92 protein-coding genes and 1 other annotated feature (2 of these 93 cut by a window edge) are annotated in these 115,343 nt (G+C 41.4%); of the genes, 59 read left to right on the top strand and 33 right to left on the bottom strand.

Annotated elements, in window-relative coordinates:
• The 7 genes from AABS66_RS11365 to deoD all read left to right on the top strand — a co-directional run.
• Positions 1-44 carry the 3' portion of a patatin-like phospholipase family protein gene (locus AABS66_RS11365; RefSeq protein WP_353167304.1) on the top strand. 1,054 nt of this gene lie to the left of the window's left edge, so only the last 44 of its 1,098 coding nucleotides appear in the window; its start codon lies off the left edge, out of view; it ends in the stop codon at positions 42-44.
• Positions 37-822, top strand: a complete 786-nt coding sequence (locus AABS66_RS11360; protein WP_241016852.1) for a TatD family hydrolase — start codon at positions 37-39, stop codon at positions 820-822. The genes AABS66_RS11365 and AABS66_RS11360 overlap by 8 nt, the downstream gene beginning before the upstream one ends.
• Before the next feature lie 303 nt (positions 823-1,125).
• Entirely contained in the window at positions 1,126-2,409 is a 1,284-nt protein-coding gene (locus tag AABS66_RS11355; RefSeq protein WP_206084786.1) for a NupC/NupG family nucleoside CNT transporter, read from the top strand.
• 495 nt (positions 2,410-2,904) lie between these two features.
• Positions 2,905-3,684, top strand: coding sequence for a deoxyribose-phosphate aldolase (gene deoC / locus AABS66_RS11350; protein ID WP_430224931.1), 780 nt, complete (start codon positions 2,905-2,907; stop codon positions 3,682-3,684).
• Between the two features lie 48 nt (positions 3,685-3,732).
• Positions 3,733-5,055, top strand: a complete 1,323-nt coding sequence (gene deoA, locus AABS66_RS11345; protein ID WP_219245644.1) for a thymidine phosphorylase — start codon at positions 3,733-3,735, stop codon at positions 5,053-5,055.
• Positions 5,056-5,108: 53 nt separating this feature from the next.
• Positions 5,109-6,332 (top strand): phosphopentomutase, encoded by a 1,224-nt coding sequence (deoB, locus tag AABS66_RS11340; RefSeq protein WP_206084490.1) that lies wholly within the window; start codon positions 5,109-5,111, stop codon positions 6,330-6,332.
• Positions 6,333-6,810: 478 nt separating this feature from the next.
• Positions 6,811-7,527 carry a purine-nucleoside phosphorylase gene (deoD, locus tag AABS66_RS11335; RefSeq protein ID WP_206084491.1) on the top strand — a complete coding sequence of 239 codons (717 nt, stop codon included), beginning with the start codon at positions 6,811-6,813 and terminating at the stop codon, positions 7,525-7,527.
• A gap of 64 nt (positions 7,528-7,591) precedes the next feature.
• On the opposite strand, the gene AABS66_RS11330 is transcribed toward deoD, so the two are convergent.
• Positions 7,592-8,086: a GNAT family N-acetyltransferase gene (locus tag AABS66_RS11330; protein ID WP_430224939.1), complete on the bottom strand. Its 495-nt coding sequence runs from the start codon at positions 8,084-8,086 to the stop codon at positions 7,592-7,594.
• A gap of 214 nt (positions 8,087-8,300) precedes the next feature.
• Between AABS66_RS11330 and AABS66_RS11325 the strand changes: the two genes are divergently transcribed.
• A complete protein-coding gene (locus tag AABS66_RS11325) occupies positions 8,301-9,875 on the top strand; it encodes a hypothetical protein (RefSeq protein WP_430224930.1) in 1,575 nt (524 codons plus the stop codon).
• 61 nt (positions 9,876-9,936) lie between these two features.
• Here AABS66_RS11325 and AABS66_RS11320 read toward each other — a convergent pair whose 3' ends face one another.
• The 5 genes from AABS66_RS11320 to AABS66_RS11300 all read right to left on the bottom strand — a co-directional run bounded on the left by AABS66_RS11320 (position 9,937) and on the right by AABS66_RS11300 (position 18,904).
• The gene (locus tag AABS66_RS11320; protein WP_430224929.1) at positions 9,937-12,726 is read right to left on the bottom strand and encodes a M16 family metallopeptidase; all 2,790 of its coding nucleotides are present in this window, start codon (positions 12,724-12,726) and stop codon (positions 9,937-9,939) included.
• A complete protein-coding gene (locus tag AABS66_RS11315) occupies positions 12,716-14,422 on the bottom strand; it encodes an ABC transporter ATP-binding protein/permease (RefSeq protein ID WP_430224928.1) in 1,707 nt (568 codons plus the stop codon). Before AABS66_RS11315 ends, AABS66_RS11320 begins: the two co-directional genes overlap by 11 nt.
• A 69-nt stretch (positions 14,423-14,491) precedes the next feature.
• Positions 14,492-17,260: a secretin and TonB N-terminal domain-containing protein gene (locus tag AABS66_RS11310; RefSeq protein ID WP_349422317.1), complete on the bottom strand. Its 2,769-nt coding sequence runs from the start codon at positions 17,258-17,260 to the stop codon at positions 14,492-14,494.
• A gap of 118 nt (positions 17,261-17,378) precedes the next feature.
• Positions 17,379-18,368, bottom strand: coding sequence for a FecR family protein (locus AABS66_RS11305; protein WP_430224927.1), 990 nt, complete (start codon positions 18,366-18,368; stop codon positions 17,379-17,381).
• A 2-nt stretch (positions 18,369-18,370) separates the two neighbouring features.
• Positions 18,371-18,904 (bottom strand): RNA polymerase sigma factor, encoded by a 534-nt coding sequence (locus tag AABS66_RS11300; protein WP_272538963.1) that lies wholly within the window; start codon positions 18,902-18,904, stop codon positions 18,371-18,373.
• A 200-nt stretch (positions 18,905-19,104) separates the two neighbouring features.
• Here AABS66_RS11300 and AABS66_RS11295 point away from each other — a divergent pair, with 200 nt between their 5' ends.
• Positions 19,105-19,887, top strand: a complete 783-nt coding sequence (locus AABS66_RS11295; protein WP_430224926.1) for an energy transducer TonB — start codon at positions 19,105-19,107, stop codon at positions 19,885-19,887.
• Between the two features lie 3 nt (positions 19,888-19,890).
• On the opposite strand, the gene AABS66_RS11290 is transcribed toward AABS66_RS11295, so the two are convergent.
• Entirely contained in the window at positions 19,891-20,646 is a 756-nt protein-coding gene (locus AABS66_RS11290; RefSeq protein ID WP_206084500.1) for an AhpA/YtjB family protein, read from the bottom strand.
• A gap of 191 nt (positions 20,647-20,837) precedes the next feature.
• Here AABS66_RS11290 and serB point away from each other — a divergent pair, with 191 nt between their 5' ends.
• The 3 genes from serB to nadR all read left to right on the top strand — a co-directional run bounded on the left by serB (position 20,838) and on the right by nadR (position 24,970).
• Positions 20,838-21,815: a phosphoserine phosphatase gene (serB, locus tag AABS66_RS11285; protein WP_206084501.1), complete on the top strand. Its 978-nt coding sequence runs from the start codon at positions 20,838-20,840 to the stop codon at positions 21,813-21,815.
• Positions 21,816-22,324: 509 nt separating this feature from the next.
• Positions 22,325-23,710 carry a DNA repair protein RadA gene (radA, locus tag AABS66_RS11280; RefSeq protein WP_430224925.1) on the top strand — a complete coding sequence of 462 codons (1,386 nt, stop codon included), beginning with the start codon at positions 22,325-22,327 and terminating at the stop codon, positions 23,708-23,710.
• Between the two features lie 24 nt (positions 23,711-23,734).
• On the top strand, positions 23,735-24,970 hold the full coding sequence (nadR, locus tag AABS66_RS11275) for a multifunctional transcriptional regulator/nicotinamide-nucleotide adenylyltransferase/ribosylnicotinamide kinase NadR (protein ID WP_206084502.1): 1,236 nt from the start codon (positions 23,735-23,737) through the stop codon (positions 24,968-24,970).
• Positions 24,971-25,198: 228 nt separating this feature from the next.
• Here the strand turns inward: nadR and ettA are convergent, their stop codons facing one another.
• Complete coding sequence (ettA, locus tag AABS66_RS11270; RefSeq protein ID WP_430224924.1) at positions 25,199-26,866, bottom strand: energy-dependent translational throttle protein EttA; 1,668 nt, start codon at positions 26,864-26,866, stop codon at positions 25,199-25,201.
• Positions 26,867-27,167: 301 nt separating this feature from the next.
• Between ettA and AABS66_RS11265 the strand changes: the two genes are divergently transcribed.
• The 4 genes from AABS66_RS11265 (at position 27,168) to trpR (ending at position 30,612) form a co-directional block, all read left to right on the top strand.
• Complete coding sequence (locus AABS66_RS11265; RefSeq protein WP_241016853.1) at positions 27,168-27,404, top strand: type II toxin-antitoxin system RelE/ParE family toxin; 237 nt, start codon at positions 27,168-27,170, stop codon at positions 27,402-27,404.
• Between the two features lie 10 nt (positions 27,405-27,414).
• The gene (locus AABS66_RS11260; RefSeq protein WP_349415722.1) at positions 27,415-27,720 is read left to right on the top strand and encodes a HigA family addiction module antitoxin; all 306 of its coding nucleotides are present in this window, start codon (positions 27,415-27,417) and stop codon (positions 27,718-27,720) included.
• A gap of 298 nt (positions 27,721-28,018) precedes the next feature.
• Positions 28,019-29,932 (top strand): murein transglycosylase, encoded by a 1,914-nt coding sequence (gene sltY / locus AABS66_RS11255; protein ID WP_430224923.1) that lies wholly within the window; start codon positions 28,019-28,021, stop codon positions 29,930-29,932.
• Between the two features lie 362 nt (positions 29,933-30,294).
• Positions 30,295-30,612: a trp operon repressor gene (trpR, locus tag AABS66_RS11250; protein ID WP_206084506.1), complete on the top strand. Its 318-nt coding sequence runs from the start codon at positions 30,295-30,297 to the stop codon at positions 30,610-30,612.
• 268 nt (positions 30,613-30,880) lie between these two features.
• On the opposite strand, the gene yjjX is transcribed toward trpR, so the two are convergent.
• Positions 30,881-31,417, bottom strand: coding sequence for an inosine/xanthosine triphosphatase (gene yjjX, locus AABS66_RS11245; RefSeq protein ID WP_047756997.1), 537 nt, complete (start codon positions 31,415-31,417; stop codon positions 30,881-30,883).
• A gap of 52 nt (positions 31,418-31,469) precedes the next feature.
• On the opposite strand from yjjX, the gene gpmB reads away from it, so the two are divergent.
• Positions 31,470-32,117, top strand: a complete 648-nt coding sequence (gene gpmB / locus AABS66_RS11240; protein WP_206084507.1) for a 2,3-diphosphoglycerate-dependent phosphoglycerate mutase GpmB — start codon at positions 31,470-31,472, stop codon at positions 32,115-32,117.
• A 40-nt stretch (positions 32,118-32,157) separates the two neighbouring features.
• Here gpmB and robA read toward each other — a convergent pair whose 3' ends face one another.
• Positions 32,158-33,072: an MDR efflux pump AcrAB transcriptional activator RobA gene (robA, locus tag AABS66_RS11235; RefSeq protein WP_206084508.1), complete on the bottom strand. Its 915-nt coding sequence runs from the start codon at positions 33,070-33,072 to the stop codon at positions 32,158-32,160.
• 179 nt (positions 33,073-33,251) lie between these two features.
• On the opposite strand from robA, the gene creA reads away from it, so the two are divergent.
• Positions 33,252-33,728, top strand: coding sequence for a protein CreA (gene creA / locus AABS66_RS11230; protein WP_206084509.1), 477 nt, complete (start codon positions 33,252-33,254; stop codon positions 33,726-33,728).
• A 71-nt stretch (positions 33,729-33,799) separates the two neighbouring features.
• Here creA and arcA read toward each other — a convergent pair whose 3' ends face one another.
• Positions 33,800-34,516: a two-component system response regulator ArcA gene (gene arcA / locus AABS66_RS11225; RefSeq protein WP_206084510.1), complete on the bottom strand. Its 717-nt coding sequence runs from the start codon at positions 34,514-34,516 to the stop codon at positions 33,800-33,802.
• Between the two features lie 966 nt (positions 34,517-35,482).
• Here arcA and thrL point away from each other — a divergent pair.
• From thrL to thrC, 4 genes are all read left to right on the top strand, one after another.
• Entirely contained in the window at positions 35,483-35,641 is a 159-nt protein-coding gene (gene thrL / locus AABS66_RS11220; protein WP_306803831.1) for a thr operon leader peptide, read from the top strand.
• Positions 35,580-35,701, top strand: a sequence feature (Thr leader region). (Overlaps the previous gene by 62 nt.)
• 24 nt (positions 35,702-35,725) lie before the next feature.
• Complete coding sequence (gene thrA / locus AABS66_RS11215; protein ID WP_206084787.1) at positions 35,726-38,185, top strand: bifunctional aspartate kinase/homoserine dehydrogenase I; 2,460 nt, start codon at positions 35,726-35,728, stop codon at positions 38,183-38,185.
• Between the two features lie 3 nt (positions 38,186-38,188).
• Positions 38,189-39,118: a homoserine kinase gene (gene thrB / locus AABS66_RS11210; protein WP_206084512.1), complete on the top strand. Its 930-nt coding sequence runs from the start codon at positions 38,189-38,191 to the stop codon at positions 39,116-39,118.
• 3 nt (positions 39,119-39,121) lie between these two features.
• On the top strand, positions 39,122-40,417 hold the full coding sequence (gene thrC / locus AABS66_RS11205; RefSeq protein ID WP_206084513.1) for a threonine synthase: 1,296 nt from the start codon (positions 39,122-39,124) through the stop codon (positions 40,415-40,417).
• Positions 40,418-40,947: 530 nt separating this feature from the next.
• Here thrC and AABS66_RS11200 read toward each other — a convergent pair.
• From AABS66_RS11200 to AABS66_RS11190, 3 genes are all read right to left on the bottom strand, one after another.
• Positions 40,948-41,415 carry a hypothetical protein gene (locus AABS66_RS11200; RefSeq protein WP_430224922.1) on the bottom strand — a complete coding sequence of 156 codons (468 nt, stop codon included), beginning with the start codon at positions 41,413-41,415 and terminating at the stop codon, positions 40,948-40,950.
• 110 nt (positions 41,416-41,525) lie between these two features.
• Positions 41,526-42,914: a Cu(+)/Ag(+) sensor histidine kinase gene (locus tag AABS66_RS11195; RefSeq protein WP_272574283.1), complete on the bottom strand. Its 1,389-nt coding sequence runs from the start codon at positions 42,912-42,914 to the stop codon at positions 41,526-41,528.
• The gene (locus tag AABS66_RS11190) at positions 42,907-43,590 is read right to left on the bottom strand and encodes a heavy metal response regulator transcription factor (protein ID WP_349415726.1); all 684 of its coding nucleotides are present in this window, start codon (positions 43,588-43,590) and stop codon (positions 42,907-42,909) included. Before AABS66_RS11190 ends, AABS66_RS11195 begins: the two co-directional genes overlap by 8 nt.
• A gap of 153 nt (positions 43,591-43,743) precedes the next feature.
• Here AABS66_RS11190 and AABS66_RS11185 point away from each other — a divergent pair, with 153 nt between their 5' ends.
• The 5 genes from AABS66_RS11185 to AABS66_RS11165 are packed head-to-tail and all read left to right on the top strand — an operon-like array spanning position 43,744 to position 50,377.
• On the top strand, positions 43,744-45,132 hold the full coding sequence (locus AABS66_RS11185) for an efflux transporter outer membrane subunit (RefSeq protein ID WP_430224921.1): 1,389 nt from the start codon (positions 43,744-43,746) through the stop codon (positions 45,130-45,132).
• Positions 45,133-45,140: 8 nt separating this feature from the next.
• Positions 45,141-45,482 carry a copper-binding protein gene (locus AABS66_RS11180; RefSeq protein WP_241016854.1) on the top strand — a complete coding sequence of 114 codons (342 nt, stop codon included), beginning with the start codon at positions 45,141-45,143 and terminating at the stop codon, positions 45,480-45,482.
• A 17-nt stretch (positions 45,483-45,499) separates the two neighbouring features.
• Positions 45,500-46,768, top strand: coding sequence for an efflux RND transporter periplasmic adaptor subunit (locus tag AABS66_RS11175; RefSeq protein ID WP_206084519.1), 1,269 nt, complete (start codon positions 45,500-45,502; stop codon positions 46,766-46,768).
• Positions 46,769-46,771: 3 nt separating this feature from the next.
• Complete coding sequence (locus AABS66_RS11170) at positions 46,772-49,909, top strand: efflux RND transporter permease subunit (RefSeq protein ID WP_430224920.1); 3,138 nt, start codon at positions 46,772-46,774, stop codon at positions 49,907-49,909.
• A 45-nt stretch (positions 49,910-49,954) separates the two neighbouring features.
• Complete coding sequence (locus AABS66_RS11165; protein WP_430224919.1) at positions 49,955-50,377, top strand: DUF411 domain-containing protein; 423 nt, start codon at positions 49,955-49,957, stop codon at positions 50,375-50,377.
• A gap of 52 nt (positions 50,378-50,429) precedes the next feature.
• Here AABS66_RS11165 and AABS66_RS11160 read toward each other — a convergent pair whose 3' ends face one another.
• Positions 50,430-51,419, bottom strand: coding sequence for an aldo/keto reductase (locus tag AABS66_RS11160; RefSeq protein WP_430224918.1), 990 nt, complete (start codon positions 51,417-51,419; stop codon positions 50,430-50,432).
• 191 nt (positions 51,420-51,610) lie between these two features.
• Positions 51,611-52,387, bottom strand: a complete 777-nt coding sequence (gene yaaA, locus AABS66_RS11155) for a peroxide stress protein YaaA (protein ID WP_430224917.1) — start codon at positions 52,385-52,387, stop codon at positions 51,611-51,613.
• A gap of 473 nt (positions 52,388-52,860) precedes the next feature.
• On the opposite strand from yaaA, the gene tal reads away from it, so the two are divergent.
• Both tal and mog read left to right on the top strand, forming a co-directional pair.
• On the top strand, positions 52,861-53,814 hold the full coding sequence (gene tal / locus AABS66_RS11150; RefSeq protein ID WP_272539038.1) for a transaldolase: 954 nt from the start codon (positions 52,861-52,863) through the stop codon (positions 53,812-53,814).
• Between the two features lie 186 nt (positions 53,815-54,000).
• Entirely contained in the window at positions 54,001-54,582 is a 582-nt protein-coding gene (gene mog / locus AABS66_RS11145; protein WP_206084524.1) for a molybdopterin adenylyltransferase, read from the top strand.
• Between the two features lie 57 nt (positions 54,583-54,639).
• Here mog and satP read toward each other — a convergent pair whose 3' ends face one another.
• Positions 54,640-55,206 (bottom strand): acetate uptake transporter, encoded by a 567-nt coding sequence (gene satP / locus AABS66_RS11140; RefSeq protein WP_272538973.1) that lies wholly within the window; start codon positions 55,204-55,206, stop codon positions 54,640-54,642.
• A gap of 336 nt (positions 55,207-55,542) precedes the next feature.
• Between satP and dnaK the strand changes: the two genes are divergently transcribed.
• Both dnaK and dnaJ read left to right on the top strand, forming a co-directional pair.
• Positions 55,543-57,459 carry a molecular chaperone DnaK gene (gene dnaK, locus AABS66_RS11135; RefSeq protein ID WP_206084526.1) on the top strand — a complete coding sequence of 639 codons (1,917 nt, stop codon included), beginning with the start codon at positions 55,543-55,545 and terminating at the stop codon, positions 57,457-57,459.
• Between the two features lie 109 nt (positions 57,460-57,568).
• On the top strand, positions 57,569-58,705 hold the full coding sequence (gene dnaJ, locus AABS66_RS11130) for a molecular chaperone DnaJ (RefSeq protein ID WP_206084527.1): 1,137 nt from the start codon (positions 57,569-57,571) through the stop codon (positions 58,703-58,705).
• Between the two features lie 66 nt (positions 58,706-58,771).
• Here dnaJ and AABS66_RS11125 read toward each other — a convergent pair whose 3' ends face one another.
• On the bottom strand, positions 58,772-60,172 hold the full coding sequence (locus AABS66_RS11125; RefSeq protein ID WP_206084528.1) for an amidohydrolase: 1,401 nt from the start codon (positions 60,170-60,172) through the stop codon (positions 58,772-58,774).
• A 129-nt stretch (positions 60,173-60,301) separates the two neighbouring features.
• Complete coding sequence (locus AABS66_RS11120) at positions 60,302-61,150, bottom strand: EamA family transporter (RefSeq protein WP_272574276.1); 849 nt, start codon at positions 61,148-61,150, stop codon at positions 60,302-60,304.
• A 391-nt stretch (positions 61,151-61,541) separates the two neighbouring features.
• On the opposite strand from AABS66_RS11120, the gene nhaA reads away from it, so the two are divergent.
• Complete coding sequence (nhaA, locus tag AABS66_RS11115) at positions 61,542-62,717, top strand: Na+/H+ antiporter NhaA (RefSeq protein WP_206084530.1); 1,176 nt, start codon at positions 61,542-61,544, stop codon at positions 62,715-62,717.
• Between the two features lie 192 nt (positions 62,718-62,909).
• On the top strand, positions 62,910-63,827 hold the full coding sequence (gene nhaR / locus AABS66_RS11110; RefSeq protein ID WP_206084531.1) for a transcriptional activator NhaR: 918 nt from the start codon (positions 62,910-62,912) through the stop codon (positions 63,825-63,827).
• A gap of 58 nt (positions 63,828-63,885) precedes the next feature.
• Here the strand turns inward: nhaR and rpsT are convergent, their stop codons facing one another.
• The gene (gene rpsT / locus AABS66_RS11105; protein ID WP_006662810.1) at positions 63,886-64,146 is read right to left on the bottom strand and encodes a 30S ribosomal protein S20; all 261 of its coding nucleotides are present in this window, start codon (positions 64,144-64,146) and stop codon (positions 63,886-63,888) included.
• Between the two features lie 589 nt (positions 64,147-64,735).
• Here rpsT and ribF point away from each other — a divergent pair.
• The 9 genes from ribF (at position 64,736) to AABS66_RS11060 (ending at position 77,662) form a co-directional block, all read left to right on the top strand.
• A complete protein-coding gene (ribF, locus tag AABS66_RS11100; protein WP_272574275.1) occupies positions 64,736-65,674 on the top strand; it encodes a bifunctional riboflavin kinase/FAD synthetase in 939 nt (312 codons plus the stop codon).
• A 28-nt stretch (positions 65,675-65,702) separates the two neighbouring features.
• On the top strand, positions 65,703-68,513 hold the full coding sequence (gene ileS / locus AABS66_RS11095; protein WP_206084533.1) for an isoleucine--tRNA ligase: 2,811 nt from the start codon (positions 65,703-65,705) through the stop codon (positions 68,511-68,513).
• Positions 68,513-69,016 carry a signal peptidase II gene (gene lspA / locus AABS66_RS11090; protein WP_206084534.1) on the top strand — a complete coding sequence of 168 codons (504 nt, stop codon included), beginning with the start codon at positions 68,513-68,515 and terminating at the stop codon, positions 69,014-69,016. Before ileS ends, lspA begins: the two co-directional genes overlap by 1 nt.
• Before the next feature lie 83 nt (positions 69,017-69,099).
• The gene (fkpB, locus tag AABS66_RS11085) at positions 69,100-69,570 is read left to right on the top strand and encodes an FKBP-type peptidyl-prolyl cis-trans isomerase (protein WP_206084535.1); all 471 of its coding nucleotides are present in this window, start codon (positions 69,100-69,102) and stop codon (positions 69,568-69,570) included.
• The gene (gene ispH, locus AABS66_RS11080; protein ID WP_206084536.1) at positions 69,551-70,504 is read left to right on the top strand and encodes a 4-hydroxy-3-methylbut-2-enyl diphosphate reductase; all 954 of its coding nucleotides are present in this window, start codon (positions 69,551-69,553) and stop codon (positions 70,502-70,504) included. The genes fkpB and ispH overlap by 20 nt, the downstream gene beginning before the upstream one ends.
• A 299-nt stretch (positions 70,505-70,803) precedes the next feature.
• Positions 70,804-71,625, top strand: coding sequence for a 4-hydroxy-tetrahydrodipicolinate reductase (dapB, locus tag AABS66_RS11075; protein WP_206084537.1), 822 nt, complete (start codon positions 70,804-70,806; stop codon positions 71,623-71,625).
• Between the two features lie 444 nt (positions 71,626-72,069).
• Positions 72,070-73,233 carry a glutamine-hydrolyzing carbamoyl-phosphate synthase small subunit gene (carA, locus tag AABS66_RS11070; RefSeq protein WP_272538975.1) on the top strand — a complete coding sequence of 388 codons (1,164 nt, stop codon included), beginning with the start codon at positions 72,070-72,072 and terminating at the stop codon, positions 73,231-73,233.
• A 13-nt stretch (positions 73,234-73,246) separates the two neighbouring features.
• Positions 73,247-76,468 carry a carbamoyl-phosphate synthase large subunit gene (gene carB / locus AABS66_RS11065; protein WP_206084539.1) on the top strand — a complete coding sequence of 1,074 codons (3,222 nt, stop codon included), beginning with the start codon at positions 73,247-73,249 and terminating at the stop codon, positions 76,466-76,468.
• 168 nt (positions 76,469-76,636) lie between these two features.
• Entirely contained in the window at positions 76,637-77,662 is a 1,026-nt protein-coding gene (locus AABS66_RS11060; protein WP_272538976.1) for a MerR family transcriptional regulator, read from the top strand.
• Positions 77,663-77,700: 38 nt separating this feature from the next.
• Here the strand turns inward: AABS66_RS11060 and AABS66_RS11055 are convergent, their stop codons facing one another.
• Together AABS66_RS11055 and metC are read right to left on the bottom strand one after the other, a co-directional pair.
• Complete coding sequence (locus tag AABS66_RS11055) at positions 77,701-78,369, bottom strand: DedA family protein (RefSeq protein WP_206084541.1); 669 nt, start codon at positions 78,367-78,369, stop codon at positions 77,701-77,703.
• A 150-nt stretch (positions 78,370-78,519) separates the two neighbouring features.
• A complete protein-coding gene (gene metC / locus AABS66_RS11050; protein WP_206084542.1) occupies positions 78,520-79,704 on the bottom strand; it encodes a cystathionine beta-lyase in 1,185 nt (394 codons plus the stop codon).
• 430 nt (positions 79,705-80,134) lie between these two features.
• Between metC and exbB the strand changes: the two genes are divergently transcribed.
• The 4 genes from exbB to yedF all read left to right on the top strand — a co-directional run bounded on the left by exbB (position 80,135) and on the right by yedF (position 84,567).
• Entirely contained in the window at positions 80,135-81,061 is a 927-nt protein-coding gene (gene exbB / locus AABS66_RS11045; protein WP_430224916.1) for a tonB-system energizer ExbB, read from the top strand.
• A 5-nt stretch (positions 81,062-81,066) separates the two neighbouring features.
• Positions 81,067-81,492, top strand: coding sequence for a TonB system transport protein ExbD (exbD, locus tag AABS66_RS11040; RefSeq protein ID WP_206084544.1), 426 nt, complete (start codon positions 81,067-81,069; stop codon positions 81,490-81,492).
• A gap of 1,624 nt (positions 81,493-83,116) precedes the next feature.
• Positions 83,117-84,331 carry a selenium metabolism membrane protein YedE/FdhT gene (gene yedE, locus AABS66_RS11035; protein WP_206084790.1) on the top strand — a complete coding sequence of 405 codons (1,215 nt, stop codon included), beginning with the start codon at positions 83,117-83,119 and terminating at the stop codon, positions 84,329-84,331.
• Positions 84,328-84,567, top strand: coding sequence for a sulfurtransferase-like selenium metabolism protein YedF (gene yedF / locus AABS66_RS11030; protein WP_206084545.1), 240 nt, complete (start codon positions 84,328-84,330; stop codon positions 84,565-84,567). The genes yedE and yedF overlap by 4 nt, the downstream gene beginning before the upstream one ends.
• 867 nt (positions 84,568-85,434) lie before the next feature.
• Here the strand turns inward: yedF and AABS66_RS11025 are convergent.
• Together AABS66_RS11025 and rdgC are read right to left on the bottom strand one after the other, a co-directional pair.
• Positions 85,435-85,944 (bottom strand): GNAT family N-acetyltransferase, encoded by a 510-nt coding sequence (locus AABS66_RS11025; protein ID WP_206084546.1) that lies wholly within the window; start codon positions 85,942-85,944, stop codon positions 85,435-85,437.
• A gap of 240 nt (positions 85,945-86,184) precedes the next feature.
• The gene (gene rdgC, locus AABS66_RS11020; protein ID WP_430224915.1) at positions 86,185-87,090 is read right to left on the bottom strand and encodes a recombination-associated protein RdgC; all 906 of its coding nucleotides are present in this window, start codon (positions 87,088-87,090) and stop codon (positions 86,185-86,187) included.
• Between the two features lie 210 nt (positions 87,091-87,300).
• On the opposite strand from rdgC, the gene mak reads away from it, so the two are divergent.
• Both mak and AABS66_RS11010 read left to right on the top strand, forming a co-directional pair.
• Positions 87,301-88,206: a fructokinase gene (gene mak / locus AABS66_RS11015; protein WP_206084548.1), complete on the top strand. Its 906-nt coding sequence runs from the start codon at positions 87,301-87,303 to the stop codon at positions 88,204-88,206.
• A 784-nt stretch (positions 88,207-88,990) separates the two neighbouring features.
• Positions 88,991-90,940, top strand: coding sequence for a bifunctional 2',3'-cyclic-nucleotide 2'-phosphodiesterase/3'-nucleotidase (locus tag AABS66_RS11010; protein ID WP_206084549.1), 1,950 nt, complete (start codon positions 88,991-88,993; stop codon positions 90,938-90,940).
• 175 nt (positions 90,941-91,115) lie between these two features.
• Here AABS66_RS11010 and AABS66_RS11005 read toward each other — a convergent pair whose 3' ends face one another.
• The 3 genes from AABS66_RS11005 to AABS66_RS10995 all read right to left on the bottom strand — a co-directional run bounded on the left by AABS66_RS11005 (position 91,116) and on the right by AABS66_RS10995 (position 93,675).
• The gene (locus AABS66_RS11005; RefSeq protein ID WP_206084550.1) at positions 91,116-91,415 is read right to left on the bottom strand and encodes a type 1 fimbrial protein; all 300 of its coding nucleotides are present in this window, start codon (positions 91,413-91,415) and stop codon (positions 91,116-91,118) included.
• A gap of 449 nt (positions 91,416-91,864) precedes the next feature.
• The gene (locus tag AABS66_RS11000) at positions 91,865-92,464 is read right to left on the bottom strand and encodes a nitroreductase family protein (protein WP_206084551.1); all 600 of its coding nucleotides are present in this window, start codon (positions 92,462-92,464) and stop codon (positions 91,865-91,867) included.
• Between the two features lie 350 nt (positions 92,465-92,814).
• The gene (locus tag AABS66_RS10995; RefSeq protein WP_272538978.1) at positions 92,815-93,675 is read right to left on the bottom strand and encodes a MetQ/NlpA family ABC transporter substrate-binding protein; all 861 of its coding nucleotides are present in this window, start codon (positions 93,673-93,675) and stop codon (positions 92,815-92,817) included.
• A gap of 250 nt (positions 93,676-93,925) precedes the next feature.
• On the opposite strand from AABS66_RS10995, the gene AABS66_RS10990 reads away from it, so the two are divergent.
• On the top strand, positions 93,926-94,960 hold the full coding sequence (locus AABS66_RS10990) for an isopenicillin N synthase family dioxygenase (RefSeq protein ID WP_206084553.1): 1,035 nt from the start codon (positions 93,926-93,928) through the stop codon (positions 94,958-94,960).
• A 49-nt stretch (positions 94,961-95,009) separates the two neighbouring features.
• Positions 95,010-96,293: a cystathionine gamma-synthase family protein gene (locus tag AABS66_RS10985; protein ID WP_206084554.1), complete on the top strand. Its 1,284-nt coding sequence runs from the start codon at positions 95,010-95,012 to the stop codon at positions 96,291-96,293.
• A gap of 51 nt (positions 96,294-96,344) precedes the next feature.
• Here AABS66_RS10985 and AABS66_RS10980 read toward each other — a convergent pair whose 3' ends face one another.
• Both AABS66_RS10980 and sbcD read right to left on the bottom strand, forming a co-directional pair.
• Positions 96,345-100,028 (bottom strand): AAA family ATPase, encoded by a 3,684-nt coding sequence (locus AABS66_RS10980; protein ID WP_206084555.1) that lies wholly within the window; start codon positions 100,026-100,028, stop codon positions 96,345-96,347.
• A gap of 5 nt (positions 100,029-100,033) precedes the next feature.
• Complete coding sequence (sbcD, locus tag AABS66_RS10975) at positions 100,034-101,245, bottom strand: exonuclease subunit SbcD (RefSeq protein WP_272574205.1); 1,212 nt, start codon at positions 101,243-101,245, stop codon at positions 100,034-100,036.
• Between the two features lie 236 nt (positions 101,246-101,481).
• Between sbcD and phoB the strand changes: the two genes are divergently transcribed.
• From phoB to AABS66_RS10955, 4 genes are all read left to right on the top strand, one after another.
• The gene (phoB, locus tag AABS66_RS10970; protein WP_206084557.1) at positions 101,482-102,171 is read left to right on the top strand and encodes a phosphate regulon transcriptional regulator PhoB; all 690 of its coding nucleotides are present in this window, start codon (positions 101,482-101,484) and stop codon (positions 102,169-102,171) included.
• A 23-nt stretch (positions 102,172-102,194) separates the two neighbouring features.
• Positions 102,195-103,505 carry a phosphate regulon sensor histidine kinase PhoR gene (gene phoR / locus AABS66_RS10965; RefSeq protein ID WP_206084558.1) on the top strand — a complete coding sequence of 437 codons (1,311 nt, stop codon included), beginning with the start codon at positions 102,195-102,197 and terminating at the stop codon, positions 103,503-103,505.
• A 491-nt stretch (positions 103,506-103,996) separates the two neighbouring features.
• The gene (gene brnQ, locus AABS66_RS10960) at positions 103,997-105,322 is read left to right on the top strand and encodes a branched-chain amino acid transport system II carrier protein (protein ID WP_206084559.1); all 1,326 of its coding nucleotides are present in this window, start codon (positions 103,997-103,999) and stop codon (positions 105,320-105,322) included.
• Positions 105,323-105,479: 157 nt separating this feature from the next.
• Positions 105,480-105,797 (top strand): helix-turn-helix domain-containing protein, encoded by a 318-nt coding sequence (locus AABS66_RS10955; RefSeq protein WP_272538982.1) that lies wholly within the window; start codon positions 105,480-105,482, stop codon positions 105,795-105,797.
• 42 nt (positions 105,798-105,839) lie between these two features.
• On the opposite strand, the gene ggt is transcribed toward AABS66_RS10955, so the two are convergent.
• The 4 genes from ggt to AABS66_RS10935 form a co-directional block, all read right to left on the bottom strand.
• A complete protein-coding gene (gene ggt / locus AABS66_RS10950) occupies positions 105,840-107,606 on the bottom strand; it encodes a gamma-glutamyltransferase (protein WP_206084561.1) in 1,767 nt (588 codons plus the stop codon).
• A gap of 210 nt (positions 107,607-107,816) precedes the next feature.
• On the bottom strand, positions 107,817-108,437 hold the full coding sequence (locus tag AABS66_RS10945; RefSeq protein WP_206084562.1) for a hypothetical protein: 621 nt from the start codon (positions 108,435-108,437) through the stop codon (positions 107,817-107,819).
• 193 nt (positions 108,438-108,630) lie between these two features.
• A complete protein-coding gene (locus tag AABS66_RS10940) occupies positions 108,631-109,233 on the bottom strand; it encodes a peroxiredoxin C (protein ID WP_219245721.1) in 603 nt (200 codons plus the stop codon).
• A gap of 211 nt (positions 109,234-109,444) precedes the next feature.
• Positions 109,445-110,056 carry an ACP phosphodiesterase gene (locus tag AABS66_RS10935; RefSeq protein ID WP_206084564.1) on the bottom strand — a complete coding sequence of 204 codons (612 nt, stop codon included), beginning with the start codon at positions 110,054-110,056 and terminating at the stop codon, positions 109,445-109,447.
• A gap of 453 nt (positions 110,057-110,509) precedes the next feature.
• Between AABS66_RS10935 and queA the strand changes: the two genes are divergently transcribed.
• The 5 genes from queA to secF all read left to right on the top strand — a co-directional run.
• Complete coding sequence (gene queA / locus AABS66_RS10930) at positions 110,510-111,580, top strand: tRNA preQ1(34) S-adenosylmethionine ribosyltransferase-isomerase QueA (RefSeq protein WP_206084565.1); 1,071 nt, start codon at positions 110,510-110,512, stop codon at positions 111,578-111,580.
• 89 nt (positions 111,581-111,669) lie between these two features.
• Entirely contained in the window at positions 111,670-112,797 is a 1,128-nt protein-coding gene (gene tgt / locus AABS66_RS10925; protein ID WP_219245724.1) for a tRNA guanosine(34) transglycosylase Tgt, read from the top strand.
• 135 nt (positions 112,798-112,932) lie between these two features.
• Positions 112,933-113,265, top strand: a complete 333-nt coding sequence (gene yajC, locus AABS66_RS10920) for a preprotein translocase subunit YajC (RefSeq protein ID WP_004905542.1) — start codon at positions 112,933-112,935, stop codon at positions 113,263-113,265.
• A gap of 26 nt (positions 113,266-113,291) precedes the next feature.
• Entirely contained in the window at positions 113,292-115,139 is a 1,848-nt protein-coding gene (gene secD / locus AABS66_RS10915; RefSeq protein WP_272538985.1) for a protein translocase subunit SecD, read from the top strand.
• A gap of 10 nt (positions 115,140-115,149) precedes the next feature.
• Positions 115,150-115,343, top strand: partial view of a protein translocase subunit SecF gene (gene secF / locus AABS66_RS10910; RefSeq protein ID WP_206084568.1) — the 5' portion only. It continues 775 nt past the right edge of the window; 194 of the gene's 969 nt are visible here — the first part of the coding sequence; the start codon lies at positions 115,150-115,152; the stop codon falls past the right edge of the window.

Below are 115,343 nucleotides of genomic sequence, written 5' to 3'. Positions count from 1 at the left end.
CACCTTCAATTATATTGCCAGTGAATGAAAATCGTAATGGATAAACCACAATTTATTGATACACACTGCCATTTTGATTTTCCGCCTTTTAGTGATGCGCTTAGCGAAAGCTTGCACCTTGCACAACAAAGTGGCGTAGAACAGATTGTTATTCCTACGGTGAGTTTAGATAACTTCGCTCGTGTATGGCAATTGGCGCAGCAATACCCACAATTGCATGCAGCGATGGGGTTTCATCCTCTGTATATCAGTCAGTATCAAGATGCACATTTTGATGTATTAGTGGATTACCTTCAGCAGAAAAATAAAAACTGCGTGGCAGTAGGGGAAATTGGACTCGATCTATACATGCCAAACCCGCAGTTTGAGCGCCAACAGCAATTGTTAATCGCGCAACTTAAGCTGGCAAAGCAGTTTGATTTACCTGTCATTTTGCATTCCCGCAAAACGCATGACCCACTAGCAGCGATATTGCGCCGTATTGATGTGCCTGCTCGCGGTGTGGTACATGGTTTTTCGGGGAGCTTATCCCAAGCTCAAGCTTTTGTTAAACTTGGTTATTATATTGGTGTAGGGGGAACGATAACCTATAAGCGCGCTAATAAAACTCGCTATGTGATGTCGCAATTACCACTCACATCATTATTGTTTGAAACTGATGCGCCAGATATGCCTGTTTCAGGTTTCCAGGGAGAGCCCAATCGGCCAGAGCGTCTTGAGTGGGTTTTTCGTTCATTTTGTGAGCTTCGCCACGAATCTCCAGAAGAAATCGCTCAACAACTTTACAATAATAGCCTGTCGTTATTTAATCTGACAAAGTAAAAACAGTTAAAACGATAAGTAATACTTATATAAATCTGTTTCCCATCTGATTTAATCCATTCAGCTTTTACTACGACTTATGGCACCTTTAGGGCCTTTCCAGATAAAACTGACTCAGTTTTGTGATTTTTATCACATTATTTGAATTTTCAGTGTTTCTTGCACCTCGTATTTGTGATGAACATTGCGAGTTATTCATGATGACTAGGTATAATCATCACACAAAGAGACAAGGCGACTTACACGTTTCCTTATATATCAACCTAGAATCAAGTGAACAGGGATCCTTCCATGCAACTCATTATGAGTATTATAGGAATGGCGGTACTCATCGCGATAGCTATCCTATTTTCTAGCAATCGCCGAGCGATAAGACTTCGCACTGTAGGTGGTGCTTTTATTATCCAGTTGGCAATCGGCGCATTAGTGTTATATGTCCCTGCTGGGCGCAGCGTGCTACAAGGGATGTCTGATGGTGTTTCTAAAGTCATCGGATATGGTCAAGATGGTATGAGCTTTATTTTTGGCGGCTTAGTGTCCGACAAAATGTTTGAATTATTTGGCGGTGGCGGCTTTATTTTTGCTTTTCGCGTTCTGCCTATCATTGTGTTTTTCTCATCGTTGATCGCTGTACTTTATTACTTAGGTATCATGCAGTTGGTGATTAAAGTATTGGGTGGCGGTTTACAGAAAGTTCTTGGCACATCACGAACTGAGTCCTTATCTGCGACGGCGAACATTTTCGTGGGTCAAACTGAAGCACCTTTAGTTGTTCGTCCTTATATTGCAACCATGACCACTTCTGAACTGTTCGCGATTATGTGTGGTGGTTTAGCGTCAGTGGCGGGTTCTGTGTTAGCGGGTTACGCACAAATGGGCGTGCCAATGGAATACTTGATTGCCGCATCATTTATGGCAGCACCTGGTGGTCTGTTATTCGCAAAACTGATGGTTCCTGAAACAGAAGATGCGCGCGATAGAGTTAACGCGACTGATTTAGTTGCAGAAGATGAACGTCCTGCAAATATTATTGATGCCGCAGCAGCGGGAGCATCGTCAGGGATGCAATTAGCATTGAATGTTGGCGCAATGTTATTAGCGTTCATTGCATTGATTGCATTAATCAACGGTATTTTAGGTGGTATTGGTGGCTGGTTTGATTATCCTCAGCTGTCCCTTGAGTTGCTATTAGGTTGGTTGTTTGCGCCTATCGCTTACTTAATTGGTGTGCCGTGGAGTGAAGCCACTATTGCGGGCTCATTTATTGGTCAAAAAATTGTTGTGAATGAATTTGTTGCCTTCATGAATTTCGGTGAATACATGAAGGCCGATGCAGAAGTGATTGCGGCAGGTAAGCAAGTACTGTCTGATCATACAAAAGCCATTATTTCATTCGCATTGTGTGGTTTTGCGAACTTATCGTCAGTGGCAATTTTGCTGGGTGGTTTAGGCGGAATGGCACCAAATCGCCGTGGCGACGTTGCGCGTCTTGGCATGAAAGCTGTTATGGCAGGAACATTGTCTAACTTAATGAGTGCGACTATTGCTGGCTTCTTCTTGACCTTGGGGGCAGCCGCGGTAGCATAAAGCATCGTGTAAGATTTTAGGCAGGTTTATTCAGCCTGTTCACTATAGAAGCGGAAGGGTGTAGCTCTTTCGCTTTTATTTTTATCGGTTATATTCTTTTGCTATCTTTTATATTCAAAGGCAGAATTTCAACTATTCTTAACTTAGTCAATTAATGATTGTTTAAGGTTAGAAAAGCCATTTGAGTGAATAAATTAACAGATAGATCGGGTATAATGAGATCTTATTCACATAATTATATTTAATAATGTAACATTCAGTCGATTAATGTGATTTGTAGCACATAAAGTGACGCTGTTCCATGGTCAAATAGACACTAGTAAGCTGCTAATGGAACTGCTAGTTCTCAGAGTCGAATGACTCTAGGGCATCGTGCGGTGAGAAGGAACTCAGCTGCTCAGTTCGGAAGCATCCGGCTGGCATCTTTAAGGAACCAAGCCCGCTCGCCAACAAAGAACGTGTCGTTCTGAAGAATTAATAACGTTGGAGAGTTATATGACTGATTTAAAAGCAGCCGCACAACGCGCGCTGACCCTGATGGATTTAACCACATTGAATGATGACGACACTGATGCAAAAGTGATCGCATTATGTCATCAAGCCAAAAGCCCTGCTGGCAACACAGCGGCAATTTGTATCTACCCTCGTTTTATTCCAATTGCGCGTAAAACTTTGCGTGAGCAAGGTACGCCTGACGTTCGCATCGCGACCGTAACCAACTTCCCACACGGTAATGATGATATTGAAATCGCATTAGCAGAAACTAAAGCCGCTATCGCTTATGGTGCGGATGAAATTGACGTTGTATTCCCATACCGTGCGCTGATCGCAGGCAATGAACAAATTGGTTTTGATTTAGTCAAAGCGTGTAAAGACGCATGTGCAGCTGCCAATGTGTTACTGAAAGTGATTATTGAAACGGGTGAATTAAAAGATGCTGCGTTAATTCGTAAAGCGTCTGAAATTTCAATTAAAGCTGGTGCTGACTTTATCAAAACCTCAACAGGTAAAGTGCCTGTTAACGCAACATTAGAAAGTGCAGAAATCATGATGCAAGTCATCAGTGATATGGGCGTTGCAAAAACCGTTGGTTTCAAACCTGCTGGTGGTGTACGTACCGCAGAAGAAGCGGCTGATTACTTAGCATTAGCAGGCCGAATTTTAGGTGACAATTGGGCTGATAGCCGCCACTTCCGTTTTGGCGCATCAAGCTTATTAGCAAATTTATTAAACACGCTGGGTTACGACGTTAAAAAATCAAGCAGCAGTTATTAATTTTCGCATTATTGTTAGCCGATAAATTCGACTTTAAAGGAGTATATCGTGTTTCTGGCACAAGAAATTATTCGTAAAAAACGCGATGGTAAACCATTAAGCGAAGAGGAAATTCGCTTTTTTATCAATGGTGTTCGTGATAATTCTGTTTCGGAAGGTCAAATTGCTGCACTGGCAATGACCATCTATTTTAACGATATGACGATGCCTGAGCGTGTTGCACTGACGCTGGCTATGCGTGATTCAGGAACGGTGCTGAATTGGAAATCACTCAACCTTAACGGCCCGTTGGTGGACAAGCACTCTACAGGCGGTGTTGGTGATGTGACTTCGCTGATGCTAGGCCCAATGGTCGCTGCATGTGGCGGTTATGTCCCTATGATTTCAGGCCGTGGTCTGGGTCATACAGGTGGTACGTTGGATAAGCTGGAAGCTATCCCTAATTTCGACATCTTTCCTGATGATGTTCGTTTCCGTGACATTATTAAAGATGTGGGTGTGGCAATTATTGGGCAAACCAATTCATTAGCGCCAGCAGATAAACGTTTTTATGCAACCCGTGATATTACTGCAACAGTTGACTCGATTCCGCTGATTACGGCATCCATTTTAGGTAAAAAACTGGCTGAAGGCCTTGATGCCTTAGTTATGGACGTAAAAGTCGGCTCTGGTGCATTTATGCCAACCTATGAGAAATCAGAAGAACTGGCAGAGTCAATTGTCAAAGTGGCAAATGGCGCAGGATGTAAAACGACGGCATTGTTAACCGACATGAACGAAGTATTGGCGTCCAGTGCGGGTAATGCGGTTGAAGTGCGCGAAGCAGTGCAATTCTTAACTGGCGAATACCGCAACCCGCGTCTGTATGAAGTGACAATGGCACTTTGTGTGGAAATGCTGGTTTCAGGCTCGTTAGCGGCTACTCGTGAAGAGGCTCGCCAAAAACTGCAAGCGGTGCTGGATAACGGTAAAGCGGCAGAAGTGTTTGGTCGTATGGTTGCAGCACAAAAAGGCCCAGCAGATTTTGTTGAAAATTATGACAAATACCTACCAACTGCTGTGCTGAGCAAAGCAGTTTATGCACCGAAAGACGGTATTATCACGCAAATGGATACGCGTGCATTGGGGATGTCCGTTGTGACATTAGGCGGCGGTCGCCGTAAAGCAACTGACCCAATTGACTACAGTGTTGGTTTGAGTGATATCGCGGCACTCGGCGCGAAAGTGGATACACAAACACCATTGGCAATTATCCATGCAAACAGTGAAAAAGCATGGGAAGAAGCGGCAAAAGAAGTGCGCGCAGCAATGGTAATTGGTGAAAATTCCCCAGAGCAAACGCCGATGGTTTATCGCCAAATCAGCGAGTAATACAAATAGATTTTAGTGGTATATCGTTCTAATAAATACCGCAGGAGAAAAATATGAAACGCACATTTATTATGGTTTTGGATTCCTTTGGGATCGGCGCTGCACACGATGCACATAAATTTGGTGATGAAGGCTCAAATACATTGGGTCACATTGCAGATGCTTGTGCACGCGGCGAAGCGGATATTGGTCGTAAAGGGCCTCTGCATTTACCTAATTTAACAAAATTAGGTTTAGGTAAAGCAGGAGAAGAATCAAGCGGTTCATTCCCTGCGGGTCTTGATCCTAATGCTGAAATTATCGGTGCATATGGTTACGCAAGCGAGATTTCTTCTGGTAAAGATACCCCATCAGGCCACTGGGAAATAGCAGGTGTACCTGTGTTATTCGATTGGGGATATTTCTCTGACGAAGAAAACAGCTTTCCACAAGAACTGCTAGATACTTTAGTTAAAAAAGCCAACCTGCCAGGCTACTTAGGTAACTGCCATTCATCTGGTACTGTCATCCTAGACCAACTGGGTGAAGAGCACATGAAAACTGGGAAACCAATTTTCTATACTTCTGCAGACTCTGTATTCCAAATTGCGTGCCACGAAGAAACGTATGGCTTAGACAAACTGTATGAGCTGTGCGAAATCGCACGTGAAGAGTTAACCAAAGGTGGTTATAACATTGGTCGTGTTATCGCGCGTCCATTTGTGGGTGATAAAGCAGGTAACTTCTCGCGTACGGGCAACCGTCACGATTTAGCGGTTGAGCCACCAGCACCAACTGTACTGAAAAAATTAGTGGATGAGAAACAAGGTGAAGTCGTTTCTATCGGCAAAATTGCGGATATTTATGCGCACGTTGGTATCACTAAGAAAATCAAAGCAACAGGTATCGATGCACTGTTTGATGCAACAGTAGAAGAAATGAAACTGGCGGGTGATAACACCATCGTATTCACTAACTTTGTTGACTTTGACTCAGCTTACGGCCACCGCCGTGATGTTGCTGGCTATGCCGCAGCACTCGAATTATTTGACCGTCGCTTACCTGAATTAATGAAACTGGTTAAAGAAGATGACATTCTGATTTTAACTGCTGACCACGGTTGTGACCCAACTTGGCCAGGAACTGACCATACTCGTGAGCACATTCCTGTTCTGGTTTATGGACCAAAAGTGAAACCAGGTTCATTAGGTCACCGCGAAACGTTCGCAGATATTGGTCAGACAGTCGCTAAGTATTTTGATTTGTCTCCAATGGATTACGGCAAACCAATGCTTTAATCCTAATTACCCGTCATACTTTGAGCTGTAGCGGTGTTGGCTGCACAAATCCACCCTAATCACATACTTGTGTATGCTCATAGGGATGGTTTTGCTAGCCGCCTAGCTACAACTCAAATTATCTAGGGTAATAAGTTACTTAGGGTAATAAGTTGCTTAGAGTAATGAGCAAACTTTACCGTCATACTTTGAGCTGTACGGTGTTGGTTGCACAAATCCACCCTAATCACATACTTGTGTATGCTCATAGGGATGGTTTTGCTAGCCGCCTAGCTACAACTCAAATTATCTAGGGTAATAAGTTACTTAGGGTAATAAGTTGCTTAGAGTAATGAGCAAACTTTACCGTCATACTTTGAGCTGTACGGTGTTGGCTAAAATTTACATTGCTTAGGGTAATGGCATACTGATTCTAATAATAAGGTGGGGGACCACCTTATTTATTTTAAAAAATTTTATTGTTTAAAGGGAAATAATCATGGCAACTCCACATATTAATGCAGAAATGGGTGATTTCGCTGATGTCGTTCTGATGCCAGGTGATCCATTACGTGCAAAATACATCGCAGAAACTTTCCTGCAAGATGTCCGTCAAGTGAACAATGTTCGTGGCATGTTAGGTTTTACAGGGACTTATAAAGGTCGTAAGATTTCTGTTATGGGTCACGGCATGGGTATCCCTTCTTGTTCAATCTATGCAAAAGAATTGATCACCGATTTCGGTGTGAAAGTGATTATCCGTGTAGGTTCATGTGGTGCAGTGATGGATGATGTGAAACTGCGTGATGTTGTTATCGGTATGGGTGCTTGCACAGACTCTAAAGTTAACCGCCTGCGTTTCAAAGACCAAGATTTCGCGGCAATCGCAGATTATGATTTAGTTCACAACGCGGTTGAAGCGGCAAAAGCCAGAAAAGTTAACGTCCGTGTGGGTAACCTGTTCTCTGCTGACCTGTTCTATACGCCAGATCCAGACATGTTCAAAGTGATGGAAAAATACGGCATCTTAGGTGTAGAGATGGAAGCTGCGGGTATCTATGGTGTTGCGGCAGAATACGGTGCGCGCGCACTGGCTATCTGTACTGTATCTGATCACATCAAAACAGGCGAGCAAACCACTTCTGACGAACGTCAAACAACATTCAACGAAATGATTGAAATTGCGCTGGATTCGGTGCTGTTAGGCGACAAATAGTCGTTAGCGAAATACCGAGATGATTTCTTTAAAATGCCACGTATTGTGTGGCATTTTTTTATCGCTATTTTTTGATCCTGCTCATCATCACGGCATCAACGTATTGCCCATCACGGAATGCATAATCACGCATTCTACCTTCTTGCTCGAAGCCAAATTTCTTATATAAGCCAATGCCATTATCGTTGTCGGCAAATACTTCCAATTCAATACGGCGCACATTCAACCAGTTATCGCAATAATCCACCATCACTTGCATCAGTTGTGAGCCAATACCTTTGCCTTGGTGGGCTTCACTAACGGTAATCCCGAAGGTTGCCACATGGCGGCGGCGAACTTGACCCGGCTGGCTGATGGTCAGCAAACCCACAACGTCTTCATTAATGGTGGCGACAAACTGGGTAACGAGTGGGTCATTCGTCCCAAGGCGTGCTTCCCACGTTTTTGTCGTTGGGTATGGTAGTTGTAAGGTGTTGGCATACGCCGAATAGTCCGCGTGCATTTTGGTGATTGCAGGCACATCGTTCAGTGTTGCTCTGCGGATGGTTACGTTGTTCATTACTTTACTCATTATTGTCGTTTCTAGAATATATTAATCACATCAAAATTATTTTATGTCAATGAGATATAAGACTTATTACATAAAAAACGATGAAATAAAGTAAACGTTTTATAATCGTTATTTGATATAAAAGACTAATCTATCACTATACTATTTTTATGATATATAAATTTTTATTTAAAAATAAAACGAATGTTAGAGGGGGATTGATATGACAATTTTTGGAAAACAAAAATTTGATGACCAAAAATATTTATCTATGCCATTAAAGGATATGGTAATTAAAATAAAAGAAAAACCAGATTTTTTTGAGGGGAATAGCCATGTTATTATAAATAAAATAAAAGAAATTAAAAATAAGGGTGATTCTGGGTGGAGTGAAATAAATGATGCTTGGAATGTGGAGTCTAAAGGGAAAGCTAAAAAGAAAATTGATAAATATTTCAAAGAAGGGTTGAAAGAGTGCAATGAGTTTTTAAAAAAAGAAAATATAAATAAAGAAGTAGTGGCTGTTTTTAATGATAAAGAGTTTGTTAATCAACCTACAAATGTTGAAGTGGAAGAACAGAGTGCTAATGACAATGAAGGAGTAAAAAGTCGTTTCTGTGAGGAAATAAAAAAAGACGTTAAAAATGCTGTAATGAAAATAAAAAATAATATTAAAGGTGGAGTAGGGGTTGATTTTAATAAAGAGATTAAGTGTGATGGAGTAAATGAAAGAATAAAAAAAGTTGAATATAATAGTTTTGAAGATTTAATTCAAGAACTGGAAAGCGGAGCTAATTTGTCAGAGAGTGGGGTGAGTTATATAAGTTTTTTGATGAGTTATATTAGAACTAGAGAAATACTTGGTAGTGAAGATAATATAAGAAAAGAAATTGATAATTTTTTCGTAAGAATTTCTAGTTCTTTATGCAACATTGAAGATAAAAAAAAGGTTCTTCTTATGTATCAAAATGCACGGTTCTTATCTATATATGATGCCTATTGTCGAAGGGTGGCTTCTTTAATTATAAATAAGCTTGAAAATTCTAATGTTCCTAAAGATACAATAAAAGTTATTAGAAATAACCTGTCTAAATATACTAATGAGCATGTTGATGTATTAAAGCTTAATGAGTCAAAATACTTAAATTACATTAAAAAAATAAAAAACATTAATGATGAAGAAAGTAAAGGTACTATGCGTAATATAGAAAGCATTAGGCGCCTTGGGTTGATTAACAATCTTCTTTCTAATGGTGAATTTACAGGTGAAAAAAGTAAGCATCTACCTGAATTTGTTAGCGATTCAGGAAATAGTGATATTGTGAGATTTTTTGATGAAAAAATCAATATGGATATTGAAATGTTACAATCGGAATGTGATGATAAAGAAAAAGAGGAAATGTGTAAGCGCGATGCATATATTGAAACTCAAAAACAATATATGGATATGACTATTTTAAGTATAAAAAACATCCTAACAAAAAGCTCTGTTTCTTCAAGGACTATAGAATTAATTAATAAAACGATAAGCGATAGAGTAAGTCAGGAAAATATAGATACCTTCCCATCTAAACTTGATTTGATTTTAAAGTTACTTAAACTGAAAAAAGTAAATCCAAGAAAAATTCATGATGAGATTAAAAAATATTTTGAACTTTTGCCTGAAGAAATTACATCAAAAATTGATGATATTATGGATTCAAGAACATCATTTAAAAAAAAGATTTTTATTAGGTTTAATACATTTAAAAATAGCATAATGAGCTTTATATCGAGAAAAATAGGTTTCTTTAGCTAAAAATAGGACACACCATAAAACCAACAGTTTATTCATTACTAAACTGTTGGTTTTTCTGATATTAAGGCGTCATCATAAACACTTTGCTATTTTGCCCTAAATATTGACCAGCCAAACGGTTTATATCTTCAACCGTGAGTTGGCGTACAATAGCTTGCTCTTGGTTTAAACGTTGATATTGCCCATCATCAGCAGCGATTTGTGCCAGTGCTTCAGTCCAATAACTCGCACTATCAGTGACTTGCGAATTCTCTGTTAACCAAATATTTTTGGCTTCGGTTAACTCTTTTTCACTCACACCCGATTGGCGAATTTGCGCAATGGTTTTTTGCGCGATTGCCGTCATTTCCTGCGCACGCTCAGGGGAAGTGGTGAAGTTCAAGCGAGCAAGGTAATAAGGCTGTGGTTTTTTCGCTAACATCTGCGAAAAACCGAGCGCATAAATTCCGCTGGCTTTTTCACGTAGTTCCCCGCGTAAGCGTTGACTAACAAGGGTATCAATCAATTGCAGTGCCAGTTGATCTTGTTGCGACCAAACCGCAGGCGCCGCAAATTGAATGCTTACCATGCTTTTATCACTGCTACTGATGGGATAGGTTTTATTAAAGCTGGCCATTTTGGGCATGATCCCTTGGTCACGAGATACCAGTTTTTGGTCACTAGATGGCAGTGATGCAACCCATTGCTCTAACAGCGGTTTTAGCTCACGACTATTCATTGCACCTGTTATGACTAACGTCATATCTGCAGTTGACGTGAGTAATTGGCGATTGGCTTGTTGCAATTGTTGTGCGGTGAATTGCTGCCAGCCACCTTGTGGATTGATGACTAAAAATTCACCGTGGGTGTAGCTTTCCTGATTAATATTATCGAGGAAGGTTCGCTCTACCGGAGTTTTCGATAAATTTAACGCGAAAGACTGTTTTTGTTGCTCGAGTTTTTCCCCGCTAAATTGCGGCGCAGTGAGCTTTAAATTCAGCAGCTGCAATGCCGTTTCGAGGTTATCTACAGGGGTTTTACCACGAAAACCGTGTGTCAGTAACTCACTGTAAGGGCGTAGCGAAATTTGGTTGTGTTTTGCCAGCAGCGCTAAATCACGCGCGCTGTAGTGACCATAACCACTGCTTTCAGGCAGTTTCAATGCCCAGTCGGTTAAACCTGTAGTTTGTTGGGTTTCTAAGGAACGGCCGCCTGGTAATTGAAGGTTAAACTGAATATCATCTTTAAGATTTTTATCCGTTTTAACAATCACTTTGATGCCATTACTTAATATCCATTGCTCGGTTTTATCAACAGGCAATTTGGCTTGCTCAACAATAGTGCCTTTTACTACTTCAGGCAGTTGCAAGGTAACCGCTTTTGAACGCAACGTAAATGGCCCTGGTGAGCTTTGGCGGGCGTTGAGCCATTGGGTATTAAATGTGGATTTATCCACCGTTGGGGCATCAGTATCTGGGCCAATCAGTGCTAAGCGCGGGGAAGCCACTTGCAGGAATTTTGCCACGTGTTGCTGTAACGCTTGTGGTTTTATTCCATTAATCAATTGATAGCTGCCATCCAATTGCTGGCGTTTATTCCACATTGGCATGTCATACTCAAGGGCGGTCGTCAGTTGCCCTGCCAGATAATCATTGCTGTAACGCTGTTCAGAGGAGGCTTGTAAACTGAGTTTTTTCAACATCGCTTGTTTTGCGCTATCGAGCTCTTCTTGGGTTACAGGCTCTGTGGCTAATCGTTGTAATTCCGTAAACAGAATTTGCGTGGCACCTGCATAGTCATTGCCTTTCGGGTGGATAATCATCAGTTGCTGTAAACGTTGGTTATCCAGCATTGCACCTTGTTCATTGATGCTGATTGACGGTAGAACGCCGTTATCTACCATCACCGTAAAGCGTTGGTTTAAAATGGCGAGCCATAAACTGTCTAATAAGTCTTCTTGCTGCCCTAAGCGGGTATTTAGCGGTGCGCTAACATCCTTTTGCAATGCGAATTGGACATAGCGTGCACCTTGTTCCTTATCAAAAATTCCTTGCACTAACATATTGGTGGAACTAGCAAATTGCTTCCATTGTGGGTTATCTTCCGCCACTTTTTCAGGTTTAGGTAAGGCAAATAACGTATTGACCTGATTGCGAACTGAAGAACTATTAAAGTCACCAATCACTAACAGGGTCATGCGCTGTGGTTGGTACCATGTTTGATAGTAGTTTTTGGCTTGTTCAATTGGGGCTTGGCGTACGATATCGAGGGAGCCAATCGGGTTACGTTCTGCATAACGACTGCCGTGGTAACGTAGTTTTTCAAGGCTATCATTAATGCGATAACCCATCCCTTGGCGTAAACGCCACTCCTCGACAATCACTGGACGTTCTTTTTCAAATGCGTCTTGGTCGAACGTCATATTTGAGGCCCAGTCTGCCATGACTTGTAAGCCTGTCTCTACCTGTTTTGTGGTTGCATCGGGTAACGACAACTTATACAGGGTGGAATTTAAACTGGTGATGGCATTGACGTGGCTACCCAGCTTCAGTCCTTGCTGTTCCAGCTGTTTAAAGCCCGTTGTGCCGGGAAAATGTTTAGTGCCTTTAAACGCCATGTGCTCGGTAAAGTGAGCAAGGCCAAGCTGCTGTTCATTTTCTTGCAATGAGCCGCTACTCACTAATAAACGCAGCTCAACACCTGGCTGGCTACGCTGTAAGAGGTAAACTTGCAGGCCGTTATCTAATTTATAATGCTGTAGGTCGCTACGCACAGGCAGTAAAGTTTGTGCATTTTGGCTAGTGGTAGCATGACCTGCACAGCCGCCCAACACTAAGCTGATGCAAGTAACAAAAGTGATTTTACGAAGCATATTCAGGTGTTCCTATCATTAAAGAGTCAGTACGGACAGACTCTGAAAGGTGAATTTTTTGTTCTGCAAATTGCGTGACAAAGCTTTGGTGGCTGACGAGGACAATCGCGCTATCGTGCAGTTCCGCTTTTAGCAGCGCGAGCAATTCTAATGCGCTGTTTTCATCTAACGCCGATGTGGTTTCATCAAGCAACAACAGTTTCGGGCGGTTAAGCAACAAACGCGCAAACATAATGCGTTGCTGTTCGCCTCCAGATAGGCGGTTGTTCCAGTCCGTTTCTAAGGCTAACTGATGGTGTAGTTTTTCTAACCCCACTAAGGTCAGTGCATACTGGAAATCGTGTTGGTTAAATTGGCAGGCAGCTTGTGGGTAAGCTAATAGGTTATCTAAGCGGCTGATAGGTAAATACAAGCGCTGTGGGATCCACATGACGTGCTCTGTGCGTGAAATCGTACCGCTAAAGAACGGCCAGTGCCCACTAAGTGTGCGCAGTAAGGTGGATTTACCAATGCCAGAGCGCCCTGAAATTAAAGTCAGTTCCCCTTGTTTAGCCGTAAAATTAACATCTTCAACCAGTAGGCGGTTATCTGCCGTTGATACGCTAATTTTGGCGGTTAACGGCGCATGTTGCTCATCAACAGTGACTTGTGCTTTATTGTCGTTTTCCAATAACACCACGAAGTTATATAAACGGGAGACGGTAGCTTGCCATGCCGCGATTTCTTTATAGGCGAAAATAAACCAGCCCAAAGAGGTGGCAACGCTAGTGAACGCTTGGCGCAATTGCATTAACCCACCTAACATAATTTCCCCAGCAAGGAATTTAGGCAAGGCCAATAAAACAGGTGCTAATGCGGTGACTTGTTGGTAACCCACAGTGTAAAAAGATAAATTTCGTTCACAGCGGATCAAACGGTTCCAGTTAGTGATGATTTCACCAAAACGCCCCATTAACTCTTTTCTGTCTTGGTTTTCACCACGTTGCCCTGCGATGGCATCACCGTGTTGGCGGCAGTTAATGAGCGAGGTACGGTAATCTGCCTCACGGCGCTGCTTGTCCATATGCAAACGGCGCAGTGGAAAGCCAATCCACTGGGTGAGGGCGATACCAATTAGGGTATAAATGATGCAAGCCCAGAACATATAACCAGGGATAGTCCAATCGCTATCGGCAAAGTTAAACGACAGGCTACCAGAGAGCGTCCATAAAATTGCCGCGAATGAGACGAGTGTTAACATTGAGTGTAGGAATGTCACTACCAAATTGAGGGTTGATTCAATCAGTAAGCGAATGTCTTCGGCAATACGTTGGTCTGGGTTGTCGGGCTCTTGGGCGGTCAACCTTAACAGGTAATGTTTGCTGTTGGGGGATAACCAACGGCCAAGGACTTGCTCGGTCATGCCCTTGCGCCAACGGATAATCAACATTTGTTTGAGGTAATTCCCCATGACCACTACAAATATTAATCCGCTGACTAAGATAACAAAGTACTGTAATAAGCCATACAGTGCTTGCCCATCAAGCTTTTGTAGCGCGTTATAAAAGTCGCCGTTCCACATGTTCATTTTGACGTTGAACCACACGGATGAGAGCGTTAGCCCCAGCGAGGCGAAAAGTAGTATCCAGCACAAAAGGGCAGCACGCTGCCCCCAAAAAGGTTTTACTAAATAGAAAAATTGTTTCAGTGTCTTCATGACGTTTTATTCATTTGTTGTTTTATTTTAATGATTAATATTGTTTTAATTGCTCACATTGCTGGTGGATTACAGGTCGTAATTCACTTGTAACCAGAACTGACGGCCCGGGTCATAGGACTTCAGCACGCGGTCTTCGAACATAAAGCGGTCCGCAATATTTTTATTATTCAATATGTTGTTCACTTCAACCGAGAAACCGAAGCCATGGGCAAAGTCGGGTTTCCAGCCGAGGCGGGTATCCCATGTGTATTTGCTGGCAAAGTTTTGCTTGGTGTATTTGCGTAGTTGGCCCACTTCAGGGTCGCTATAATAAGAGTTGTCATAACGAACGGCTTGGCTGCGAGCTCCCCACCATTGAAGACGGTTATACCAAGTAACATCGTATTCATCCCAGACACTGGTGAGTTCGAGGTTTAACTTGATAGGTGAGTTAAAGCTGGTTGAAGGCAGTTTTGAGGCATCTATAACTTTACCGTCATACCAGACTTTATTCAGGTTCACTTTATTGGCGGGATCGAAAGAGTTATAGCCTGAATCTTTTGGTGTATTACTTTCTGTTTGTTGCCATGTAAAAGACGCATTCATAACATGAGAGGCATCAGCCCATTCCCATGGTTGACTATTTTTCACGGATAAAGTGACTGTATCATGTGAACTACGACCCCCATTGTCATACATGCGAATACTGCGTTTGTCGGCATCGCGTGTGTCATATTTGGTGCGAGTTCTGACTTCGTCATACCCTTCACGGTGTACGTATTGCAAGCGCCATGTAGTCGAAAGGATCTCTTGTTGCAGTGCTAAGGTGAGCTCATCGTTATATGGAGTTTTTAGTGAATCGATGCCTTCGTAATCTTTTTTATTATCCCAATCGTTATTGTCAGGGTTAAGCGAACATGCGAAATCTTTGCCATAGCCCAAGCAATTTTGCATCCCGTCATTTTGTGCACCGTATAACGCATAAGTGAGCATTGAACGTCCATAATAACGGTTAGCCCCTGCTATCAATTGAGTTGAGCCATCACCGAAGACATCATAAGTTCCACTTAAACGAGGGGCGATATTGGTACGATTGACAAAATCATCGCGATCCAAACGCACCCCTGGACGCAAATTTAATTTGCCATATTGAATGCTATCATCAAGGAAGATGGCGTAATTGGTATAATCCGCAGAATATGAGCCTTTTTTAAACCGAGTGACATTACTTAAGTAACCATCGTATAAGTCATTATCAATGATGTCGCCAGTGTAGGTGTAACGGAAATAGTCTTGATCACGAACGTAGGTTCCTTTGGTGTAATTTACCTCAGCGCCGAGTGTGGGTTGGTGTGTTAATCCAAGTGCATCCTCTTGGGAATTAAAACGCATCACGGTTTTTAGTCCATGAGTTTTCTGTTTAGATTCTAAGTCGCCAAGACCTCCGCTATTGCGTTCAATCATATTCCAATTGTCGTCGAATGCTCTGATCGTTAGGGAATATTTCTGGTCATTTTTTCGATCATCTTTTAAATCTTGGGTATTCGCCGTGACTTCTAGCTGCCCTAAATCTAGCTGATGCTTGAATACGGCGGTAAAACCTAAGCCATTGTGCGTTGAATCATAGCCTGAGTTACTGATTGAAGACGAAAAAAGGCGGCTATCATAGTTGGCGTAATTAGCGGATAAATCTAATGAGCTCTTATCGGATAAATCCAATGAATATTTTAAAAAGTAGTTATCCGAAGTACGGCGCTGATTTTTTTTACCCGAATCAGTGGTGATTGGCTCAACTTGGTTATTCTCCAGCACAAAGGCTTCACCCCCCGTGACTGTCATCGGAATGGTCGAACTGCGGCGTGAGGCAGAGAACACAATCCCTGAATTTTCGCTAACACCTAATTCAAACCAGCCACCAAAGTCATTTTTATCATAGCGGTTTTGGAAACGCGCAGGGTTGGCAGTGTCATTTTTAGTCGTATCAATGCCTTGGGTTGAATCATGGAATAAGTTGTTCCAGCCCGAACGTGTTAAGCGGTAATAGGCATGGGCGCTATTTTCCCCTTGCCAGCGACGGCTATTCACCTCAACGGTACCCCCCGTAAAACCACCAAATTCGACAGGAATGTTGTTATCGTACACCGTCATACTGTCAATGAGACGGCTATCGATGTAAATCCCTTGGTCGCTGCTGCTTAAGCGGGTTGACGTTTCCCCTAAACCGTTATCAGCAGGGTCAAAGTCATTATTAAAACTCACACCATCAAGGCGATAGGCATTTTGGTAGCTACTTGAACCGTGGATCGACACGCGGGAAGGTTTGATTTCCCCCTGGTTCATGGAGTTGCTGTCGTTGTTGGCAAATTGCACCGCAGGGTTGGTTTTCATCAGGTCAGTAATGTTGCCATCACCTGTATTTTTTTGGCTGATTTCTTCGGCGGTAACATATTGCGGTGCTGACATCACATCGGTTGCAGGGTGATTCTGAACCACACCCGAGACTTGGGTTTCAGGTAAAACCAATGTGCCTTGGTTTAAATTTTGCTGGCGGATCACGAAAACGCCATTTTCACTGACAAGTTCTAACCCGCTACCGATAAGTATTTTTTGTAATGCGGTTTGTGCGGAGTAATTGCCAGACAATGCAGGTGCACGCAAGCCATTTAATTGGCTTTTATCGTACAATAGTTGGATTTGGCCTTGGCGGCTAATTTCTGCAACGGAGGTTGCGAGCGATTGTTCGGGTAGTGAGAATGCCAGCTCTTGTGCAGCTGCGGATTGGCAAACTATTGCGCTACCAACTGCCACAGCAAGGGCAAGCGGCTTTAACCGGCCTTGAGTAAACTGAATAGACATGGATATCCCTTATTCTTAAGCTGCACAAAAAGTGTGCGGAAAATAGTCAGTAAAAAAACGAACTACTTAAGAAGAGGGTGAAATGAGAATTATCCTCACCTGTAAATGAAAATATTTTTCATTTATTTTTTTTATTGTTGATAATCAAAATGTTATTTTTATCTTGATAGACAACTTGGACAGGTAATAGTGACGGAAGGGCTTGAAAAAACAGATCTGGCTGACGGATATTGATACGCCCTGAGATTTTACTGTTTGCTAAAGTGGCAGGTGAAAGCTCAACATTAACAGCAGAATAGTTTTTGAGTTCAGCGAGTACTTCAGCAAGGGGTTTATCCACAAAAACCAATTCGCCAAAGCGCCAGCGCGCGACATCCTGCGCATCCACGTGTTGTCGGGTAATTTTGCTACTCGGGCTGGCACTGACCGCGCTATCGCCAGCGAGCAAAAAAACAGGGTGGGAGTTTTGCTCACTTTGGAAGCTCACAATGCCTTGGCTAACATTCACCGAAACCTGTTGTGCGGCCTTATTTACTTCAAACTCGGTACCAACAACCTGAATACGCCGTTGGTCAGTTTGAATAACAAAGGGGCGGTAAGGGTTTGATTTTACTTTGAAATACGCGTTGCCTTCATCAAGGTACAGGTTACGCACAGGCGTTTCATAGGCAACACGGACACGGGTATGGCGGTTGAGAAATAATTGAGAACCATCGGGTAATGTGACTTCTTTTGGAGTATCCATCGTCACTAATGTCATGTTATTCAATAACATGTAGGGTAAATGGCTGTAAGGTAAAAATAAAATAGCAGCGATAAAAAATGCGGCTAATGTATTACCCAGCGGCCGCCAGAGGCGAAAAAAAGGGCGTTTTTCACTTGCCTCTTTTTTAGCACTGGCAGGGCGAGGCATTGCATCAAAATCACGCCATACTGACGCCATTGCGTCATAGGCTTTTGCATGTTCAGAGGACGCCGCAAGCCATTGTTTAAATTGCGCGGTTTCCTGTTCACTGATGCGTTGGCTGTGCATTCGGGTAAACCAAAGTGCAGCCTCTTCATCAATGTGGTTTGTATCCTCTGATTCGTGCAAAGGCTCGTGTGTCATGACTATTTATTGCCCTGATTATCAAGGTGTTTTTTACAATGAACTAACGCCGCCGCAATGTGTTTCTCCACCATACTGATTGAAATTTCCATTCGCTCAGCGATTTCACTTTGCGATAACCCATCAAAACGATATAGCAAGAATGCTTCTCGCCGACGAGGAGGCAAAGTTTCAAGGGCTTCACTTAACCGTTGAATGCGTTGCTGATGTTCCAGTATTTCACTGGGATCAGCTTCGCGTTGCTCTAAACTGTGTTCATGCGCGATCTCATCAATGGCGGTTTCTGATTTGGTTTGGCGCAGGTTACGCCGCCAATGATCAATCAGCACATGATTTGCAATTTTAAACAGGTAAGCGCGGCTCTCTTTTACTGGTGTTTGTTCCTTGCGATTAAGCCATAGTGTAAACACATCCTGTGATAAATCATCAGCATCATTGCTGTTGTCTAGCCGATTGCGGAAAAACCGTACAAGTTGGCTATAAGTTGACTGATACGCACCGCTAATTTTGCGGGCAAGGGATTTATCGATGGTCATTTTACTGGTGTCAATGTTATCAAAGTGCGCAAATAACAGGATGGGAGCCCTAAATGCGCTGATGAATAATCCGCTCAGATTACTTTTTATTATGAATCAATATCTTATTTTAATTATTGTGTTTTTACTAATAATAATGAATATCATTTTTGTTTGTATTATGCCTATAATCTGCAAAAAATAAAGTCGTGAGGCAGAATATGAGCAGTATAACGGGCAAGTTAGAACGCCCGATTTTCCGTCCACTGGGCGGTTTGGCGTTGAGTTGTCTTTTCCATGGAACACTAGCAATTATTTTTATTGGATGGGTTACGTCTTCCATCCCCAAAACAGGCGTATTGCCACCCGCAATTTCTTTGCAACTCGGGGTTTATCAGCTAGAGCAACAAGCGGAGCCTGAGGTGAACCATGCGCCTAAACAGCAAGTGGTGACTCGCGAGGAAACCTTGCCAGAAGTGGTGGAAAAAGCGGAGAAATTGCCTGAAACTGCACTGGTGGATAATGGTACGTTAACGAAAGTGACGGAGAGAAAACGCCCACCAAAGAAAAAAATTCCTCAAGAGAAAAAAGTGTTTGAAGATGCCCCTGTGACGACCCAAGAGTCTGCAGTGACATCCGCACCCGCGTCAGGAAGTGAATCCAGCAGCAGTGCAAACTTTTCTAGCAATGCCTCGATGGCAGTGAGTGGTCACCAAGGGTGGCAAAGCGAAGTTCATCAACGTATTGCAAAAACAAAGCGTTACCCACGTGCAGCGCTGCGTTTTCGCTCAACAGGGGTTTCCCAAGTGAAAGTGGTGCTGGATAGCAAAGGGGAAGTTGTCACCGCGAGTTTATTTAATTCGTCAGGCACAAAAATTTTAGATAAAGAAGCCATTGCAACAATTTCACGCGCGGCACCTTTTCCAGTACCGCCAGAAACTTTATTAGTTGATGGACGTGTGGAATTTATTGCTCCGATTGTATTTGATACAACCTCAATTTAAGCGTTATTTTTCCGATTGTGACGGCTTGCGCTTTGAGGCAGGCCGTTTTGGCCGATAAGGACGAGGCTCTTTTTTGCGCCGCAATCGGATTGGTTTTGCGCGAATAGCCGGCTCATCGCTTTGGTTATCTACTTCATTTTCTTCGTTATTTTCTTCAGTATTTACCACTAACGGTGGTGGCTGTTTGTGGCCTTTCTTTTTCTTCAATTTCAGTAAGGTATTGGCCAAAACAAAACCTATGCACAGCGCGAATAAAATAAAAATGCGTAATACATTGGTGCTGTTATCTGCTTGCTGAATTTCCGCTGCTAGCAATTCGGTATCAATTGTCAGGCGTAAGTAGCCTTTCGGTTCTTTCGCGCCTTGAATAGGGACAACAAGTTGATATTGAAAGTTTTGCAGCGAAGAATTATTGTCAATGGCAAGGCGTTCTTTGACTGTTGTTGGTTCTCCAACTTGAGTGACCAATGTCCCACTCGCGGTGTAGATACTCGCATCTAAAATATAGCGGTCTTTTGCCACATTATTTAAATTGGCATTAATTCGTTCCAAATTAAAATCTTTGCTGCCAGGAACAATATAATCAGATAAGCTGAAAGCAACCTGTTCAGCAAGAACATAAGTCAATTGTTTAAATTGCTCGATTCGGCTTTGATTTTGGCTATAACCTAAATAGGAAATGCCGTGCATCAGTAAAGTTACCAGCGCAACGCAGATAACGATAATGACAGTTTTATGTAGCCTGAAGGTGCGTTTCATTGCTTTATTGGTGCTCTCGACTTATTTTGAGTATAAAGATAGCCTTATACTCAAGTAATAGGGGTTTATATTTCGTTTTCGCAGTAAAAACGTAAGGTTATAAAGCCTTAAAGTTTAGTATAGTGGCTTCGTTCGGCTACTCGCAACACATCATTATAAAAAAGTTATTTCGATTACAGGAGCGCATTTTCATGTCAACGAGTTTGACCTATTGTTACCTACCCGACGAAATCCAAAAATGGCCTGGTCTGCCCCTTTCTTTAAGTGGGGAAGAAGTGATGCCCCTTGATTATCGTGCTGGTGACAGTGGGTGGTTGCTCTATGGTCGCGGTTTAGATAAAGCGAGGATCAGTAATTTCCAACAACGTCTGGGAATTGCGATTGTGATTGTATCTTCATGGCGCATTGATGACTACCAAGTTGTTAGGATTGCAGGCAGCATCACGCCAAGAATTAAAAAGCTCGCTGATGAATGTCAACTAGACGTGGTGCCATTAGGGCAAATCCCGCGCTTACGTTCGCCGGGGATTTTGTTGATGGATATGGACTCCACCGCAATTCAAATCGAATGCATTGATGAAATCGCCCGCTTAGCAGGGGTGGGTGAGCAAGTGGCCGAAGTCACTGAGCGAGCAATGCAAGGGGAGCTGGATTTTACCGAAAGCCTACGTGCCCGTGTCGCATTATTGGAAGGCGCAGATGCAGCTATCTTAGATAAAGTCTTAGAAACACTGCCATTAATGCCGGGGTTAACGAACCTTGTTCGTAAGCTACAAGCGATGAACTGGCATATTGCAATTGCCTCAGGCGGTTTTACGTTTTTCGCCGACAACCTAAAACAAAAACTCAAATTAGTGGCGGCTGTAGCGAACCAGCTTGAAGTGAAAAATGGTAAGCTAACAGGGAAAGTTAAAGGGCCGATTGTTGATGCAAAATATAAAGCGCAAACCCTAGTAAAACTGGCGGAAAAACTCGAGATCCCAATAGAGCAAACCGTGGCGATCGGCGATGGTGCCAATGACCTAAAAATGATCCGTAAGGCAGGTCTGGGAATAGCATATCATGCGAAACCAAAGGTGTATGCGAGAGCAAAAGTGGCGATTCGTCATGCGGATCTCATGGGGGTGTTGTGTGTACTCAGTGGGGGTCTGAAGCACGAGGAACGCTAATATTCTTCATGGTTTGCGCTGTAGCGGTGTTGGCTGCGCTCGCTAACCCTAGTCACATACTGGTGTATGCTCCTAGGGCTTAGCTTCACTTGCCGCCTTGCTACAACACAATCCATTTTGAATATTATGAGATTAATTTAACGCTAAATTAATAGATAAAAGAGTTTGCTGTAGAGGTGTTGGCTTCACTCGGCTGCTTGGGTCACATACTTGTGTATGCTCCCCAAGACATCCTCCTTTGCCGCCTAGCCACAACACGAACTATTTTGAATATTAGTTTTAAATTAATTTATAAGAAGAATCTGCTGTGGCGATGTTGGCTTCACTCGGCTGCTTGGGTCACATACTGGTGTATGTTCCTAGGGCTTAGCTTCACTTGCCGCCTTGCTACAACACAATCCATTTTGAATATTAAGCTAATTTAATTTTCGAGATTTCAAGACTCAAGAACATTAGAACATTGTGGTTCATCGGTTGTAAAACAGCATAATTTTAACGAGGAGTTTGGTGTGGCGAAAGGGGTAAAAAGGGCGTTTGTCTGTAATGAATGCGGGGCAGATTATCCGCGTTGGCAGGGGCAATGCAGTGCTTGCCATGCATGGAATACGATTACGGAAGTGCGTCTTGCCTCAACAAACTCGGCTTCACGTAATGACCGGTTAACGGGGTATGCGGGGAATGCGGCGGGGGTGAGTAAAGTTCAGAAACTCTCTGATATCAGCCTTGAAGAATTGCCTCGCTTTACGACAGGTTTTAAAGAGTTTGACCGTGTATTGGGCGGTGGAGTTGTGCCAGGAAGTGCCATTTTGATCGGCGGAAATCCAGGGGCGGGTAAAAGCACCTTGCTACTGCAAACCATGTGTTTGTTATCTCGTGAAATGAAAACCCTGTATGTTACGGGGGAAGAGTCATTGCAACAGGTGGCGATGCGCGCACACCGATTAGGTTTGCCTACAGACTCGCTCAATATGCTCTCTGAGACCAGCATTGAACAAATTTGTTTAACCGCAGAGCAAGAACAGCCTAAATTAATGGTGATTGACTCCATCCAGGTGATGCATATGGCGGATATCCAATCGTCACCAGGCAGTGTTGCGCAAGTCCGTGAAACTGCTGCCTATTTAACGCGGTTTGCCAAAACCCGCGGTGTCGCCATCATTATGGTAGGTCACGTGACCAAAGACGGCTCACTGGCAGGGCCTAAAGTGCTTGAACACTGTATTGACTGCTCGATTATGTTAGATGGTGATGCCGATAACCGTTTCCGTACCTTGCGTAGCCATAAAAACCGTTTTGGGGCAGTGAACGAATTAGGGGTGTTTGCTATGACAGAGCAAGGCCTCAAAGAAGTGAGCAATCCCTCCGCGATTTTCTTAAGTCGCGGCGATGAAATTACGTCTGGGAGTTCCGTGATGGTGGTGTGGGAAGGGACACGCCCACTGCTGGTGGAAATCCAAGCGCTGGTCGATCACTCAATGATGTCGAACCCACGTCGTGTAGCTGTTGGCTTAGAGCAAAACCGTTTAGCCATTTTATTGGCGGTGCTGCACCGTCACGGTGGCTTGCAAATGTCGGATCAAGACGTGTTTGTGAATGTAGTAGGGGGCGTAAAAGTGATTGAAACCAGTGCTGATCTCGCTTTGCTATTGTCTCTTGTATCCAGTTTCCGTGACAGGCCATTACCGCGCGACCTTGTTGTTTTTGGCGAAGTCGGGTTGGCGGGTGAAATTCGCCCAGTACCAAGTGGGCAAGAGCGTATTTCAGAGGCGGCAAAACACGGTTTTAAACGCGCTATTGTTCCCCATGCCAATATGCCGAAAAAATCACCACCAGATATGAAAGTGTATGGGGTGAAGAAATTAGCGGATGCATTAAGTATTTTGGATGAGCTATAACGCTTAGAGCAAAAAGGAAAAACCATGGCTGAATTTGACTATCTAAAAAACGCGATCAAAAGAGCGGGCTATACGCTTCAACAGGTTGCGGATGCGACAGATATGACCAAAGGCTATCTCAGCCAGTTGATTAACGACAAAATTAAGAGCCCAAGCGCCCAAAAAATCGCTGCGCTTCATCGCTTTCTTGGATTGGAATTCCCCAATCAGCAAAAAACGATTGGTGTGGTTTTTGGTAAATTTTACCCGCTACATACGGGGCATATCTATCTTATTCAGCGGGCGTGTAGCCAAGTGGATGAATTGCACATTATTTTGTGCCATGATGAACCTCGTGATAAAGAGCTGTTCGTCAATAGCTCCATGTCCCAACAACCCACGGTGAGCGACAGATTGCGTTGGTTGCTACAAACCTTTAAATATCAAAAAAATATTCATATTCATTCGTTTGATGAGCAAGGTATTGAGCCTTATCCACACGGTTGGGAAGTGTGGAGCGATGGAATGAAAGGCTTTTTGAAAAAGCACAATATTAACCCGAGATATATTTATTCTGGGGAAGCCAATGATACTCTGCGGTACAAGAAACACTTAGGTGTCGAAACTATTTTAATTGACCCTGAACGTACTTTTATGAATATCAGCGGCAACCAAATTCGCCAAGCACCTTTTCGTTATTGGGAATATATCCCAACGGAAGTTAAACCCTTCTTTGTTCGTAAAGTCGCTATTCTTGGTGGTGAATCCAGTGGAAAATCGACGTTAGTCAATAAGTTAGCTAATATTTTCAATACCTCCAGTGCATGGGAATATGGTCGTGACTATGTGTTTAGCCACTTAGGTGGTGATGAGATGGCATTGCAATATTCGGACTACGACAAAATTGCATTGGGGCATGCACAGTACATTGATTTCGCAGTGAAATATGCCAATAAAGTCGCATTTATTGATACCGACTTCGTCACGACTCAAGCCTTTTGTTTACGCTATGAAGGTAAAGAGCACCCATTTGTTCAGGCATTGATAGACGAATACCGATTCGATTTGGTAATAGTTTTAGAGAATAACACCCCTTGGGTGGCAGATGGTTTAAGAAGCTTGGGCAGTGATAAAGACCGAAAAGCTTTTCAAAACCTACTGATTGAAATGCTTAAGAAAAATAATATTGAATTTGTGCGGGTGGAATCCTCAGATTACGATACACGCTTCTTGGAGTGTGTCACCCTCGTTCAGCAGTTATTGATGCTAGATGACTTATAAAATCCCCCAATAAAAAACGGCATCTAGTGATGCCGTCATATGATATTGCTTTGCTAATCAGAACGATGTCTTAAAAGATCTGAAGTTAAGCTACAAATAATAATATTCAAAATAATTCAGTTTGCAGGTAGGCGGCAAATGAAACTAAGCCCTAGGAGCATACACCAGTATGTGACTAGGGTTAGTAAATGAAGCCAACACCCCTGCAACCTGAAGAATGAAGAATATTTATTTGGTCATTCGTTTATATTTCATTCGATGCGGCTGCAACGCTTCTGCACCTAACGTCCGCTTCTTGTAATCTTCATACTCAGAGAAGTTACCTTCGAAGAACGTAATATTACCTTCATCTTGATAATCAATGATATGCGTAGCGATACGGTCAAGGAACCAACGGTCATGGGAAATAACCATTGCACAACCAGGGAACTCTAACAGCGCATTTTCTAATGCACGTAAGGTTTCTACGTCGAGGTCGTTGGTTGGTTCATCGAGTAACAGCACGTTGCCGCCCACTTGCAGCAGTTTTGCTAAGTGTAAACGACCGCGTTCACCACCGGATAATTCGCCAACATGTTTACCTTGGTCAACGCCTTTAAAGTTAAATCGGCCAACGTAAGCACGGCTTGGGATCTCGAAATTGCCGATGCGCATGATGTCTTGTCCGTTGGAAATTTCTTCCCACACGGTTTTGCTGTCATCCATTGAGTCACGGAATTGGTCAACAGACGCGATTTTTACCGTCTCACCCAAGGTGATCGAGCCTGAGTCTGGTTGCTCTTGGCCTGAAATCATACGGAACAAGGTCGATTTACCCGCACCGTTTGGACCGATGATCCCAACAATGGCTCCTTTAGGAATGGAGAAATTCAGGTTATCGATTAATACGCGGTCGCCATAAGATTTGCTTAGGTTTTCAACTTCGATCACTTTGTCACCTAAACGTGGTCCAGGTGGAATAAAGAGCTCGCTTGTTTCATTACGTTTTTGATATTCAACGTTATTAAGTTCTTCAAAGCGAGCAAGGCGTGCCTTACCTTTCGATTGACGGCCTTTTGGATTTTGGCGGATCCACTCAAGTTCTTTCTCGATAGACTTACGGCGAGCGGCTTCAGTTGATGCTTCTTGCGCCAAACGTTCATCTTTTTGCTCAAGCCAAGAGGAGTAGTTACCTTCCCATGGAATACCTTCACCACGGTCAAGTTCGAGGATCCAACCTGCAACGTTATCTAAGAAATAGCGGTCATGCGTGATGGCGACAACGGTGCCTTCGTAGTCATGTAAGAAGCGCTCTAACCACGCAACGGATTCGGCATCCAAGTGGTTGGTTGGCTCATCGAGCAGCAGCATGTCTGGTTTTTCCAGCAGTAGGCGGCAAATTGCCACACGGCGGCGTTCCCCCCCAGAGAGGTTTTCGATTTTTGCATCCCAAGCTGGCAGGCGCAGCGCATCAGCAGCACGCTCCAGTTGGTTATCTAAATTGTGGCCATCTTGTGCTGAAATAATCGCTTCTAACTCGCCTTGTTCTTTGGCCAGTTTATCAAAATCAGCACCTTCTTCAGCGTAGGCGGCATAAACTTCGTCTAAACGCGTTAATGCACGTTTAACTTCGCCAACAGCCTCTTCCACCGCTTCACGCACAGTGTGCTCAAGGTTCAGTTTTGGTTCTTGTGGCAGGTAGCCGATTTTTAAACCAGGTTGCGGACGTGCTTCACCTTCGATATCGGTATCAATACCCGCCATAATGCGCAGTAATGTTGATTTACCTGCACCGTTGAGACCTAAAACACCGATCTTAGCCCCCGGGAAGAAGCTCAGAGAGATATTTTTTAAAATATGACGTTTCGGTGGAACAATTTTTCCAACCCGATACATACTATAAACGAATTGAGCCAAGTTATTTACCTTTTGTTTTATAAAGGGAATTTTAATTTTATGCTGTTTTCTGTACGTCAGGGGAAAATGCCCTAAAAGACAGAGAAAAACCGCGATAAATTGTTTGTCCTGAACTATACCTGAACATCAGAGGATCATCCATCCCTCCCCGTTATCTGATGAGAGATAGGCAGATAACAGCGGTGTTTTATTTTTAAACATTTACTTTTTTAACTCTGACTGTGTAGTGAGTCGATACGCTATACAGGGAGTGAATTGTGATAAAAAGTTTTATGCACAAAGGAATAGAGCGTTTTTTAGGATGGTAATTACCTCAGGTATTCAAGCGAAACATATTACAAAATTATGGATACCGCTTACTGCGTTAAATACGACCAAAAGGCCACAAGATATGTCTGCACCTAGTTGGAAACTACATCAGTTAAAAGATGCTGATTTGCAAAGTCATTGGTCAATATCCGTCAATGGAAATTGGCGATTAACGTTTAAATTTGAGGGTGAAGATGCCATCCTCGTTGATTATCAAGATTATCATTAAGGTGAAAATCATGAATAAAATGCATAACCCTGTACACCCTGGTATTGTGCTGCGTGAGTATTTAGAGGGAATTTCAGTGACAGACGCTGCGAAAGGGCTGGGTGTCACACGTGCAACATTGTCGCGTATTCTTAATGGTAGCAGTGGCGTTTCAGCAGATATGGCGATCCGCTTGGAAATGGCATTAGGAACCAGTGCAAAGATGTGGGTAGAAATGCAGGCTCAATATGAACTTTGGCAAGCTTCTTTGGAAGAACGCCCCGCAATTAAACCGTTATTTCCGAGGAGCAAAGACTTTAAATCATTTATGGGCTGACTGATACGTAAAAGACTGTAAAGTCGATAAATTCAAGAACTCTCCGCTGTTACTAAATAAAAACTTTCGGTAGCATTCACAGTATTGATATATGTTTAATATACCCGTAATCCTTCAAGTTGCAGCGCTTTTCGTTGAGGTATAAGTGACAGCGCTCAGTTAGCAGAGTCACATAGTTTATCTATGCTCCTCGCCTATCTTCGCTTGTCGCCTACCTGCAACTCGAATTATTTGGGGTATATATAGGTTAAGGTTTCTCCTGTATTTTGACTTTAGTTTAGCGATGGAGCGAGAGGATATGAAACGTTGGTTAGCGGCAGTTCCAGTAACAATGATGCTGGTTTCTAGCACCGTATGGGCAGATTCCCTACAGTCACAGCGGGAGCGGTATCAAGCGATTAAAACCGCTTGGGATGCAAATAAAATGGATGAAGTGGAGCGCTTATTGCCGACGTTGCATGATTATCCTCTTTATCCCTATTTGGCTTACCGTGAGTTGACGCAAGATCTTGATATTGTTTCACCTCGTCAAGTTCAAGAGTTTATTAATGCCTATCCAACGCTACCTGTTGCTAAGAATTTAAAAACGCGTTTTGTCAATGAACTTGCCCGTCGCCAAGAGTGGAAATCATTGCTTGAATTTAGTCCTGAGGCACCAAAACCTGCCGAAGCACAATGTAATTTCTATTTTGCTAACTGGGCGGTTGGGAACAAACAAGTGGCTTGGCAAGGCGCTGAAAAAGCGTGGTTAAATGGCCATTCAATGCCCACTGCCTGCGATAAACTATTTAACGAATGGGAAAAAGCAGGCTATTTAAGTGCTGAAATGGTGCTGGAGCGTATTAATCTGGCGATTAAAGAAGGGAACCCGTCGATTGCCAGTTATTTAGCAAAACGTCTACCGCCGAGTTATAAAACCATTGGTGATGCGTTGATTAAATTGCAAAATGAGCCAGCTTCGGTGGTTTCGTTTGCAAACACTGTCACCCCAACGGATTTTACTCGCCAAGCAACCATTGCGGCATTTAACCGTTATGCTCGCCAATCGCCAGATGCTGCTCGCTCCGTATTAAGCAGCGTAAGCTCTGCGCAAAAAATGAATATGGCTGAAAGCCAGCAGCTAAAAGACAGCATTGCATGGCAGTACATGGGGGATGTGACTCCTGAACAAGCGCAGTGGCGTGATGAAACTATTCAGGAAACGAACTCAGCTTCGTTAAAAGAGCGCCGTGTTCGTCTTGCGTTAGGGCAAGGGGATAAAATGGGTGTCGCTTCATGGTTAAGGCAGCTTCCAGCGGAAGTGAAAAACAAAGAAGAATGGCAATATTGGCAGGCGATTACGCTAATTGATGCAGGGAAAAAAGCGGAAGGCGAAACGCTGCTTCGCCAGCTAACTGAAAAACGTGGTTTCTACCCGATGGTTGCCGCACAAGTGTTAGAGATTGATTACCCTGTGTTAGTCAAAAGCGCGGTGAAGCCTGATGCGAGCATCAGCCAGCTCCCTGAAGTCCAACGTGTGCGAGAGCTAATGTATTGGGAAATGGATAATTTAGCGCGCTCAGAATGGGCAAGCTTGGTGGCATCCCGCCCAGCTAATCAACAAGAACAGTTGGCCCGTTATGCGTTCGATAATAAATGGGCGGATCTCAGCGTGCAAGCGACGATCAAGGCAAAACTGTGGGATCACCTTGAAGAGCGCTTCCCATTGGCGTGGGATAAAGAATTTAATCTGTATACCAAATCAAAAGACATACAAAAAAGTTATGCGATGGCGATCGCCCGCCAAGAAAGTGCTTGGAACCCGCAAGCACGTTCGCCTGTTGGTGCGACAGGTTTGATGCAGTTAATGCCAGCAACCGCAAAACATACGGCACAGAAGCAAGGCATTGATTATGTGAATACTAGCCAGCTAACTAACCCAACGATGAACATCGAGCTGGGGACGGCTTATCTGGAAGATGTGTATCAGCAATTTGGTAACAACCGTATCTTAGCCAGTGCAGCCTATAACGCAGGCCCATCACGAGTGACACGTTGGCTAGGAAACAGCGGTGGTCGCATCGATGCCGTGGCATTTGTTGAAAGTATTCCATTCTCGGAAACTCGCGGGTACGTGAAAAATGTGCTGTCGTATGATTTATTTTATCGCCATTTTATGGGGCAAAAGAATAGTAAGGTTCTTATGCCTAACGAATGGAATATGAAATACTAAAAATACTCTTCATATTTCGAATTGTAGGGGTGTTGGCTTCATGTGTTAGCCCTAGTCACATACTTTTGTATGCTCCTAGGGCCTAACACATTTTGCCGCCTACCTACAATCCGAACTATTTTGAGTATTAAGACTTGTCATATTTCGAATGATAGGGGGTTGGCTTCATGTGTTAGCCTAGCCACATACTTTTGTATGCTCCTCGAGCTATCCTCGCTGGTCGCCTAGTCACAACTCAAATTATTTAGCGTATTAATGCAGTAACTAAATGAAATTCGCTTTTTTTTTGTTTGGTTGGTTGATGATTTCTAATCAGAGTGTGTTATCATTTGTACTAGTTAAATAGTATGGATGGATAAACGATGACAGCAAATCAACACAATGATCCGGCGCTAACGGCCGATGAGAACGCTGACTGGCTGCGCTTTGTGAATTTACTTCAATTGGCATTTGAACAAGATATTCAATTGCCAGTTCTGCAATTATTACTCACCCCTGATGAACGAACGGCGTTAGCAACCCGAGTAAAAATCGTGCAAGAATTGATGCGCGGTGAAATGAGCCAACGAGAATTGAAAAATGAGCTCGGTGTTGGGATCGCAACAATTACACGTGGGTCAAATAGCTTAAAATCAGCGCCTATTCCTGTGAAGGAATGGTTAGAGCAGCAACTCCTCTGATATTCGTTATACTTCGCACGATGACGTTGTTGACTGCTCTCGGCTACTTGGGTCACATACTTATGTATGCTCCCCAAGCTATCCTCGCTGGTCGCCTAGTCACCGCACGAATTATTTAGAATATCCATATTCGTTATGCTTCAAATTAGAATATCCTATTTGTCATGCTTCGAATGAATACACATAAAAAAAGTATGGTTTCCCATACTTTAGTGTGTATAAAAGTGGTGCTTTTGCCTACATGCAATTTTAATTATTTTGAGTATAATTAGTCTTCGACTTGGTTTAGCTCTTTATAAATTTCATGCTTAATGGGAACCAAAGCCAGTATCAAGGCTTGTTGGTAAACACTGGTGCGGGTTAATACACCGTCAGTGAAAAAACCGATGGCACCACCTTGTTGTTTGATATTATCGATACCCGTCAAAAAGGCCATTTCATCGCCAAGTTCACGACCTTCGCGAATACCTGCCAGAATTTTTTCTGGGATCATAATACTTGCAGAGCGAGACTCACCGCGAATTTGTTTGTGTTCAATGACAATCCAAGCGAAAGTCATGTCATCATCAATACCCGCTTCAATACCGACCCAAAAGTCGGCTTCAGGGCGAACTTGTCTTGAAGCCATCACGCGTTGTCTAGCACCTGTACGGGTTTCATTATTACCGATAGGTTGCTGTGGAACACTGCTATCGACATTAATATCTTCAATTTGATAACTGCCAGGCCCAAATACAGCATCGAAAGCTAGATTGATCGCTTTAATTTTGGCAGGGTTAGTCGTTGCAGCTATAACTTGGTACATTCATTATTTTCCTTTGAACACATACTTCGAAAAGTAATAACGGAACACATCTATGTTACAGGTTTATCTTGTTCGCCATGGCGAAACTGAATGGAATTTGGCTCGTCGCATCCAGGGACAATCTGATAGCCCTCTGACAGCCACAGGACGATTGCAAGCAAAGCAGGTGGCTGAAAGGATAAAATCAGAAGGCATTACCCATATTATCACTAGTGATATGGGGCGCACACTAGAAACTGCACAAATCATTGCAAGTGTATGCGGATGTGAAATTATCACAGAACCGCGTCTACGTGAACTAAATATGGGCGTGTTAGAGCAAAGAGCGATTGAATCATTGACGGCAGAAGAAGAACAATGGCGCAAAAGTTTGATTGATGGCACTCGTGGTGGACGTATCCCGAATGGTGAATCCATGGAGGAACTCTACACTCGTATGTTTGCCGCGTTGAATAGCTGCTTAGATTTACCCGAAGGTAGTCGTCCATTATTAGTGAGTCACGGTATTGCATTGAGTTCATTAATTAGCCGTATCATGGGGGTTCCTGCATACTCAGAGCGTCGTTTACGTTTACGTAATTGCTCGTTATCTCGCGTGGATTACCAAAACAGCCCTTGGTTAGCGAGTGGTTGGATTGTTGAAACGGCAGGGGAAGTTACTCATCTTACGCAACCCGCGTTGGATGAACAGCAGGGATAGTGATAGAAAAAAGGCGTTTCAACGGTGAAACGCCTTTTGTTTAAGCTGCTGCAGCAACATCCGTTTTGATAGGGACATAATAGTCAAACGTATCGATGTGCGTTTTGGGGTCATCACTGTCAGGTTTTATGTTATGTAGCTCTATGTTTTTTAATCGATAGTGTTCGATATCATAACCTGGTCGACGGGTTAAATTAAGTTTTGGTAAATAAACACCGTAGATTTGATACAGAAACTCTTGTAGTGCATCACGAGTTGGCACACCACTAAATGAAAATTTGACGTAATTTCCACTCGGTAGGGTGATATTCGAGTATTGATCCGTATTGAAACTCGCATCTTCTGGTTTTACAGCCGTGGTATAAAACACCGTCTGCTCATCCTCTTTTTCGGGATTATGGATCGCATGATGCAAGCCAAAAACCTCAGAGGCAATAGTTGTAGTGTTATCCAAATAGTAGTGCCAGAACGATTGGCGCATTTTCGAACACGCAGTTGACCATTCTTCGAGAGCATATGAACAGCTTTGTTCTAAGCCAACCAGTGACAGCTCAGGCATTTGCATAAACTCATGATCAATATTGACGTGGTTATCTAAAATAATTGGCGGGCAAATACCCGCGGCGCACCATTCTTCACTGCGGCGATAAAAAGCGGGCGTTAGGTTAAACTGCTTTTTAAAGGCGCGCGTAAATGTTTGTTGCGAGTCAAAGCGATATTGCAGAGCAATATCTAAAATTGGTCGGCTGGTTAAACGTAGTGCTACAGCCGCACGAGAAAGCCTTCTGGCTCGAATATAAGCGCCAATCGCTTGGTCAGTGACCTCTTTAAACATACGTTGCAAGTGCCACTTAGAGTAGCCTGCTTTTGCGGCGACATTATCCAGCGAAAGCGGTTTATCGAGGTTATCATCTATCCAGCGAAGCAAGTCGCGAATAATATTAGTTTGATCCATGTATATCCCCAGCCAATGCGACTTATCGAACAGATATAATCTATCAATGAATTGCTATTCTATATCAAGTTATCTTTTTCGTTTATAGTAAATGAGTTGTATTTGAGAATTAGTTAGAAAAGTGAATAATTAACTCTGTAACGGTGTTTTATTGGTTTAAATTGAATAGGAAACCCAGTATGCGTTTTTCCACATTAAAAAAGGTTGTATTTGCGTCATTATTAGCGGTGGCGTCTGGTTCAGCGCTCGCTGAAGAAGTTGGTTCAGTGGATACTGTGTTTAAAATTTTTGGGCCAGACCATAAAATTGTTGTTGAAGCCTTTGATGACCCTGATGTTGAAAATGTCACATGCTATTTGAGTCGTTCAAAAACGGGTGGGATCAAGGGCGGGTTGGGGTTAGCGGAAGATACTTCAGATGCAGCAATTTCCTGCCAACAAGTTGGCCCTATTGAGCTGAGCGACCGTGTAAAACGCAAGCCAACAAAAGGTCAGGTTGTTTTCCAGAAAAGAACGTCGTTAGTTTTCAAGAAGCTGCAAGTGGTGCGTTTTTATGATCCAAAACGGAATGCACTAATTTATTTAACTTACTCAGATAAAATGATCGACGGTTCCCCGAAAAATGCCTTAAGTGCTGTGCCGATTATGCCTTGGTGATGCTGAGCGAGTGATAAACACAAAAAAGCACCTTTTCAGGTGCTTTTTTACATCGAAAAATAGAGAGCTAATTATTCGTCTAAATCACCACAGAAACGATAGCCTTCACCGTGAATAGTCGCGATGATTTCTGGCGTGTCTGGTGTCGATTCAAAGTGTTTACGGATACGACGGATAGTTACGTCAACCGTTCTGTCGTGTGGTTTTAATTCACGACCAGTCATTTTCTTCAGTAAATCAGCACGGGTTTGAATTTTGCCCGGATTCTCACAGAAATGCAGCATCGCACGGAACTCACTACGTGGTAATTTGTAGTGTTCACCTGCTGGGCTGACTAATGAACGGCTGTTAATGTCCAATTCCCAACCATTGAATTTATAACTTTCAACAAGACGGCGTTCTTCAGTGCCACCTGCTAAATTCATGGTACGAGATAATAGATTACGCGCACGAATGGTCAGTTCACGTGGGTTAAATGGTTTGGTGATATAATCATCAGCGCCAATTTCGAGGCCAAGGATTTTATCGACTTCGTTATCACGGCCTGTTAGGAACATTAAAGCGATGCTTTCTTGCTCACGCAACTCACGTGCCAATAATAAACCGTTTTTACCTGGTAAGTTAATATCCATGATGACTAAATTGATGTCATGCTCAGAGAGGATATTGTTCATCTCTTCGCCATCAGTTGCCTCATGGACCACATAGCCTTCCGCTTCAAAGATACTTTTCAGCGTATTGCGTGTGACAATCTCATCTTCAACAATCAAAATGTGTGGGGTCTGCATAGTTGCTACCTAAGTATTAAAATAAAAATACTGAACTCACAAGCCGTTTCCAGTTAGGTGGTTATTAATATTGTTCTCTGGGAAAACACGTTTATGAGTATAAATTTGTTTTGAAATTCAACAGTGACTTTATGTTGCCGTTTCTAGCAATTGACTCTAAAAGTGAATCAAAATATAAGCACTCTCCCAATATTGGGCTGTTAACAGCAATATAACAGCTAATACTGCATTTACCACCTAAAAAACTAACTTTTGTTGATACATATCAAAATCAATTGTAGCACGTTAACAAAAATTGTTAGGTAGATAATTATATAAATTAACTTGTGGTTTAGATATCAGATAGGAGCTTAAAATTGCAGGAGCTAATGAGAGGGATTCCTGTTTGGGATTGATATTAAAGCAATAAGTTTTTAGCCGGCTAAATATACCATGACTATTAATGCTCAATTTGTGACCTAGTTCGAATTCTAGAGGGTTATTTGTATTGCCAGAAAGCCTCTTTGGAGAATCAGTGATAGCGGGAAGATAAAATAAAAACATCTATCTTGGGGTTTTGTGGTGTTTAGTTTGGAAAGTTCTCTATTTTATTTTAATTAATTGGTTTTTTTTACAATTAAGAAACATATTACTCAGTGTTGTTGTTGGGTAGATACCAATAAAATCATAATACTAAGTAAAAAAACTTAGTTTTGGATAGGTGATTTTACTTGAGAAGAAAAAATCAAAATAACAATGAATTTTTTGTTTTTAGAGATGTACATCGCTCACAGTAAAGCCAGAACACTTGTTATTTTTGGTTATTTAATGACCTGGTTTGAATTAAAATTTTCAAAAAGATATTAAACTTAAAATTTAATATTTTATGGTGTTAAAAACTGCATTTTTTATATTCACTCTGTTTTTATTCAAGGTTTAGCTCTTTTTGTAGATAGTTTTTAATCAAAAAAAAGCAATTTTAGCCATATGTTTTTACAAATAAATTTGACAATTTATAGCAATTGCTTTAACCGTATAGGGAGAAACCTAATGAATCAAATGAGACAGACAGAATTTATGCGTAATATCAGCCTGACTATTATTATTACCACCACCACCGTAACCACAGGAAACGGGGCGGGCTGACGCATCCAAAAAATAAAAATGAAAAAGCCCGCATCCCTACCAGATGCGGGCTTTTTTTTGGTGTTAATTCAGGAGAGAAATACCATGCGTGTGCTTAAATTTGGCGGTACTTCGGTTGCGAATGATGAACGAGTACTGAATGTTGCTGACATTGCTGAAAGTAAATTAGCAGATGGGCAAGTGGCTCTGGTGTTGTCAGCACCAGCAAAAATCACAAACCATCTCGTTGCAATGATTGATAAAACGGTTGCAGGTCAGGATGTCATCACGCATGTGAATGATGCCGAAATGATTTTTGCTAGCTTGTTAAAAGGATTGAAAGAAAAACAGCCTGGTTTTGAATATGACAGGTTGAAAAAACTCACTGAACAAGAATTCGCGCAAATTAAACAAGTACTGCATGGTATTACTCTTCTAGGCCAATGTCCTGATAGCATTAACGCATCAATTATTTGTCGTGGTGAAAAACTGTCAATTGCCATTATGGAGTCCGTTTTAAAAGCTCGGGGTCATAACGTCACGGTAATCAATCCTGTCGAAAGTTTATTAGCCAAGGGGCACTACCTCGAGTCTACAGTTGATATTAATGAGTCAACAAAGCGTATAGCTGATCTAAATATTCCCAAAGACCACTTTGTGTTAATGGCTGGATTCACCGCAGGTAATGAAAAAGGGGAGTTAGTCGTTTTAGGGCGTAACGGTTCTGACTACTCAGCAGCCGTATTAGCTGCCTGTCTACGCGCAGATTGTTGTGAAATCTGGACTGATGTTGATGGTGTTTATACCTGTGACCCACGTCTTGTACCTGACGCCCGTTTATTGAAAGGGATGTCGTATCAAGAAGCCATGGAGCTTTCTTATTTCGGTGCTAAAGTTCTTCATCCTCGAACAATTGCCCCAATTGCCCAGTTCCAAATCCCTTGCCTAATCAAAAACACCACTAACTTAAGCGCTCCAGGCACCCTAATTGGTGACGGTCAAACAGATGATAGCACACCAGTAAAAGGCATTACTAACCTGAACAATATGGCGATGATCAACGTTTCAGGGCCTGGAATGAAAGGGATGGTAGGGATGGCTGCACGTATTTTCTCAGTGATGTCTCGTAAGGGGATCTCTGTCGTGCTAATCACTCAATCGTCGTCTGAATACAGTATTAGCTTCTGTGTGCCTCAAGGAGAATTGCAGCGTGCACGTACAGCTCTTGAAGAAGAGTTCTATCTAGAACTTAAAGATGGCGTATTAGACCCGCTGGATGTGATGGAGCAACTGGCTATCATCTCCGTTGTTGGTGATGGTATGCGCACATTAAAAGGCATCTCTGCGCGTTTCTTCTCGGCATTGACCCGCGGTAATATCAACATAGTGGCAATCGCCCAAGGTTCGTCTGAGCGCTCTATTTCTGCTGTGATTGCAAATGAGTCAGCGACAACAGCGGTTCGCCTCTGTCACCAAATGCTGTTTAATGCAGAACAAGTGATTGAAGCATTCATCGTTGGTGTCGGCGGTGTGGGTAATGCATTGATTGAACAAATTCATCGCCAACAGCAATGGTTGAAGCAAAAACACATCGACCTGCGTGTGTGCGGTATTGCTAATTCGCGCGCAATGTTGACCAATATGCAGGGCATTGATCTGGATAATTGGAAAGCAGAATTAGCACAAGCAAAAGAACCGTTTAGTTTAAGTCGTTTGATCCGTTTAGAACGTGAATATCATTTCTTAAACCCAGTGATCATCGATTGCACCTCTAACCAAGAAATTGCTGAACAATATGTGAACTTCTTAAAAGATGGTTTTAACGTGGTGACACCGAACAAGAAAGCAAACACGTTATCCATGGATTATTACCATCAATTACGTACCGCAAGTGAAACGTCAAAGCGTAAGTTTTTATATGATACAAATGTGGGAGCGGGTCTGCCTGTTATCGAAAACCTGCAAAATTTATTGAATGCAGGTGATGAACTGGTGCACTTTAGCGGTATCTTATCAGGTTCATTATCCTTTATTTTCGGTAAGTTAGATGAAGGGATGTCATTATCTGAAGCAACAACCTTGGCGAAAGAAAAAGGCTTTACTGAGCCAGATCCTCGTGATGATTTATCAGGGATGGATGTTGCGCGTAAATTATTAATTTTAGCCCGTGAAGCAGGTTATAAATTAGAGTTACAAGATATTGAAATTGAAGCCGTTCTCCCAGCTGATTTTGACAGCTCAGGCCCAGTTCCTGAGTTTATGGCACGTTTACCGCAACTCGATGCTCAATTTGCTGAACGCATAAAAGCCGCTGAAGCAGAACAAAAAGTGTTACGCTATGTTGGATTGATAGAAGAAGGGCGCTGCCAAGTTAAGATTGTTGCAGTGGATGGTAATGACCCGCTCTTTAAAGTCAAAAATGGCGAAAACGCATTGGCTTTCTATACACGCTATTACCAACCAATTCCTTTAGTATTAAGAGGTTATGGTGCGGGTAATGATGTTACAGCAGCGGGTGTATTTGCAGATATGTTACGTACTCTGTCATGGAAATTGGGAGTTTAATAAGTGATTAAAGTTTATGCACCCGCTTCAATTGGTAATGTTAGTGTCGGGTTTGATGTCCTTGGGGCGGCGGTTTCACCCGCTGACGGCTCATTATTAGGCGATTGTGTGACTGTCGAAGCGGCAGAGACGTTTTCGTTAACCAATAAAGGCAAATTTGTTTCTAAGCTACCAAAGAAAAACGAGCACAATATCGTTTACCAATGTTGGCAGCTGTTTTGTGAGCGTTTGGGGAAAACCTTGAATGTGGCAATGACGCTGGAGAAAAACATGCCAATTGGCTCTGGCTTAGGTTCGAGCGCATGTTCTGTTGTTGCTGCACTGATGGCGCTGAATGAATTTGCGCAAAAGCCGTTCGATGACACTCAGCTGCTTGGCATGATGGGAGAATTGGAAGGGCGTATTTCAGGTAGCGTGCATTACGATAACGTCGCACCGTGTTTCCTTGGCGGATTACAGCTGATTATTGAGCAAAATGGTATTATTTCACAACCTGTACCAGCATTTGAAAATTGGTATTGGGTAATGGCGTATCCAGGAATTAAAGTCTCGACAGCTGAAGCGCGTGCTATCTTACCAAACAGCTATCCGCGTCATGATATCGTTAATCATGGGCGTTATCTCTCGGGCTTTATTCACGCTTGTCATACTCACCAGCCATTATTGGCGGCGACGATGATCCAAGATGTTGTCGCAGAGCCATACCGTACACAATTGCTGCCTGGCTTTGCTGAGGCTCGTCAAAATGCTAAAGAAATTGGTGCATTAGCTTGCGGGATCTCTGGCTCAGGGCCAACATTATTTGCTATTTGTGATGACAAACTCATCGCCGAAAAAATGGCCACGTATTTGCAACAACATTATATTCAGAATGATGAAGGCTTTGTGCATATCTGCCGTTTGGATCTCGCCGGGGCAAGGACAATAGGGTAAACAATGAAACTGTATAATTTAAAAGATAACAACGAACAAGTCAGCTTTGCGCAAGCCGTCAAGCAAGGTTTAGGCAAGCAACAAGGCCTATTTTTTCCACAAGATTTGCCAGAATTTAGCACAGCAGAAATCGACGAATTATTAAAATTAGATTTCGTTACGCGCAGTAGTAAAATTCTGAGCGCATTTATTGGTGATGAGATTCCAGAAGCAGAGCTTGCGGCGCGTGTTAAAACGGCATTTACTTTCCCTGCACCTGTTTCTAAAGTGGAAGATGACGTGGCAACTCTAGAGCTATACCACGGGCCAACATTGGCATTTAAGGACTTTGGTGGACGCTTTATGGCACAAGCTCTGGGGCAAGTTGCAGGTGAGCAACCTGTGACTATTTTAACCGCAACGTCTGGTGATACAGGTGCGGCAGTGGCACATGCTTTCTATCGTTTAAATAACGTCCAAGTCGTGATCCTCTACCCAGAAGGCAAAATTAGCCCGCTACAAGAAAAACTGTTCTGTACGCTGGGTGAAAATATTCACACGGTGGCAATTAAAGACGATTTCGATGCATGCCAAGCATTAGTTAAACAATCGTTTGATGATGAAGAGTTGAAAAAAGCGTTATTTTTAAACTCCGCGAACTCGATCAATATCAGCCGCTTATTAGCGCAGATCTGTTATTACTTTGAAGCGGTTGCACAGATCCCAGCAGAAAAACGCGATCAACTGGTGATCTCGGTTCCTAGCGGCAACTTTGGCGATCTCACGGCAGGTTTATTGGCGAAATCCATGGGCTTACCTGTTAAACGCTTTATTGCGGCAACCAATGTGAATGACACTGTTCCACGTTATTTAGTCGAAGGTGAGTGGAAACCGCATCAAACTGTCGCAACATTGTCTAATGCGATGGATGTGAGCCAGCCAAATAACTGGCCACGTATTGAAGAACTCTTCCGCCGCAAAGGTTGGTCTTTGAAAGAACTTGGATTTGGTGCAGTTGATGATGAAGTGACAAAAGATACTGTTCGCGAATTGGATAAAAAAGGCTATTTATCTGAACCTCATGCGGCGGTTGCTTACCGTGTGTTACGTGATCAACTCCAAGCGGGTGAATATGGTCTATTTTTAGGTACGGCACATCCTGCTAAGTTTAAGGAAAGTGTTGAAGAAATCCTTAATAAGGAAATACCTTTACCGAAAGAATTAGCTGAGCGTGCAGATTTGCCATTGTTATCGCATTTCTTACCCTCTGATTTTGCGCAGCTACGTCACTTTTTGATGAAACTTGCACCTAAATCATAATTAGAAATCATTCGTAAAAATAATACAAAGTGGGATAAACAAAGAGAATATCCCACTTTATTTGTAAGTATTGCCAAAAAATAACTATCATTTGTTTATATAACTATTGCTCAGGTGAATAAATTAAGTGCAATGTTATATCTTAATAACTTAAGAATGTTTATGGCCTTTATTGTCGTTAACCCAGACATCGCCCTCATCTCCATTTGTTGCTTGAGTCTGATTTGAATGTAGATAAATAATAGGTGGAGTTAGAATCGGTGGAAAAATTGGTAAGGCAGAAGATACTAGAGGGAATAATATTAATGAGAATATAGTGGATTTTATATACATATAATTTCCTTTTTTAAAAGTTAAAATTGAACTGCATAAAAAAGACTAGTTTATTTATGGTCAGGTTAAAAGCAAATCTAGAATAGATAACGTAATAAAATTTAATTTATTCAATTAAATAATAAAAATTAATTTTAATAATTTGATATGTTAAGAATAAGCCATATTTGTATATTAATATGGCTTTTAATTATACTCTAATTCATTCTATTGGAATGAAACTGTATTTCTTTTTGAATTGATTCAGATGAACTGTTTTTGTTGAAGTTTAGCATGGCAATGGCTTTTTCATGCTCATTCATATCACTAAATAGTTTTGCTACTGAGGTTTCACTTTTGGTCGATTTTTTTGATTTTTCTTGATGTTTTTCAATCATACTCAAGATAGATGCTGAGGTATTATTGTGGGTAAAACTTAAAGCAATAGCGGCTTGTTCATGACTATCCAGTTGCGAAAATGGTTCGGTAGAACGAGTGTTTTTATTTGTGGATATACCAGCTTGGTTTAAATGACGATTAATCGCTTTTAGATTGGAATAAGCCGTATTGTTCTCGGTGAAACTTAGTGCTGTAGCCGCATTTTCATGTATTTCAGCATTAGTTTGGGCTAATGCAACCTGAGTTGTTGATACCAGAAGCGTTAAGGCAAAGACAAACTTGTTCATAATAAATCCTTATTAAATTAAATTGCTTTTCTTGTTACTATAATAAGGTTTCATTTCTGTCTTCATGCTGACGCTTAAATGACAAAAATGCCATTTAAGCGTTATTGGGATTAAAAATTTTTTGGCAAAATTAAAGTGAAACGTGTTGAATAATCATCTGAAGAGACTGTTATATATCCTTTGTGCGCTAAAATAATTGATTTAACAATTGCTAGGCCAATTCCGCTTCCTTCATTTTTTCGTTGTCTTGACTTATCAACTCGATAAAAACGGTCAAAAAGTTTTGGTAAGTGTTCTTCTGGTATTTTAACTCCAGGGTTACTTATAATAAGCTCAATACCATTTTTTATATTGGATATATTAATACTAACAGAGTCACCCTTGGGCGTATAACGAATAGCATTTGAAATTAAATTTGTGATAGCTCTTCTAAGCATATCTTTGTCAGCCATAATTGGTTCTGCATCTCCAATAAGCTTCAGTTTTATTTCATTGTCTTCAGCAAGATATTCAAAATAATCAAAAATTAACTCAATCTCAGCTTTAATATGAATAAGTTTTTTTTCAGGGATAAGCATATTATCATCTGCTTGAGCAAGAAAAAGCATATCGGATATCATTCTGGAAAGTCGGTTATATTCTTCTAGGTTTGAATAAAGGACTTCGACAAGCTCCTCTTTTGTCCGATTTTTATTTAGCGAAATTTGAGTTTCTGTCATTAAGTTTGTAATCGGTGTTCGCATCTCGTGAGCGATATCGGCAGAAAAATTAGTCTGCCGAACAAAAACATCCTCAATTTTCACTATCATTTGGTTAAATGATTCAGTGAGCTGCTTTAATTCTTTTGGTACGGATGTGGGGTCTAACCGAATGCTCAAATTTTCCGACGTGACATTTTTAATTTTGTCACTGACTTCTTTAAGGGGCTTAAGCCCTTTAATGACGAGAAAATAGACAATAATAACTGTTAATAAACAGAGTAAAACAGCACTAATGATTAAGTTATTGATTAAGGAGCTCAGGTAATCATGATGAAAGTTAAGAGAAAGTGCGGTTACTAATCGATATTTTTTTGTGTCATTCGGCACGCGAACCTGAATATGACTTTCAGCAATACGGTAATTTTCAAGATATTGGTCGTGGTTATCTTTTTCAACATTATAGTTTTTTAATGCTTCAATAATTTCTTTATTCGTATTGGGGGAAACTAACGTATTACCCTGATTATCTGAAAGGTAAACAGCAATATCTTGGTGCTCATTTAAAATAGTTTGTATACGAGAAAATTGTTCATTTTGTGGATCTGAGTTTTCACTTAATAAGCTACTAATGGTTAAATTTATCTGGCTTAAGGTGTATTCGTCCTGTTGCTTAAAATGTAACACAACGGAGTTGATCATGATCCAACTAAATAATAATAAAGCCAGTGATAGTGTCGCACCGATCAAAATGACGAGTCGAGTTAAGATAGAGACAGGCGTATTAAATAATTTAATCATTTTCTGGGATCTCTAGTAAATATCCCATTCCTCTGATGGTATGGATCAATTTTGGCTCGTAATTGAGATCTATTTTTGATCTTAAACGCTTAATCGCCACATCAATGACATTGGTATCACTGTCAAAATTCATGTCCCACACTTTTGAGGCAATCAAAGAGCGAGATAAAACCTCACCTTGGTGTAAAACAAAAAATTCAAGTAGCGCGAATTCTTTACTGGTTAAATTAATTTTATCGTTGGCACGAGTAACGCGTCGTTTTATTAAATCGACATGAAGGTCTGCAATATGAAATTGAGTTTTTTGGATACTATTATTACCACGGCGCAGTAATGTACGAACGCGTGCTAGTAATTCAGAAAAATCGAAAGGTTTGATTAAATAATCATCGGCTCCCAATTCGAGCCCTTTTACTCGATGCTCAACATTACCTAATGCTGTTAGCATTAATATGGGGGCATTTTTTCCCATCGCTCGCAAATTTTTGGCAATTTCCCAACCATTAATATCGGGTAGCATCACATCAAGAATAATTAAATCATACGCTTCAGTTGTCGCCATATGCAGGCCTGTGATCCCATTCTCTATTGCATCAACCACAAAGCCAGATTCTGTTAATCCTTTGGATAAATATTCTCTGGTTTTATGTTCATCTTCCACAATCAGTAATTTCACAGTCACCTCAACGACAATATTTGTACGACTTCATTCTAAGCATTGAAATCCACAAATGTAAAATGACAAATTTGTCATTTTCATGTCATGAATCTAACAGATGGTTTTTTTTACGATAACGCTAATTTAAATCACTAGAGGCATGGCTATACCATGTATTTTCCCAAAATATTATTGATAGCGAATGCCCTAATTTTAAGTGGCTGTGTTTCATTAGCGCCTGAATACCAACGCCCAAATTTAAATATCCCGAACCAATTAAACAGCGGTGCACCCACCTCAAGTGAAAAATCAACATTTTCAGTACCAAGCTGGCAAGCATTTATTCAAGACTCGCAACTAAAAGCGGTTATTCAGCGTGCGCTTGAAAAAAATAGTGATCTTTATTTAGCGGTATTGGATGTCGAAGAAGCTCGAGCCCGTTTTGGGTTAGCCAGTGCAGAAAAATATCCGCAGATGAATGCTTCAATGGGGAGCGAGTATAGCCAAGGGTTACAGCAAGGCGCTGTATTCGATAAAAAATATAATGCAGGCGTAGATATTCGCTATGAATTGGATTTTTTTGGGCGAATAAGGAACTTAACTGAAGCCGATAGAGCCAAATTTATTGCCTCAGAAGAGATGCTCAGAGCGACTCAAATTTTAACCATTAAAACGGTCGCTGAGGCTTATCTAGATGTGGCGTATAACCAGCAACTCTTATTGATTGCACAAGAGACGAAAGCCAGTTACCTCAATAGCCAGTCGATTGTGGCACAAAAAGTGGCAGCGGGAAAAGCGACATTAGCTGATTTAGAACAAGCGAGAGGGCAAGTTCAGTCAATTGAGATCAATATCGAAAACATTCACCGCGAAATTGCCAGAAATGAAAACTTAGTGAATTTTTTAACGAATGACTATATTCAACAAGTCAAAATGCCAGAAGGTGGTTTTGAGCTTAATTACCCGTTGATTACAGCCCCCTCAGCCTTATCGTCTGACATTCTATTAAGCCGTCCAGATATTATAGCAGCAGAGCAAAATATTATTTCTGAAAATGCCAATATTGGCGTAGCAAGAGCCGCCTTTTTCCCGTCGATTTCCTTCAATACTGGTGTTGCTAACAGTAACGACTCGTTATCTGGCTTATTTGATTCTTCTAATGGTATTTGGAATTTTATTCCTAAAATCACCTTACCTATTTTTACTGGGGGAACAAATAGCCGAAATCTAGAGCTCGCAAATATTCGTAAAAATAAAGCCATAGTGAACTACGAAAAAAGTATTCAAGTAGCATTTCGTGAAGTGAAAGATGCGTTGGTTATTAAGTCGAGTTTGGAGAGGCAATTAAGTGAGCAGGTACTGTACGTCAATACATTGCAGAGTGTCTTAACACAGAAACAATCAAGTTACCGCCATGGGGGTGCTAGCTACCTTGATGTACTTGAAGCACAGAGAGGCTTATTTACTGAGCAGCAAAATTTATTGAAGTTAAAAATCGAACAGCAGAAGAATGAGGTGACTTTATTCTCTGCACTAGGTGGTGGGTTTATTAAATCATAAGGATAAGTATGAAAAAGTTAAACGGCATTATTTTTGCCCTTTCAATCGGCATGTTCACTGCGACAGGTTACGCAAATACAGCGGATCATAATCACTCAGTTTACCCCGAAAAAGTTGCAGAACCTGTTATCAATACGGAAGGGAAATTAATTTCTATTGATAAAGAAAATAAGAAATTAACGATTAACCACAAAGAGATTGAAAGTATTGGTTGGCCACCAATGACGATGCGCTTCACTTATGAAGATGAAAATATGATTAAAGGCTTACAAGACAATGACGAATTAAAATTTTCCTTTGAGCAAAAAGGCAATCTTTCAATATTGAAATCCGTCGAAAAAATAAACTAATTAGATAGAGAGATGTTATGTCATTAATTAACCTCACTAAATTGCTGTTGGTTATTATTGTATCGAGCGTTATTTCAATCTTGTTTTATCGCTATTTTTTTGTTGAAGAAAATAATAGTCAACAGATGGAAAAACAAGAACGAACGGTATTGTATTGGTATGACCCTATGTATCCAAATACCAAGTTTGATCAACCAGGTAAGTCGCCATTTATGGACATGGATCTTGTGCCTAAATATGCCGATGAAAACCAAGGATCAGCAAAGAGTAAAGGAGTCACCATTAACCCAACTCAAACCCAAAATTTAGGGTTAAAAACGGTTGAGGTAAAATGGGGGCAATTAAGCTATGACCTAACATTTCCTGCTGAAATTACGTTTAATGATCACCAATTTGCGATTGTACAAGCAAGGGAAAGCGGTTTTGTGGAAAAAGTTTATCCATTTACCGTTGGTGAACGAATTCAAAAAGGCGTTCCAATTGCAGATTTAACGATCCCTGCGTGGGTTGAGGCGCAAAGTGAATATTTAGCGTTAAAACAAATGGGTGCTAACCAATCTGATCTTAATAGCGTGATCGAGCGCTTACGATTAAATGGAATGCCTGAAGGATCGCTCTCCCAATTTATTAAAACGGGGAAAGTGCAAACACGCTTTACCATTCAAGCACCGATATCCGGTGTTATTACTGCATTAAATCTACGTTTAGGAATGAATATTTCTAAAGAAGTGACTATCGCCCAAATACAGGGAACTAATCCCCTGTGGGTGAATGCATCCGTCTCCCAATCAGCGGCGGAATTATTGACTAAACAAGCCCAGTTTTCTGTTTCTATTCCCGCTTATTCAACTCAGCAATTTATAGTGAAAAACTGGTTAGTATTACCAAGTGCGGATCAAGCAAGCCGTACCATCAATATCCGTGCAGAAATTGAAGATAACGCCAATGTATTAAAACCAGGAATGACCGCCTATTTAAACGTATTGGCGAAAGGCCAAGAAAGTTTATTAGTCCCCTCTCAAGCTATTGTGGATTCAGGGAAAGAACAACACGTTATTGTGGTGGGGGAGCAAGGGGAGTTTATCCCTAAGAACGTGCGTATTATGGCAGAGTCCCAGCAAACAACGGCTATTTCACAAGGGTTACAAGTTGGCGAAAAGGTTGTGACGCAAGGTATTTTCCTGATCGATTCAGAAGCAAATATTGCGGGTGCATTAGCCCGAATGGAGGCGCTTCCTGTGCAATCCACGTCATTAAATCATTCATCGCATAAATCTAAGGAGTAGGCTATGTTGGAATGGATTATAAGACGCTCGGTTGCGAATCGCTTTTTAGTTTTAATGGTGGTGGTATTTTTAGTCATAATAGGAATATGGAGTATCCGTAGTACGCCTGTTGATGCACTGCCTGACTTATCTGATGTGCAGGTGATCATCAAAACCACTTACCCAGGGCAAGCTCCCCAGCTGGTTGAAAATCAAGTTACTTACCCGATTACGACCACAATGTTATCCGTACCAGGGGCGAAAACAGTTCGCGGTTTTTCTGCCTTCGGTGACTCTTATGTGTATGTGATTTTTGAAGATAATACGGATTTATATTGGGCTCGTTCACGGGTTTTGGAATACTTAAACCAAGTTCAGGCAAAACTGCCAAAAGGTGCGGTCGCCTCAATTGGCCCAGATGCAACGGGTGTAGGTTGGGTGTTTGAATATGCCTTGGTTGATAAAAGCGGTAAACATAACTTAGCTGAATTACGATCGCTGCAAGATTGGTTTTTGAAATATGAATTAAAAGCGCTGCCAAATGTTTCTGAAGTTGCAACAGTTGGTGGTGTAGTGAAGTCCTATCAAATTATTGTTGACCCACTTAAATTAACGCAGTTTTCAGTGACGTTACCTGAAATAAAACAAGCAGTTGAAATGGCGAACCAAGAGGCTGGTGGGTCTTCCATCGAAATTGCCGAAGCTGAGTTTATGGTTAGAGCCAATGGTTACCTGCAATCCATGGATGACTTTAATAAAATCTACCTAAAAATGGCGGAAAATAACGTCCCAATCTACCTGAAAGATGTGGCTCGCATTCAAGAAGGCCCTGAAATGCGCCGTGGTGTTGCTGAGCTTAACGGGGAAGGTGAAGTTGTCGGTGGGATCATTTTATTACGTTCAGGTGAAAATGCGCGAAATGTTATTCATGATGTAAAACAAAAGCTTGAAGATTTGAGCGCGAGTTTGCCAGACGGTATTGAAATCATCACAACCTATGATAGAAGCATTCTGATTGATAATGCGATTGATAACCTCAGCGATAAATTGTTAGAAGAGTTTATTGTTGTTGCTTTAGTTTGTGCTGTTTTCTTATGGCATTTCCGCTCTGCTTTAGTAGCGATTATTTCTTTACCTCTAGGGCTATTTATTGCGTTTATTGTTATGCGTTACCAAGGAATAAATGCAAACATTATGTCGCTTGGGGGAATTGCGATTGCGATTGGCGCAATGGTTGATGCGGCTATTGTGATGATTGAAAATGCCCATAAAAAATTAGAAAAATGGCAACATCAACATGAAGGGCAAATTCTTGATAATACACAGCGTTGGAAATTAATTACTGACTCAGCGGTTGAAGTCGGGCCTGCATTATTTATCAGCTTACTTATTATCACGTTGTCTTTTATTCCCATCTTTACGTTGGAAGGCCAAGAAGGGCGTTTATTTGGCCCTCTGGCATTTACCAAAACCTATGCGATGGCTGGGGCTGCTGCACTAGCATTAATCGTAATTCCGATATTAATGGGGTATTGGATCCGCGGTAATATCCCAAATGAAAATAAAAACCCACTAAACCGTTGGCTAATTGCAATATATAGCCCAATTTTATTAAAAGTGTTGGCATGGCCGAAAACGACATTGCTGATTGGCATTCTGTCATTGTTTACTGTGATATGGCCATTAAAGCATTTAGGGGGTGAATTTCTCCCGTCAATTAATGAAGGTGATTTGCTGTATATGCCCTCGACACTACCGGGGGTATCTCCTGCTCAAGCGGCGTTTTTATTACAAAATACCGATAAGCTAATCAAAACTATTCCTGAAGTTGATACCGTTTTTGGCAAGGTGGGGAAAGCAGAAACTGCTACTGACTCGGCACCGATGGAAATGATCGAAACCACCATTCGTTTAAAGCCACAGTCTGACTGGCGTGAAGGGATGACATTGGAAAAAATTATCGATGAGTTAGATGAAACTGTGCGTTTGCCAGGGGTTGCTAATTTATGGGTTCCACCGATTCGTAATCGAATCGATATGCTTTCCACAGGGGTCAAAAGCCCGATAGGCATTAAAGTTTCAGGGAAAGACCTCGAAGAAATCGATGCATTTGCGCAACAGATTGAAAAAGTGACGAAAACAGTCCCAGGGGTCGTCTCTGTATTAGCCGAACGGCTGGTGGGCGGTCGGTATGTTGATGTCAAAATCGATAGGGAAAAAGCCGCTCGTTTTGGTATGAGTATCAGCGATGTACAGGTTTATATCTCTATGGCGACAGGGGGGGAGATGATAGGAGAAACCGTTGAAGGGATTGAGCGTTATCCCATTAGCCTAAGATACCCACAGGATTATCGAAACAGTGTTTCTGCATTGAAACTATTACCGATTTTAACACCCAATAAGCAACAAATCGTTCTCAGTGATGTGGCTGATGTGGTAGTGCAAATGGGGCCACCGATGCTAAAAACAGAAAATGCACGGCCCACCAGTTGGATTTATATCGATGCGCGGGATAGGGATATGGTCTCTGTCATTAATGATATTGATATGGCAATAAAAAATAATATTCAAATGAAACCAGGGGTCAGCTACTCCTTCACAGGGCAATTTGAATTACTTGAAAGAGCCAACCAAAAATTAATGTTAATGGTACCTGCTACTATTATGATTATTTTTGTCTTGCTCTATTTAGCCTTCAGGCGCTTTAGCGAGGCTCTGTTGATTTTATTAAGTTTGCCTTTTGCATTAGTGGGTGCGATTTGGTTCCTATATGGGATGAACTTTAATTTATCCGTTGCAACAGGGACTGGCTTTATTGCATTAGCAGGGGTTGCCGCTGAATTTGGTGTGGTGATGTTGATTTATTTAAGGCATGCCATTGAAGACAGAGAAAAACTGCAAGGAATAAATACATTATCCAATCAGGATTTAGATAGTGCGTTATATGAAGGGGCAGTATTGCGCGTCCGACCTAAAGCGATGACAGTTGCCGTTATTTTAGCGGGATTATTGCCAATTTTATTAGGAACAGGAGTTGGGTCAGAGGTGATGAGCCGAATTGCTGCCCCAATGATTGGCGGGATGATAACGGCACCATTATTATCGTTATTTATCATTCCAGCTGCATATAAATTAATTTGCCAAATACGCCATAAGAAATAGAAATTTTACAGGTAGTAATCATTATTATTGATAAGGTAAATAGCAATGAAAAAGATAATTTTAGGTGGAATGTTTTTACTGTCATTTTCTGCATTTTCTCAAAACCAGAGCGTGCAACTGTATAAAGATGCCAATTGCGGTTGCTGCCAGTTATGGGGAGAAGGAGTAAAAAAAGCAGGGTATGACGTTGTGGTCAATGAAATCAGTTATGATGAATTGAACAAGCTGAATGATGAGCTGAATGTGCCATATAACTTACGCAGCTGCCATATCGCGAAATATAAAGGTAAAGTGATTGTTGGGCATGTGCCTGTGAGCAGTTTAGATGCGATTGATACGTTGCCTGCGGATGTGGTTGGAATTTCAGTACCAGGTATGCCAATTGGCAGCTTAGGGATGGAGCAGCTAGATGGAAGAACGCAGCCGTATTCAGTGGTTCAATTTAAAGCCAATGGCGAATACCGTTAGTTCAGAAAAATAGATTAAGTTGCAGGGGAACCTGCAACTTTTGTGACGGTGGTTAGCTTTCTAATATCAGCTCAATAGATTTTAGTTCTTCTTGGCTAAAATCGCGGTTTTTTAAGATCCCTATTGCGTCATCAATTTGGCTAATACGGCTTGCCCCAATCAAAACGGAAGTGATCCTATCATGGCGTAATAACCACGCTAATGCCATTTGGCTTAGCTTTTGATCGCGTTTTGCCGCAATTTCATTCAACTGTTTAACTTTTGCTAAGATAGCAGAAGTCAGTCGCTCAGGAGGCAATGACGGATTACCAGCAGCTCGTGAGTCGGCGGGGATACCATTTAAATAGCGATCCGTTAAGATCCCGCCAGCAAGTGGAGAATATGCGATTGAACCTACGCCTTCTTCTTCAAGAACATCAAACAAACCTTCTTCGGGCGTGCGTTCAAGCATGGAATATTTTGGTTGGTGGATAAGGCAGGGTGTTCCTAATTCAGTCAGAATACCAATGGCCTCTTTCGCTAAATCGGCGGGGTAGTTTGAAATCCCAACGTACAGTGCTTTTCCTTGGCGAACAATTAAGTCAAGAGCAGTCATGGTTTCTTCTAATGGCGTATCAGGGTCTGGGCGATGGTGGTAAAAAATATCCACATAATCAAGCCCCATACGCTTTAAACTTTGGTTGAGACTGGCAACCAAATATTTTTTGCTTCCCCAATCGCCATAGGGGCCATCCCACATGGTAAACCCCGCTTTTGATGAAATGATCATTTCATCGCGATAAGGTAGAAGATCTCGCTGTAAGATCTGGCCAAACCTCGTTTCGGCAGATCCTGGAGGAGGGCCATAGTTATTGGCAAGATCAAAATGCGTAATACCAAGGTCAAAAGCATGGCGCACCATGGCTTGGCAGTTATCAAACGATTTGTTATCGCCAAAATTATGCCATAACCCTAATGAAATCAGTGGTAAACGCAGTCCACTACGGCCACATAAACGGTATTCCATTTCAGTATAGCGCTTTGATGATGCGACATAAGGCATACTTCACCTCCAAAATAGTGAGCAAAAATCATTCTGATATTGTCATAAACCCCAAATGTGAGCTGAGGAATCGATGCTAATTTAATTTAGTATGGTCTTTTTATCGCTAAATTGTGATGGTGTACGAAGAATTTTGGGATGCATTGAAAACAGAGGGTATTCACTGTGAGTGAATACCCTCTGTTAGAAGATTAAATTTGTTCTGGGCGAGTAAAAATGAGCTCATTACCTTTAGATTGGTTTTCATCAAATTGATAACCTTCTAAATTAAAGTCAGACAATTGATCGGTTTTTGTCAGTTTATTTTGAATAATAAATCGGCTCATTAAACCGCGTGCTTTCTTTGCATAAAAGCTGATGACTTTGTATTTGCCGTTTTTCTCATCAAGGAAAACAGGCTTAATAATCTTCCCATCTAATTTTTTGGTATTTACCGATTTAAAATATTCGTCAGATGCAAGGTTGACTAAGACTTGGTCTTTTTGCTGAGCAAGAGCCAGATTCAATTGTTTGGTAATGATATCGCCCCAGAATTCATAGAGGTTTTTACCACGGGTATTTTTTAGTGAAATTCCCATTTCAAGGCGATAAGGCTGCATTAAATCTAATGGGCGCAAGATACCATAAAGACCCGATAAAATACGTAAATGGGATTGGGCAAATTCAAAATCTGCAGGGGAAAATGTCTCTGCTTTCATTCCCGTATAAACATCACCTTTAAACGCTAAAATGGCTTGGCGTGCATTTTCAGGGGTAAAGTCTGCGTGCCATTCTGCAAAACGAGCGGCGTTGAGGCCTGCCAATTTATCACTGATTTTCATTAAACTGGCGATATCCACAGGGGTTAACTTACGGCATTCTTTGATGAGCTTTTGCGATTCTGCTAATAACTCAGGTTGCGTAAATTTTGCTGTCGCAAGCGGGCTTTCGTAGTCTAGTGTTTTTGCAGGTGAAATAGTAATAAGCATGACTTGACCCTTTATAAAAGAATAATAACGCTTACTTTAGCAAAAATTCATCCTAAATAGCTAATTGATGCAATAAGGCAAATCAATATTATTCTTTGCTATTGTTAGCTGACGAGATATTTCGCTAAAAGGATTCAGCTTGATATCAAGTTGCGAAACCGATTGCCAATCAAATAGTTGCTTTTGACTAGATTTCCTTGCTTGCAGCAATATGGATGCATGATATTATCTGTAGACGGTGCGGCGATAGCCACAATTCCTTTATAATACGCAAAGTAATTCAAGTTGCAGTCTGTTAGCCAATACATCTACAACTTGAAGCATGACGGGTTACCCTAAATACTTCAAGTTGTAGGTAGGCGGCAAGTAAACGAGTCTCTAGAAGCATACATTAGTATGTGACTAGAGCGAGAGAGCGTAGCCAACACCGCTACAACTTGAAATATGACGGGTATAACAACGAGATTAAAGAAATGACCGATAAACTGACCTCCTTACGTAGTCTGACAACTGTTGTTGCTGATACAGGCGACATCGAAGCAATGAAGCTTTACAAACCACAAGATGCGACCACCAACCCGTCGCTGATCTTAAATGCTGCACAAATTCCTGAGTACCGTAAATTAATTGATGAAGCGGTTGAATGGGCACGTAAGCAAAGCAGCAATCGTGAGCAACAAATTATTGATGCTTGTGACAAACTGGCTGTGAATATCGGTCTGGAAATTCTGAAATTAGTTCCGGGTCGTATTTCTACCGAAGTTGATGCACGTCTTTCTTATGACGAAGAAGCCTGTATTGCTAAAGCACGTCATTTAATCAAAATGTACAACGATGCGGGTATCAGCAATGATCGCATCCTGATTAAATTAGCGTCTACTTGGCAGGGTATCCGTGCAGCGGAAAAACTGGAAAAAGAAGGCATCAACTGTAACCTGACTTTATTATTTTCTTTTGCTCAAGCACGCGCTTGTGCAGAAGCAGGTGTTTACCTGATCTCTCCATTCGTGGGCCGTATCCTTGACTGGTACAAAGCAAATACTGACAAAAAAGAGTTTGCACCACAAGAAGATCCAGGTGTGGTTTCTGTAACTGAAATCTATAACTACTACAAAGCACACGGCTATAAAACAGTTGTTATGGGTGCAAGTTTCCGTAATGTGGGCGAAATCATTGAATTAGCAGGTTGCGATCGCTTAACAATCTCCCCAGGCTTACTGAAAGAGTTGTCTGAGTCTGAAGGCACATTAGTACGTAAACTGACTGACGCGGGTAAAACGCAAGAGCCAGGTGCTAAACTGACTGAAGCTGAATTCTACTGGCAGCATAACCAAGATCCAATGGCGGTTGATAAACTGTCTGACGGTATCCGTAAGTTTGCTGTAGACCAAGAAAAACTGGAAAAAATGATTGCGGATTTACTGTAATTTTTCTAGCGTCGTCAAAACCCAGCCAATTGGTTGGGTTTTTTTATGGCTATTTTTCATTGATTTATATCTCAATTTAAATATAAAAAAGCCACAACGCTGCATGAAAATATGCTTCATGGTATGATATTACACCTGTTTATGGGCAAATAAACAGTTTCTGATAAGTCAATTTTTGAGGTTTGTATGAATGAATTGCGCATAGGTCTGGTTTCTGTTTCTGATCGTGCTTCGAGCGGTATTTATGAAGATAAAGGCATCCCTGCATTAGAAGAGTGGTTAGCAAAAACGCTAACAACGCCTTTTCGCATTGAAACGCGGTTAATTCCAGATGAGCAAGTCATGATTGAACAAACTTTGTGTGAGCTGGTGGATGAGTTTGCATGCCATTTAGTGCTTACCACAGGTGGCACAGGGCCTGCTCGTCGTGATGTGACACCAGATGCAACATTAGCCATCGCCGATCGTGAAATGCCAGGGTTTGGTGAGCAAATGCGCCAAATTAGCTTGAAATTCGTTCCCACTGCTATTTTATCGCGTCAAGTCGGCGTGATCCGCAATCAGGCCTTAATTTTAAACTTACCAGGGCAGCCAAAAGCCATTGCTGAAACATTGGAAGGGTTGAAAGATAAGGAAGGAAATGTACTGGTATCAGGGATTTTTGCCAGTGTTCCTTATTGCATTCAATTGCTCGATGGCCCGTATGTGGAAACTGATCCTACAATCGTTAAGGCGTTTAGGCCAAAATCGGCGATCCGTACTGAATAAGTTTTGAATACAATCAGGTGAGCATTCACTCACCTGATTAAATACCATTAGCAATAATTAGCCGCGCTGGCCAATAGGTAGCACCGTTCTGCCGTATTGCTCATTTAACACTTCTGCGACCGCTAAATAGAACGCACTCGCACCACAGATAATTCCTTCGAAACCTGCAAATTGGAGTAGCGCAGCGTTGCCCGTTAGATTGCCAATAGCAAGTAAGGCAAATAAGACTGTTAAGCTACCAAAAACAAATTGCAGCACAACGTTAGCTTTAAATGTGCCAAGGAACATGAAAAAGGTAAAAATCCCCCAAATAGCAAGGAAAACGCCTAAAAATTCAGGCGAGGTGGCTTCGGCTAACCCCATAGTTGGTAAAAATAATAAACCAACTAATGCAATCCAAAACATCCCATAAGAGGTAAATGCGGTTGCGCCAAATGTATTGCCCTTTTTATATTCAATCAGCCCTGCGATAAATTGGGCAATCCCACCATAAAAAATACCCATGCTTAAAATAACGGATGAAAGCGGAAAAAATCCTGCGTTATGAATATTCAACAGGATGGTTGTCATACCAAAGCCTAGTAAACCAAGTGGGCCTGGATTTGCAAGAGAGCTAGACTGCATATAACCTCTGGTAAAATATATAAAATTCAAATAGATAAAAAGAAATAAACACCGCTAAAATGGCAGTGGCGGCGAATCATACGCAGTTTTAGTTGCCTAAACAATGATCACAAGACAGGTTTTTTTGCAATAAATGCAAATTTTTTTTAATTCCCCCCTTGATGAATGGATTTACGACCCCATCTTTAAAGCATCAACCGATATCTCTGTGAATTATTGCGTATTGAAAAATAATTTAGGCTCAGGGTGAAAAATGCCCTTGAAAAAGAAATATTGAGCCGCATATAGATTGATATCGAAATCATAGTGAAAAGAATTCCTTTGGAGGCGTTTTAGATGGGTAAAATTATTGGTATCGACTTGGGTACAACTAACTCATGCGTTGCAATTATGGATGGTACTACCGCTCGTGTTCTGGAGAACAGCGAGGGTGACAGAACTACTCCTTCCATCATTGCGTACACTCAAGATGGTGAAATTTTAGTTGGTCAGCCAGCAAAACGTCAGGCTGTTACTAACCCAGAAAATACTTTATTTGCAATCAAACGTTTGATTGGTCGTCGTTTCCAAGACGAAGAAGTTCAGCGCGATGTCGCTATCATGCCATACAAAATCATTGCTGCAGATAACGGCGATGCTTGGTTAGATGTGAAAGGCCAAAAAATGGCACCGCCACAAGTTTCAGCTGAAGTTCTGAAAAAAATGAAGAAAACAGCGGAAGATTACTTGGGTGAGCCAGTCACAGAAGCGGTTATCACTGTGCCTGCTTACTTTAACGATGCTCAGCGTCAAGCAACTAAAGATGCGGGTCGTATCGCTGGTTTAGAAGTAAAACGTATTATCAACGAACCAACAGCAGCAGCATTAGCTTATGGTTTAGATAGAGAAGTTGGTAACCGTACAATTGCTGTTTACGACTTAGGTGGTGGTACATTCGACTTATCAATCATCGAAATTGATGAAGTTGATGGCGAAAAAACCTATGAAGTGTTAGCAACCAATGGTGATACTCACTTAGGTGGTGAAGACTTCGATACACGTTTAATCAACTACTTAGTTGAAGAATTCAAAAAAGAACAAGGTGTTGACCTGCGTAACGATCCGTTAGCAATGCAACGTCTGAAAGAATCTGCAGAAAAAGCGAAAATTGAGCTGTCTTCTGCACAACAAACTGATGTGAACCTGCCATATATCACTGCTGATGCAACAGGTCCAAAACACATGAACATCAAAGTGACTCGTGCAAAATTAGAGTCACTGGTAGAAGACTTAGTTAAGCGTTCAATGGAGCCAGTGAAAGTTGCACTGCAAGACGCAGGTTTAAGTGTGAGTGAAATCAACGATGTTATTTTAGTCGGTGGCCAAACACGTATGCCAATGGTTCAAAAAGTTGTTGCTGACTTCTTTGGTAAAGAACCACGTAAAGACGTTAACCCAGACGAAGCGGTTGCAATGGGTGCTGCAGTACAAGGTGGTGTTTTAGCAGGTGATGTTAAAGACGTTCTGTTACTTGATGTAACGCCTCTGTCTTTAGGTATCGAAACCATGGGTGGCGTGATGACTTCGTTAATTTCGAAGAATACCACTATCCCAACAAAACACAGCCAAGTGTTCTCAACCGCGGAAGATAACCAAGCAGCCGTGACGATCCATGTTCTGCAAGGTGAACGTAAACGTGCGGGTGATAACAAATCACTGGGTCAATTTAACTTAGACGGTATCCAAGCAGCACCACGTGGTATGCCACAAATCGAAGTGACTTTCGACATCGATGCTGATGGTATCTTACATGTGTCTGCGAAAGACAAAAACAGCGGTCGTGAGCAAAACATCACCATTAAGGCTTCTTCAGGCCTGAACGACGAAGAAATCGAAAAAATGGTACGTGACGCAGAAGCGAACGCAGAAGCTGACCGTAAATTTGAAGAGTTAGTGCAGGTTCGTAACCAAGCTGACCAACTGGTTCACGGTACACGTAAACAAATCGAAGAAGCAGGTGACAAATTACCAGCGGACGATAAAGCAAACATCGAAAAAGCAACATCTGAGTTAGAAGCTGCAGCGAAAGGCGAAGATAAAGCAGATATCGAAGCGAAAATCCAAGCTTTAGTCACTGCATCTGCAAAACTTCTGGAAATCGCACAGCAACAAGCTCAATCAGGCGGTGCCGGTGCAGCTGGCGCAGAAGCGAAGAAAGATGATGATGTTGTTGACGCTGAGTTTGAAGAAGTTAACGACAAAGACAAAAAATAATGCCCTTAGCGGGCGCAGTAGCTGTAGCGAAGATGGTTAATAGTTACTGATACCGGATACGGGCGTTGAGGGAACTCTGCGCCCGTTCCGCATGTTAAGGGTAAATTAAATGGCAAAAAGAGACTTTTATCAGGTTTTAGAACTTGAAAAGAATGCTTCAGAAAAAGACATTAAAAGAGCGTATAAGCGCTTAGCAATGAAATACCATCCTGACCGTAATCAGGGCAATAAAGACGAATCTGAAGAAAAATTTAAAGAAATTAAAGAAGCTTACGAAGTTCTTTCCGATGAGCAAAAACGTGCCGCTTATGACCAATATGGTCATGCTGCGTTTGAACAAGGCGGAATGGGCGGCGGCGGGTTTGGCGGTGGCGCTGACTTTAGCGATATCTTTGGTGACGTCTTCGGTGATATTTTCGGAGGCGGTCGCAGACAGCAACGCCCAAGCCGTGGCTCTGATCTGCAGTACAACATGGAATTGACTCTTGAAGAGGCTGTCCGTGGAGTGACCAAAGAAATTCGTATTCCGACGCTAGAAACCTGTGATGTGTGCCATGGTAATGGTGCGAAACCAGGAACCAGTGCTGATACTTGTTCCACTTGTCATGGTATGGGCCAAGTGCATATGCGCCAAGGCTTTTTCTCGGTACAACAACCTTGCCCAACTTGCCACGGTCGCGGAAAAGTTATCAAAGACCCATGCAACAAATGCCATGGTCATGGTCGTGTTGAAAGATATAAAACACTATCAGTTAAAATTCCAGCGGGGGTTGATACGGGTGATCGCGTTCGCTTATCGGGTGAAGGTGAAGCGGGTGAGAACGGAGCTCCAGCAGGCGATTTATTCGTTCAAGTTCATGTATTACCTCATAACATTTTTGAGCGTGATGGTAATAACCTGCATTGCGAAGTACCAATTAACTTTGCCGATGCAGCTTTGGGCGGTGAAATTGAAGTTCCAACCCTTGATGGTCGTGTAAAACTGAAAATTCCAGCAGAGACACAAACAGGTAAAATTTTCCGTATGAAAGGAAAAGGTGTGAAATCTGTGCGTGGAGGTCTGCAAGGCGATTTGATGTGCCACATTGTTGTTGAAACTCCCGTAAAACTGAATGAGAAACAAAAAGCGTTACTCAAAGAGTTTGGCGAGTCTTTAGGTGGCAAAAGCGGAGAAAAAAATAGTCCGCGTTCCAAAAGCTTCCTAGATGGCGTGAAAAAATTCTTTGATGATTTAACGAACAAATAATGTGTTAATTATTTAATAAATTAGAATGGCTGGTCTGTGAAATACAGAACCAGCCATTTTTTTATGTTATTTAACCACTTCCCCGCTAGCAATAACGGTTTCACGTACTTTGTTTGCAAAGTCTTGTGCTTCTTGGATAATCACTTTTTCATCAGCGGTGAGTAATTGGCGGTCTTGCATCAAAACTTTACCGTCTACTATCGTATGGCGAACATTAGCCCCATTCGCGCCATAAACAAGTGCGGCATATGGGCTATACATTGGAACCATATTAGGTGATTTAGTATCAATAACAATAATATCTGCAAGTTTACCCGCTTCAAGTGAGCCTAATTTATCTTCCATATGCAGAACTTTAGCTGAGCCTTTGGTGGCTAGCTCGACAACAGTGAGCGGCGGCATTGCAGCTCGGTCTTTGTTCTCTAGTTTATGAATTTTACCGACTAAATTAAGCTCATTTAATGTTGTTAGAGTATTGCTCGACATTGGGCCATCGGTTCCTAACCCTACCCGAATGCCTTTTTCTAACATAGTCGTGACAGGCGCAACGCCTTTTGCTGATTTGGTGTTGGCACTGATATTATGTGCGACACCGACATCGTATTTTTTCAGCAAGTCCATATCTTGCTCATTCACCATAATTGCGTGTGCAGCAATGACTTTATTATTCAGTGCACCAATATCAGCCATGTATTGAACAGGGCTTTTACCACCTGTTCGCTTAGCAATTTCTTCTTGCTCGCGATCGGTTTCGGCTAAGTGGATCATGACTGGAACATTTAATTCTTGAGATAATGTTGAAATTTGCTGTAAATGCTCAGTTGAGTTGGTATATGGAGCATGGGGTGCAAAAGCTGGAGTTATGCGTGGATGGTCTTTGTATTGATTAATAAAACTCACTGCATATTGAATACCTTCATCTGCATTTTGCGCATCAGCAACAGGAAACTGGATCACGGACTCACCTAAAACAGCTCTTAAGCCAATTTTATCAACCGTTTTTGCCACTTCGTCTTCAAAATAATACATATCGACATATGTTGTGACGCCCCCCTTAATCATTTCAATATTGGCAAGATTCGCACCAACGCGTACCATTTCACGGCTTACCATCTTGTTTTCTAGGGGAAATATATAACGATGTAAGCGGTCTGGAACATCATCCGCCAATGAACGAAAAACAGTCATTGATGCATGAGTATGGGTATTAATTAGACCTGGCATGACAATGTCTCCCTCGACATTGAGCACATTCGTAGCTTGATAGTCTTTTGCAAGCTCTGGTCCACCTACGGCAATGATTTTATTTTCTTTAATGACAACGGTACCGTTTTTGATGATGTGGTTTTTAGCATCCATCGTTAAGACTGTACCATCAACTATCATCATATCCACAGGTGTGACAGAAAAGCTTGCAAAAGAAGACGTCATTGTTGCAAGTGCTAATAAAGACTTTGTAAAAGACATTGTTACCTCATATCCAAATGAAAAATCAGTTTTTATTCTTTATAAAAGGCTCAAGTGGATTTATTAAAAACCACACTCTAATACCTAAATATAAGGGATTGGTATTTATGTTCAGTCCCTTATCGCGGGCTAACTGCTAAGTTTGGCAAGTAAAACACCCGATAAAATAACTATGCAGGCAAGAACTCGCATTAAGTTGAACTTTTCTTTTAAAAAGACAATCGAAAGGAACATTGCAAAGAGTACGCTGGTTTCTCTGATGGCTGCTACCATAACTATAGGTGCTTGGCTCATTGCCCAAATAGCAATGCCATAGCTCACTAATTGCATTAACCCACCTAATAACCCAGAACGCCAATATTGCTGAATACCGAGCACAAGTGTTGTGCGATATTTAATAATACCTGAAATAGTTAAGACGATACCATTTAATAAAAATAGCCAAAGTGTGTAGACGACAGGGTCTTCACTGGCTCGAGCTCCGTGGCCATCTGAAAGTGTGTAGCAGGCTGTGAAAAAGGCTGTACATAAGGCAAAAGTTAACGCTTTTCCTTTGATATTTAATTGAAATTTTCTTCCAGCAAAGGCGATGAGTAAAACACCACTAATAATGAGCAGTATGCCAATAAAACCCATTAATGGAATAAACTCATTGAATAATACAGCGCCAAGCAATGCTGTAATCAGTGGCGCGGAACCTCGTGAAATAGGGTAAATCTGGCTCAAATCACCGTGAGTATAGGCCTGGCTTAAAAAGTAGGTGTAGCCAATGTGGAACAATACCGATAAGGCCAACCAGTGCATTGCTTGGGGAGAAGGTAGCCCCAACCAAAATATTGCTGGAATGGCGAGCACACCCGAAAAAAAAGAAATCATGACGAGACCAAAAAAACGGTCATTACCAAATTTAACTAAGGCGTTCCAAGTTGCATGGCAAAAAGCAGCAAAAAGGACGGCGAGTAATACGTAAGTAGTCATAATTTAAGGATAAAGATTATTTTTTTGTTTGAAAAATAAATAACGTTGTTGTTGCGAAGCGCTTCGCAAAACGATTGTAACTCAGTCTCCCATATTAAAAATTATTGCGAAACCCTTCGAACAGAAAAAATAGATGATTGCGACAAGAACATCAAAAAATGTAAATTAGAAAAACGAGAAAAAGTTGAATTTATAAAGTCACTTTTTAAAAAATTTATTATTTGTTTTTATAAAAGTTGTCTATAGTGAAATTAACGTTTTTTTATCATTTTGAGTGATCTCTAACCTAAATAGATCGTTAATTCCGAGTTTTAATGGATGAATAAACGATTTTTTACGAATTAATAATTAGCATAATATTAACATTCAAAAAATATTGAGGTTAAAATAAATGACAGCAATTATTCGTAAATTTTTAAGGTTAGAAGCAGCAGGGGGCTTACTCCTGATTATTGCTGCCATAGTTGCTTTGATTATGGCTAATACGCCATTGCAAGGCGCTTATCAGCAATTTTTAACGATCCCAGTATCGATTAAAATTTCAGACTTTGGGCTAGATAAACCATTAATTTTATGGATTAATGACTTCCTAATGGCTATTTTTTTCTTAGTCGTGGGTCTTGAGGTTAAACGTGAATTATTGGAAGGATCCTTAGCTGGTCGTGATAAAGCTATATTTCCAGCAATTGCAGCATTAGGTGGGATGATTGTTCCTGCGCTAATTTATCTGCTTTTTAATGGTGGAAATGAAATCACTCAACAAGGTTGGGCAATACCAGCGGCAACAGATATTGCATTTGCTTTAGGTGTTATGGCGTTATTAGGTAAGCGCGTACCCACTGAGTTAAAGGTCTTTTTATTGGCGCTAGCTATTATCGATGATCTTGGTGTTATTGTGATTATTGCCTTTTTCTATACAAGCTCTGTATCAATGATTGCGCTCGGCTTAGCTGCTTTATGTATTGCAATATTGGTCACTATGAATTGGCGCAAAGTGGAAAATACAGCAGCTTATTTAGTTATAGGGCTGATATTGTGGGTATGTATATTAAAGTCAGGTGTTCATGCTACATTGGCGGGGGTGATTGTTGGTTTCTTAATTCCATTAAGGGGCACAAATCAAACAAAACCTTCTGAAGAGCTTGAGCATGTCTTACATCCGTGGGTTGTCTATTTAATCTTACCTATTTTTGCATTTGCGAATTCAGGCGTTCAATTACAAGGCATCACCTTTGATGGGTTATTGAGTCCGTTACCGCTTGGTGTGGCTGCAGGGTTAGTATTGGGTAAGCCAATTGGGATTTTCTTATTTAGTTGGATTTCGGTAAAACTTGGCTTTGCGAAATTACCTGAGTCGATTAATTTGAAGCAAGTTTTTGCCGTTTCGGTGTTATGTGGGATCGGTTTTACTATGTCTATTTTTATAACTGGGCTCGCATTCGATGGTATTGATGAGGTATATAGTACTTACTCACGCCTAGGTATTTTAATTGGCTCCACAGTGGCAGCAGTGCTCGGTTATTTTATGTTAAGAGTAGTCTTACCGAAACAAAAACAGTTAGCGTGAACTAGAATTATAAAGTAATTTAGTTAATTCTTAGTAAGAATTTCCGAACTAATATTCTATGATATGCCGTAGTGTATCTTTTGCAGATACACTACGGTTATACATAATAAAAGCCCCTGATTCATGGGGACAGGTAGATATGTATGGTGAATAGCACCAAGTGTGGTTATTGACGATACAAAAGGAATCGATATGCGGGTTTCACATTTAAATTTTAACCATCTTTACTACTTTTGGCATGTATGTAAAGAGGGCTCTGTCGTGGGGGCGGCTGAAGCACTTTACCTGACTCCTCAGACCATAACAGGCCAAATCAAGGCGCTAGAAGAGCGTTTAGGTGGTAAATTATTTAAGCGACAGGGGCGTGGTTTAGTGCCTTCCGAACTCGGGCAACTTATTTTTCGCTACGCAGATAAAATGTTTATGCTTAGCCAAGAAATGCTCGATATAGTTAATTACAGCAGAGAGTCCAACTTACTATTTGATGTTGGTGTTGCTGATACATTGTCAAAACAGTTAGTTAGCCGAATATTGGAAACGACAGTTGTTGAGCATGAACAGATTCACTTGCGCTGTTTTGAATCAACTCACGAGCTATTATTAGAGCAACTTAGCCAACATAAGTTGGATATGATTTTATCGGACTGCCCAGTTGATTCATCACAGCAGGAAGGCCTGTTTTCCGTTAAATTGGGTGAATGCAGTATGAGCTTTTTTTGCCGTCAGCCAATACCGAAAAAGCCATTTCCTGAATGTTTAGAAGAGCGTCGCTTACTGATTCCTGGAAGACGTTATCTTTTAGGTCGGCATATTTTAGCTTGGATACGGAATAAAAATTTACAAGTTGAGGTATTAGGCGAGTTCGATGATGCTGCATTAATGAAAGCGTTTGGCATGCATTATAATGCTATTTTTGTTGCTCCTTCTCAGTATACACCTGACCTTTTAGGCGGAGAAGATATTGTAGAATTAGGGCGATTAGAAAATGTAAAAGAAGAATATTACGTTATTTTTGCAGAAAGAATGATTCAGCATCCAGCAGTGCAGCGAGTTTGCAATAAAGATTTTTCAGAATTATTTTCAGTGTCATTTGACAAGTTAGGGCAGTAAATTAAGCAAATAAAAAAACCGGCCTAGGCCGGTTTTTTTAGCTAATCAAGAAGCAAAATTACATTGCTTTAATTTGAGCAACTAAGTTAGCTTTATGACGTGCTGCTTTATTTTTGTGGATCAGGCCTTTACTGGCGTGACGATCAACAATAGGTTGCATGTCATTGAATGCTTTCTGAGCAGCTTCTTTATCGCCTGCAGCGATAGCAAGGTAAACTTTCTTGATAAAAGTACGTACCATAGAGCGACGGCTAGCGTTGTGCTGGCGACGTTTCTCTGACTGAACGGCACGTTTCTTAGCTGATTTGATATTAGCCAAGGTCCAACTCCCAAATGTATTCTATTGAGGACAATTCAAAGGTCGAGGAATATGCCCTTTCGCCCTGCATTTGTCAATGGATTTGTGCAAATAAACATCGTGTACTTCGATGTCCATGCGCTGTGAATGGTGCAAGATTCTATCAGCAAATATGAGAAGAATACAGATCTTAGCGTGAAAAAATGCGTAATTGATGTCAGAAAATTAAAAACAATCACGATAGAAAAAAATTTTAGCCCATCAATAAGAGGGGAGTATGATATTTGCTCGCTTATTGATTGCTTATTAATCACGAAATGTGTTTAGCTATAGGCATTGATGAGAAAACGATAAAAATTGAATATTTTTAGAGACCTCGGAACAAATTTGTTGTATTGATAATCCATTGGTTATCCCAACATTTTTTGATATCTATGCCTAATTGCTCATATTGGGTAGCATTGTGGCTTGTTGTTCACGTAAAATAGATGGCTATTAGGTCGTGTTAGAATCAAAAAAATAGGGTTTAATGTAACCTTTTGCGAACTAAGGTTAACCTTATGCGTCGTACAAGGTATAATCCTGCAATTTCCTCGGTATTGAGCCTGTTATGGAGCTAATTCGCGGTATACAGAATATCCGGGCGTGCCATCATGGTTGCGTGCTGACTATTGGTAATTTTGACGGTGTTCATCGTGGGCACCAAGTATTACTTCAAAATTTGAAACTCAAGGGTAAGGAACTTGGCTTACCTACGGTTGTGATGATTTTTGAGCCACAACCTCTTGAATTTTTTATTGGTGACAAAGCGCCTGCGCGTTTGACACGTTTAAGAGATAAAGTTAAATACCTCGCAGACAGTGGTATTGACTACCTTCTTTGTGTTGAATTTAACCAGCACTTTGCCTCTTTAACACCCGCTGAGTTTGTCTCAGATTTACTGGTTGACAAATTAGGGGTGAAATATCTCGCCATCGGTGATGATTTCCGTTTTGGGAAAAATCGCATGGGGGATTTTTCCTTTTTGCAGCAAGCAGGTGAAGAGTTTGGGTTTGAGGTTGCTGATACAGAAAGCTTTTGTGATTCAGGTCTTCGCATCAGCAGCACGGCCATTCGTAAGGCTATTCAGGTTAACGACCTTGAATTGGCGGAAAACCTGTTAGGGCATGCCTATCGTATTAGTGGGCGAGTGGTTCATGGTAACCAGCTTGGCAGAACAATAGGTTTTCCGACGGCAAACCTACCATTAAAACGTTTAGTCACACCAGTGACGGGTGTGTATGCTGTAGAAGTTTATGGTTTAGGTGATAAGCCTTTGCCTGGTGTGGCGAATATCGGCACACGACCGACTGTATCTGGAAAAGGAACACAGTTAGAAGTTCATCTGATTGATGCCACTATGGATTTATATGGGCGTCATATCGATGTAGTGTTACGTAAGAAATTACGTGATGAGCAGCGGTTTGCTTCGTTGGAAGCGCTTAAGGAGCAAATTGCTAATGATGTAATTGCAGCAAGAGAATATCTTACTGCAATAGGAATCAGATAATTTAGCGGAAAATTGGAACTGAGAATCGATGAGTGACTATAAAAATACCCTGAATCTACCAGAAACAGGGTTCCCAATGCGTGGCGATCTCGCTAAACGCGAACCACAGATGTTAGAGCGCTGGTACAAAGAAGGTTTGTACCAAGCAATCCGTAAAGCAAAATCGGGCAAGAAAACCTTTATTCTGCACGATGGCCCTCCATATGCTAACGGCAGTATTCATATTGGTCACTCAGTTAACAAAATTCTCAAAGATATTATTATTAAATCCAAAGGATTAGCGGGTTATGATTCCCCGTATATTCCTGGTTGGGATTGCCATGGCTTACCGATTGAACACAAAGTTGAACAAATCGTGGGTAAACCAGGAGAAAAAGTTTCCGCCGCTGAATTTCGTGCACAATGCCGCCAATATGCAAAAGAGCAAATTGAAGGCCAAAAAGCTGACTTTATACGTCTTGGTGTATTAGGTGAGTGGGATAAACCCTACTTAACCATGGACTTCAAAACCGAAGCCCACATCATCAGAGCGTTAGCAAAAACCATTGCAAACGGCCATTTAGTGAAAGGTGCTAAGCCTGTTCATTGGTGTACAGCATGTGGTTCTTCATTAGCTGAAGCTGAAGTTGAGTATTATGACAAAACTTCCCCATCTATCTACGTTCGTTTCCCTGCAGTAGATAGCAAAGTGGTGTGTGAAAAATTCGGGGTTACGAGTGATAAAACGCCATCACTGGTTATCTGGACAACAACACCGTGGACATTGCCTGCTAACCGCGCAATCTCGTTGAATCCTGAATTTAAATACAACTTGGTACAAGCGAATGGCGAATTAGTCATTTTAGCAGCTGACCTTGTTGAAGATGTAATGAAAACTGTTGGTATCGACGAATGGGCAGTTTTAGGTGAATGTGAAGGTTCTGCGCTTGAACTGCTGCGTTTTGAACATCCATTTATGGGCTTTGATGTTCCTGCTATCTTAGGTGACCATGTTACATTAGATGCAGGTACAGGTGCCGTTCATACTGCGCCAGGTCATGGTCCTGAGGACTATGTGGTTGGCCAAAAATACGGTTTAGAGACAGCAAACCCTGTTGGGCCAGACGGTTGTTTCTTAGCCAATACCTATCCAACACTGGATGGTGTGTTCATTTTTAAAGCTAATGATTTAATTGTTGAGCTGTTAAATGAAAAAGGCGCGTTGCTGTATAAAAAAGCAATCACGCACAGCTACCCATGTTGCTGGCGTCATAAAACCCCCGTTATTTTCCGTGCAACACCACAATGGTTTATTGGCATGGATAAAAATGGCTTACGCGAACAATCATTGAAAGAAATTGATATCGTTCAGTGGATCCCTGGTTGGGGTCGCGCACGTATTGAGTCAATGGTTGAAAACCGCCCTGACTGGTGTATCTCTCGCCAGCGTACTTGGGGAACGCCGATGTCTTTGTTTGTTCATAAAGATACGGAAGAGCTGCATCCTCGTACGTTAGAATTAATGGAAGAAGTCGCTAAACGCGTTGAAGTTGACGGTATTCAAGCATGGTGGGATCTTGACCCAGCTGAATTACTGGGTGATGAAGCTGAAACCTACCGTAAAGTACCAGATACACTAGACGTCTGGTTTGACTCTGGGTCTACACACTTTGCCGTAGTTGATGCACGTCCTGAATTCCATGGTAATTCAGCTGACATGTACTTGGAAGGCTCTGACCAACACCGTGGCTGGTTCATGTCCTCATTGATGTTATCAACAGCAATGAAAGGCAAAGCGCCATATCGCCAAGTGTTAACGCACGGTTTCACCGTTGATGGCCAAGGCCGTAAAATGTCTAAATCATTAGGCAATACGGTAAGTCCACAAGATGTCATGAATAAACTGGGTGCAGATATTCTGCGTCTATGGGTTGCTTCGACGGATTATACAGGTGAAATCGCGGTTTCTGATGAAATCTTAAAACGTGCAGCGGATTCATATCGCCGTATTCGTAATACTGCCCGCTTCTTGTTGGCGAACCTTAATGGTTTCAATCCAGAAACGGACATGGTGAAACCTGAAGACATGGTGGTGTTAGACCGTTGGGCGGTTAGCCGTGCGCTTGAAGCACAACAAGAAATCGCCAAAGCGTATGATGAATATGATTTCCTTTCCGTTATTCAGCGTTTAATGCATTTCTGCTCTATCGAAATGGGTTCGTTCTATCTGGATATCATTAAAGACCGTCAGTACACAGCGAAAGGCGATAGCTTAGCGCGTCGTAGCTGCCAAACAGCTCTGTTCCATATCGTTGAAGCGTTAGTACGTTGGATAGCCCCAGTACTTTCTTTCACTTCAGACGAAATCTGGAATGAATTACCAGGAAAACGTGCTCAATTCGTTCTAACCGAAGAATGGTATAACGGCTTATTTGGTTTAGATGAGTCAAATGAAATGAATAACAGCTTCTGGTCTGAACTGCTGGCGGTTCGCGGTGAAGTGAATAAAGTGTTAGAGCAAGCGCGTACAGATAAACACATTGGTGGCTCACTAGAGGCTGCGGTGACGTTATATGCAGATAAAGACTTAGCAAACAAACTGCAAAGTTTAGGTGATGAACTGCGTTTCGTTCTGCTGACTTCTCAAGCGACTGTCGCGGATATTGCAACGGCGTCTGCTGATGCGCAAGAGAGCGAGTTAAAAGGCCTTAAAATTGCCTTTAGTAAAGCGGAAGGCGAAAAATGCCCACGTTGCTGGCATTATGCGAGCGATATCGGCTCATCAAGCGAGCAACCAGAAATTTGTGGTCGCTGTGTGACGAACGTAGCCGGTGACGGCGAATTGCGTAAGTTTGCTTAATGAAGACGCCTATTTGTTCTACTGGCCTGCGTTGGTTATGGCTAACCATCGTGATTATCGTGGCAGATTTAGGAATAAAGCAGTTGGTGCTAAAAGACCTGAATCTGTATGAACCACATGCTGTAATGCCATTTTTCAACATCATGTATGCCCAAAATTTTGGTGCGGCATTTAGCTTCTTGGCTGATGAAGGCGGCTGGCAGCGTTGGTTCTTTGCGGGTATTGCGGTGGGAATTTCCATTATTTTAATGGTGATGATGTACCGCCAAAGCGCGCAAAAACGCCTATCCAATATTGCTTACGCACTCATTATTGGCGGGGCAATTGGCAACCTTAGCGACCGTCTGGTTCATGGGTTTGTCGTTGATTACCTTGATATTTATGTCGGTAATTGGCACTGGCCAACATTCAACCTAGCTGATATGGCAATTTGTATTGGTGCTGCTTTAGTTATTTTGGAAGGTTTTTTACCAGAAAAGCCAAAGCAGGAAAAAGCCAAATAAATTGGTAGCACAATAGGTTACAATGTAATGACACACAGCCCAGATTTTCTGGGCTGAATTTTATGACAAAATAGGTTTGGTTTATGTCTACTCAAATACAGGCTCAGAGCGCAGTTTTACTGCATTTCACATTGAAATTGGAAGATGGCTCTACAGCCGATTCTTCACACGCACAAGGAAAGCCTGCGTTGTTTGTGTTAGGGAATGATTCGTTATCACCTGAACTTGAGGCCAAATTAATTGGGCTTAACGAAGGTGAAAAGAAAAATTTTTCATTACCTGGTGATACTGTTTTTGGTAAACATAACCCTGATTTAGTGCAGTATTTTTCATTGCGTGATTTTATGGATACAGGTATCCCTGAAATTGGGACTATCATGTTATTTACCGCAATGAATGGCAGCGAAATGCCTGGTGTAGTAAAATCGATCGAAGGTGAATCGATCACTGTTGATTTTAATCACCCACTCGCTGAGCAACAAATTAGCTTTGAAATTGAAGTGCTTGAAGTAGACCCGCAATTGGAGAATCACAATGCAAATATTAATGGCTAACCCTCGTGGTTTTTGTGCTGGTGTTGACCGCGCAATTAGCATTGTAGAAAGGGCATTAGAACTATACGGCGCACCTATCTATGTTCGTCATGAAGTGGTTCATAACCGTTATGTAGTTGATGATTTGCGTCAGCGTGGTGCTATTTTTATTGAAGAAATTTCTGAAGTACCAGATGGTTCAATCTTAATTTTTTCTGCACATGGTGTGTCACAAGCTATCCGCCAAGAAGCACGTTCTCGTGATTTGACCATGCTATTTGATGCAACATGCCCACTAGTGACTAAAGTACACATGGAAGTCGCTCGTGCAAGCCGTAAAGGTAAAGAAGCGATTTTGATTGGGCATGCGGGGCATCCAGAAGTCGAAGGGACAATGGGGCAATATAGCAACCCTGAAGGTGGTATGTATCTTGTTGAAAGCCCAGAAGATGTTTGGAAATTGAAAGTTAAAGACGAAAATAATTTATCGTTTATGACACAAACGACACTTTCTGTGGATGATACTTCAGATGTCATTGATGCACTAACCGCACGTTTCCCTAGTATTGTTGGGCCACGTAAAGATGATATTTGTTATGCAACAACCAATAGGCAGGAAGCGGCAAGAGAGCTGGCTGAGCGTGCAGATATTGTGCTAGTTGTAGGCTCTAAAAACTCATCAAACTCAAACCGTCTTGCTGAACTTGCATCAAGAATGCAAAAACCTGCATTTTTGATTGATGGTGCAGAAGACATCCAAACTGAGTGGCTAACGGATAAAAATATTATTGGTTTAACGGCTGGGGCGTCAGCGCCTGATATTTTAGTTCGTCAAGTTATTGATAGATTAAAAGAGCTTGGTGCAGACTCTGTTGTTGAACTACAAGGCCGTGAAGAAAATATTGTTTTTGAAGTGCCAAAAGAATTGCGAGTCGAAGTTAAAGAAATTAACTAATACATAGCATACATAGCAGCATATTATTCAAAGAGTCATTTTGTATCATCAAGGTGGCTCGGTCTTTTTTATTCTGATTTTTTCTTTCCTACTTTTCTTATCATCAACACTTTTTCTGATAATCAGTCCGCGTTCTACGTTTTTGTTAATAACTGTCGATTAATACTGGCAGAATCTCATCATGATGGTTAATCTGTAACGCAATAATAAACTAAATTGTTTGTGAAAAATATTGATATTCACGTGAGATACTCAGTTTAAATTTAGTCATTTGCATCAATAATGAAAAAGGATGAACCATGGAAAATTCAGTGGTACGTGTTGCGATTGTCGGCTCAGGTGGTCGTATGGGACGGCAGTTAATTCAAGCGGCACAACAACAAGATGGCATTCAATTAGGCGCTGCTATTGAGCGAGAAGGCTCTTCGCTGATTGGCGCAGATGCAGGTGAGCTTGCAGGAGTTGGTAAACTAGGAATTTATATTACGAATTCTCTTGATAAAGTCGTTGATGATTTTGATGTTGTTATTGATTTCACCCGGCCTGAAGGCACGCTGCATTATTTAGCATTTTGCAAAGCTAACCAAAAGGGCATGGTTATTGGCACAACAGGTTTTGATGAACAAGGGAAACAAGCTATTGCTGATGCGGCAAAAGTCATTCCAATTGTGTTCGCGGCAAACTTTAGCGTCGGTGTTAATCTAGTCCTTAAATTACTGGAAAAAGCAGCAAAAGTGATGGGAACTTACACCGATATTGAAATTGTGGAAGCTCACCATCGTCATAAAGTTGATGCTCCGTCTGGTACTGCATTAGCTATGGGGGAATCTATTGCGGGTGCGCTAGGAAAGGATCTAAAAGACTGCGCAGTATATACCCGTGAAGGTTATACTGGTGAGCGTGAAGCTGGCACTATCGGTTTTGCAACAATTCGAGCAGGAGACATTGTTGGTGAACATACGGCGATGTTCGCTGATATCGGCGAACGCGTAGAGATCACACATAAGGCATCAAGCAGGATGACCTTTGCAAATGGTGCTATTAAAGCATCCTCTTGGGTTTTTTCTAAAAAATCTGGGTTATATGATATGAAAGATGTGCTTTGTCTTGATGATCTTTGATTTTTTATTTTAAATTATCATTATAAATCAATAAATTATTTATTATTTATTGGTTTATAATGGCTTTTATTATTATTTTGTTTTAAATTACTATTTTCTGTTTAATTCATCTGTAAAACTGACTTTTATTCGAGTTAATTTCCCTTTAATCTCAATTCAAGCTGCGTTATTATCAATTGTGCAGTTATCTTACTTGGCAACCGTTTACTTATTCATATTGGCTATCATTTTCAGTGCTCACGTTAAGTAAACTGGGGTTGTTGTCTATAAAAGTAAGATAAAAGTGTAAAAAATGCATTTTTTTCTAGACAAGACCCTATCTCATCATTAGAATGCGCGCAATTTGCCAAAAATTTGCTTAAAAACTCATTTTGGCATTGATTTAGATCGCAAAATCTGAATTAATATGCAAAAAACGTGATTTATTATTCTCCGGAGGGTGTTTTGATTAAGTCAGCTATATTGGTTCTGGAAGACGGAACCCAATTCCACGGGCGTGCCATCGGTGCTGAAGGGGCCGCAGTTGGAGAAGTCGTTTTCAATACGTCAATGACCGGATATCAAGAAATAATTACAGACCCTTCCTATTCCCGCCAAATTGTTACTCTCACTTATCCCCATATTGGTAATGTCGGCACTAATGCTGATGATGAAGAATCCCCAAATGTTCATGCTCAAGGCTTAATCATTCGTGACTTACCATTGGTTTACAGTAACTTTCGTGGGCAAGAAGGGCTATCCGAGTATCTGAAGCGCCACAAGGTTGTGGCAATTGCAGATATCGATACACGTAAACTGACCCGTTTATTGAGAGAGAAAGGGGCTCAGAATGGGTGCATTATTGCAGGAGATAACCCTGATGTGGCGCTTGCGCTAGAAAAAGCACGTAACTTTTCTGGGCTTAATGGGTTAGATTTGGCAAAAGAAGTGTGTACTAAAGAAGCCTATAGTTGGACCCAAGGCTCATGGACGCTAGAAAACGGCCAACAAGGTGCTAAATCAGTTGAAGAGTTACCATTGCATGTTGTTGCTTACGACTTCGGTGCAAAACGCAACATTCTACGCATGTTAGTTGACCGTGGTTGTCGTTTAACGGTGGTGCCTGCGACAACATCAGCAGAAGCAGTACTCGCAATGAATCCAGACGGAATTTTCTTGTCGAATGGCCCTGGCGACCCAGCGCCATGTGATTATGCAATCAAGGCGATTAAAACATTTTTAACAACGGATATCCCTGTTTTTGGTATTTGCTTAGGGCACCAATTATTGGCTTTAGCTAGCGGTGCAAATACCCTGAAAATGAAATTTGGTCATCACGGAGCAAATCATCCTGTGAAAGATTTGGATCGAGATGTTGTGATGATCACGGCACAAAATCATGGTTTCGCAGTCGATGAATCTACACTTCCCGATACATTGCGTGTGACTCACAAGTCACTATTTGATGGAACACTACAAGGTATTCACCGTACAGATAAACCTGCATTTAGTTTCCAAGGCCATCCTGAAGCAAGTTCAGGGCCACATGATGCAGCCAATTTATTCGATCACTTCATTGATTTGATTAACGAATATCGTCAAACCACACCACGTCAAAACGCACAATAATCGGGAGCAAATCATGGCAAAGCGTACAGACATAAAAAGCATTCTGATTTTAGGTGCGGGTCCAATTGTTATCGGTCAAGCATGCGAGTTTGATTATTCTGGGGCTCAAGCATGTAAAGCCTTACGTGAAGAAGGTTATCGTGTCATTTTAGTTAACTCTAACCCTGCGACGATTATGACCGACCCAGAGATGGCCGATGCGACGTATATTGAGCCGATTCACTGGGAAGTGGTTCGTAAAATTATTGAAAAAGAACGTCCTGATGCAATTTTACCAACAATGGGTGGGCAAACAGCGCTTAACTGTGCGCTTGAACTTGAGCGTAAAGGGGTTCTTGCTGAGTTTGGCGTTACGATGATTGGTGCAACAGCAGACGCCATTGATAAAGCCGAAGATCGTCAACGCTTTGATAAAGCGATGAAAAAAATTGGTTTAGGTACTGCACGCTCAGGTATTGCTCACAACATGGAAGAAGCGTATGCCGTTGCAGACGATGTGGGGTTCCCTTGTATTATTCGCCCATCGTTTACGATGGGCGGAACGGGTGGTGGTATCGCTTACAACCGTGAAGAATTTGAAGAGATTTGTACGCGCGGTTTAGATTTATCGCCAACCAATGAATTATTAATTGATGAGTCATTGATTGGTTGGAAAGAGTATGAAATGGAAGTTGTTCGCGATAAAAATGACAACTGCATTATTGTCTGCTCAATCGAAAACTTTGACGCAATGGGGATCCACACTGGTGACTCAATCACCGTTGCACCCGCTCAAACCTTAACAGATAAAGAATACCAAATCATGCGCGATGCCTCGATGGCAGTTTTACGCGAAATTGGTGTTGAGACGGGGGGTTCAAACGTTCAGTTTTCGGTTAATCCAAAAGATGGGCGCTTAATTGTTATTGAAATGAACCCGCGGGTTTCTCGCTCGTCAGCGCTAGCTTCTAAAGCGACGGGCTTTCCAATCGCGAAGATTGCAGCGAAACTGGCGGTCGGTTATACCCTCGATGAACTGATGAATGATATTACTGGTGGCCGTACACCTGCTTCGTTTGAGCCTTCTATCGACTACGTTGTGACTAAAATTCCACGCTTTAACTTTGAGAAATTTGCGGGTACCAATGACCGTTTAACCACGCAGATGAAATCGGTGGGTGAAGTGATGGCGATTGGCCGCACTTTCCAAGAGTCGATGCAAAAAGCGTTACGCGGCTTAGAAGTGGGCGCAACAGGTTTTGATCCTAAAGTTGAACAGGATGACCCTGAAGCACTGACGCGCATTCGTCGTGAATTAAAAGATGCAGGCGCAGAACGCATCTGGTTTATTGCAGATGCATTCCGAGCGGGCTTGTCCGTTGATGGTGTCTTCAACTTAACCAACATTGACCGCTGGTTCTTAGTACAAATTGAAGAGCTGGTGCGTCTAGAGGAAGAAGTTGCGGAGTTAGGTATCAACGGCTTAACCAAAGATTTCTTACGCGTATTAAAACGTAAAGGGTTTGCGGATGCACGCCTAGCAAGTTTAGTTGGTGTATCAGAAGCTGAGCTACGTAAATTACGCCAAAGTTATGATTTGCACCCCGTTTATAAGCGTGTTGACACCTGTGCTGCTGAGTTTGCAACCGATACTGCCTATATGTATTCCACGTATGAAGATGAGTGTGAATCCAACCCAAACCATAGCAAGCCAAAAGTGATGGTTCTGGGGGGAGGGCCTAACCGTATTGGTCAAGGTATTGAGTTTGACTATTGTTGTGTGCACGCTTCACTCGCGCTACGTGAAGATGGCTATGAAACTATCATGGTTAACTGTAACCCAGAAACCGTTTCAACTGACTATGATACGTCTGACCGTCTCTATTTCGAACCTGTTACGCTCGAAGATGTGCTAGAAATTGTGCGTATTGAGCAGCCAAAAGGTGTGATCGTACAGTATGGTGGTCAAACGCCACTGAAATTGGCACGTGCACTTGAGGCCGCCGGTGTTCCTGTCATTGGAACTAGCCCTGATGCGATTGACCGTGCAGAAGACCGCGAACGTTTCCAACAAGCGGTTAATCGTTTGAATTTAAAACAACCGCAAAATGCGACGGTGACAGCGATTGAGCAAGCTGTTGAAAAAGCGGCTGGAATTGGTTATCCACTCGTTGTACGCCCATCATATGTTCTCGGCGGTCGTGCGATGGAAATCGTGTATGATGAAATCGACCTGCGCCGTTATTTCCAAACTGCAGTCAGTGTCTCAAATGATGCACCAGTACTACTTGACCGTTTCTTAGATGACGCTGTAGAGGTGGATGTTGACGCGATTTGTGATGGTGAAATGGTGCTGATTGGCGGGATCATGGAGCACATCGAACAAGCGGGCGTTCACTCTGGTGATTCTGCTTGTTCATTGCCAGCGTATACACTGAGCCAAGAAATTCAGGATGTGATGCGTGAGCAAGTTCGCAGCTTAGCATTCGAATTACGTGTACGTGGATTAATGAATGTTCAATTCGCAGTCAAAAATAACGAAGTGTATTTGATTGAAGTGAATCCTCGTGCTGCGCGAACTGTCCCATTTGTTTCAAAAGCAACGGGCGTACCGCTGGCAAAAGTGGCTGCTCGTGTTATGGTTGGCCAGACATTGACCCAGCAAGGTGTGACGAAAGAAGTTATTCCTCCTTACTATTCAGTCAAAGAAGTGGTTCTGCCATTTAACAAATTCCAAGGTGTTGACCCAATTCTTGGCCCTGAAATGCGTTCAACAGGGGAAGTCATGGGAGTTGGTCGTACTTTTGCAGAAGCGTTTGCTAAGGCGATGTTAGGTAGCAGCTCAACCATGAAAAAATCAGGTCGAGCATTGTTGTCCGTGCGTGAAGGCGATAAAACTCGCGTTGTTGATTTAGCGGCTAAATTGCTAAAACATGGCTTCGAGCTAGATGCAACGCACGGTACGGCGATTGTTCTTGGTGAAGCAGGAATTAACCCGCGCTTAGTTAACAAAGTACATGAAGGTCGCCCACACATTCAAGATAGAATTAAGAATGGTGAGTACGATTACATCGTGAATACAACCGCAGGGCGTCAAGCGATTGAAGACTCAAAACTAATCCGTCGTAGCGCATTGCAGTATAAGGTTCACTATGACACGACGTTGAATGGTGGTTTTGCAACCACAATGTCACTGAGTGCAGATCCGACTGAAAAAGTGATTTCAGTCCAAGAGATGCACGCGTTGATTAAGTAATCAACGCGTATTGAATTGAGCCCCAGCGGTAGCCTGCCGACTGGGGCTTTTTTTATATATTGCTTACTTGAGGGGGAAAGGTGCAAAAAAAATAAAAAAAGGCAAAATGGTCATTGACTCTCACGTAACGTGAGGCCGTAACCTCAGTCTCACTTACAGGAGGAACGTATGCTATTTCAAGTGGGTGAAATCGCGGAAAAAACGGGGTTAACCATCCGAACACTTCATCATTATGAAGAAATTGGTTTATTGCTTCCAACTGCAAGAACCGATGCAGGTTACAGACTCTATAACATGCAATGTATTGAGCGATTAACGCAAATTCAATTACTGCGCCAAGTTGGAGTCAAACTCAAAAACATCGGTGAAATATTGGATGGTCAGAGTGGAGATATGACAAACCTTCTGCAGGAACGAATTGCTTTATTAACTGAACAAATGCAGCAAATGGCAACATTGCGTTTTCGGTTGGAGCAACTTCAAAAACAGATGCAAATGGGCGATACCTCAACTCAGGTCGATTGGTTCTCTGTATTGGAGATGATGACGATGTTTGATAAATATTTTACACCGCAAGAGTTAGAACAATTACCGCTATACACCGCACATACGCTGAAAAACCAAGAGTGGCAGCAACGAGTGGCGGCGGTGAATGCATTAATGCAACAAGGTATGACACCTCAATCAATTGAAGCACAGCAACTGGGGTATGAATGGATGGTCGCTCTAGAAAGAGATACGGGTGGAAACCCAGATTTTTTTGCAAGGTTGAATAAAATTCACTTAACAGACAACGCGTTAGCTTATTCATCAGGTATTTCTGAGTCAATGATCCAATTTGTTGCACAAGGGTTTAGTGAATATCAATTAGCGCTGTTTAAGCCCCATTTAACAGAAGAGCAGTTTGCGCTTGTTCGGCAACATTATTTTACTGCGGGGCAAGTTTGGCCTGAGCTGATTGCTGGGCTGCATAATGCATTGAAAGCACATAAATCTCCAGACTCACCTGAAGTACAAGTGCTGGCTCGTACATGGTTAGACATGTTTATTCAATTCACTGGAGGTGACCCTATCATTCAGGAAAAGATCCGCACAGTTTACCGTGAAGAGCCTAAAGTTTCTCAAGGTACTTGGATGACGCCAGAAATCGGGCAATATTTATTTTCAGCGGTGAATATTTTGATGGGGAAATAATGCAAGTGGCCGCAATATTGCGGCCATAGATATTTGTGTTATTTATTGCTACTTAATGCCTTGCGGTGTTTCCAATACATCACAATAGAGCCAATTAATCCACTAATTAATAAGATAACAGGGATGATCATTAATGCGCTAATAACCACTTGCTCGTGCTCTTTTACAAACGGGATTTGGTTAAGGGCATAGCCTAAAGAAACGATAATACCTACCCACAAAAGTCCGCTTAGCCAATTGAAAAACTGAAAACGGCGATGGCTTAATTCAGAGAGCCCTGCAAGTAAAGGTAATAATGTACGAACAAAAGCTAAAAAACGACCAATAAGTAAGGCGTATAAACCTTGTTTATTAAACATATTATTTGCTTTTGCATGATACTCATCAGGAATTTGGGCTAGCCAACGCTTGACCGTTTTCGTTTCACTGAGCCATCTACCTTGCATAAACCCTAACCAACAACCCAAACTCGCAGCTGTGGCGAGCAATAAAATGGTTGGGATAAAGTGCAAAACTCCTTTGGCGATTAATGCGCCAGAAAGGATTAACAAGGTATCTCCAGGCAGAAAAGCGGCGGGAAGAACCCCATTTTCCAAAACAATAACAACAAAAAGTACGGTATAAATAACCCAAAGTACTTCGGGGTTGGAGAGTTTTAGGAAATCGTGATCCCAAAGCGCTAGTACGATTTCGCGTAGGACTTCCATAATCATTCCTGTATTTGTCTAAAAGCGAATTTCCTTATTTATATTACAGGAAAAAATAAGATTGGGTTTGATTTGTTTGGGGGTATTCATTCATTAGTCGATGAATTGCAGAAAACATTTTAGTGTTTTCCGCAATTTTCATTTTTTATTTTAAATGCGTTCAAAAGCCAATTGTAGGTCATCAATTAAATCTTGTGGGTGTTCAAGCCCCACGTGAACACGGAAAAAAGTCCCTTCGTTCAATTGAAAATCATATTGTCTCATGCTGAGTAAATCTTCTTTTTGGTAACCTAAAATTAGCGATTCAAATCCACCCCATGAATACCCCATTTTAAAATGAGCTAAATTTTCGATAAAAGCAGCGAACTGTTCAGTGGATAGGCGTGACTTAAGTTGAAAAGAAAATAAGCCATTACACCCTGAAAAATCCCGAATAAAGAATTCATGACCAGGCGAAGTTGGCAGGGCTGGATGAAAAACCTGTTCGACTTCGGGGCGTTCTTGCAGCCAGTTTGCTACTTGTATACTGTTTTCTTGGTGCTGTTTTAGGCGCGTAGGGAGGGTATGCAAACCACGATTAGCCATATAAACGGTATCGGGGTCTGCGGTTTGCCCAAGCAGATATGAATTTTCACGTAAAGTTTCGATGCAGCGCTTATTTGCTACTGCGACTCCTAACATGCCATCAGAATGCCCATTAATATATTTTGTTGCGGATTGTATTGAAATATCCACATCGAACAATAAAGGTTTGAGCAGGACACCCGCTGCCCATGTATTGTCAATCATAATGATGATTTCAGGTGCTTTGTTACGTATAGCTTGAACGAGAGCAGGTAAATCGTGGACTTCCATGGTAATTGAACCTGGAGATTCTAAAAAGACAATGCGCGTATTCGGTTGAATCAAATCTGTAATCTTTTCGCCAATGAGCGGGTCAAAGTAGGTCGTTTTAACCTGTAATTTGGTTAAAATATGGTCGCAAAAATTCTGTGTTGGGTCATAAGCGGAGCCTGTGACTAAAATGTGCTCTCCTGCAGAAATAAAGGATAAGATTGCATTGGTGATGGCAGCAGCACCTGATGGGTAAAGTACAGAACCTGCTCCACCTTCTAATTCAGCCATGGCTTCTTGGAAAGCAAAATGGGTTTGTGTGCCTCGGCGGCCATAAAAAAGCACACCATCCGCACGATGCCGAGTTGCATGACGTTTTTCTTCAAGCGTGTCAAAGATAATCGAAGATGCTCGTTGAATGACAGGATTTACACCTTTTTGTGTGAATTTAGGGTTCCGACCAATGTGCACTAATTGGGTTTCTGGTTTGGTGTTTGCCATGATCTTTCCTTTATGGTTTCAAATTTAGCCTATCCAGAGGCGTGGATACTATGACGTTAATGCATTCGTGGGGAAATGTAACTTGAGTTTTCTTCAGTATTACAAAGTTCAATAAATCGTATTGGTATAGAAGAAGGGGGGAGTATATTTGTCCATTGAATACCTTTATTGCATTAATAAGAATAAACAAGCAATACCCGTGTAATAGGCGTGGACTTCATTGTTTGAGAACAAAAAATATAAAAAAATTTGTGAATACTAATGATAATTACTATCAATTCGCGCTGTCTTTGATATCATCAGCACCGTCTTTTTGAAAAGAGACGAACAGCGCGAGTTAAATTTCGCTTTTAAAGGTTAGTCGATGAATGGCACAATCATCGATATGAATTTTTTTATACAACACTAAAAAGAGAGTAAAGGCCAACTGATGCGTAAACTAACAGCTTCTATTCTATTGGCGTTCGGCTTGATGGGGACGGCGGTCGCTGAAACCACACCAGCAACAACACCAGCTGCGTCTCAAAATACATCATCGACACCTGCTGCAAATCCTGCGGCGCCAATTACAGCACCAAATGGTGAAGTTGCTCCCGTATCTTCTGAGCCTGCAGTCAATACTGCTGTTGTGAATGAAAATATCGAAATTGCGACAGAGGCGCCAACAGGGGGTTTTGATCAGGATTTATCTGTTTGGGGTATGTACCAAAATGCGGATAATGTCGTGAAGACGGTGATGATAGGTTTGGTTATTGCATCAGTCATTACATGGGCACTCTTCTTCTCTAAAGGCCTCGAAATTTTAGTTGCTCGTCGTCGTTTAAAAGACGAAGCGAAAGCGATCGCAGAAGTGAAATCCCTTGATGAAGCCGTGAAAATTGCTGAAGGTTTCAAAGGAAATAGTATTACACGAATGCTGCTTAATGAAGCAGTAACAGAAAGAGCGTTATCGGAAAATAGTACCGACCTGTCTGGTACGAAAGAACGGACGTCATTCCGCCTTGAAAGGGCCGTTGCTGCAATCAGCCGATATATGGGCCGTGGTAATGGTTACTTAGCGACTATTGGTGCTATCTCTCCTTTTGTTGGTTTGTTTGGAACGGTATGGGGCATCATGAATAGCTTTATCGGGATCGCTCATTCACAAACCACTAACTTAGCAGTGGTTGCGCCTGGTATCGCAGAGGCACTTCTTGCAACGGCAATTGGTCTTATCGCTGCGATCCCAGCAGTGGTAATTTATAACATTTTCGCCAGAATGATTAATAACTACCGTGGTCAGGTAGGGGATGTGGCTGCACAGTCTGCATTATTATTAGGGCGTGATCTTGATCTGGCAAATAGCAAAGCAAGGTAATTATTATGGCAATGCGTTTAGGTGACGAACAAGATGATAGCGGTGAAATGCATGAAATTAACGTAACACCGTTTATCGATGTGATGTTGGTTTTATTAATTATCTTCATGGTCGCGGCTCCCTTGGCAACTGTAGATATTAAAGTTGACTTACCTGCTTCAACCGCGAAGCCGCAGCCACGGCCAGAAAAACCTGTGTTCTTAACAGTTAAAGCGGATAGCCAGTTATTTATTGGCGATCAAGCTGTATCAAAAGAACAGCTTTCTGCAACACTTGACCAAGCAACAAGTTCAAATAAAGAAACAACGATCTTCTTCCAAGCAGATAAAAGTGTTGATTATGAAACGATGATGGATGTGATGAATGCATTACGCCAGTCGGGTTATCTAAAAATTGGCTTAGTTGGAATGGAAGCTACTTCGTCTAAATAGTCAATATCAACGATATCAGCGGTTATCACGCGTTTTATCTTTAAGGATAAAGCGCGTTTTTTATGAATCAAACAAAAGTGCATCAAAGCGAGTGTATAGCTGCCTGATTTTTCTATCGAATGCTAATTATTCTGTGTAATGTCATCTTTATTTGTATGATTAAATCATGATTAAAAGATTTTTATCCTATATTCACGCGTTTTATTTGTGTTTGATTGAGAGGACAGAGCCTTAGTCGCATGTAAAATACTCTCTTATGGGGTATTTAGCGCTAAGATAAAGTGATAAAACAAGAAGTATATTAAAATAACTGATGAATATTCGATATTTTTTATCTGGCTTCAGATAAGGTAATTGAATGAAACCGTATTTCAACGTGACATTTTTGACTCAATTATAAGCTGAGCTTCTTTTTTTAATGCGGTTTTTCATTGAAAATGTAGCTTAGTGTAGTCTGAAATAGGGTGTATTTGACTACTTTCAATGTGATTAAACCAACAAAACATAACAAAAAATAAACCATTATATTTGAATGGTTTTATTAATAATGACTATTTTATCAATATAATAATTAAACCACATAAATCACATGGGTAAATTAAAAAATTAAAATTTAGATAAAATGATTGTTTTTTATGGGGAAATTTAGTTTTGATAGAATAGGTATATGGATGTAAATAAAAAAAGGATTATTTTTACTTCGAAGAAAGATAATGATTATGTAAATATTTTTTATGAAATTAGAATCGAGTATTTATTTTGAATATATTTACATCAGCACTTTATATTTAAAATAATATAAATATATTTAATTTAAATATAAAGTAAATAGTGAATGAATAGTAAATATGTATATATGTAAATAGATTGTAATATCTTAACAATAGGCGTTTTATGTTGCTTGATTTCTTTAACTATTTGATATTTAGTTATTTAATTAAATTTAGATGACTTCTTAAGTTAAACAAAAAAACACTTGCGCAACCTAAGTGTTAGGCTATAATACAATCAATAACATTTGGAAACACTTTTAAATATTTTATTATACCAAGTTATTTATTTTTGAAATTTACTCGAGCTAGGGAAATAATCAAGCCATGCTAATTTTAAAAATAATTTAGATTAGCAAGATTTTAGGCTTTATATTAAAAGTAGATATAACTACTTAATTGGGTAACTCAGGTAGAACATTATATTTTTGAGTCAACATGAATGTTATTACTGGAGTCAAATGGGCTGACTACAGACTACGCATAGCAAGCGAAGCCAGAAATGGCAATTTCATATTATACTCCTCTATAGATAAAATAAGACTACATTTCCAGCGTTACCTTTAAGGTAACGCTTTTTTTTACTCAATATTTTATCGTATAATAAATGTGTATTTTTTCGCACCAATAACATAATCAGAATGGAATAACCGCCAATCTAGCACCAAATGTCCCTTAATAATGCAGAAAATCAATCTTTTCCCTATTTTTTGATAAAAGAACTTCACGAAAAGAAATATCCGCGTATGATATTTTCACTTCGCTGTGGGGCATCGATATAACAGATTATAAAGATAATTATACAACGGCGAATTTCTCTGCCAGGATCTGGCGTGAATAAATTGGATGTAACAATGACTTGGTCTGATTTCAAATCTCACTATCTCATCGGTTTTTGGAAACCTTTGCCCGCAGTGATTGCCGCAGGTATTTTATCAACCTACTACTTTGGCTTAACGGGTACATTTTGGGCCGTTACGGGTGAGTTCACTCGCTGGGGTGGACACATTATGCAACTCTTTGGCGCTCATCCAGAAACGTGGGGTTATTTCAAAGTCATTGGCTTTGAAGGATCACCACTTGATCGTATCGATGGCGTCATGATTATTGGTATGTTTGCGGGGTGTTTTGCCGCAGCGCTTTGGGCCAATAATATTAAATTACGAATGCCACAGCATCGTATTCGCATTTTCCAAGCTATTCTTGGTGGTATTATTGCTGGATTTGGTGCGCGTTTAGCGATGGGATGTAATTTGGCAGCATTCTTTACTGGGATCCCTCAGTTTTCTCTACACGCATGGTATTTCGCTGTTGCGACTGCGGCAGGGTCATATTTTGGCGCTAAGTTTACATTGATGCCGATGTTTAGGATCCCAGTCAAACTGAAAAAAGTCAGTGCGGCATCACCATTAACGCAAAATCATGATGTGGCGAAACGACGCTTTAAGTTAGGGATGATTATTTTTACCTTAGCATTGGCGTGGGGTTTTTATACCTTGCTTGACTCTCCAGTGATGGGTTTTGCTATCCTTTGTGGAATTGGCTTCGGCTTATTAATTGAACGAGCTCAAATTTGTTTTACTTCTGCTTTTCGTGATTTATGGATCACCGGTCGAACCCATATGGCTAAAGCCATTATTATTGGGATGGCTGTCAGTGCGATTGGTATCTTTAGCTATGTTCAATTGGGGGCTACACCTAAAATTTTATGGGCAGGCCCAAATGCAGTGATTGGCGGCTTACTATTTGGTTTTGGTATTGTCCTAGCGGGTGGCTGTGAAACAGGTTGGATGTACCGAGCAGTGGAAGGCCAGGTTCACTATTGGTGGGTTGGTTTTGGTAATATTATTGGTGCCACTATCCTCGCTTATTATTGGGATGATTTAGGCCCTTGGTTAGCGACCGATTTTGACAAAGTGAATTTATTAGAGACCTTTGGGCCACAAGGTGGTCTGTTGGTGACGTATGCATTATTGGCGGTGGCTTTTGTGCTGATGTTAGTCTGGGAGAAGCACTTTTTCCGTAAGCGTACACAAAAATCACAGCAAACATCAGCGGAGGCAATATGAGTAAGAAAGAAATTATCCCTGATTATCGTTTAGATATGGTCGGCGAACCTTGCCCATACCCTGCAGTCGCAACATTAGAAGCGATGCCATCACTAAAAAGTGGCGAAATATTGGAAGTGGTAAGCGATTGCCCACAATCCATTAATAATATTCCGTTAGATGCAAAAAACTACGGCTATACGGTTTTGGATATCCAGCAAGATGGGCCGACGATACGTTATTTAATCCAAAAATAACGGATACCCGAGATACCCGTCATACTTTGCGCCGCAGCGTTGTTGACTGCACTCACAGGCTCTAGTCACATACTTTAGTATGCTCCTAGAGCCTATTCGATTGTCGCCTAGCTGCAACACAATTTATTTAGGGTATCTTGGCGGTATGATAGGTCATATCATTCGTTGATTGACGAGATGAATTCTTGCCGCCGCGTTGTTGACTGCACTCACTGGCTCTAGTCACATACTTTAGTATGCTCCTAGAGCTTGTTTGGTGGTCGCCTAGCTGCAACACAAATTATTTAGGGTATCTTGGCGGTATGATAGGTCATATCATTCGTTGATTGACGAGATGAATTCTTGCCGCCGCGTTGTTGACTGCACTCACAGGCTCTAGTCACATACTTTAGTATGCTCCTAGAGCTTGTTCGGTGGTCGCCTAGCTGCAACACAAATTATTTAGGGTATCTTGGCGGTATGATAGGCCATATCAATCGTTGATTGACGAGATGAATTCTTGCCGCCGCGTTGTTGACTGCACTCATAGGCTCTAGTCACATACTTTAGTATGCTCCTAGAGCCTGTTCGGTGGTCGCCTAGCTGCAACACAAATTATTTAGGGTATCTTGGCGGTATGATAGGCCATATCATTCGTTGATTGACGAGGTGAATTCTTGCCGCCGCGTTATTGACTGCACTCATAGGCTCTAGTCACATCCCTATGATTGCTCCCCATATTTCAAGTGGTGGCTTTGTTGGCTTCGTTAGTCACATACTTGTGTATGCTCCGCGTATCCTCACTCGCCGTCTTGCCACCTCATGACTATTTAGAGCAATGCAGTGATTATCATGATGCAATGCATTCATATTTTGAATTAGTGGTGGTTATTCGTCCTGCCAGCTAGCAATATCTAACACCAGCTCACATTCATCATCGATGTATCCGCCAGTTGGAATAAACCCCAGTTTTTTATAAAACTCAAATGGGCTTTCTTCCCCTTCACCACAGCTATTATAAAGGCGTGGATAACCTTTCTTTTTTAGATAACGTATTACTTGGATTAATGCTTCGCGACCAAAGCCTAATTTTTGGTAAGGCTCCGCTATCATGAAGCGCCAGAGCATGATGCCATCATATTCGAGCTCGTCATCATCTAAACCAGAGTGCAGCATGATAAATCCAACGGGGGTATCATCCGCATAAATCCCTCTGTACCAGGCACAGTCTGAAAACTGTGCCTCAACCATTGAGTAAGCATTATCAGCAACCATATTACGTTGTGCTTCACTCAGTGTGTGGCTAAGTAGGCAAATTTCTGAGAAATTGTCCGCAGTGATTTTTTGTAAGGTAACTAATGAATTTTCATCCACTTCAGGTTCGATAAGCTCTTTCATGACTATTCCTTCGATAGAATATTGACCATAATTCCAATAATGGAGGCTGATATTTATTATTTTTATTTAACAAATTTGAAACTAAAGTAAATTTGTTACAGGGTTGTAATTTAATCAACCAGAGATTTCACAACCAGTCAATGACTTAATTGTGGCTATGCAAGCGGAGTCTAAAAAGAAATGGCAACTTACTTTTTAGTGCGTTGCCATCGTGAGATAAGAAAGAAAATTTAAGAAGGGTTAGTGTTCTGCTTCACCGCCCAGAACATCAATCAAGCGAGCGATTAAGGCGCTCAGTTCGCTTGTCATTAGAACATAATCCGCATCAAATTTTTGTGCGTAATCTTCTTTGCCGATGTCGTCATTTTGGTCTTTCAATGTATCACTGAATTTAAGTCTTTTTAGCGAACCATCATCAGATAACATAAATTGAATGCGCTCTTCCCAATCTAAAGCGATCTTCGTGACGAGTTTACCTGCCTCGATATGTGTCGCAATTTCATCAGAGATCAGATCTTGCTTCTTACAGCGAATAATTCCGCCTTCTTCTAAGATAGCTTTTAGCTCAGCTTCATCCATCACAGCAAAGCCTTGAGGGAGTGAGCCTGAACGGATCCATTCGGTGAGTGTGAGTTCAATTGGGTCTTTAAATGTAAGAGGAACAACAGGAAGAGAGCCTAAACTTTTACGTAATAAGGCTAAGTTATCTTCAGCGCGTTTCGCACTTGCTGCATCGACAATAATGAGTTGATTGACGGTATCAATCCAAATATAGGTTTTGCTAAATTTACTGAATGCGCGAGGTAGTAAGGTGTGAACGACTTCGTCTTTTAAGGCATCTTTTTCAGTTTTTTTGAGTTTTCGGCCTTGGTCTGCTTCGAGTTTCTCTATTTTGTCCTGTACTTCTTGTTTAATGACAGGAGATGGCAGCATTTTTTCTTCTTTTTTAGCACAAATCAGAATTTGGTTACCTGCAGCGTGGGTTAAGGCATCTGCACCATTCATCGGCGCGACCCAACCTGTTTGCATCATGTCTTGGCTGCCGCAAGGGTGATAGGCAAGTGCGGCAAGTTGTTTTTCCAGATCGTCTGCAGAGAGTGCCAAATCTCGATTCAGGCGATAGACCAATATATTCTTGAACCACATGAAAAACCTACCTTTGTTGATAAATAGCCAGTTAGAGCAGGGGCCTATGATAACGAATTGTCGGTTATTAAGCGAAAAAAATATATTTGGCCTAAGGTCCTATTAAGGAAGTTAAGCAATCCCTCAGTTTTTATCTCTTATACTTGAAAAAAGCATCCTAGACAGGTCATGATGGTGAAAATAAACAAGAAAATCAAAGAGAGCTGCGCAATGAGAATAGGAATTGACCTAGGTGGCACGAAAATTGAAGTGATTGCATTAGATGATGATGGTGAAACCTTATTTCGTAAGCGTGTTTCAACACCAAAAGGCGACTATCCTGCAACACTCAGCGCTATTGTCGGTTTGGTAAATGATGCGGAAACGGCAACTGGGCAAACAGGAAGTGTGGGAGTTGGAATTCCAGGCACCTTATCTCCTGTGACTGGAAAAGTGAAAAATGCCAATTCAACATGGCTGAATGGCCAGTTTTTTGATGCCGATTTAGGAAAATTATTAGGGCGTGAAGTTAAAGTCGCGAATGATGCGAATTGTTTAGCGGTATCCGAAGCGGTTGATGGCGCAGGTGCGGGGGCAAAAGTGGTCTTTGCCGTGATCATTGGGACGGGGTGTGGCGCAGGTATTGCACTTGATGGGCAAGTACACTCAGGCGGCAATGGCGTAGCAGGGGAATGGGGACACAATCCATTACCCTGGCAAGATGATAGCGACAGGCAGTTCTTATCAAATGAAAACTGCTATTGTGGCTTAACAGGCTGCACAGAGTTGTTTGTCTCTGGGACAGGCTTTATGGCCGATTATGCTAAATTATCGGGTGAGGCAAAAATAGGTTTAGACATTGTTAAGTTAGCCCAAGAAGGGGATAAATTTGCTAAAATTGCGATGGATAATTATTTGAATCGACTAGCAAAAGCATTAGGGCAGGCGATCAATATGCTTGACCCTGATGTCATCGTGTTAGGGGGAGGAATGAGTAACGTAGATAGCCTCTATGAAGAGCTACCCACACGCATTCGCTCATGGGTATTTGGGCGTGAGTGTGATACACCCATTCGTAAAGCGGTGCATGGCGATTCGAGCGGGGTACGCGGCGCGGCTTGGCTATTTTCGTCCTAATTTACGTTGTGGCGGTGTTAGCTGCACTCGGCTACTCAGGTCACATACTTGTGTATGCTCCCTGAGCTAGCCTCCTTTGCCGCCTAGCCACACCGAAAATTAGTTAGAAAATAATAGGGTTCTCTATTTGTCCTAATTTACGTTGTGGCGGTGTCAGTTGTACTCGGCTACTCATTTTTTCATCATACTTCAAGCTGTGACTACGTTGGCTTCATTCAGCCACCCTAGTCACATACTTGTGTATGCTCCTAGGGATGTCTTCATTTTGCCGCCTTGCCACAACTCGAATTATTTAGAAAAAAGCGTGGATGTGATGAAAATTAACAAGAAATAGAGTGTTAGTTTTCATGTTTAAATAATCATCTTTTATTGCTTAAATTAAATTTATATTAATTAAAAATTAAATAATACGTATATTTATAAAACATAAAATTTAAGTTAAATAAGTTTCTCAATACTAAGTGATATCAATCACAATTCTTTTTTTCCTACGAAAATTATTCACAAAACACTAAAAAAATAATTTCAGTTATTTGGCGTGAATTTGTCATGAATAATTCATTTTTGTGACAGATATAAAAATCAGGCTCGATAAAAAGATGAAAACCGTGATTTAGTCACAAAAAATGGTTACTGTTTGCAGTGTATTATCATTAAAAATTGACGTTATGCACATTGTGTAAAATTTTAATGCCATTTTGTTGGTTATTTGCTCAATGGCATAAGGTGTGTATACGGATTCGAGAGGCAATTTTCTCTCAATAAAGGCAACTAAGGGGATCAAATGAATAAAGTATTGAAGCTCTCAACACTTGCTATGTTAGTCGCATTTAATGCGAACGCGGCAACGGTTGATTTACGTGTTATGGAAACATCAGACGTTCACAGTAACCTTGTAGACTTCGACTATTATAAAGATAAACCAACAGAACAATTTGGTTATGTTCGTACTGCGACTTTAATTAAAGCGGCGAAACAAGAAGCTACAAACGCTGTACTCGTGGATAACGGAGACTTAATCCAAGGTAGCCCACTGGCTGACTATATCGTTGGTGAAGGCCTAAAAGATGGCGAATCTCACCCTGCGCACAAACTACTGAATACAATGGGTTACACCGTCGGTAACTTTGGTAACCATGAGTTCAACTTTGGATTAGATTTCTTGCATAAAGCCATTGAGGGGGCAAAATTCCCATATATCAATGCCAATATTATTGATGCAAAAACAGGTAAAAACTACTTCAACCCATACATTATTGTTGATACGCCAGTTAAAGATAGAGACGGGAAAACGCATACCATTAAAGTGGGTTACATCGGTTTTGTTCCACCTCAAATTCTTATTTGGGATAAACCAAACTTAGAAGGCAAAGTTTTAGTTAATGACATTACTGAAACGGCGAAAAAATTTGTGCCTCAAATGAAAAAAGAAGGCGCTGATTTAGTTGTTGCTATTCCTCACTCAGGTTTCTCTCAAGAGCCTTACAAGGCAATGGCTGAAAACTCCGTGTATTACCTCAGTGAAGTCCCAGGAATTGACGCCATTATGTTTGGTCACTCACATGGTGTGTTCCCAAGCAAAGACTTTAGCGATATCAAAGGTGTCGACATTGCAAAAGGAACTGTCAATGGTGTTCCAGCTGTTATGCCAGGTCAATGGGGGGATCATTTAGGGGTTGTCGATTTAGTGGTTAGCAATGACGATGGTGCATGGAAAGTGGTTGATGCAACAGCACATGCTCGCCCTGTTTATGACAAACCAAATAAAAAAGCCCTTGTTGAACGTGATGGCGACCTTGCGAAAATTATCGAAAAAGAGCACGAAGATACCCGTAAGTTTGTCGGTAAACATATTGGTAAAGCGTCTGAAAACATGTACAGCTTCTTAGCGTTGGTGCAAAGTGACCCAACGGTACAAATTGTCAATGATGCGCAAATCGATTACACCAAAAATTTCATTCAGGGTGACCCTGATCTGGCCGATTTACCCGTGTTAGCAGCAGCCGCACCGTTTAAAGCGGGTGGTCGTAAGAATTCACCAACTGAATTTATTGAAGTCGAAAAAGGTGATTTAACGTTCCGTAATGCAGCGGATCTTTACCTGTATCCAAACACGTTAGTTGTGGTTAAAGCAACGGGGGCGGATGTGGTTGAATGGCTAGAATGTTCTGCGGGTATGTATAACCAAATCGACCCACAATCAACGGCGCCACAAAGCTTGCTGAACTGGAACGGTTTCAGAACGTATAACTTCGACACAATAAGTGGCGTGGATTATCAAATCGACCTGACCCAGCCTGCGAAATATGATGTTGATTGCCAAACCGTGAATAAAGATGCTAACCGAATCAAAAACGTCACTTACCAAGGTAAACCGATTGATCCAAAAGCAACTTTCTTAGTGGCAACCAACAACTATCGTGGCTACGGTGGTAAATTCGCAGGTACAGGTGATAGTAATATTGCATTTGCTTCTCCAGATGAAAACCGTTCAATTTTAGCCGCGTATATTGCTAAAGTGTCTAAAGAAAAAGGTGAAATTTCAACGAAAGCGGCAAACAACTGGTCATTTACACCAATTAAGACAGACAAAAAACTGGATGTTCGCTTTGAAACTGCACCAAGTGAAAAAGCGGCTAACTTTATTAAAGAAAATGCACAGTATCCAATGAAAAAAGTGGGTACTGATGACATTGGTTTCGCTATCTACCAAGTGGATCTAACGGCTAAGTAAGCGTTTTAATTAACGTTATAGTGAGCCTGCCCTATTGGGTGGGCTTTTTTATATTAATAAAATAAGAAAAATGGGGTAGGAAGATATTTTGATGGTAAATAAATAACGCTCGGCGCATTTTACTGACAACTATCGAAACACGTCGAGCGGTTATTGATTTTTGACACCTAATAAATTATTCATAAAACACATTCAACATAGGTAGTTTACTGAACTTATCGTATTCGACTTTAACATACTCAGATTCTATTTTTTTGCCATTTTTTAAAGAGCCTGTCATTGAAATGTCTTTTCCTTTTCGGTAGCACACAACATTGACACGTTCTTGGTCATTCGCATTTATAGCACATTGTGGTTCATACACAGAACCAGTGAATGTGATTGTCCCTCCTGATGAGTTATTACTAGCATAGGTGAAAGAACAACTTGAAATGATTATAGCAACTACAGATGTGAGTAAAGATAAACGTTTCATAGTCCACCCCCTAAATAACACTGAGAACAGTGTTTTTTTGCCTTCACTTTTAGTGTAGTTCAATTATTAGTAATGCAAACTAAATTTTCTAAATATATTTGGATTTTAGTATTGGAGCGATTTAGTTCATTGATAAACATCAAAATTTATTTGATTCTTATATCATTCGATTGATCGTTAATCATTGTTTTTTTTGAATTAATAGCAAAGAAGGGTAGTGTGAAATTATCTTTTTATTTAAGTTAAATTTTATTGGTAAATATGTTTTTTGAATTTATTGTTCCATTAAATAAATTTTAAATATAAAAGTAATTTGGTGTTCTATTTTCTTTATTAAGGTAATCGTTAGTGATGATTTATTTTGTGGGGGATTTAAGAAATGGTGAAAATAAAATGCCCTTATAAATAGTTTTATAAGGGCATTTATTTTAAAATCTTACTGTTTCATTTTATTTGAAAACTTTGAAACGTACATCGTCATCCATAAAGGCTTTATCACCTGCTGGCGCATTAATCGAACCAAATACCATTTGAGCACGTAAGACCCAATTAGCAGGTGTGTTCCACGTTTTTTGTACATCATTATCCACTAATGGATTGTAGTGTTGTAATGATGCGCCGATATTTTCTTGAGACAACGCAGTCCACACAGCGAATTGTGCAATACCACTTGCTTGCTCTGACCAAATTGGGAAGTTATCTGCATATAAAGGGAATTGCTCTTGCAAACCTTTTACAATGTCTTGGTCTTCAAAAAACAGGATAGAACCTGCTCCCGCTGCAAAACTATCAATTTTTTGTTCGGTAGCGGCAAAAGCTTGATCTGGCACAATTTTACGCAGAGCTTCTTTGGTCATATTCCATAATTTCTTATGTTCAGCGCCAAACAGAATGACCACACGCGAAGTTTGTGAATTAAACGACGATGGTGAATGCTTTACAGCTTCTTTAATTAATTTTGTTACGTGTTCTTCAGATACAGGTAAAGCATCGCCGAGGTTATAAATAGTACGACGATTTTTAATCATTTCGATAAATGCGTTAGACATTTTAGTCTCCTAGATCTTCATTAGCGCACGGCATTTTATAGAATCTATCTTAGAAGCCGCAGTTCGTTTCAATAGTAACTACTATAACGGGGGAAAGTTAAAATCATAGAAAAAAAATTTAACCGTAAGGTTCAAAATTTTAGGCTAAGATTTATTTTTATAAATAAGTAATAAATTCAATATATTAAATTTATTTTTTTGCAGTATTTAGTTTTTGATAAGTTAAAATAGGACATTGGGCATCAAATGGGTAGAAAAAAATTGAGGATATTAAAGGGGGAAAGATGTATCAAGATAAAGGGTCTAGCGGGGGCGTAATCCCGCTAGACAAAAATGATAACTAGTTTTACTTAATTGAGTTCACTGACATCTTTGGTAATTTCAATTTTGGTTCCACCAAAGTTATCAATGATATATTTTCTGACAGCTTCAGTGTGGTACAACTGTGCTAATTTAGCAAATTTAGGGTCATCTTTATTATCCGATTTTACGACTAATAAATTAATATTGTTCTTGATAGTGTCATCATTTTGTTCTCTAAATAAAGAATCTTTTAACACATTAAGTCCACCTTCTTGTGCTGCAGTATTACCGATAATGGCAATATCGACATCAGGCAAAGCTCTTGGGCCATGTGCATATTTTATTTGTCTAAATACCAAATCTTTTGGGTTTGCAATAATATCATTAGTCGACCCAGTCGCTTGATTAAAATCAGGTTTTAATGTGATTAATTGAGCCTTTTCAAGTAATTTTAGTGCGCGTATATGATTAGCTGCATCATTAGGGATAGCCACAATGGCTTGTTTAGGCAAATCTGCAAGGTTTTTATGTTTTACCGAATAAATGCCCATTGGTTCAAAATAAGTGGTGGAAATCGCGGCCAATTTATTATTATGGTTTTTATTGAAGTCTTTTAAAAAACCCCATGATTGAAATGCATTGACATCAACGTCCCCATCAATTGTTGCCACATTAAGTGTGATCCCATCATCAATGATTTTGACATCAATATCTAAATTTGCTTCTTTCGCACTTGGAGATTGCGCAATAAATTTCCATATATCAGCATCACTTCCATGGCTGCCAATAATAATTTTTTGCGATGTTTGTTCTTGCTGATTTGGCTTATCGGTTGAACTTTCCTCTTGTGAACAAGCGGTTAGCGTAGAAAATGACAAAGCTAATAATAATGCAGATATTTTTTTCATTCGATTATCTCTAATAATTTTTGTTGGTGATATCTAATCAAACAAAAATAGTTTTTTATAAATAATATTTTATTCAGACTCTAAGCTTTTGGTTATATACAGAAAATACACATGGACTCATTCGAAATTGTTATATCGATATAGTTTTAAATTATTTTTAGCAATATTTATTGTGGTATCTAATCAGATATTAAAAATAAACGTGAAAATTCTTCACCATCTAAAAAATAATTTAAAAGGTTGATTAATTATGTCTTTAACACAATTGCCTATTATTGATTTACATGAACTTGATAATCCTGAAACCAGAGATGACTTTTATAAAAAGCTACGTTTTATCGCTCGTGAAATCGGTTTCTTTTATTTAGTTGGTCATAACATTACACCAGAATCTCGTGAGCAGCTCTTAACCACGACAAAACAATTTTTTGCCTTACCAAAGGCAGAAAAAGAAACGATTTCTATGGCGCATTCTCGCCATTTTCGCGGCTACACTGCGTCAACAGAAGAAAGCACTCGAAATCAGCCTGATTACCGTGAACAAATTGATATTGGTGAAGAGTTACCCGCGCTCGAACTGACAGAAAATGACCCAATTTGGTTTAACTTACATGGACCAAACCAATGGCCTCAGGCCTTACCCGAGCTGAAACAGCAAGCGCTGGCATGGCAAAGTGATATGCGTGCCATTGCAGTGAAGCTCATCAAAGCATTTTTGGTTGCTTTAGATCTCCCTGAAAATAGCTTTGAGCACATTATTGCTGAACCTGCCCAGCATTTATTGAAGCTTATACACTATCCCGCGAGAGAAGATAATAACGATGGAGAACAAGGTGTTGGTGCTCATAAAGATGCAGGTATTTTAACCTTATTGTGGCAAGACAACAGTGGCGGCCTACAAGTCGAAACGGATAATGGCTGGATTGATGTCGCGCCATTGGAAAATGCATTTGTTGTAAATATTGGTGAAGTGTTTGAATTAGCAACTAACGGTTATTTACGAGCTAACGTGCACCAAGTTGTGAGAAAGAAAAACAGTGATTCCCGTTATTCCATCGCTTATTTTATTACCCCAAGTGTGTTTGCTGATGAAGTGCCATTATTAACCTTACCAAGTTATTTAGCACAACAAGCTTTAGGGCCTGATAGCGATCCTCTCAACCCTTTATTTACCAATTTAGGAAAAAATGTGATTAAAGGCCGTTTACGTTCACATTTAGCTGTAACACGCAGATTTTACCCTGCGGAATATGCGCAAATAATAAATAACAGTAATATCCTATAACGAATAGAACAAATTGACATTGATAAAAGAAAATCAGTTGGAGCTAAGTATGTCAGATCAAAGTTACAAAAAAGACTTAAATGGAAGGGCATTATCGCCTGAAACCTTAATGATGAGTTATGGGTATGACCCGCAGCTTTCAGAAGGGTCGATTAAGCCTCCCGTTTTTCTGACGTCAACGTTTGTATTTAAAACGGCTCAGGAAGGAAAAGATTTCTTTAATTTGGTTAGTGGGCGCACACAAGCGCCTAGTCACCAGAAGCAAGGGCTCGTCTATTCACGATTTAATCACCCCAACAGTGAAATTGTTGAGGACCGGTTAGCGTTGTATGAAGGGGCACAAAGTGCCGCTTTATTTTCATCCGGTATGTCAGCGATTACCACTTGTTTGATGGCGGTGTTACAACCTGGAGATGTATTACTGCATTCACAACCACTCTATGGTGGAACAGAAACTTTGTTTCTCAATACGTTAAAGCGGTTTGGTATTACATCAGTGCCTTTTCAAAATGGCTGTGATTTAAACGCTGTTTTAGACGTGGCAAATAGTATTGAGCAAGGCCAAAAGATTGCGGCCATTTATATTGAAACGCCATCAAACCCGCTAAATACAGTGGTTGATATTGAGTTATTGAGCCAAGCAGCGAAACTAATTGGTCAAAAACAAGGTGGAGAAGCCCCACTATTGATTTGTGACAATACGTTATTGGGCCCTGTATTTCAAAAACCTCTCGCATTAGGTGCGGATTTAAGTGTGTACTCACTAACTAAATATGTGGGTGGACATTCGGACCTTGTTGCAGGGGCTGTTGCAGGTAGCCATGAACTGGTGAAAAAAGTCAAAGCGCAACGTAATGCCATCGGAACGCAATTAGACCCGCATTCAAGCTGGATGTTAGGACGTTCTTTGGAAACGCTGCAATTGCGGATGGAGAGGGCAAATAACAGTGCACAAACGCTGGCTGAATTTTTATATCAGCACCCGAAAGTGAGCAAAGTGCATTTCCCTGCATTTTTTCCGAAAGGCAGTGTTGAACACCACGTTTATCAGAAACAATGTAGTGGTGCAGGTTCAACGTTCTCCATTAATGTTGGAAAAGATGAAGCTGATGCGTTCCGTTTTTTAGATAATCTCGCGATTTTTAAACTAGCAGTGAGCTTGGGGGGAACGGAATCATTGGCAAGCCACCCTGCTTCAACAACGCACTCAGGTGTTGCACAAGCAGTACGTGAGAAAATTGGGATTAGTGATAACTTAGTGCGTTTATCTATTGGTATCGAGAATGTAAATGACCTAAAACATGCATTAGAGCAAGCATTAGACGCCATCTAAGCGATTAAATATTATGGAGAGGAATAGGTTTGCTCCTCTCCATTTTCTTGACTAATTTAACCGATATTGAGATGGTAGCTCGCTAAAACCAAGGCCATTGGCTTTTTTCACGTTAATCTGTACTGGAATACGCTCTTTCATCGCTTCTACATGACTAATAACGCCAATCATTTTCCCTGAAGCATTCAGACTTTCAAGAGCATCAAGGGCAATATCTAGCGTTTCGGCATCCAAAGTACCAAATCCTTCATCTAGAAATAGTGACTCTAATTGTGTGCGGTTGCTGACCATGTCTGAAAGTGCCAGTGCTAATGCTAAACTAACAAGAAAGCTTTCTCCCCCAGATAACGTTTTGATATCTCTGACAGAATCAGCCTGCCAGCTATCGATAACTTGTAACTCTAAGTTAGCTTGGTGGCTACGTTGCAATATATAGCGGCCATGGAGCTTATCGAGTTGTTGGTTGGCTAACGTTACCAAACAATCAAGCGTTAGGCCTTGTGCATAGCGGCGGAATTTATCCCCTTCAGCGGAACCAATGAGTGCATTTAAATAACTCCAATCATCGTAACTGAGTTGGCTTTTTTCTATTTCTTGCAGTAAATCTTGTTGCTGGTGGCGTTGTTGTCTATCGGTATCTAAGCGATTAATAATGCGCCCTTGTTGTTGATTATATTGTTTAATTTCCTCATCGAGGGTTGTGATAATGTCGTTTAATTGTGCCTCAGAAAGTGACGAAAAATCTGTGGAACGTTGCTGACTAAGGGCTTCGAGTGCTTGCATGCCTTCTTGATGGCGGGTCTCACTTTGCAATAGCGTTTGGCTGACTCGTTGCTTTAACGCTTCTAACTGTTGTTTTTCTTCAAGGTTTAACAATGCCTCAAGGAAGGTTTGTTGCGTGCTAAATGGGCTTTTTGCCAGTGCATCATTAAATTGCTCTTGCGCTTGTTGATGTTCGAATTTGGCTTTATTGAGTGTCTTGATAATCTCCTGCAAGCGACCATTAAGTGAGGCAATATTTTTATCAACTTCATTTAGCTGTTGACTAAGTTGTTCTTGAGCTAACGAAAGCGCCTCTTGTTGAGTATTCATCTGTTGGATAAATAGAGGTATAGGTAGTCCTGAAAGTTGTGTTTTGCGCTCAGCGTTTTTTTGCTGAAGGACTATATTAGCTTGTTTAAATTGAGTTTCTTCTTTTTCAATTTGCTGATTGAGTTGCTTTAATTGGTCGGATTCAGATTTAAGTGTGGCGCTTGTGACCTCAATTTTTTGGTTTAGAGCCTGCGCGGTGATTTTTTGAGTATTGTAAAACTCACCACGTTGAGTGATATCACTCACCCATTTATCAAAGTTTTCACTTTCTGGTAAGTTCAGATCAAAATGGACTAAAGCTGTTTGAAATTGCTCAGTTTGTTCATTTTTTCGTTGCTGTAATTGAGCTAGTTCTCTCTGCGATTCATCAAATAATTGGGTTTGATATTTTAATCGCTCTTCAATGAGTGAAAGGCCTGCTTGTTGTTGAGTTAAATACGTTTGCTGGTCGTGCTGCAACTGCTTAGCTTGCTGATATTCACGCTCTAATGTCATGAATTCATGGGTGATTTTTTGTTGTTGTGTTAGTTTAGCGGTTAGCTCATTGATAAAGGCACTCACCGCCTGCTCGTTCAGTGCTAATTCAGGTGTAAGTGCTTGCTCACATGTTTTTTTCCAGTTGTGAACCAAGCTATCTAGGTGAGCAGTGGTTTGCTGCAATTGTTGTGCTTGCTCTTTTTGGCGTAGCTGCTGTGTTTCGGATAGCGTGGATAACTTAGTTTGTTGTTGTTTAAGGTGGTCAAGCTGCTCAGTTAAGTGAATGAGTTGCTGTTGTGTTTCGCTCAGGTGAATGGATTGGTATGTTTGTACCGCTGGATGTTGCGTGGAACCACATAGTGGGCACGGTTTTCCTGAAACGAGTTGTTGACGTTCTTGCTCTAAACTGACAATTTTCTGTTCTAATTGGTACTTTTCATTGGTTAGTTTGATGCGAGGTGCCAACTCATTGATTTGAGACTCAGTCAGTTCGCGTTCTTTTTGTGTTTGGCTGCTCTGTTGCTGTAAATCAGCATGTTGCTGATTGTGTTGCTGTAATTGGTTTTGCGCACTCAGGTATTGGGACAACATTAACGGTAATAATTTGGCATGCTGTAAACGCGTTTGCAGTTGCTCAATCTGTTGATTAACTGCATAAATATCGTATTTTTCTTGGTCGGCTTTGTATTGTTGTTCTTGTCTTTTAAACGCGAGTGTGTGTTTTTCTAAGGTGGACGTAGTCTGTGTTAATTCTTCTGTGCGTTTTTGTTTATCCACTTGCAGTTGTTCAATTTCGTTTGAGAGTTTCTTTTGTTTCTGTAATAAGGTATTGAGCTGATCTCCTAATTCAAAAATAAAACGCCCTTGCTGTTTCCAACTGCCTATTTGCGCGTTGATATCTGCATCTTTTTGTTTTTCATTTAGAAATATGTTCAACTCGTTAAGTTGATGGGTTGCTTGTTGAATCTGGCCTTGTGTCTCATTTATCCACTGTTGTTTTTGTTCAAAAGTTACCTTTTTTTCAGCTATTTGTTGTTTTAATTCGTGTTGTTGCTGCGTTAACTGCAAAATTTGGTTATCGAGAGGGCGAACTGTTTCATCAATCATTTGGTTTTGTTGTTTTACAAAATCAATATGTTTGCGGTGTTCATCCTGAGATTGAATGAGTGTGGCTTGTAGCGGCGTTCGTTCGGCCTGTTGTTTTTCCAGATTGAGTTGTAACTGCTGCTGTTGTTCTGTGTATTCAGTGAGTTGCCTCTGTAGACTTTCAATATTTTGCCAAAGAGGGCGTAGCGACTCCGCAGGTTCGCCATTCGATAGTTTCTTCAGTTGTGGTTGCGCCGTTTGGTATTCAAGTTGGGCATTTTTTAGTTCATTATCAAGTGATTGTAATCTCACAGTGAGCTGGTTGTGTTGTTGCCACCAATTAAGTTCCTGTTGATGCTGTGCACGCTTTTGCTTTATTTCAGTTTCGTGTTTCAGTAACGTATTTTGCTGTTCTAGCAGCTCTTGGTGTTCTGATTCCGTAAGTAAATTAATACTTTGCGCTCTGGCTTTTAAGAGATCTAAATCTGTTTTTGCTTGCTTGTGTTGGTTAAAAATATATTTGGATATTTGGCTATAAATTTCTGTGCCTGTAATTTCTTCAAGTAGGTCAGCGCGTTCTTTTTCGGAAGCGTTTAAGAAAGCGGCAAAGTCCCCTTGCGATAGCAAGATGGATTTTGTAAAGCGGCCAAAATCTAACCCTGTAATTTTGGTTATTTGGTCGCGAATTTCAGATACCTTAACGGTAATGATTTTGCCATCAGCCACTTGGGCAAGTTCCGCTTTCGGTGGTTGCAAGTTGCCATCTGGTTTATTACCTGCGCGGCGTTGGCTCCAAAATGCGCGATAGGCCGCACCTTTGACTTCAAATTCCACTTCAGCAAGGCAGTCCCCGGTGTGGCGGGTCATCAGCTCGTTTTGGCTTGCGGAAATTGAATCTAATCGTGGTGTCCGATGATATAGCGCTAAGCAGATGGCATCCAATAAGGTGGTTTTCCCCGCACCCGTTGCGCCTGTGATGGCAAATAGCCCCTGGCTGGCAAACGGCTCTTGCGTAAAGTCAATTTTCCATTCACCTTTGAGAGAATTAATATTTTTGAGGCGTAAGCTTAAGATTTTCATATCAATTACCCTTGCTCTTGGCGTAATGCGTCGTAGGATTGTTGGAAAAGTTGGGTTAGACGCTGTTCACGTTCAGGGTCTTCTAGCGTTTCTTCGCTAAGGCGGCGTAAGAAAACCTCTTCTACTGTAAGTTCATTCAGGGTTTCATTGGCCAACGCAAGGTTTTGCCCTTGTTTTTGCTTTCTCGCACGGCGCAGTAACACGACTTCAACGGGAAGGTTTTGTGTGAGTGCTTCGATGCGTTGTTGAATATCCGCGAGATAATCTTGAGAGGCCACCTCAATATCCAACCAAACTGCATTTTCACCTTGGTAATCTTGCCATACGCTAAGTTGTTGTTCTATTTCTTTTAATGAGCCTTTAATCGTCTGTAAGGGCTGAAAAATAGGGATCGCTAACGGGGTGATTTCGGTTAATTCGCTGCCTGTGAATTCAACTAAACAGACACTTTTTTGTTGGGCGGTTTCATCAAAACTGAGGGCAATAGGGGATCCGCAATAGCGAATATGTTGTTTTCCACCAATCACTTGAGGGCGATGAATATGGCCAAGAGCAATATAATCCGCAGGGGGGAACGCCCCTGAAGGGAAGGCTTCTAATGTGCCAATATAAATATCACGCACGGAATCGGTTAATTCCGCGCCAATGACAGTTAAATGCCCCGTAGCAATAATTGGAATATCCACGCCGAGCATTGCGCGTTGTTCGAGGGCAAATTGGTAGCTGGCTAGGTAATGGTCATGAATAGCAGTTTGTAGCGAAAGCTGTTTTTCTTCAATACTTTGCCCTGCAACACTCAATTGAATATCCCGAGGGCGTAAAAAAGGAATGGCACACACGAGGCCAATGGGTTGCGATTGTTTATTGTGTAGAGTAATAACATTCGGTTCACTGCCAGAGGTGACCACTTGGGTATTGAGGTAGCTTAATAATGCGCTCGATTCATTCAGAACGGAAACGGAATCGTGGTTACCGCTCAAAATAACCAACTGGCACCCCGTTTTTTGCAAGTCCACAATAAATTTATTATATAACTCGCGGGCATAACTAGGTGGTGACCCTGTATCAAAAATGTCCCCTGCTACGATAACGGCATCAACGTGATGAATTTCGACTTGGTTTACTAACCAATCTAAAAAGTGTTGGTGCTCAGGCGCACGGCTTTTGGTAAAAAAGTATTGGCCAAGATGCCAGTCAGAGGTATGAATAATGCGCATGAGCCATCCGTTCTTGTCTTTGATAAAGGGCATAAATTACTGCTATCCAGTATACCTGATCCTATCAAAACCTCGTGTTTTTCTCGTGTTATGGCGGAATTATTTCACTTAGATGACATTTACCCGCTAATATAAGGAGAAATATTTGATTTGCGAATAGACATTCATAATTCTGTCATAAAAGTGACGCATAATGCGTTCACATTAACAATGTCTTCTTATTTACAGGAACAATCATGGCAAGACGCATTCTAGTGGTTGAAGATGAAGCGCCCATCCGAGAAATGGTTTGTTTTGTATTAGAACAGAATGGTTTTCAGCCAATTGAAGCTGATGATTATGACAGCGCAATTGCACAGTTAGTTGATCCTCTCCCTGATTTGGTTTTATTGGATTGGATGATCCCTGGTGGTTCAGGTCTCCAAGTGATTAAACATATGAAGCGCGATAGCGCGACGCGTGATGTTCCCGTGATGATGTTAACAGCACGCGGGGAAGAAGAAGATCGAGTGAAAGGGCTTGAAGTCGGCGCTGATGATTATTTGATTAAGCCGTTTTCCCCGAAAGAGTTAATTGCTCGCGTTAAAGCTATTCTCCGTCGGATCTCTCCGATGTCGACAGAAGATATCATCGAAATGAATGGGTTAACGTTAGACCCAACCTCCCACCGTGTGACGAGTAATGACACCCCGATTGATATGGGGCCAACGGAATATAAGCTTCTGCATTTCTTTATGACTCACCCTGAGCGTGTATACAGCCGTGAGCAGCTATTGAATTATGTGTGGGGCGCGAATGTTTACGTCGAAGATAGAACGGTGGATGTGCACATTCGGCGTTTAAGAAAAGCGCTAGAAACTGAAGGTCATGATAAAATGGTGCAAACAGTACGCGGTACGGGTTACCGTTTCTCTGTTCGTTATTAACGACAAACTAGGGAGAGACATGCGTGCTTGAACGCTTATCGATTAAACAGCTGGTTTGGGGGCTGTTTTTATTTATCTTGCCAGCGCTGATTTTGTCCATTTTTATCGGGCATTTGCCTTGGCTGTTGGTGGTTTCGTTACTGGCAGCCTTAGTGTGGCATGCATATAACCTGCTAAAACTATCTTATTGGCTTTGGTTGGATAAAAGTATGTTACCACCCGAGGGGCGAGGAGGATGGGAGCCGATATTTTACGGTATTTACCAGATGCAGCAGCGTAATCGTAAACGTCGCCGCGAATTAGGGCAGTTGATTAAACGTTTTCGTAGTGGCGCTGAATCCTTACCCGACGCCGTTGTGATGATGACCACTGAAGGCAATATTTTTTGGTGTAATCGCCACGCTCAGGCTTTGTTAGGCTTTCGCTGGCCAGAAGATAATGGCCAACATATTTTCAATTTATTGCGCTACCCTGATTTTAGTCGTTATTTTTCAATCAAAAGCTACGACCAAGCATTAACCATTGAGCTGAATAGTGGGGAAATTGTTGAGTTTCGTATCTTGCCTTATACCGAAGGGCAACTACTGATGGTGGCGCGAGATGTCACTGAAAAACGTCGGTTGGAGAAAGCGCGTAGGGATTTTTTTGCTAACGTTAGCCACGAACTACGTACTCCACTTACCGTTATTCAGGGATATCTTGAGGTAATGGATGACCAGGAAGGTATGCCAGCCGTCAATAAAAAAGCGCTGAATGTGATGCAAGAGCAAGCTCATAGAATGGATAATTTGGTTAAACAGCTTTTGCAGTTATCTCGTATCGAAATTGCACCGCAAATCAACCTTGATGAGCAGGTAAACATTCCAGTAATCCTCAAAATGATTGAGCAAGAAGCGTTAAGTTTAAGCCAGGGCCGCCAGCAATTTGAGTTTAATATCGATGAATCACTGCGAGTACATGGCAATGAGGAGCAACTGCGCAGTGCTGTGGCGAACTTAGTGTATAACGCCATTAACCATACGCCTGAAGGCACAAAAATTCGTGTGGATTGGCGCAAAACCAGTCTTGGTGCTCAATTTAGTGTGAAGGATAATGGGCCAGGGATCCCGTCAGAGCATCTTCCACGTTTGACAGAGCGTTTTTACCGTGTGGATAAAGCACGTTCACGTCAAGGTGGTGGTGGAACAGGGCTTGGGTTGGCTATTGTGAAACATGCCGTTCAGCACCATAGCAGCCAGCTGGTGGTCACTAGCCAAGTTGGTAAAGGGAGTGAATTCTCATTTACTTTGCCACCTGTGCTAATCGTTGATGATAAAAAATTGAAAAAATCCTAAATGATCCCACTTTATTAATATAATCAACTTGTTAATAAAGTGGATCCTGCTTGCTTACCTATTAATTAATTTTGTTAATACATTATTTTTTTATATTATCCTGCCAATTAATGATTTTGATATTATATATCCTACCAGTTAGTAAAAAAAATGAATGACAAAATGATGAGTTGATTATTTTTCGAACAAATCATATAACGAGTATTGTGATTTTACTGAAAGGAATCACTGGTTCTGAAAATTAGTTTAGTTATTTCCTCTTGTTTTCGGGTTTGCTATTGCCTTTTTGCCCTATAAAAGTTCTACTTGTTGTCAGTTATTGGCGATTTTTTCTGTTTTTTGATTTTTCGTTTTGTCATAGGCAAGCAGGCATACTTTTTTATATTGTTAACAGTATGTTTATCAGAATTCTATCTCGCTATATATATTTCAAAGGGTTGCTAAGTGCATATCCGTAATTTTTTATTTTCGCTACTAAAAATTAACATAATATGGCTCATCGTTTATCATCAAGAGATATCATCGCATTAGGTTTTATGACCTTTGCGTTATTTGTCGGGGCAGGAAATATTATTTTCCCTCCGATGGTTGGCTTACAGGCAGGGGAACAAGTTTGGACCGCCGCACTTGGCTTTTTAGTCACGGGTGTGGGTCTACCTGTATTAACCGTTATTGCATTGGCGAAAGTTGGGGGCGGAATTGAAGCCCTGAGTTCGCCAGTTGGGAAAACAGCGGGTTTACTGCTAGCGGTAGTCGCTTATTTATCTGTCGGCCCGTTATTTGCCACACCAAGAACCGCAACAGTATCGTATAAAGTCGGGATCGCACCGTTATTTGGTGGCGAATCTGATATGTTACTGTTTATCTATAGCGCGGTTTATTTTGTGTTGGTAATTGGTATTTCGCTATATCCAGGGAAACTGCTGGATAGCGTAGGGCACATTTTGGCGCCTGTTAAAATGCTTGCATTGGCTATTTTGGGTGTTGCAGCGGTGATGTGGCCTGCGGGCGATCCAATTCCGTCGACGGTAGACTACCGTGATATGGCTTTTTCAAATGGCTTTATTAACGGTTACCTCACTATGGATACCCTCGGGGCGATGGTGTTTGGGATTGTTATCGTGAATGCGGCGCGTTCAAGGGGTATCGAAAACTCATCATTACTCACTCGCTACACCATGTGGGCAGGCTTAATTGCTGGGGTACTGTTGACGTTGGTGTATTTATCCTTGTTTAAACTGGGTGAAAACAGTGGCTCGTTGATCCCAAATCCAGAAGATGGTGCGGATATCCTACATACTTATGTGCAATACACGTTTGGTGGCTACGGTAGCTTCTTCCTTGCGGTATTGATTTTTGTGGCTTGTATGGTGACTGCGGTTGGCTTGACCTGTGCTTGTGCAGAGTTCTTTAGCCGCTACGTGCCAATTTCTTACCGTAAGCTGGTGTTGATCTTAGGTATTTTCTCTATGGTCATCTCAAACTTAGGTTTGAGTAAATTAATTGCCTTCTCATTACCTGTACTGGTTTCAATTTATCCACCTTGTATTGTCTTGATCTTACTGAGCTTTACATTGAAATGGTGGAAAAATCCAACGGTGGTGATAGCCCCAACGATGCTGGTAAGCTTTGTGGTCGGTTTAATTGGTGCGGTGAAAGCGTCCGAACATTTGAAAGTCTATATCCCAGAGTGGATGACAGCGATGCCATTGTATAAACAAGATTTAGTTTGGGTATTACCTACGCTTGTTGTCTTAGTTGTCGCGATTGTCTGTGACAAAGTGGTGTCACCATCAGTGCAGCATAAGCAAGCTTAATTATCTGAATTATCAAATAAAAGGGAGCCGATTGGCTCCCTTTTTCTTTTTGAGTGTTTTCAAAACTGAAATGTACTTACCAAATAAATGTAGAGTTTTTTTGTTGAAATTAGTACTCGGTACGAATGAAGTGGTGTGTATGCGCAAGGAGGTGCAGATGAACTACTTAGAGCTTATTGAAACGACAGTATTTAGTCGTGAGCGAAAGTTATTGATGGACGATGATGAGTTTCAATTATTTCAGACATTTTTGTTAGAAAATTATGAATATGGTGACACGATAAGTCGCACTGGCGGATGCAAACATACTGGAATGAAGCAACAAGAGTTTGCTGAGGCGATTGGCTCAAGTGTGGATTTAGTCCGTAGTTGGGAGCAAAAGCGTAGATTCCCATCGGGCATGGCACTTAAAATTTTATTTCTTATTGAAAAAAAACCTAGCATTATCGATGAATTAAGGAATATTCGGGTTTAACCAAGCCCATGATAGTACAGGGCTTGGTTTTATTACGCTGAATTAATCCACGCCTACCGCACTACCTGCTGGTCGGCGAACATCATTAGATCCGTAAATAAAGCCTTCGCGGACTTTACCAGAAACGGCGGAGTCATTACCCGATGACTTAGCACTGACGCCAGCACCATCAGGGATAGCAACCATGATTAGCTCAGCGGCGCCCCAAGGTGTTTGCTCAACCATTTTATAGCCCATCTTATCGAGGAGGGCTAAGCTATCTTTCGACACACCGCGCTCTTCGTAATATACCTCATCAGGTAGCCATTGATGGTGAATACGCGGTGCATTGACGGCTTCTTGTGGTGGCATACCGTGGTCAATGATATTCAAAGCAGTTTGCAGGGTGATAGAAATAATCCGTGAGCCTCCCGGTGAGCCAAGCACTAAGAATACTTTGCCGTCTTTGGTGACAATAGTTGGGCTCATTGATGAAAGTGGACGTTTACCCGGCGCGATAGAATTTCGTTCACCTTGTACTAAGCCATAAAGGTTTTTCTCTCCAACTTTTGTGGTGAAATCGTCCATTTCATCATTAAGGAAGAAACCTGTTCCCGGAGGGATAACCACGGAGCCAAATCGACCGTTGATTGTGTAAGTAGTTGAAACAGCATTTCCTTTTTCATCAACAACCGAGTAATGCGTTGTTTCTGGCTTTTCATGAGGCCCCATACCTGGCTGAACTTGTGTTGAAGGTGTCGCTTGGTTTGGCTTGATTTCTTTGCGCAGCTCTTCGGCGTAGGCTTTGCTTAACAATTTTTCGGTTGGGTTATCCACAAACTCAGGGTCGCCAAGAAACGTATTTCGGTCCATATAGGCGTGGCGCATAGCCTCGGTTAGGGTATGAATATATTCAGCAGAATTAAAGCCCATCTCTTTAAGGTCATAACCCTCTAAAATATTTAAGGTTTGGCAGATAGTCACACCACCAGAGCTTGGCGGTGGCGCAGAAATAAATTGATAGCCTCTATAGGTACAGCTAACTGGTGTTGTGTCCGTGATAGTAAAATCGGCAAAATCTTTCGCGGTGAGTATGCCGCCATTTTTCTTTGACGCCTCCTCGACAGCTTTCGGTATTTCCCCTTCATAGAAAGCCGATGGCCCATTCTTGGCAATTTTTTCAAGGGTATTGGCTAAATCGGTTTGCACCAATAAGTCGCCAGGTTGAAAAGCGCTACCGTCAGGTTTTAAGAATATACGTGCGACTTCAGGATCTTGCTTAAAGCGCTCGGTGGTTGTATCCAGCACATCGGTATCTGCACGGGTTAGGGTGAAGCCTTCTCTGGCAAGCTTAATTGCAGGCTCCATCACTTGTTGGCGGCTCATCGTGCCGTATTTTTCTAATGCGTAATCAAGGCCTTTTACGGTACCCGGCACACCCGAAGCGAGGTAGCCATACAGGCTTGCGTCTTTGATTAACTTACCGTCTTTATCAAGATACATGTCAGCGCTTGCTGCGGCAGGGGCGGTTTCTCTAAAATTGATGAAGAGGTCTTTGCCATCAGCCAAGTGAATGGTCATAAAGCCGCCACCGCCAATATTGCCACAACACGGGTTAACAACGGCTTGGGCATAGCCAACTGCCACTGCAGCATCCACAGCGTTTCCGCCTGATTTCAAGATATCTGCGCCAATTTGTGAGGCTAAATGTTGAGATGAAACGACCATGCCTTTTTTGGCTTCAACGGCAGGTTCTGATGCAGCAAAGAGTTGGCTTGAAAATAATAAGGAAAGCAATAATGCAGCAGGGCGTAATGATGTTCTGATCATTCGTATCTCCCAGTTAAGGTAAAGTTTGATGTAACACAAATCAATAATATGAATAATTTGTTAATTATTTGTGTTTTTAATGTATAGCATACAATAGTGCAGAACGTTGAATATTTGAGTTAAGAAGTGTTAACTGGGTAGGGTTATTTATCAATAAGCAGGATTTAAATATGGATAGGAAAAGGGCTCAAAAGGAGCCCATGAAGTATATTATTTCTTATTAAACAATGCCATGTGGACCCAACCATTATTGGTTAAAATGAGAGGGCTTTGCTGTGCACGTTCAGCATGTGTTTGTGCTGATTTAATTTGAGGATAAGCCGCAATCACTTTTTCATTTTTTGCCCATGCAGCAACATCTTCCAGTTTTTGCGTGTAGTTGGCGATAGAAATCTGCTGACCACCGCGCTCAGCTGGCTCAGTAAAATTAGTGACTTCGTTAACGACTAACTTACCCGTGCAGAAACTGCCACGGCCTGAAGATTGGGCTTGCTTCTCGTTATAAAATTTTTGCCCTTCACTGGTCAATGTATATTCGACGCCATCCCCTACTTGCTCTCCACTCCACATATCTTTCACGGTGACTTGTTTTTCGCTTTTTGCCAGTAAACCTGCATTCACTAAAGTATCCAGTTGTTCAATATTACGGTAGCTGAATTTGGTGATAAAGCCTGCTGGCATAGGATCTACATTGATACAAATCGCTTTCTTAGTATCGAGGTAATCTTGGATAGACTTTTTGAAGTTACTTTCTGATGCGGTTTGGCTGCTATCACATCCTGCAAGTAATGCACTGATGAGGGCGATTGAGGTGATGAGTTTTAATTTCATTTTCCGATACCTAGCTTTGTTATTTATTTGTAATTAAATGATTCTAATTGTAACGGTAATATAAATAAGGAAAGGTTTATAGTCAGAGATAAATGATAAGGGAGATTTTGGGGTTGTTTGAGATGTTTCTTAGGACGAGATTATGAAAAGAAAAAGCGGGCAGTGCCCGCTTTCGAAAAACTAAATCGATTGATTACAGTTTTGCAGAGTTTTTGGTCAGGTAGTCAGCAACGCCTTTTGGAGAAGCATTCATACCTTCTTTTCCTTTTTCCCACTGAGCTGGGCAAACATCACCGTGCTCTTCGTGGAATTGCAGTGCGTCAACCATACGCAGCATTTCGTCGATGTTACGGCCTAATGGCAGGTCGTTAACCACTTGGTGACGAACAACACCGTTTTTGTCAACGAGGAAAGAACCACGCAGGGCAACGCCTGCTTCTGGGTGTTCAATACCGTAAGCTTTCATGATTTCGCGTTTGATATCAGCAACCATCGGGTATTTAACTTCACCGATACCGCCGTTATCTACTGGGGTTTTACGCCATGCGTTATGAACAAACTCAGAGTCAAAAGAAACACCAACAATTTCAACACCGCGTTTTTTGAATTCTTCATAGCGGTGGTCAAATGCGATCAGCTCTGAAGGACAAACGAAAGTAAAGTCCATTGGCCAGAAGAAGATCACAGCTGGACGGCCGTTCAGGTGGGTTTTCAGGTTGAAGTTTTCAACGATCTCACCGTTACCTAAAACAGCAGCAGCAGTAAAGTCAGGGGCTTGACGTGTTACCAGAACCATAATTTACTCCTATGAGTTTGATTTTTGTCCGAGAGATTTTACAAAAAATTATGTATTTTCGGACATAGACTTCCAAAAGGATAAAAAATTATCTTTTGATAATAAAGACATTTAAACCAATTATTGTGATAGGTTTTAGCTATCAATTGTACTGGTTTAATAAATTAATATCAATAAGATAGTTTTATTCTGCCAAAGTGCAAGCATTAATTTATTCCTTTGCCTGTATTGTGACATCTTGTACAAAAATTTGTTGCAGCGCATTCACCATCATTTGTGGGTAAAATTGAAAGAAAATATTTTCAAGTTCACTATACTGCAATAAAAAATCATCAAATGAACCACTTAGCGCACTCAGTTTAGGCCTTCTTTTCGCCATCCCATTCAGGGATTTACCGATATAGCTTTTGTCTGCGTAGCGAATTAACCATTGCTGCGGCCAGAGATACTCATTTAGCTCCTGAAATTTTTCAGGGGTATGACAAAGCTGAGGTTCGATAATATTTCGACAATAACGCACAAATTCAGGCAATGAAATGGCTGGCTCAATTGTCGACCAATGCAAAGACAAAAAATGATCCCATACTAAATCCAAGGTGATCGGCGCAACACGCCGATATTCCTCACGAAACAGCAATTTGGCTTCTTTGACTAAGGGATGTGTGTCAGTAATTCGATCGACGGCACGGTGCATCATAATGCCAGAGACAATTTCGGACGAGTAAATGCCCGCAGGGTTGCCGCGAACGTAGTCAGCCATTGTATTGCCGAGCAGGGAGCTGTCAGCGAGGTGGGCCAGGTGGAGGTGCGCTAAATAATTCACTTTAAAATGTCCGTCGTCTTTCAAACCACAGGGGTGTTAGCTTCGTAAAGCCACCCGAATCACATACTCATGTATGCTCATCGGGATATCTTTACTTGCTGCCTACCTGTGATTCGAAATCCATAGGACATGCAACGCAGCTTAGCTAACTTTTTGATTGCTCAAACTATAGCAGTAATTATGTTGAATTCGAAACTTACAGGACATTACTTGGTAGAGGAATAATAAAGAATTCCTCTAATTCGAAATTCATGAGGTATGAGTATTGAGAGATAAAAGGAAAAACAGAAATAATTCATTTATCGAATGGATAAATAGCGTACAGAATTTTTTGCTAACAAAATATTTGTTAAATAATGGTGGTTTTTTGTGCGATTTTGCGCTTATTTCTTGCGCCAAAGGCGGTGCGGCACTAGACTAGTCGCCTGTTTTTTTTAGATTGATGTCAATACAATGCGTGTTTCTGATTTTACTTTTGAATTACCTGAAGAACTGATTGCCCACTACCCACAGGCTGAACGTAGCGCTTGCCGCTTATTAAGTCTAGATGGCGGATCGGGGCAGCTAACGCATGGTGTTTTTACGGATGTTCTAGAAAAATTGGAGAAAGGGGATTTACTGGTATTCAACAATACTCGCGTGATCCCTGCAAGGCTATTTGGTCGTAAAGTTAGCGGCGGTAAAATTGAAGTTCTCATTGAACGCATGTTGGACGAGCACCGTGTATTAGCACATGTTCGCGCCTCAAAAGCGCCGAAAGAAGGCACTGAATTGTTGCTGGGTGAAGATGAAAGCGTCAACGCCACGATGGTGGCGCGTCATGGAGCTTTATTTGAGCTGCGTTTTGATGATGAACGGGATGTGTTGAGCATATTGAACCAAATTGGTCATATGCCATTGCCACCTTACATCGACCGACCTGATGAAGAAGCGGACAAAGAGCTTTATCAAACCGTGTATAGCGAAAAACCGGGGGCTGTCGCAGCACCAACGGCTGGCCTACACTTTGATGAGCCTTTGCTTGAAGCTTTGCGCCAAAAAGGTGTCGAAATGGCGTTTGTCACGTTACATGTTGGCGCGGGGACGTTCCAGCCTGTTCGTGTTGATACTATCGAAGACCACATCATGCACTCCGAATATGCGGAAGTGCCACAAGATGTGGTTGATGCGGTATTGGCGTGTAAAGCGCGTGGTAACCGTGTTATTGCAGTGGGAACAACGTCAGTTCGTTCATTAGAAAGCGCAGCTAAAGCCAGCCAAGATGCCTTAATTGCTCCATTTTTTGATGATACCCAAATTTTTATTTATCCAGGTTATGAATATCAGGTGATTGATGCACTCATCACTAACTTCCATTTGCCTGAATCGACATTAATTATGTTGGTTTCTGCATTTGCTGGATATAAAAACACAATGAATGCGTACAAAGAAGCGGTTGCTGAGCAATACCGTTTCTTTAGCTATGGTGATGCGATGTTTATCACCCCCAATGCGAATGCAAAATTCGAAAAAATTGGCGAATAATCAGTGATAAGCGGTGGCATCGGCTGCTTGCTTAGCAAATTAATACTATCGATAACATCAGACTGTTTTTCTGATGTTTGGAGGCAAACGTGAAATATGAATTACAAACGACCGATGGCAATGCACGCCGCGGCCGTTTAGTGTTTGAGCGCGGTGTGGTTGAAACCCCTGCATTTATGCCAGTGGGCACCTACGGTACCGTAAAAGGTATGACCCCAGAAGAAGTGAAAGAAACGGGTGCCCAAATCCTGTTAGGCAATACTTTCCACCTGTGGTTACGTCCCGGCCAAGAAATCATGAAGTTGCATGGTGACCTCCATGACTTTATGCAATGGCAAGGTCCAATTTTAACGGATTCGGGTGGTTTCCAAGTCTTTAGTCTTGGCGCGATGCGTAAAATTAAAGAAGAAGGCGTACATTTTCGTAACCCAATTAACGGTGAGAAAGTTTTCTTAAGCCCTGAAAAATCGATGGAAATTCAGTACGACCTCGGTTCAGATATCGTAATGATATTCGACGAATGTACGCCATATCCAGCAGATTGGGATTATGCAAAGACCTCAATGGAAATGTCACTGCGTTGGGCTGCACGTAGCCGCCAACGTTTTGACGAGTTAAACAATAAAAATGCCCTGTTTGGTATCATCCAAGGTAGTGTTTACGAAGATTTACGTGATATTTCGGTTAAGGGGCTGGTGGAAATCGGCTTTGATGGTTACGCTGTAGGCGGCCTCGCCGTTGGCGAACCGAAAGAAGATATGCACCGTATTTTAGAGCATGTTTGCCCACAAATTCCGGCAGAAAAACCGCGGTATTTAATGGGTGTCGGTAAACCAGAAGATTTAGTGGAAGGCGTTCGTCGTGGTATCGACATGTTCGACTGTGTGATGCCAACACGAAATGCACGAAATGGGCATTTATTTGTCACGAATGGCGTGGTAAAAATTCGTAATGCGAAGTATAAATCTGACACTTCAACGCTCGACGCGGATTGTGACTGCTATACTTGTCGTCATTACAGTCGTGCCTACTTGCATCATCTTGATAGATGTAATGAAATTCTTGGCGCAAGGCTCAATACCATCCATAATTTACGTTATTATCAACGTTTAATGGCGGGTATCCGCCAAGCCATTGAAGACGGTAATTTCGAAGAGTTTGCGAAAGATTTCTATCAAAAGATTGGAAAACCTGAACCTTCGTTAAATATCGAATGAATTTAAGTGCGAAATCACGCTAATCTGTGTAGCATAGTTAGCTTGGTTTATTCGTTAGACTTCGAATATAAACGCACTGAATTAGTTAGAGTCTGTACTTAAAATTGCTTTCAATAAAACAATGAGGAAAGTTGAATGAGTTTTTTTATTTCTGAAGCAGCGGCATCAGCAGGTGCACCAGCGCAAGGTAGCCCATACACCATGGTTATCATGCTTGTTGTTTTTGCGCTGATCTTCTATTTCATGATTTTGCGTCCACAGCAAAAACGTGCGAAAGAACACCGTAAATTGATGGAATCTATCACTAAAGGTGATGAAGTTTTAACAACTGGCGGTTTAATCGGACGTGTGACTAAAGTGTCTGAAACAGGTTATGTTGTTCTTGAACTGAGTGAGAACACAGAAGTAACCATCAAACGTGATTTCGTTGCTGCTGTTTTACCTAAAGGCACAATGAAAGCAATTTAATTCTGATTTTCCCGAAGGGAACTGCCGTGCTAAACCGTTATCCTTTGTGGAAGTATCTGATGTTGATCGTTGCGATCCTCATCGGTCTGCTTTATGCGCTTCCTAACCTATATGGTGAGGATCCGGCTGTTCAGATCACTGGCGTGCGGGGAACCGCCGCCAATGAACAAACGCTGGTCCAAGTCCAAAAATCGTTACAAGATGACAACATTGAGAGTAAGTCTATCTCTCTGGAAAATGGGGCAATTTTAGCCCGTTTCAACAACTCTGATGTTCAGTTACGTGCTCGTGAAGTCATCATGAATGCACTGGGTGACCAGTATGTTGTTGCATTAAACCTTGCACCTGCGACGCCTAAGTGGCTCGAAGCTGTCGGCGGTGAGCCGATGAAGCTGGGTCTTGACCTGCGTGGTGGGGTTCACTTCCTGATGGAAGTTGATATGGACACTGCATTAGGTAAGTTGCAGGAACAAAACATGGATGGTTTGCGTAATGACCTGCGTCAAGAAGGCATTGCGTACTCTTCTATTCGTAAAGGCAATGATTACAGCGTTGAAGTTCGCTTCCGTAATGCTGACGATCGTAGCCAAGCAGAAAAAGCACTAGCACGTAAATATCCAGACCTCGTGTTTAGTGATGGCAGCGACAACACGATGATCGCTGTGATGACCGACGAGCGCTTACGTGAAGCTCGTAACTATGCTGTTTCTCAAAACATTACTATCATCCGTAACCGTGTAAACCAATTAGGTGTTGCTGAGCCTTTAGTTCAACGCCAAGGTGCAGACCGCATTGTGGTTGAGTTACCGGGTATTCAAGATACAGCACGTGCTAAAGAAATCTTAGGCGCAACCGCTACATTAGAATTCCGCCTTGTCAATACCAGCGTGGATTCATCCGCTGCAGAAAGTGGCCGTGTACCTGGTGACTCTGAAGTTAAATATGACCGTGAAGGGGCGCCATATGTCCTGTATAAACGCGTTATTTTAACGGGGGACCATATCACTGACTCCACCTCTGAAGCTGATGAAAACGGTGCACCGCAAGTGAGCATCAGCCTTGATAGTTCTGGTGGTTCTATCATGTCTGACTTTACGCGTGATAACCAAGACAAGCTAATGGCAACGCTGTTTGTTGAATATAAAGACAGCGGTAAAAAAGATGCGACTGGCCGTTCAATCTTGGTGAAAGACGAAAAAGTTATCAATGCTGCACGTATTTCTGCACGTTTTGGTAGCAAATTCCGTATCACTGGTATCAATAATGGTAATGAAGCACGCCAGCTTTCATTATTATTACGTGCAGGTGCGTTGATTGCGCCAATTCAAATCGTTGAAGAACGTACTATCGGTCCAACACTGGGTATGCAAAATATCGAGCAAGGTCTGAAGGCGTGTATCGCGGGTCTGTTAGCGTCTATCCTGTTTATGATTATCTACTATCGTAAATTTGGTTTGATTGCGAGTAGCGCGCTGTTAGCGAACTTGGTGTTAATTGTGGGTGTGATGTCGTTGTTGCCAGGTGCAACACTTACCATGCCAGGTATTGCGGGTATCGTATTAACCCTTGCGGTTGCGGTCGATGCCAACGTACTGATCAACGAACGTATTAAAGAAGAGCTGAAAAACGGGCGATCCGTTCAGCAAGCGATTCATGAAGGTTATAAAGGTGCCTTCTCAAGTATTATCGATGCAAACTTAACGACATTGATCACCGCTATCATTCTATATGCAGTGGGGACGGGGTCGATTAAAGGCTTTGCAATTACGACAGCGATTGGTGTCGCAACCTCTATGTTTACAGCGATTGTAGGTACACGTGCGATTGTGAACCTGCTATATGGTGGTAAACGTATTAACAAGCTGTCAATTTAAGGAGCACGTTGTGGCACAGGATTATACTGTTGAACAATTGAACTATGGCCGTAAAGTCTATGACTTTATGCGCTGGGACAACGTTGCCTTCACGATTTCAGCTCTGTTATTGGTTGCATCAGTTGTCATTATCGGACTAAAAGGGTTTAACTGGGGTCTAGATTTCACTGGGGGGACGGTTATTGAGATTAACCTAAGTCAACC

The organism is Providencia sp. SP181, assembly GCF_050446505.1.
Classification (GTDB): domain Bacteria; phylum Pseudomonadota; class Gammaproteobacteria; order Enterobacterales; family Enterobacteriaceae; genus Providencia; species Providencia vermicola.
This window is presented reverse-complemented; position numbering and strand designations above follow the sequence as displayed.

Bases quoted from the DNA above. Each gene is read 5' to 3' on its own strand.
- creA (WP_206084509.1), top strand. From the start codon at position 33,252: ATGCGTTTTTCCACATTAAAAAAGGTTGTATTTGCGTCATTATTAGCG.
- yedE (WP_206084790.1), top strand. From the start codon at position 83,117: ATGACTTGGTCTGATTTCAAATCTCACTATCTCATCGGTTTTTGGAAA.
- nadR (WP_206084502.1), top strand. From the start codon at position 23,735: ATGGCTGAATTTGACTATCTAAAAAACGCGATCAAAAGAGCGGGCTAT.
- AABS66_RS11300 (WP_272538963.1), bottom strand. From the start codon at position 18,904: ATGACCATCGATAAATCCCTTGCCCGCAAAATTAGCGGTGCGTATCAG.
- AABS66_RS11200 (WP_430224922.1), bottom strand. From the start codon at position 41,415: ATGAACAAGTTTGTCTTTGCCTTAACGCTTCTGGTATCAACAACTCAG.
- yaaA (WP_430224917.1), bottom strand. From the start codon at position 52,387: ATGCTTATTACTATTTCACCTGCAAAAACACTAGACTACGAAAGCCCG.
- AABS66_RS11170 (WP_430224920.1), top strand. From the start codon at position 46,772: ATGTTGGAATGGATTATAAGACGCTCGGTTGCGAATCGCTTTTTAGTT.
- AABS66_RS11010 (WP_206084549.1), top strand. From the start codon at position 88,991: ATGAATAAAGTATTGAAGCTCTCAACACTTGCTATGTTAGTCGCATTT.
- AABS66_RS11185 (WP_430224921.1), top strand. From the start codon at position 43,744: ATGTATTTTCCCAAAATATTATTGATAGCGAATGCCCTAATTTTAAGT.
- AABS66_RS11265 (WP_241016853.1), top strand. From the start codon at position 27,168: ATGGTAATTACCTCAGGTATTCAAGCGAAACATATTACAAAATTATGG.
- AABS66_RS11195 (WP_272574283.1), bottom strand. From the start codon at position 42,914: ATGATTAAATTATTTAATACGCCTGTCTCTATCTTAACTCGACTCGTC.
- ggt (WP_206084561.1), bottom strand. From the start codon at position 107,606: ATGATCAGAACATCATTACGCCCTGCTGCATTATTGCTTTCCTTATTA.
- exbB (WP_430224916.1), top strand. From the start codon at position 80,135: ATGCGTAAACTAACAGCTTCTATTCTATTGGCGTTCGGCTTGATGGGG.
- AABS66_RS10955 (WP_272538982.1), top strand. From the start codon at position 105,480: ATGAACTACTTAGAGCTTATTGAAACGACAGTATTTAGTCGTGAGCGA.
- satP (WP_272538973.1), bottom strand. From the start codon at position 55,206: ATGCAGTCTAGCTCTCTTGCAAATCCAGGCCCACTTGGTTTACTAGGC.
- carB (WP_206084539.1), top strand. From the start codon at position 73,247: ATGGCAAAGCGTACAGACATAAAAAGCATTCTGATTTTAGGTGCGGGT.
- AABS66_RS10940 (WP_219245721.1), bottom strand. From the start codon at position 109,233: ATGGTTCTGGTAACACGTCAAGCCCCTGACTTTACTGCTGCTGCTGTT.
- AABS66_RS11295 (WP_430224926.1), top strand. From the start codon at position 19,105: ATGAGCAGTATAACGGGCAAGTTAGAACGCCCGATTTTCCGTCCACTG.
- phoB (WP_206084557.1), top strand. From the start codon at position 101,482: ATGGCAAGACGCATTCTAGTGGTTGAAGATGAAGCGCCCATCCGAGAA.
- ribF (WP_272574275.1), top strand. From the start codon at position 64,736: ATGGAGCTAATTCGCGGTATACAGAATATCCGGGCGTGCCATCATGGT.
- AABS66_RS11320 (WP_430224929.1), bottom strand. From the start codon at position 12,726: ATGCTTCGTAAAATCACTTTTGTTACTTGCATCAGCTTAGTGTTGGGC.
- sbcD (WP_272574205.1), bottom strand. From the start codon at position 101,245: ATGCGCATTATTCATACCTCTGACTGGCATCTTGGCCAATACTTTTTT.
- AABS66_RS10980 (WP_206084555.1), bottom strand. From the start codon at position 100,028: ATGAAAATCTTAAGCTTACGCCTCAAAAATATTAATTCTCTCAAAGGT.
- exbD (WP_206084544.1), top strand. From the start codon at position 81,067: ATGGCAATGCGTTTAGGTGACGAACAAGATGATAGCGGTGAAATGCAT.
- AABS66_RS10995 (WP_272538978.1), bottom strand. From the start codon at position 93,675: ATGAAAAAAATATCTGCATTATTATTAGCTTTGTCATTTTCTACGCTA.
- AABS66_RS11025 (WP_206084546.1), bottom strand. From the start codon at position 85,944: ATGAAAGAGCTTATCGAACCTGAAGTGGATGAAAATTCATTAGTTACC.
- trpR (WP_206084506.1), top strand. From the start codon at position 30,295: ATGACAGCAAATCAACACAATGATCCGGCGCTAACGGCCGATGAGAAC.
- mog (WP_206084524.1), top strand. From the start codon at position 54,001: ATGAATGAATTGCGCATAGGTCTGGTTTCTGTTTCTGATCGTGCTTCG.
- gpmB (WP_206084507.1), top strand. From the start codon at position 31,470: ATGTTACAGGTTTATCTTGTTCGCCATGGCGAAACTGAATGGAATTTG.
- dnaJ (WP_206084527.1), top strand. From the start codon at position 57,569: ATGGCAAAAAGAGACTTTTATCAGGTTTTAGAACTTGAAAAGAATGCT.
- thrC (WP_206084513.1), top strand. From the start codon at position 39,122: ATGAAACTGTATAATTTAAAAGATAACAACGAACAAGTCAGCTTTGCG.
- AABS66_RS11290 (WP_206084500.1), bottom strand. From the start codon at position 20,646: ATGAAACGCACCTTCAGGCTACATAAAACTGTCATTATCGTTATCTGC.
- AABS66_RS11360 (WP_241016852.1), top strand. From the start codon at position 37: ATGGATAAACCACAATTTATTGATACACACTGCCATTTTGATTTTCCG.
- AABS66_RS10945 (WP_206084562.1), bottom strand. From the start codon at position 108,437: ATGAAATTAAAACTCATCACCTCAATCGCCCTCATCAGTGCATTACTT.
- AABS66_RS11310 (WP_349422317.1), bottom strand. From the start codon at position 17,260: ATGTCTATTCAGTTTACTCAAGGCCGGTTAAAGCCGCTTGCCCTTGCT.
- brnQ (WP_206084559.1), top strand. From the start codon at position 103,997: ATGGCTCATCGTTTATCATCAAGAGATATCATCGCATTAGGTTTTATG.
- AABS66_RS11165 (WP_430224919.1), top strand. From the start codon at position 49,955: ATGAAAAAGATAATTTTAGGTGGAATGTTTTTACTGTCATTTTCTGCA.
- deoD (WP_206084491.1), top strand. From the start codon at position 6,811: ATGGCAACTCCACATATTAATGCAGAAATGGGTGATTTCGCTGATGTC.
- dnaK (WP_206084526.1), top strand. From the start codon at position 55,543: ATGGGTAAAATTATTGGTATCGACTTGGGTACAACTAACTCATGCGTT.
- AABS66_RS11355 (WP_206084786.1), top strand. From the start codon at position 1,126: ATGAGTATTATAGGAATGGCGGTACTCATCGCGATAGCTATCCTATTT.
- robA (WP_206084508.1), bottom strand. From the start codon at position 33,072: ATGGATCAAACTAATATTATTCGCGACTTGCTTCGCTGGATAGATGAT.
- AABS66_RS11315 (WP_430224928.1), bottom strand. From the start codon at position 14,422: ATGAAGACACTGAAACAATTTTTCTATTTAGTAAAACCTTTTTGGGGG.
- ispH (WP_206084536.1), top strand. From the start codon at position 69,551: ATGCAAATATTAATGGCTAACCCTCGTGGTTTTTGTGCTGGTGTTGAC.
- lspA (WP_206084534.1), top strand. From the start codon at position 68,513: ATGAAGACGCCTATTTGTTCTACTGGCCTGCGTTGGTTATGGCTAACC.
- deoB (WP_206084490.1), top strand. From the start codon at position 5,109: ATGAAACGCACATTTATTATGGTTTTGGATTCCTTTGGGATCGGCGCT.
- AABS66_RS10985 (WP_206084554.1), top strand. From the start codon at position 95,010: ATGTCAGATCAAAGTTACAAAAAAGACTTAAATGGAAGGGCATTATCG.
- AABS66_RS11180 (WP_241016854.1), top strand. From the start codon at position 45,141: ATGAAAAAGTTAAACGGCATTATTTTTGCCCTTTCAATCGGCATGTTC.
- AABS66_RS11060 (WP_272538976.1), top strand. From the start codon at position 76,637: ATGCTATTTCAAGTGGGTGAAATCGCGGAAAAAACGGGGTTAACCATC.
- ileS (WP_206084533.1), top strand. From the start codon at position 65,703: ATGAGTGACTATAAAAATACCCTGAATCTACCAGAAACAGGGTTCCCA.
- rdgC (WP_430224915.1), bottom strand. From the start codon at position 87,090: ATGTGGTTCAAGAATATATTGGTCTATCGCCTGAATCGAGATTTGGCA.
- nhaR (WP_206084531.1), top strand. From the start codon at position 62,910: ATGCGGGTTTCACATTTAAATTTTAACCATCTTTACTACTTTTGGCAT.
- AABS66_RS11330 (WP_430224939.1), bottom strand. From the start codon at position 8,086: ATGAACAACGTAACCATCCGCAGAGCAACACTGAACGATGTGCCTGCA.
- AABS66_RS11120 (WP_272574276.1), bottom strand. From the start codon at position 61,150: ATGACTACTTACGTATTACTCGCCGTCCTTTTTGCTGCTTTTTGCCAT.
- AABS66_RS11125 (WP_206084528.1), bottom strand. From the start codon at position 60,172: ATGTCTTTTACAAAGTCTTTATTAGCACTTGCAACAATGACGTCTTCT.
- AABS66_RS11325 (WP_430224930.1), top strand. From the start codon at position 8,301: ATGACAATTTTTGGAAAACAAAAATTTGATGACCAAAAATATTTATCT.
- yjjX (WP_047756997.1), bottom strand. From the start codon at position 31,417: ATGTACCAAGTTATAGCTGCAACGACTAACCCTGCCAAAATTAAAGCG.
- AABS66_RS11160 (WP_430224918.1), bottom strand. From the start codon at position 51,419: ATGCCTTATGTCGCATCATCAAAGCGCTATACTGAAATGGAATACCGT.
- AABS66_RS11175 (WP_206084519.1), top strand. From the start codon at position 45,500: ATGTCATTAATTAACCTCACTAAATTGCTGTTGGTTATTATTGTATCG.
- yedF (WP_206084545.1), top strand. From the start codon at position 84,328: ATGAGTAAGAAAGAAATTATCCCTGATTATCGTTTAGATATGGTCGGC.
- mak (WP_206084548.1), top strand. From the start codon at position 87,301: ATGAGAATAGGAATTGACCTAGGTGGCACGAAAATTGAAGTGATTGCA.
- metC (WP_206084542.1), bottom strand. From the start codon at position 79,704: ATGGCAAACACCAAACCAGAAACCCAATTAGTGCACATTGGTCGGAAC.
- AABS66_RS11055 (WP_206084541.1), bottom strand. From the start codon at position 78,369: ATGGAAGTCCTACGCGAAATCGTACTAGCGCTTTGGGATCACGATTTC.
- tal (WP_272539038.1), top strand. From the start codon at position 52,861: ATGACCGATAAACTGACCTCCTTACGTAGTCTGACAACTGTTGTTGCT.
- queA (WP_206084565.1), top strand. From the start codon at position 110,510: ATGCGTGTTTCTGATTTTACTTTTGAATTACCTGAAGAACTGATTGCC.
- dapB (WP_206084537.1), top strand. From the start codon at position 70,804: ATGGAAAATTCAGTGGTACGTGTTGCGATTGTCGGCTCAGGTGGTCGT.
- fkpB (WP_206084535.1), top strand. From the start codon at position 69,100: ATGTCTACTCAAATACAGGCTCAGAGCGCAGTTTTACTGCATTTCACA.
- AABS66_RS11305 (WP_430224927.1), bottom strand. From the start codon at position 18,368: ATGACACACGAGCCTTTGCACGAATCAGAGGATACAAACCACATTGAT.
- deoC (WP_430224931.1), top strand. From the start codon at position 2,905: ATGACTGATTTAAAAGCAGCCGCACAACGCGCGCTGACCCTGATGGAT.
- thrA (WP_206084787.1), top strand. From the start codon at position 35,726: ATGCGTGTGCTTAAATTTGGCGGTACTTCGGTTGCGAATGATGAACGA.
- AABS66_RS11260 (WP_349415722.1), top strand. From the start codon at position 27,415: ATGAATAAAATGCATAACCCTGTACACCCTGGTATTGTGCTGCGTGAG.
- sltY (WP_430224923.1), top strand. From the start codon at position 28,019: ATGAAACGTTGGTTAGCGGCAGTTCCAGTAACAATGATGCTGGTTTCT.
- nhaA (WP_206084530.1), top strand. From the start codon at position 61,542: ATGACAGCAATTATTCGTAAATTTTTAAGGTTAGAAGCAGCAGGGGGC.
- arcA (WP_206084510.1), bottom strand. From the start codon at position 34,516: ATGCAGACCCCACACATTTTGATTGTTGAAGATGAGATTGTCACACGC.
- yajC (WP_004905542.1), top strand. From the start codon at position 112,933: ATGAGTTTTTTTATTTCTGAAGCAGCGGCATCAGCAGGTGCACCAGCG.
- AABS66_RS11005 (WP_206084550.1), bottom strand. From the start codon at position 91,415: ATGAAACGTTTATCTTTACTCACATCTGTAGTTGCTATAATCATTTCA.
- serB (WP_206084501.1), top strand. From the start codon at position 20,838: ATGTCAACGAGTTTGACCTATTGTTACCTACCCGACGAAATCCAAAAA.
- AABS66_RS11000 (WP_206084551.1), bottom strand. From the start codon at position 92,464: ATGTCTAACGCATTTATCGAAATGATTAAAAATCGTCGTACTATTTAT.
- AABS66_RS10990 (WP_206084553.1), top strand. From the start codon at position 93,926: ATGTCTTTAACACAATTGCCTATTATTGATTTACATGAACTTGATAAT.
- thrL (WP_306803831.1), top strand. From the start codon at position 35,483: ATGTTTTTACAAATAAATTTGACAATTTATAGCAATTGCTTTAACCGT.